The organism is Halostella litorea (genome assembly GCF_004785955.1).
GTDB lineage: Archaea > Halobacteriota > Halobacteria > Halobacteriales > Natronoarchaeaceae > Halostella > Halostella litorea.
The window spans coordinates 1-106,876 of record NZ_SJER01000006.1; the positions used below are offsets into that span (position 1 = coordinate 1).

The window sequence follows — 106,876 nt, forward strand, 5'->3', positions numbered from 1 at the left end:
AGTAGGGGATGCAGTGGCCGCCGACGCCGACGCCGGGGTCGTGGATGTCACAGAACGGCTGGGTGTTGGCCACCTCGATGGCCTCGTTGACGTCGACCCCGAGTTCGTCCGTGAAGCTCGCCAGCTCGTTTGCCAGCGCGATGTTGACGTCGCGGTAGACGCCCTCGAACACCTTCACGCACTCCGCGGTGGTCGCGTCGCTGACGGGCACCACGTCGTTGACCGTGAGTTCGCCGTAGACGGTCTCGGCGATGGCCGTGCTCTCGGCGTCGGTGCCGCCGACGACCTTCGGGTACGCGCCGCGGATGTCCTTCAGCGCGCGCCCGCTGGAGGTCCGCTCGGGGCAGAACGCCAGCCCGAACTGGTCGGTCGAGAGGCCGCTCTCCTCGACCAGGACCGGCTCGACAACGTCCTCGCAGGTGCCCGGCGGCACGGTCGACTCGACGAACACCACGTCGCCGGGGTCCAGCCCGGTCGCGATGTCCCGGACCGCCGTCCGGAGGTTCGAGAGGTCGGGGTGGTTGTCGTCACGCAGCGTCGTCGGCACGATGACGACGTGGACGCTCGCCTCGGCGGCCGCGGCGGCCGGGTCGGCCGAGGCGCGGAACGCGCCGGCGTTGACCGCCGCCGAGGTGAGTTCGGGGAGCCGCGGCTCGCCCTCGACGTGACAGTCGCCGTCGTTGATGCGCGCGACGACGTCCTCGTCGACATCGACGCCGATCACGTTGCTCGTGACGCCCGCGTACACGACGGCCAGCGGCAGGCCCATCTTGCCGAGCCCGTACACCGCGACCGGCACCTCGCCGTCGACGAACGCGTCGCGGCGCTCCTCCAGCGGCGACCCGACGCCGTACAGCTTCGCCGACTCGTCCTCGCGGAGCTTCACGCCTGATGCACCTCCTGTGGTCGCCCGACGCGGTCCGCGGCGGTGCCGTCGATCCGGTGGGCGATAGACAGCGCCCGGAGGCCGTCCTCGCCGGTGACGACCGGCTCCGCCCCCGTCTCGACGGCCTCGGCGAACGCCGACAGCTCCTTTTTCAGCGGCTCGCCGTTGTCGACGGTCGGCCGCTCGATCACCGTCTCGTTGCGGTAGCGCACGTCGCCGTTCCGCTCGACGTACTCGGGCAGGGAGTGGCGGTGGATGCCGACGGTCTGTTTCATGTAGTCGACGTTCACCTGGCACTCGCGGGCCGTGATGGAGAGCTGTCGGACCCGCTCCTGCGTGACGCGGCTGGCGGTGAGCGTGCCGACGACGCCGTCGTCGAACTGGAGCGACGCCGTCACGTAGGGGTCCTCGGGGGACCGGAAGGCGTCGACGTCGGTCACGTCGCCGTCGACCAGCGACCGCACGACGTCGATGTCGTGGATCATCAGGTCTAGGACGGCGCTGTCGCCGATCTCGCGGTCGACCGGCGGGCCGAGCCGGCGCGCGTCGACGGCGATCACGTCCAGGTCGGGGACGATGTCCTGAACCGTCCGGACCGCGGGATTGAACCGCTCGACGTGGCCGACCTGCAGGGTCAGGCCGGCCTCCCGCGCCGTCGCGATCAGGTCGCGGCCGGCGTCGGGGTCCGCGACGAACGGCTTCTCGACGAGCACGTGCGTGCCGTGGTCCATCGCATCCTTCGCGACGGCGTAGTGGTACTCCGTGGGGACGGTCACCGAGACGGCGTCGGCACCGGTCAGCACGGCCTCCGTCGAGAGGGCGCGGGCGTCGTAGTCGTCGGCGACCGCCTCGGCGCGCTCGGCGTCCTGGTCCGCGACGGCGAACAGTTCGACGTTCGGTAACTCGCGATACACCCGGGCGTGGTGGCGTCCCATACTGCCGACGCCGATGACTCCGGCTCTGATCTCAGACATTGTCGTAGGTGTGGAGGCTGTCGGTGATCCGGCGCAGGTCGTCCGCGTCCAGCCCCGGGTGGACGGGGAGCGACAGCACGGTCCCGGCGGCGCGCTCGGCGTTCGGGGCGTCCGGGTTGGCGTCCGCGTACGCCGGCTGCGCGTGGATCGGGCGGGGGTAGTAGACGGCGGTGTCGACGCCGCGGTCGTCGAGGTGGCTCCGGAGCGCCTCGCGGTCGCCGGTGCGGACCGTGTACTGGTGGAACGCGTGCGTGCGGCCGTCGGGCTCGACGGGGGCGGTCACGCCCTCGACGTCCCGGACCGCGTCGGTCAGGGTGGCCGCGTTGGCGCGCCGCGCGGCGACGTTGTCGGGGAGCTTCGTCAACTGCGCCCGCCCGATGGCCGCGGCGATGCTCGTCATGCGGAAGTTGTGGCCGAGTTCGGCGTGCTCGTACGCGTCCGTCCGGCCGTGGTTGACGAAGCGGGCGGCCCGCTCCGCGACGTCCGCGCGGTCGGTGGTGATCATGCCGCCCTCCCCCGTCGTCATGTTCTTCGTCGGGTAGAAGGAGAAGCAGGCGGCGTCGCCCAGCGAGCCGACCGGCTCGCCGCCGTACTCGGCCCCGTGGGCCTGCGCGGCGTCCTCGACCAGCGCGAGGTCGTGGGCGTCGGCTATCTCGCGGAGCCGGTCCATCTCGGCCGGGAGGCCGTACAGGTGGACCGCGAGGACCGCGTCGACGTCGCGCTCGCGGGCGATCCGCTCGACGTCGTCCGGGTCGAGGTTGTACGTCCGGGGGTCGACGTCGGCGAACACCGGCTCCGCGCCCGCAAAGCGGACCGCGTTGGCGCTCGCGACGAAGGAAAACGGCGTCGTGACGACGCGGTCGCCCTCGCCGATCCCGAGCGCCTCGAAGGCGGCGTGGAGCGCGGTCGTCCCGTTGGAGGTGGCGACCGCGTGCTCCGTCCCGCAGAACTGTGCGAACTCCGACTCGAACTGCCGGACGAGGGGGCCGTCCGCGACGTAGCCGTCGTCGAGCACGTCCGCGACGCGGCGCTTCTCCTCCTCGCCGATGTCGGGGGCCGCGATGGGGATCGAGCTCATGCGATCGCGTTCCCCCCTTCGAGCGCGTCCGGGAGCGGCCGGAACTCGGCCGGGACGCCCACCGCGAGCGTGTCCGGCGGCACGTCCCGGTCGACCACCGCGCCGGCGGCGACGAACGACCCCTCGCCGACGGTGACGCCGGGCAGGATCGTCGCGTTCGCGCCGACCGAGACGCCGTCCTCGATGGTCGGCCCCTCCAGTTCCGTCGCCTGCCGGACCGGGTAGGCGTCGTTCGTGAGCACCGCCCGCGGGCCGAGGAACACGTTGCTCCCGACCGTCGTCTCCGGCGGGACGTACACGCCCGTCTGGACGCTGACGTGCGAGCCGACGTCGACACGACCGTCGACAACGCTGTCGGTGCCGACGACCACGTCGTCGCCGAACGTCGACTCCTCGCGCACGAGGACGCCGTGGCCGGTGACGAACTCGTCGCCGGCGCGGACGTCGGCGTAGACGATGGAGTTGCGGCGGACGACCCCGTCGTCGCCAAGCACCGTCGGCCCGGGGTCGTCGCGGTAGTCGTAGCCGACGGTCGCGCCGTCGTCGATCCGCGTCCCCTCACCGGTCACGACCTCGGCCATGCGATCACCTCCGTGGGGGACCGGCCGCCCGCGGGGGGCGGGCGCTGTTCGGACACTCCGTTGCAGGTTTGTGACGTGTACTGGGGGATTTCCGCCCAGCGACCCTGTGCAAGCGGCATGAAAGGCTACTCCCTGCTTATGAGGCGGCGGTCTTTGTTATTGAGCGCCTTTCCCCCGGGTATGAGCGCCCTTCAGCCCGCCCGCCGGCGGTAAGCGGCTCGCGGAGCCGGCGCGAGCGCTCGCGCCGATCCCGCGGGCGGCGGGGCCGTATACCGTTGTTACCGTGACTGTAACCACTATGTAACAAAGTGATGATACCGGGATACCACGCTCTAGAAGTCTTCGAACGGGTAGGTGGCAACTCAAGCGACGACAAACCGCGCCCAATTAATGTCTCAATCCGACACAAGCGAACTCTCGCAGGACATCGTGTTCGACCTCCTCAGCAGCCCCAGACGCAGGTTCGTCCTGTACTACCTGCGCCGGGAAGACGAGCCGGTCGAACTGCGGCAGCTGGCCGACGAGGTGGCCGCGTGGGAAAACGACATGCGCGTCGAGGAGCTCACGAGTCAACAACGGAAGCGAGTGTACGTCTCGCTGTACCAGACACACGTCCCGAAACTCGACGAGGCGGGGATCGTCGAGTACGACCAGGACAGCGGCATGGTCGGGCTCGCCTCCCGCGCCGACGAGCTGGGGAGCTACCTCGGCACGGACGAGTCCGACCAGCCCTGGCAGATGTACTACCTCGCGATCGCCGTCGCCGGCGCGGTGCTGTACGCGCTGGTCGCGTTCGACGTGTCGGCGTTCGCCGGGGTCCCGGAGGACCTCGCGTTCCTCGCGATCATCGTCGCGTTCGGCCTCGCGGCGGTCGCCCACTACCTGTACAACCGGTTCCGGGAGCCGGAGATCGACGCCGACCTCGTGAACGTGAACCGGTAGCCGGGCCGCGTCGCCGAGGGTCGCCCCGAAACGGGACGCCGTAGCGGACGTTTCTTCGCCGACGCCGGGTCCGGTACGACGGACCTAACCGGCCGGTCGGCGACACCTATACTCTGCATAACAAAGGGTTCGTCGGGGGACAGCACGGGTATGGAACGTCGGGAGCGGACCGAACTGTCGACGGCGCTGGTGGGCATCGACGCCGCCTGCCACGGCGTCCTCGACCCGCTCGTCGAGGCGGGAGCCGTGCCGAACATCGCCGACCTCCTCGCAAACGGCGCGAGCGGGCCGCTGGAGTCGGGGATCCCGCCGTGGACGCCGAGCGCGTGGCCGTCGCTGTACACCGGGACGAACCCCGGCAAGCACGGCGTGTTCGACTTCCTCTCGTTCGAGGGGTACGACTGGGACGTGGTCAACGCGACGGACGTCGACGAGCGCCCGCTGTGGGGTCACCTCGACCGGCACGGCCGCTCCAGCGTCGTCGTGAACGTCCCCGTCACCCACCCGCCCGAGGAGTTCGACGGCGCGCTGGTGCCGGGCTACGTCGCGCCGGAGGACCCCGACTGCCACCCGGCGGGGCTGCTCGACGACCTCCGCGACGCGCTCGGCGGGTACCGCGTCTACCCGGACGACGTCCCCGGCGACGAGGCCCAGCGCAGGGAGTACGCGCGCGTCGCGCGGTCCCGCGGCGAGGCGTTCCGCTACCTCGTCGACCGCTTCGACCCCGACTTCGGGTTCGTCGAGTTCCAAGTCACCGACACCGTCTTCCACGACCGCCCCGGCGACCAGGCGGCGGTGCGGGCGGTGTACGAGGCGGTCGACGAACAGATCGGGAAGATCCGCGAGGAGTGCGACCCCGACACGGTCGTGCTCGCCAGCGACCACGGGATGGGGCGGTACCGCGGCCGGGAGTTCCGGGTCAACGAGTTCCTCCGCGACTCGGGCGACGTGACGGCCGTCCGCGGCGGCGACGGCATGCCGACGTGGGCGACCGTCCGGGACGGGCAGTTGAAGCAGGGCGCGTCGGAGCCGGGCGACGGGGCGTCCGGCGGCGCGGACGCCGACGCGACGGCCGGGGGCGTGGCGGCCACCGCGATGGCCGGGCTGGCGCGGGTCGGCCTCACCAGCCAGCGGATCGGCCGCGCGCTGGAGGCCGTCGGCCTCGCCGACGCGGTGGCCGAGCGCGTCCCCTCGTCGGTCGTCAGCGCCGGCACGGCGCAGGTCGACTTCCCGGCCTCCCGTGCGTACGTGCGCTCGCGGATCGAGTGCGGCGTCCGGATCAACCTGCAGGGCCGGGAGCCGGCGGGCGTCGTGCCCCCGGACGAGTACGAGGCCGTCCGCGACGACCTGATCGAGCGGCTCTCGGCGGTGCGGACGCCCGAGGGCGATCCGGTGTTCGAGGACGTCGCGCGCCGCGAGGCGTACTTCGAGGGGCCACACGTCGACCGCGCCGTCGACGTCGTGACCGTCCCGACGGCGTTCGACCACTTCCTCTCGGCCCGCCTCGCCGGGTCGCAGTTCGGCGACCCCACGGAGCCGTGGAACCACAAGCGCGACGGGGTCGTCGCCGTCGCGGGCGACGGCGTCGACGAGGCGGCGGCGCTCGGGGACGCGCACCTGTACGACGTCGCGCCGACCGTGCTCGCGACGATGGGCGTGCCGGCCGCCGAACGGATGGACGGGACGGTCCTGCCGGCCGTCGACCCGGTCGGCGAGCGGCGCTACCCCGACTACGACCGGCACTCGGCGGCGACGGCCGACGGGGACGTCGAGGACCGCCTGGCGAACCTCGGGTACATCGAATGAGCAGCGAGGGCATCAGATGAGCATCGATATCACCACGATCGACGACGAGGAGGAGTGGAACCGCTACGTCGAACGCTCGGACGGGACGACCCCGCTCCACCGCTACGGCGCGCTGGCGCTCCAGGCGGACTACGCCGAGGCGACGCTGTACCCCTACGCGGGGTTCAAGGGACAGGAGGCGGTCGGGCTGTTCCCCGTCTTCGAGATCCGGAAGGGACCGGTGTCGACGGCGTTCTCGCCGCCGCCGGACATCCGGGTCCCCTACCTCGGCCCCGCGACCCTGAACGTGGCCAAACTGAAGCGGCGCAAGCGCGACCGCCGCGTGAAGCGGTTCGTCGAGGGGTGTTTGGAGCGGATCGAGGAGGAGATCGGCCCGAAGTACGCCCACTTCCGGACCGACGGGCGGTTCGAGGACCTGCGGCCGTTCGGCTGGAACGACCACGACGTGACGCCGGAGTACACGTACCTGGTCGACCTGACGGCCGACGAGGAGACGGTGAAGGGGCGGTTCAGCAGCGACGCCCGGAGCAACATCCGCGACGGCGAGGACGCCGCCTACACCATCGAGGAGGGCGGCCCGGCGGCGATAGAGCGCATCGTCGAGCAGGTCCGCAACCGCTACGAGGCACAGGACGTCTCCTTCCACCTGTCGACGGAGTTCGTCGTCGACCTGTACGAACGCCTGCCGGCGGGGAGCATCCGGCCGTACGCGCTCCGCGTCGACGGCGAGTTCGTCGGCGGCATCCTCGCCATCGACGACGGGGACCGCGTCTACCGGTGGCAGGGCGGCGTCCGGCCGGACGCGGAGACGGAAGTCGCGCCGAACGACCTGCTCGACTGGCGGGTGATGCACGACGCGATGGAGCGCGGGCGGTCGGGCTACGACCTCGTCGGCGCGGACTCGCCCCGGATCAACCGCTACAAGGCGAAGTTCGGCCCGGAACTCGAAACGTACTACAGCGTCGAGCAGGGGACGCCGGTGATGAACACGATGGCCCACCTCTACCGGAAGTTCCGGTGACCGGCCGCTACGACGCGTAGCCGCGAGTCTTCTTCTGTGAGCCGGGTTCCGCACCGGCGAGTTCGCCGACCGGCTAGCGGCCGCGCCGGCGCGGCCCGTGCCGGAGTAGCTGGGTCGTACGCGCGGTGAACCGGCCGGCCCGGCGGACGGACCGGTGAACCGAGTGGCAACAGCGGCACAACGGAGTGGCAGTTACGCGTTCGTTACCCGGGATCCATCGGCGCGAAACTGAACGGTAACGGGTAATTCAAACACGACTATAAACACGAGTTAAGGTCGTCAACGCCGTACGGTCGGTATGACCGAGGTGTGGGACGAGATCGGGTTCGTCATCAGCTCGCGGTACCGGGTCGCAGTCCTGAAACGGCTGGCCGAGGGGCCGGCGACGCCGTCGCAGATCGCCACCGACTCCGAGCTGTCGATAGCGCATATCTCCAGGAGCCTCCGCCGGCTCCGCGACCGCGACCTCGTGGAGTTGCTCGTCTCGGAGGACCGGAAGAAGGGGCGGGTGTACGGGATCACGGACCGCGGCGAGACCATCTGGGGACAGATTCAGGCCGAGAACATGCTCGAGGAGTAACCTGTCGGGCGGTCCAGCGACCGTGACGGCGACCGCAGCGGCGCTCCGGATTTCCTCGGCGAACGTGAGAACCATCAGCCGCGGCGTCGGCGGGAACGCGAGTTCCGCGTGAGCGGTTCGAGCGTCGGATCGGTCGACGAGCGCTGCCGACCCGGCGTCGACGGTCACCGGGCGAACGTGACAGTAAAGCGGTTATTTCCTGTTTTAACCCCCGTTTCGCCGCGCCCGCGTGCCGACGGCGGTGCGGGCGGTCACTCCGCCTCCCCGTCCTCGTCGTCGCCGGGTATCAGCATTTCCGGCTCCCGATCGTAGGTCGGCGTCCTCGCGAACTGTCGAATGCGTTTCCAGTCGTCTCCTGACAGTCGTCCCGTCATTAGCGCAGGATTTCGCCGCTGTGGGTAAAAAGGGTAGAGGTGGTTCACCGGAGTAAACGCCGCGAACCGGTCGCAGGCACCGGCTACTCCGCGGCCGCGCCCGGACAGTCCATCCGCCCTCGCGCCTAAAACCGGGTTAGCGGCCGGGCGTCACCCGGACCCGCCCGCCGTCGAACACCGTTATCGTACAGCCCCATCCCGAAAACTGGCACGTGAGGTCGGCGTCGGCGCCGGCCGACTCGAAAAGGGAGTCGAGCGCGTCGGGGTCTATCACCTCGTAAAGCGCGGGCGATAAGTCTAGTGGGTCGGTGTCGAGCGCCTCCGCCACCGCCAAAACGACTGTCGTGCTCGGGTCGCCGTCCTCCGCCGTCCGAGAGACCGACGTCGGCCGAATGTCGGATCGTTGCTGCGAAGGGGCTACCGTCATACCGCTATTAGTATCACTAGTCATATATGGGTCGTGCTGACTCAACCCGACTACGCCGGACCTGGGTAATAAACCTTCCCGTCGGTGGATCTACCACGCGCCCGATCGGTTACGGGGTCGCGAGGGATCGGTGGCCTCGGAGCAGGACCGCGGCGGCGGGGCCGCGTCGAGGCCATCGGGAACGACTGGGCCGTGCCGGTAAGCAGCGATTACTCGACGAAAGGTGTGCTTAACCGGCGACGGACGCCAGCCCGGGACGGCGATGCCCCGAACCGCCCGTCCGCCGGGAACCCGTTACAGGCATACATGTGTAAAGAGTCGGGAGCGTCGGGGGCGAACTGAGGGCCGACCCCGGACTGCCGGGCAGCCCGTCAGGTCCGCCCGGATAGGACCGAACACGTTCGGGAGCACGGCAAGGGGCCGCGCGCCCGTACGTCGCGGTATGCCCGGCATCCCCTCGCCGTTCTCGGACGACGACGGCGACGACGCGGCGGAGACGTTCGACGAGTACGACGAGTTCGTCCCCGACCACCTCCCGGAGCCGGGAGCGTTCCTCGACGGCCACGACGTCCTCGCCGGCGACGACCACCTCGACTTCCACGACCTCACCCGGGACCTGTTCGAGGAGCGGGGCGTGTACGACATGACGTTCGGCTACAACCTCGCCAGGCTGAACCTCGACACGCGCCACCCGTCGGCCGGCTACCGGTACGCCGTCGAAACCGACGGTGGCGACGCGCCCGCGGCGGCCGACCGCGCCGTCCTCCGGGCGGAGTTCACGCCGACGACGGAGTTCTGCCCGCAGAGCGACACGCTCGTCCGCGGGTCGTTCCGGGCGTGGAACGGCCTCGCCGACCGCCACGAGTACGACCTCGTCCGCGTGCGCGTCGACGGCGTCCACCACAACAGCGAGGAGATAAACGAGGACATGCGCCAGTTGGAGGAGACGTTCCTCGAAACCGACTCGGTGACGCGCGTGTCCGACGACTCCGGCGGGCCCGGCGAGTCGACGCCGGGGCGGGAGGGGTCCGGCCGCGGCCCGACGTCGCCGTTCTGATCGCCGCCCCGTCGTCGGGGGTCGACCGGCGGCCAGCGGACGGGCCTCACGGCGATAGTCGCGGGAGAAACGAAACGGCGGTGGGATGACAGGGTGCGATGGAGCGGTCGCTACCGGGACTGTGCCGGCGCGCGACCGGCAGAGCGGACGGCGGCGGTCGCCGACGTCCCCGTTACGGGTCCGGGTTGAACACCTCGGGGTTGTCCTCGCCCTCGGCGGTGACGATGCTCATGCAGCCACGTCGGGCGACCCGGCTGAGCGCGTGGTCGACCAGCTTGTAGTTCCCGGGGACGGGGAAGTCCATCGTGGCGACGGTGGTGCTCCCCGGGGCGACCGGCTTCGTCTGGATGTGGGTCTGCGGGTCGGTCGACAGCGACCCCTCGGGGTACAGCTTCTCCCAGACGTTGCCGATGGGGTGGTAGCTGCTGGTGAGGTTCGGCCCGCCGGTGACGAAGTACGTCCGGACGGTCTGGCCCGTCTCGACCGTCGCCGCCGCCCCGTACTTGTCGGGGGTCATCGCGTAGCTCTCCCCGTTCATCACGACGTACGTGGGGTCCTCGGCGGCCATCGACGCCATGTCGAACTTGTGGTGGCCCTCCGTCCCGGCCTCCTTGTCGGTGTATATCTCGTGCTGGCCGAGGTACACCTCCTCGTCGACTTCGGGCAAGCCGTCCTCCGGTTCGACGAGGATGATCCCGAACATGCCCGCGCTGATGTGCATGTCCATGTTCGGGACGGCGCAGTGGTAGATGTACGCGCCGGGGTACGTCGCCTTGAACTGCAGGTTCGCCGTCTCCCCGGGCGCGGTCATCGTCGCCTCCGCGCCGCCGCCGGGGCCGGCACAGGCGTGGAAGTCGACGTTGTGCGGCATCGTGTTCTCCTCGGGGTTCCGGAAGGTGACGTTGACCGTGTCGCCCCGCCGGACCCGGATGAACGGCCCGGGGACCGTCCCGTTGTACGTCATGTAGTCGAAGGTGACGCCGTCCTCGACCTCGGCGGTCACCTCGCGGGGGACGAGCTCGACGTCGACCTCGGCCGGCTCGTCGCGGTCGATCGGGTCGGGGATGTCGGTCGGGTCCGCGGCGACGCGGTCGACCTCCGGAGTCGCGGCCTGTTCCATCCGCTCGCGCTGTTCCGTGCGGTCCTGGGCGGTAGGGGCGTTCGCGCAGCCAGCCACAGCGGTCGCGCCGCCGATACCCATCGCCTGAAGCACGCGCCGTCGGGAAGATTCGAACATTGGTGGGACCTCCTTGCAAGTAGACGTAGTGGCCTCACCCGTATCAAACGATTCTACGGTTCTCAGGCCCCGAGAACGGTTTCCAGGCCCTGAGAACCCGGCCGAACCGGTTCGGCCGTCTTTTTTAAGCACCCCGGCCTCGGCGGCTCCGGGCAGCCACGGCGACCCGTCACACCCCGTCGACCCGCGCCCGGAACGCCTGCAGGTAGCGGCGCGCCCGGGCGACGTGTCGCGCCCGTGGCTCCCGCACCTCCGCGAGCAGCAGGGTCAGCGAGTACTGGACGCGCTCGAGTCGCCCCTGGTCCGGCCGGCGGTCCTTCTCCCGGGCCAGGAACCAGAGTTCTGCGGCGAGGTCGTCGATGCGGTCCTCCCGCCCGGTGTCCGGCGGCGTCTCGATGGCGCGGAGCAGCGCCTCGTTCGCGGCGGAGAGCGCCGGGCGCGGATCGCCCGCCGCGATGTCGTCGGACCCCGTACGCCGGGAGCGCATGGGGCGGCGTAGTGCCGGGCGGACGAAACCACTACCCCCGAACCTGTTCGGATCAACGACTTCCGGGGGCGTCCCCAACGGTCCCGTATGGGTACGTCGGGTCACGCCGCGACCGCCTCGCGCGGGTCGCGCCGGTTCGTCGCGGTCGGGGTCGTCGCGCTGGTCGTCTGGCAGGCCGCCGTCCTGGCCGGCGTCCCGCGCCGGACGAGCGTCGCGCTCGGGGCGTTCGGCTTCGTCCTGCACGTCGTCTTCGGGAAGGCGTACGCCCTGCTGCCGTCGTACTTCGACCGCCGGCTGGCGGCGCCGCGCGCGCCCGCCGTCCACCTCCCGCTCTCGGTCGGGGGCGTTGCCGGACTCGCGCTGGCCCCGCTCGACGGCGTCCCCCGGGCCGCGGCGGCGGTCGGCGCGGGCGCGTGGGCGCTCGGCGTGGCGGTCTTCGTCGGCGTCGTCGCCGCCACCGTCCGGGACAACCCGACCGGTGGCGAGACGGGGACCGGCAAGGCGAACGCGCACCGGCGGCCGGTCGACCGCGCGGCGAACGCCGTCCTCCCGGTCGCCGTCGCCTACCTCGCCGCGGGCGCGTACGGCGTGGCGGCCGCCGCCGGGGTCGCCCCGGTTCCGGCCGCCGTCCCCGCGTTCGGCCTCGCCCCCGCGGCGTCGCACCTGCTGGTCGCTGGCGGCGCGGCGCTCGTCCTCTTCGCCGTCGGGTTCCGGCTCCTGCCGCGCCTGCTCGGCGCGTCGCCGCCACGTCCGCTGGTCGCGGTCGTGCTCCCGGCCGGGGCGCTCGGCCCGGGGCTGGTCGCCGCGGGGGTCGCCGGCGCGGGGACGCTCCACGCCGGCGCGGCGCTGCTCGCCGCCGCCGTCGTCGGGTTCGCGGCGGCCGTCGTCGTCCTCGCGGCGCGGGCCGACCGTCGCCGGGTGGGCGTCGGCGCGGTCGTCACCGGCCCGGGGTTCGGCGTCCTCGGCGTCACGCTCGGCGCGGGCTTCGCGTTCGGCTTCGCCGACGCGACCCTCGTGCCGGCCCACCTGCGGGCGAACGTGCTCGGCTTCCTCGGGCTGACGATCGTCGGCGTCACCTACCACTTCTACCCGCCGGCCGTCGGGTCGCTGCCGGGCGTCGGCGAGCGCCCGGCGCGGGCCGCCGCGGCGGCGCTCGCGGGCGGCCTGCTGGTCGAGATCGGAGGACTGTGGAGCACGTGGCCCGCCGCGGTCGCCGCGGGGCGCGCGGTCGGTCTCGCCGGCGCGCTGGCGTACGCGTGGGTGGTGCTGGGGCTGTTCTACGAGCGCGGGTAGGAGAGATCGGAGGCCGCGGTGCCGGAGCCGACACCGGCCCCGTCACTCGGCCGGCGCGAACACGACCAACGCACGCGCGTCCTCGACCGCCCGCGGCGATATCTCCCGCTCGCCGCTGAACTGCACGGCGTCGCCGGGGGTGACCTCGTACGTCTCGTCGTCCAAGCGGAGTTCGATGGTGCCCTCCATCCCGTACAGCACGATGTCGTGGTCCGGGTGGTGGTGGCCCGGGACCTCGTCGCCGGCGTCGAGCGACAGCCGGACGGTCCGCGGGCGGTGCTCTGCGAACACTTCGGCGTGGGGTTGGTCCGTCAGGTCGTCGACGCTCGTCAGTTCGGCCATCGGTCGTCGATACGCGGCCGCCGGGCGAGGCGGTTCGGCCGAACGTGTTCGGTCACCGGTCCGGGAGGTCCGCGCCGTCGCCCGGGCCGTCCCCGGGACCGTCGCCGCCCTCGCCGCCGAACCGGCCGACCAGGACCGCGGGGACCGACTGCGGCCCGTGCCGGCGGAGGACGAGCAGGAGGTTGGCGGCGAAGACGACGCTGCCGAGCAACACGAGGCCGCCGCCGGCGGCCCCGACGACCGCCGGGACCCGCAGCCCCCACGCGGGGAGCAGGTCCGCCGCGACGAGCAGCGCCGCCCCGCCGAGGAGCGCGGCGAAGTCGGCCGCGGCGAGGCGGTCGTCGTAGAGGTCGTCGATCATCGGCACCGGCTCGTAGCCGAGCAGGTCGCTGTACCGGTGGACCCAGACGATGAAGGGGACGACGTGGTACAGCGTCCCGAGCACGACGAAGCCGACGCCGCCGAGCGTGAGCAGGTGGACGGTGCCCGGCGCGCCGAAGCGCGCGTCGACCGCGAGCGGGTCGGCGACCCACGCCGGGAGGGTCAGCGCGGCCCACGCGGCCAGCGCCACGGCGGCGACGGCGTACCGCGACAGCATCGGCGTCCACTCGACGCTCGTCTCGACCAGCCGGCGCGCGAGTATCGCCGCGACGGCGAGCACGCTCGCGACCACGAGGACGCCGCCGACGCGGGCGATCAGGGGGTCGCGCAGCAGCCGCCCGCCGGCGAGCGCGACGACGCCGACCGGGTAGCTCACCTCCTCGACCCCGCGGAGGTAGCGGTCGACGCCGTGTAGTTCCGTCTGCGTGAACATCGTCGCGAGCTGGTACAGCGCGCCGAAGACGGTCGTCAGGACCGCGCCGAACGCCGCCAGCGTGGCGTGCGCCCCGACGACGTCGACCCGGGCCACCGGCAGGTCGAGAAACACCGGGTCGGTGAAGCCGAGGGCGAGCGTCACGCCGAGGGGCGTAAGGACGACGAAGTACGCGAGCGCCAGCGCGAAGTGGCGCTCGGTGACGTCGAGGGGCCGCGCCGTCGCGAGCGTCCGGGCGAGGTTGTACGCGAACGTCCAGAACCCGGCGAGTATGAGGCCGCCGGCGTAGGGGAGCAGGTCGTACCGCTCGGCCAGCAGCGACCACGCGAAGCCGACCAGCCCCGCGGTCACGAGCCACAGCTGGGCGGTCGCCAGCCGCCGGGAGTGGAGTTCCGTCCCGGACCAGACGGGGACGAACTGGGTCATCGCGCCCATGATCGTGATACAGACCCAGCCCACGAGCAGCAGATGCAAGCGCACGAGGTCGACGAGCGGCGCGTCGAATACCGTGCCGACCGCGCCGCCCGCGACGAGAAAGCCCAGCGCGACGACGAAGTGCCGGAGCGGCACGGCCATCGGCGGCTGCGCGTCCGTCTCGACGTCGCCGGGAACCACGCTCATGTCCGTCGCTACGGCGGCCCGCTCCCTCGGCGTCGCCCCGAACGTGTTCGGCATCCGGGCGGCCGGCCGCTACTGCCGCCGCGGCTCCTGTGCGCCCGGCCGGGCTACCCGAACACGTTCGGGGAGATCGGTAGGGCCATGCCGGTCGAACGGTACCGTATGGCAACGTCCACAGCGGAAACCGACGCGACCCAGACGACGGTCGACGTGAAGTGCACCGGCCACGTCCGCACCGAGGTCGGCGAGCCGACGCTGTCGTACACGTTCGAGGGCGACCGGCTCCGGGACTTCCTCGACGACTTCTTCGCGGAGTACGACGTCGAGGACCTCCTGATAGCGGAGACGGAGGCCGAGGCGACCACCGACGGCTGGGCGACCGTGCCCGACGAACTGCCCGGGAAGTGGGCGAAAAACCCCGAGGGCGAGCAGACCCGCCCCTACGCCCGGGTCGTCGTCAACGGGACGTTCAACGAGCACCTCGACGGCCTCGACACCGACCTGAACGACGGCGACCGCGTCGCGCTGATGTACCCCTTCATCTACTGCTGCTGACCCGCGGCGGGTCACCGCCCCCGCCCGTTCCGCCCGGTTCGTCGTCGGGGACCGACGCGTTTGCCACCCGACGGCGTCGGATACGCTCGAACAGCGTGGCGGGGAAGGCGTAGGCCGCCGCGTTGCGAAGCCGACAGGCGACCGACGACTGGAGCGTCCCGAGCCGCCCCAGCCGGCGGGACTCCGCCCGAACCCGGTTCGCGCGGTCCACCCGCTCGGACTCGTACGCGGTGAACGCGTCCCGGGGAGTCCCGTTCGCGTCGAGGGCGTGCGCCAGCGCGACCGCGTCCTCGACCGACTGCGCGGCACCCTGCCCCGCGAACGGCAACATGCCGTGCGCGGCGTCGCCCGCGAGCACCGTCGATCCGCGGTGCCAGCGGTCCAGCGCGGGCAGGTCATTCAGCCCGGTCGCGATGACGTCCGCCGGCTCCAGCGAGTCGACGACGGTCGGGACCGGCTCCGGGTACGTCGCGAAGTACGAGCGGATATCGGCCACGGACGCGGGGGTCGGGACGTCCGCCGGTGCCGTGGCGAACCAGTAGAAGCAGTCCGGGCCGACCGGCGCGCCGCCCGTGTAGGTCCCGCGCCCCCACACTTCGACGCCGACCGACCGGCGGTCGGGCGGGAGGTCCACCGCGGTCAGCGCCCGGAGCACGGTCGTGTCGAGCGACCGGGCCGTCGCGGGCGCGACCGCCTCGCGGACGGCGGAGTCGATGCCGTCCGCGCCGACGAGGACGTCCGGGCGCACCGCCGACCCGTCGGTGAAGCGGACGGTCGGCGAGGCCGGGTCCTCCACCGCCTCGCATCGCTTCCCCGTCCGGACCGGAGCGTCCAGCGCATCCCGGAGGATCTCCAGGAGTGCGGCCCGGCGGACCGCGACGAACCCGTAACCGAACGCCTCGCGCTCGACGTTCCCGAGGTCGAACGCCTGCAACAGTCGGCCGTCCGGGGAGCGGATCTCGGTGTCGGAGAGGGCCATTCCGGCCTCGCGGATCCGGGCGGCGACGCCGATCGATTCGAGGGCCAACAGCGCGTTCGTCTGCAGGAGGATGCCGGCCCCGACGGGCCGGTACTCCGGCGCGGCTTCGTACACGGCGACGTCGAAGCCGCGTTGCTCCAGCGCCACCGCGGTCGTCAGCCCACAGATCCCGCCGCCGACGACGGCTATCCGGGGGCTGTCGTCGCGTCGACTCATGCGTCACGATACGACCGGCGTCCGCTCGAACTCGCTGCAGTCCATACGCGGTTCTTTATACGTTCGGCGTCCGTCTCCCCGCCGATGCGCTACCTCACGGTTCGGTCCACGGCGGACGGCGCGGCGCTGCACCCGCTCGGGCGGGAACTGCGGGACGCACCCGGCTTCTCGCGCGAGGCGATCCACCACGCCGAACTGCTCGACGACGGCACCGTACTGATGCTCGCCGAGGGGAGCGGCGACTCCACCCGCTACGAGTCGGTCATGCGCGAGTCCCCGCACGTGGTGGAGTTCATGGTCTCCGGCGACGAGCGCTGGATCGCGGTCAGCCAGTTCGAGTCGTCCGCGGCGACAGAGCGGATCATGGCGGAGGCGGCCCGCCCGGGTGTCGTCGTCGATACGCCGATCGACATCGACCCCGACGGGGCGCTCCGGATCACGTACCTCGGCGGCGAGTCGGCGCTCCAGGACCTGTACAGGTCGATGACGGGCGACGACCCGGTCCGCGTCGAGGTGCTCGAAACGGGGTCGTACACGCCGGACCAGAACTCCCTCACGCGGCTTCTCACCGACCGACAGCGGGAGGTGCTCGACGCCGCGGTCGAGGCGGGATACTACCGCACACCGAGGGCGGGGACCCACGAGGACGTCGCCGCCGCCCTCGACCTCGCCCCGACGACGGTGGGCGAGCACCTGCGGAAGGTCGAGGAACGGGTGTTTACCGCGATCGCTCGCTGAGCGCCGCGTGCGGCGACGGACGCGGCGAGTCGCTACGCCGGGACGGCCGGTCGGGACACTGCCATCACCCACTCGTCGGGCGCTTGCCGGCGGACGTCGTAGCGTTCGAACGCGTCCTCGGGCGACTCCGCCCCGCCCACGACGTCCGCAAGCATCGCCGCCAGCGGCGACGGGTCGTGATCGTTGACGAGGTAGAACGTCTCGCCCGGGGAGAGCGCCTTGAACTCCTCGATCGCCTGCTCGTGGCGCACCTGCGGCGGGAGGCCGCGGATGTCCAGCGCGTGGTCCGGCACCGCCACGTCGCCGGTCTCCTCGACGCGGGAAAGCACCTGCCCGGCGAGCGCGGCGAACTCGTCGGGGACGGGGCCGTCCATCCCGCGGACGCGCTCGTCGAACGGCAGGTCCGCGAGGACGGGCGCGTCGAGTTCCGCCTCGACGTCCGCGTCCGGGAACAGGTCGTGCTCCCGGCCGCAGTCGCAGGTGAACCCGCGCATGTTGACCACCGTCCCGAGCACGGGGACGGCGTTCTCCTCGAACAGCGTCGCGCTCCGGCCGGTGTCGCCGACGGCGGTCGGGTACGGCGTGGTGACCAGCACCGCGCCGTCGACCGGCAGGCCCTGGAGCGTCGTCAGGACGATGTCGCCCGTGCCCGGCGGGAGGTCGACCACGAGCACGTCCAGGTCGCCCCAGGCGGCGTCCTCGAACAGTTCGGTCACGGCCTCGTGGGCCATCGCCCCGCGCCAGGCCAGCGGCGCGTCGTTGGCGATCAGCCCGACGCTCATCGCGGCGATGCCGTCGGCCTCGATCGGCTCGGCGTCGCCCTCGTCGTTGGCCGTCACCGGCCCCTCCAAGTCGAGCAGTTCGGGCACGTTCGGGCCGTAGAGGTCGGCGTCGAACAGCCCCACGTCGCGCTCCCCGTCGGCGGCGAGCGCGCGGGCGAGCTGGGTCGACACGGTCGTCTTCCCGACGCCGCCCTTCGCGCTGGCGACGGCGATCACCGTGTCGATGCCCTCGGGGCGCTCGACGCCGTCGGCCCCGTCGTCCGGGGTGTCGCCCTCGACCTGCGCCCGCTCGACGCCGGGCGTCGACAGCGCCTCGCGCCGGAGCGCCTCGGTCACGTCCTCCGCCGTCTCCGCGTCGAACCCGGCGAGGTCGACGGTGATCGTCGCGACGCCCTCCGCGACCGACACGTCCGTCACCAGCCCGGACTCGACTACGCTCGTGCCCAGGTCCGGGTCCTCGACGGCGGCGACCGCCTCGCGGACGCGTTCGGCGGCGTCGCCCGGTGCGTCGGCGGGTCGGCCGTCGGTGCCTCGGGCGTCGTTGCTTCGGTCGTCGTCGGTGTCGTGTCCGGTCATGTTACCAGGCCTCGAACTCCTCGGCGTCCTCGTCGGGCTCGCGGTCGCTCATCAGCGTGCCGCCGTACGCCCGGAAATCGAGGTCGTAGGCGTTGGCGACGGCGTCCAGCGAGTCCTCGCGCTCGGCGATGGTCGCGGTGTCGAACCCGAACGACTCGACGGCGTCGACGAGTTCGTCGTCGCCGACGTACCCCTCGTCGTAGGCCGCGGCGATCCCGTCCCGAAGCACGTCGGCGTTGCGGCGGAGCCGCTTTGCCTCCTCGAACCGCTCGCGCATCTCGTCGGTCGGGCTCCCCCGATCCACGGGGATCGCGTTCAGTTCCTCGACCGCGCGCTCGTCGAAGCTGTCCGCCATCTTCAGCAGTTCGACGACCTGCTCGCGGGGCGACAGTTCGGCCCAGGCGTCGAGGGCCTCCTCGGCGACGACCGCGTCGACGGCCTCGCCCCACGTCGTGTCCCGCTCGACGTCCTCGAACGCCTGCGCGACGAACGCGCCGACGTGTTCGTCCGGGATGGTGACGCCGAGCGACTCCTCCAGTCCGCCGCCGGTCTCGTCGCCGTCGGTCACCCGGCCGCTGTGGCCGTGTTCCCCGTGGTCGCCGTGGCCGCCCTCCGGCGGTCGGTCGTCCGCGCCGTGCGCCCCTCCGGTCGTGTCGAGGTCGTATGCGTCGGTCATCGGTTCTCACGCTGCCCCTGGGTCAGCCCGTCGGTCACGCCGGCCATCCCCGGACCGCCGGGGCCGCCCCCCGGACCGTCCGGCCCGTCGTCGGACCGCGACCCGGGGCCGCCCCCGGGCGCGCCGGGGTCGTCCAGGCCGGCGTCTATCTGTTTCGGGTCGACGCCGCGGGCGGTGGCGAGCGCGCGCTTCGCCGACCGCCGCACGTCGTCGCTCCGGTCGTTCAGCCCGTGGCGCTCCAGGGCGTCCTCGGCGCGGTCGGTGCCCAGGTCGCCGAGGCTCGCCGCGGCCTTCGCGCGGACGAACGCCTCGGGCTCCCGGGCCAGCACCGCCGCGAGGATGCGGACGGCCTCGCTCACGTCCTCGGCGTACTCCCGGAGGAAGTCCGCGGCGTACTCGCGGACGGCCGGGTGGCGGTCCGTCTTGATCCGCTCGACGAGCAGTTCCTGGGAGGCCGCGCCGGTCTTCGACAGGCCGATCACGGCGTTCCGGCGAACGAAGCCGCTCCCGTCGTCGAGCGCGTTGCGGAGCGTCGCCTCGTCGTCCGGCGCGGCGCGGGACGCCGCGACGACGGCCTCCGCGCGGACCCAGCCGGCCTCGTCGTCGAGCGCCGTCCGGATCGCCGCCTCGGCCGCGCCCTCGCCGTCGGTCCCCCGGGCCGCGAGGCCGAGCGCCTCGACGGCGAACTGCCGCACGTCCGCGGCGTCGTCGTCGGTCGCTCGCCCGGCCAGCCGTGCGACGGTCGACGGCTGCAGCGAGCCGCCGTCCGCGAGGTCGACCAGGCCGAGCGCGGCGTCGCGGCGGTCGCGCTCGCGGGCCGACAGCAGTTTCTCGCGGAGCTGTACCTCGTCGTCCGTGCGCGCCCGCCCCCGGGCGCTGCGGTTGGCGTACTCGGTCATCGTCTGAGCCTCCAGTAGCTGAAGAGCCACGCCGCCGCCGTCGCGAGGACGAGCGCCGTAACCCAGTTCGTCGCCGACCGGGCGAGCCACAGCACCGAGTCGCCGGCCTCGCCCGCGGCCGCCTCGGCACCGCTGCCGCCGCCGCCGTCGCCGTCGTCGCTCCCACCGCTCTCGGCGGCACTCAGCCCGCCGTTCTCCGTGTCGAGCACGGTGTAGCGGAGCGTGATCGACTTCTGGCCGTTCACCTCGTCGGCGCTCCCGTTCCACACCGCGAAGGCGAGGTACATCTGGTCGGCCTCGTCGAACGCGGCGTCGAACTCCCCGTCCGCGCCGCGCTCGCGGACGAACACGACCGACCAGCCGTCCTCGGTGCGCTCGGCGTTTGCCGCGACGGTTTGGCTGGGCGCGTGCGAGAGCGAGCCGTAGCCCCGGGCGTAGTAGTTCTGCGCGAACTGGTCGTAGCTCGCCTGCGAGAGCGGGTTGCCGGCCGCCTGCCCCGGCTTCGTCTCGTTTTCCGGATGCGGGTAGTTGTACATGTCGCCGCCGGGGTCGGCGTCGGAGAACTGCCAGCTCGCCCGCCAGTACCAGATGTCGACGGGGTCGCCGCTTGCCCCCATCGTGATCGGCGGCTTGCTCCCGCCCCGGAGCATGATCGCGGCGGCGTCGCTGTACGCCCCCGGTTCGCTGATGTTGGTGTCGCGGGTCGGGTCCTCCCACTCCAGCCGGAAGGCGACGTGCGTGTCGTTCGTCACCGACTGGACGGTCATCCCGTCGACGCTCCCGCCGCCGTGGGGCAGCGCCATCTGCTGCTTGTTGAGCGACACCTCCCGGGTCGGCGCGTCCTCCCACTGCGCGGCGTCGGGCTGGGCGGGCACGCTGTCGACCGCCTGCATCTCCTGGTGCCCGGCGGTGACGACCGTGACGAGCGCCACCTGCCCGACCATCACCAGACACATGACGACGACCGCGAGCTTCGTCGCGCGCTTGGCCGCCGGGCGGTCCAGCGACGGCCGGGAGAGCGACCGGAGCCGCGGGATCACGGCGTCCCACCCCCGTTTCCGGCCCCGGTGGCTCCCGTCGTCGGTTCGGGGTGTTTCCCGTTGTCGTAGGTGACCAGCTCCTCCACGAGGTCCGCGGCCGCGAGGTAGAGCGGCTCCTCGGCCGACTGCCGGACGTCGTAGGCGAGCGCCGGCACGAACTCGACGAGGTGGTCGTCCAGCACCGTGGCCTCGGCGTGCTCGACGCGCTCGGCGGCCGCACGGTCGCCCTCCTCCAGCGCGACGGCGCGCTGGCCGGCGAGGACCTGTGCCAGCTCCAGCTCGGCGGCGACGTGGTCCTGGCGCTCGGCGAAGTCCTCGCTGGGCTCGACGCCGAACTCCTCCAGCAGGCCGACGACCGTCGCGATCCGGCGCTGCTCGATGCTGAGTTCGTCCCGGGTCGTGTAGTGGGCCTCGTACGGCACCACGGCGTACGTCCCCTCGCCGTCGGGGACGCCGAACAGGTCGTTGTACGCGGACGCCAGGTCGTCGGCCGACGTCGACTCGACCGCGTCCAGCAGGCGTTCGGCCTCGTCGGCGACGTGCAGGCGCTCGGCGGCGCGCTCGATCCCCGCGCGGGCCTCGGGGTCGGTCAGTTCGCTGACTGTGCGCTCGTCGGGGTACGTGAACGCCGCCGCCGCGGCGCAGTACAGCGTCGCGCGGGCGGCGTGGTACTCGGGGTCGGTGGTTCGGCTCATGGCTCTATGGCTGGTTGGTCCACATCTCGCCCTCGCGGACCTCCATTTCCTCCTGGAACGGGATGTCGACGACGAGCTTGCCCTTGCGGTCCCATCCCTTCACGCGGTGTTCCTTGACGTTGTACGTCTCGATGAGGCGGGTCGTCGCGCCGAACAGCTGGAGGATGCCGAGCACGTGGTGGCTCGGGTTCCGGGCGCGCTCCTGGACGATCTTCACCGACTCCTCGTACGTGCTGCCGGGCCAGTCGTTGCGCTTTTGCTCGGTGTTGGGCGTAAACATCTGCGTGAGGAACTCCGGCGGCACGTGGTACGGCGGCATGTAGAACACCTGCGGCCGGGTGCCGAACTGCGGGTACAGCGGGAGCGCGACCTTCTCGTCGCTCTTGGCGAGGTAGTTGGTCGGGCTCCGGCCGGCCGCCGCCGACTGCTTGCCGTTCGGGTGACCCGCGTCGGGGCCGCGGTTGATGTTCCCGTGCAGACGCGTCTTCCCGATGCACGAGGAGACACAGCGGGGGACGTTCCCCTCCTCGATGCGCGGGAAGCAGCCGACCGGCTTCTCCGAGACGCCGGTCTCGGGGTTGTACATCGGCTTGTGGTACGGACACGCCTTCACGCACTTCCGGTAGCCGCGACACCGCTCCTGGTCCAGCAGGACGATGCCGTCCTCCTCGCGCTTGTAGATGGCCTTCCGCGGGCAGGCCGCGAGGCAGGCCGGGTTCTTGCAGTGATTGCAGAGCCGCGGCAGGTAGAACTGCCACATGTCGTGGTACTCGTCCTCGCCGAGATCGCTCTCGATCACGTCGCCCGTCGGGTACTCTCCGTGGGCCTGGTCGTCGCCCAGCGCGGGGTACTCCCACTCCTCCTTCTCGGCGACGTAGCCCCGCACCTGCTCGCCCTCCTCGGCCGCCTCGAAGATCGTCTCGTCGGTACCCAGGTCGTCGAGCAGCCGCATGTCCCACCCCATCGGGTAGCCGCCGTAGGGCTCCGTCTCGACGTTCATCCACCACATGTACTCCTCGCCCTCGCCGCTGGTCCAGGTGGACTTGCAGGCAAAGGAACAGGTGTTGCAGTTGATACACCGGTTCGTGTTGATGATCATCCCCCAGTGCCAGTCCCGTTCCTCCTGGCGGTGCTCGTAGGGGTAGCTGTGCTCGCGGCCGAGTTGCGGGTTGTGTGTCTGTGGCATCAGCTATCGCCTCCCTGCAGGCTGCCGTCGATGTAGTTCTGCACGAGGTCGTCGCGGCGCGCGTCGCCGGGCCACCAGTCGGCCTCCTCGTACTTCTCGACCTCCACGAGGTCGTCGCGGTTCGTCCCGGTCGGCGCCCAGACGGTCTCCTCGTAACCGGCCTCCAGGCCGGCCCCGTGCCAGGCGATCTCCTCCTCGACCTCATCGGAGATGTTGGGGTCGCCGAACACCCCCTTGTGGACGAGGTCGTCGGTCTCCTGTGCGGGGTCGAGCCAGATGTTCGTCGTCACGTTGTACCCCTTGACCCCGTCGCCCTGCTCCTCGTCGTCGGGGAAGTGCTGGGGCCACCAGCCGTGCCAGATGGTCAACTGGCCCATGTCGCCGGCCGAGCGGGGCCGCTGGCGCTCGCTCACCATGGCGCGAACGACCAGGTCGCCGCGCTTCCCGCTGATCCGGACGTAGTCGCCGTTCTCGACGTCGATGTTCGCGGCGTCCTCCGGGTGCATCTCGACGAACGCCTCGCCCAGCGGCGGCGAGTCCGCCGTCTCGCCGTCGCCCTGCGGGAACGAGAAGTCGTCGACGAGCCGTTCCGTGCCGTCGGGGTCGGCGCTGGTCGACCCGAAGTCACGCGACGACCAGATCAGGTTCCAGTCGGTCATCCCCCACGAGGAGTGGGTCCGGTACTTGGGGTGTGGCGTGTTGTAGTAGAACTGGTACTCCTGGTCGTGGTACAGCGGGTTCTCCTCGTCTTTCGCCTCGTCCCACTTCTGGTTCACGCCGTACGGCGTCCCCTCGGGGCTCTCGATGTGGTCCAGGTCGGCCCGGCCGAGTTCGAGCAGGCGGTCCTCCTCCTTGTGGAACTCCATCCGGCCGGTCTTCGTGTAGAACGGCCGGTCCTCGTGGATCTGGGAGTAGAACGGGACGCGCGGGTACGTCTTCATCTGGAGGCGCTCGGGGCCGTCCTCCAGGTCCTCGACGTCGATGTCCCGGGTCGTCATCCCGGCGTCGAGCGTCTCCTGGATGTAGTTGCGCACGTCGCCGTCCTCGTCTAAGAACTCCGCGAAGTACTCGCGGTAGGAGTCGACGTTGCGCTCCTCGGGCGGGATCTTCTCGTCGAGTTTCTCCGCGACGAGCGCGACGGCCTCCCCGTCCTGTTTGGTGTCGTAGATGGGGTCCATCACGCCGTGGTCCATCTGGAGGAACGGGTTCTCCGGCCCGACGGTGATGTCGGGGTACTCACACTCCAGCCAGGACGGCACCGGGAGCACGATGTCGGCGTGCCTGGCGGAGTAGGTCATGTGCATGTCCGAGACGATGAACAGTTCGTTGCCCGTGTCGGGGTGTTTGACGAAGTTCTCGATGACGTGCTCCTGGTGTTTCGTCTGGTTCAGGAGGTTGCAGTTCATCGTCCACAGCACTTCGGGCCGGGACATCGTGTACGACTCCGCGTCCGACGGGATCACCGGCTCGTCGGCGTCGCCCTGCGGGACGAGGTCGAGTTCGCGGTCGAAGTCGCCGCGCACGTCGTGGGGGTCCAGCGACTCGCCGCCGAAGAAGGCGAAGGCGTACCCGGGGTACATCCCGTGGGCGGCGTTGCCGTCGGGGTTGACGTACGACGGGTAGCCGTCGAGCAGTTCGATCTTGTACTGCCCGGAGTAGTTGTAGTAGCCCGCGCCGCGCTCGCCGACGTTGCCAAGCATCGACTGGACGAAGAAGATCGTCCGCTGGAGCGCGTCGTTGGAGTGGAACCAGTGGTTGATCCCCTCGCCGGTGAACCACTGGCCCTTGTCGGCGTCGGCGAACTCGCGGGCCGTCTGCCGGAGCTTGTCGGCGGGGATCGTGGTGATCTCCTCGACCGTCTCCGGGTCGTAGTTCTCCAGGATGTTCGCCTTCTGCCGGGTGAAGTCGGTGTGGACCGCGACCGACGCGCCGTCGGCCAGGTCGACCTCCGTGTCGACTTCGAGCCGGGGCGTCGTCGGCGTCTCGTCGCCGACCTCCTCCCGAGTGACCGCGACGGGGTTCCCGTCCTGGTCCAGCGCGACGAAATCGCCCCAGTCGTCGTCGCCGCCGTGGTGGGCGACTCCCTCCTCGCCCTCGGTGCCGCCCTCCGGCGGCTCGTGGTCGGGGAACACCTCGTGGGCGCGCAGGTACTTCCCGTTGTCCTGCCGCACCAGCAGCGGGAGGGTGGTGAACTTCCGCATGAAGTCGGCGTCGTACAGCTCCTCGTCGATGATGACGTGGGCGACGCCGAGCGCGAACGCCGGGTCGCTGCCGGGCCGGACCGGGAGCCAGCGGTCGCACTTCTGGACCGTCGGCGAGTAGTCCGGGTAGACGCCGACCATCTTCCCGCCGCGCTCGCGGCTCTCCTGGAGCCAGTGGTTGTCCGCGAGCTTGTTGTGGATGAGGTTCTTCCCCTGGATGATCGTGTAGTCGGCGGCGCGCCACGCCGACGCGTCGGAGTCGCTGGTCTGGTAGCCGGTCGTCATCACGTGGCCCGGCGGCAGGTCGGCGTACCAGTCGTACTCCGTCCACTCGCAGCCGCCGAAGATCGAGGCCAGCCGGCGGCCCGCGCCGTGCCGGGTGATCAGGCCGTCGGACTTGATCGCGTTGAAGATGTGGAACCGCTTCTCGTCCTCCAGGCTCGCCATCTTCTCGGCGATGAGGTCTATCGCCTCGTCCCAGGAGACGCGCTCGAACTCGTCCTCGCCCCGTCCCTCCGGGCTCGGGTCGTCGGGGTCCCACCCCTTGCGGACCATCGGGTACTTGATCCGGCTCGGCTCGAACGTCCGCCGGTGGAGCGTCAGCCCCTTCATGCAGCCCCGCGGGTTCCAGTGACGGCTGACGTTTGCCTGCTCGTAGCCGCCCGGGCTGCCGGGACCGGGGCTGCCCTCCTCCTCGTGGTAGATCTGCTCGGAGCGGATGGGCACCCCGTTTTTCATGTAGAAGTTCAACGCGCAGGACTGTGTGCAGTTGGGGTGACACACCGTCCAGTCGACCTCGTCGTACGCGTAGATGTCGTGGTACACCTCCTCCCAGTCCCGGTTCGGGTAGGACTTGAGGGGGTTGTCGACCGACGTGACGGGGTCGACCGCTTCCGTCGCGTTCCACGCGGACCCGACGAGGGTCCCGACCGCGCCTGCGCCGGCAGCCGCGAGGAAGTCGCGCCGCGAGAGGCTCACCGCGAACCACCTCGCGTGGCGGATCGTTCGGGTAGCATACACACCCTGCTACCCACGCCTCTCCGTTCAAACACCTCATCGGTTTTCAGCGCCTGGGAACGTTCGCGAACGTGTTCGCACGCCCGTTGAGAGGGACGGAACCGCCGTCGGGCGGCGGCGGGTTCGACGTCGTCGCCCCGTCCGCGCCCTCGCCGGTCCCGCGTCCGGACGGCCCCACCGACACGGACACCCCAGGGAACGAGTGAAAACGGAGTCCCGCGTGGAGGGGAGCGTTCGAGGGAGACGTCGGACGCCCCGTCCGAACACACCCCTCGGACCGAGTGAAAAACCGGGGTTTCACTGGGGTTTCCGTGGGGTATCCTGAAGGCACACCCCTCGGACCGAGTGAAGATCGGGGGAGCACACACACCCCAGAGAACGAGTGAAAACGGAAACACGGCCCTGCCCCCAACCCCCGCTCCGGCCTCGCCTACTCCCCGTTTGCGGTGTGATCGACAACTCGGAGAGATACGGTATTTCAAGTCCTCTAGCGGACGTTTTAGTGACAGCCCGATCAGACAGCAACCACACATAAGATTCTTAAAATATGCATGCTGTCATGATCCTAGTAGAGACTAGCAACTAGTAGCACTACTCTAGTAATATCTACTAGGGAATATCGAGTCTAGCTTATCTCTAGCTCGGCTTGCGCTTGTACTATCGCGTTATTATATATTTTACTGTACAAGCAATACATACATACAACATACTCAACAGATAGAGAGAAAGAAGCTCTTAGATCAGTTCTAGCGAAGTATTAGAGATCGCGCTAGGGACTGGAGACAAGGCAACACGAGTTCTTTATATACCACCCCGCGATCTCCCCCCACCGCTCCCCACCACCCCCTCCCCCCTCGATCACGTTTTCACTCGGTTTCTGGGGTGTGTGTGCTCCCCGTCCCTGAAACAGTTACGCGGCAACACACCCGGACGAGGGATATTTTCACGTTTTCACTCGGTCCGAGGTCCCGTAGCTTTATCCCGATCCTCCGAGTTGTCACGGACATGTCCGAGGAAGGAGGGACCGACGCCGACCTGTTCGCGACCGGCGACATCTTCCGCCGGCGCGAACTTCTCCGCGTCGGACACGTCCCCGACCGGGACCGCATCGTCGGGCGGGACGACGAGCTTCAGAGCGTCGGGCAGGCGCTCGGCCCCGCGACGGACGGCGGCCCGCCGTCGAACGTCGTGATCTACGGCAAGACCGGGACCGGCAAGAGCCTCGTCGCCCGCCACGTCACCCAGCGGGCGAGCCGGATCGCCGCCGGGAACGACGTGACGTTCTCCCACGTCTACGTCGACTGCTCGGACGCGGACACCGAGACCCGCGTCGCCCGGGAGATCACGACTCAACTCGCGGCGACCACCGAGGGCGCGCCCGACATCCCACAGCAGGGGATCGGCGCGAACGAGTACTACCGGTACCTCTGGGACCTGCTCGAATCGCGGGACACCTGCATCGTGCTCCTCGACGAAATCGACATCCTCCGCGACGACGACGTGTTGATGCAGCTCTCGCGCGCCGAGGAGACGGGGAAGACCGACTGCTATCTCGGGGTCATCTCTATCAGCAACAAGATCGAGTTCCGCGACCGCCTCAGCGAGCGGATCGACTCCAGCCTGCAGGACGAGGACATCATCTTCCAGCCCTACGACGCCAGCCAACTCCGGAACATCCTCGAAAACCGCCGGGACGCGTTCAAGGAGGGGGTGCTCGCCGACGGCGTCATCCCGAAGGTCGCGGCGCTTGCCGCCCGCGAGCACGGCGACGCGCGGAAGGCGATAAACATCCTCCAGAAGGCGGGCGAACTCGCCGAGCGCGAGAACGACGACCGGGTGACCGAGGCCCACGTCGAGCGCGGCCAGCAGAAAGCCGAGGTCCAGCGCTTCCAGGAACTCGTCTCCGGTTCGACCCCACACGTCAAACACCTGCTGCGGGCGCTGGCGACGCTGACCGAGGAGCGGCAGGCCGACGCGTTCGCGACCGGCGAGATATACGAGGAGTACCGCTCGACGGCCGCGAGCGGCGGCAGCGACCCGCTCGGCCAGGACCGGGTGTACCGGCTCCTCAAGGAGCAGTCGTTCCTCGGCGTCACCGAGTCGCGCCACACCGGCGGCGGGAAAAGCGAGGGGAGCTACCTCGAACACCAGCTCATGCGCGAGACGGACGTCGTCCTCCAGGCGCTTGGCGACGAGTGACTCCCGGCCCCCCGACACTCCCGGCCCGCCGAGTGACCCCCGGCTCACCGACGAACGGCTCCCGGCCCACGACGGCGGCCATCGGGTCCGCGCCGGCGAGAGCCAGAACTATCCGGCTGCTGGTCCATCGCCCGAACATGAGCGACGAGACGACGCGCGTGTGGCTGGTCGAGCGGACGTTCGTCCGCGACGAACTCGGCCTCGTGTCGCTGGTGTACGCCACCCCGGATGGGGAGCGGTACTACCGGCGCCAGATATCGGCGAGCGGGCACACCGGCGCGGGCGCGGACGTGACCCGCGAAGTCGCGACGGCGGACCTGCAGCCGGTCGACGACGAGGAGACGGTCGAGCGGTACGCCGGCGAGGTCGACCGCATGCGGGACCAACACGACCCCGACGAGACTGTGTGACCGCCGCCGCCGACGCTCGGGTTTCGAACGACCTCACACGAACGCCAGCGGCACCATCAGTGCAACGCCGGCCGCCATCCCGCCGACCAGCTCGCGGCGGCCGCCGCCGGGCAGGTCCGCGCCGGCCTCCAGCGCTTCCGGGACGAACTCCGCGGCGACGAGGTAGATCATCGCGCCGGCGGCGAAGCCGAAGCCGGCGGGCAGGAACTCCCGAGCGGTGCGGACGAAGTAGAAGGCGATCACCGCGCCGACGGGCTGGGGCAGGCTGGAGAACACCGCCCACCAGGCCATCCGCCACTCGCTTACCCCCATCGCCCGGAGCGGGATGGATATCGCGACGCCCTCGGGCACGTTGTGGATCGAGATCGCGACGGTCATAAACACCGCGAGCAGCGGGACGGTGAAGCCGAACACCGCCGGTCCCTGCCCGATGTTGAGGTCGGCGAAGGAGACGCCGACGGCGACGCCTTCGGGGAAGCTGTGGACGGTAAGCACCCCGAGGATCAGCACGAGCTTCTTGAAGTCGGCCTCCTCGTACTGCTTGGGGTGGAGTTCGACGCCGCTTATGATCCGGTGGCTGACGACGACGAGGGCGACGCCCGCCACCATCCCCGGGATCACCTCGCGGACGGTCCCCTCGGCGAGCCCCTCCAGTATCAGGCCAAACAGCGACGCCGCCACCATGATCCCGGAGGCGAGCCCCCACAGGATCACGTTCCAGCGGTCGCTCACGTCGTCGACGAGGAAAAAGGGGATCGCGCCCAGCCCGGTCGCGAGCGCGGTGACGAATCCGGCGACGAACACCAGCGTCAGGTTCGCCAACAGGTCCATGTGTGATCCTTTTCGTTCCGGTCTGATAATCCTTCATCCGGGGACAGGTTCCGGGCCGCGGTCGGCTCCGACGCCGTTCCCGGGCCGCCCGGCGGCGCCGAAACCGGCGCGATCCATCACCGACCCGAACGTTATTCGTGTCCGGCCCCCACCCCAGGCGTATGACCGGTCCCACCGAGCGGGTGCGGCGCGTCAACCGCTCGTCGATCCGCGTGATGTACGACATGGCAGAGTCGACCGACCGCGACCTCGTCCGGCTCGAGGTCGGCGAACCGGACTTCGACACGCCCGACCACGTCGTCGACGCCGCCGAGGCGGCGGCGCGCTCGGGCGACACGCACTACACGGCCAACGCGGGGCTGCCGGAACTGCGCCGGGCGGTCGCCGACCGGATGGCCGCTGACTTCGACGTGTCGACCGACCCGGGGGAGGTCGTCATCACCAACGGCGGGATGGAGGCGCTCCACCTGGCCGTCCTGGCGACGGTCGCCCCGGGCGAGGAGCTTCTGATCCCCACGCCGGGATGGCCGAACTACATCTCGCAGGCACATCTCGCCGACGCGAAGCCGGTCGAGGTGCCGATGCCGGCTGACGGGGGCTACCCGCTCGACCCCGACCGGGTCCGGGCGGCGATGTCCGACGACACGGCCGTCGTCGTGCTCTGCTCGCCGTCGAACCCGACGGGCCGGCTGTACGACGAGGACGCGATGTGCGAGGTGGTCGACGCCGCGGCCGAGTACGACGCCTACGTTATCGCCGACGAGGTGTACGCCGGCCTCGCTTACGACCGCGACGTGACCGGCCTCGCGGCGCTCACCGACCACCCGGAGCGCGTGCTCACCGTGAACTCCTGTTCGAAGACCTACGCGATGACGGGGTGGCGCGTTGGCTGGCTCGCCGCGCCGCCGGAGATCGCAGACGAGGTGACGAAGATCCACGAGAGCACGACCGCCTGCGCCGGCAGCGTCGCCCAGCGCGCCGCGATCGCGGCGCTGACGGGGCCACAGGAGCCGGTCGAGGAGATGTACGAGACGTTCCGCGAGCGCCGGGACTACGTCGTCGACCGCGTCGCCGGCATCGACGGCCTCACCTGCCCGCGGCCGGAGGGCGCGTTCTACGCCTTCCTCGACCCCGACGTCCCGGGGTCGAGCCTGGAGGTCGCGAAGGAACTGCTCACCGAACACGGCGTCGTCGTCGCGCCCGGCGACGGCTTCGGCGACGCCGGGGCCGGCAAACTCCGACTCAGCTTCGCCAACAGCATGGACCGCATCGAGACGGGGTTCGACCGCATCGAGCGGTTCATGGCGGACCACTGACGCCGTACTCCTCCGCCGTTCGGGAACCGCCGACCGAGGGCCGCGATCCCGCGTTACCGCACCGCCTCGATCGCGGCGTCGAGGTCGGCGATCACGTCCGCGGGGTCCTCGATGCCGACCGAGAGGCGCACCATCTCGGGGACGACACCGCTGGCCGCCTGTTCCTCCTCGGTCAACTGCTGGTGCGTGGTGCTGGCGGGGTGGATGATCAGCGTCTTGGCGTCGCCGACGTTGGCGAGCAGGCTCGCCAGTTCCGTCTGCTCGCACATGCCGCGGGCGGCCTCGTAGGCGGCGTCGCCCTCGCCCGCGAGGCCGAAGGTGATCATGCCGCCGTAGCCGCCGTCGAGGTACTCCGAGGCCTCCTCGTGGGTCTCGTGGGACTCCAGGCCGGGGTAGTTCACCCACTCGATCGCGTCGTGCTCCTCCAGGTACTCGGCGACGGCCATCGCGTTCTCGCAGTGGCGCTCCATCCGGAGCGGGAGCGTCTCGACGCCCTGCAGGGTCTGCCAGGCGTCGAACGGCGACTGCTGGTTGCCGAGGTCCCGCAGGCCGCGGGCGCGGGCGGCCATGGCGAAGGCGGCGTCGCCGAAGCGCTCGCTGAAGTCGACGCCGTGGTACGCGGGGTTCGGGCCGGCGATCTCCTCGTAGTCGTGTTCGTCCCAGGGGAAGGATCCGCCGTCGACGAGCACGCCGCCGATGGTCGTGCCGGAGCCGTGGAGCCACTTCGTCGTCGACTCCCACACCAGGTCCGCGCCGTGCTCGATCGGCTTGCAGAGGTGGGGCGTTGCGAACGTGTTGTCGACGAACAGCGGGACGCCCGCGTCGTGTGCGATCTCCGCGAGGCGGTCGAAGTCCGGCGTCACGAGCGCCGGGTTGCCGATCGTCTCGCAGTGGACGAACGCGGTGTCCTCGTCGATCGCTTCCTCGTAGGCCTCGTAGTCGAGCGTGTCGACGAACCGGGCCTCGATCCCCCGGCGGGCGGCCGTGTGTTCGAGGTAGGTGTACGTGCCGCCGTACAGCGACGACGCGCTGACGACGTTGTCGCCCACGGAGGCCAGCATCGTCGTCGCGAGGTTGAACGCGGCCATCCCGCTGGAGGTCGCCACCGCGCCGGTGCCGCCCTCCAGGCTCGCGAGGCGCTGCTCCAGCGTCTCGACGGTCGGGTTGCCGATCCGGCTGTAGATGTACCCCGCCTCGTCGAGCGCGAACTGGTCCGCCGCCTGCTCGGCGTCCTCGAACACGTACGACGTGGTCTGGTGGATCGCCGGCGCGCGGGACCCGGTCGCCGGGTCGGGCTCCTGGCCGTCGTGGAGGCTACGCGTCTCGAAGCCGCGGTCTGAGTCGTCCGTCATCGTCGGCACGTTCGCTTGCATCCCCCTTACAGCTTCCCCGAACGTAGACAGGAGCAAATATTGCGACGGCGCGGGGAGAGACGGGCAGGAATTGGGTCCGGCAGACGGATGGAAATGGGGTCGGTGAAACGGGCGGAAACGGGTCGACGCAAAACGCTCTCCGGGGCGACACACGGCCACCCCACCTCTGACCGCCAGCGGCGGCGTTCCCAGTGTGTGGGAACGCCCGTCCCCGGTTTTGTACGCTCGGCCGAAGGGTTCGGTATGGTCGAGAAAGCGCGCCGAAACGAGGTCGGGGACAACCCCCGCGGCGGGGACGGACGCGAGTGGGAGGTGTTCGTCCGCGAGGACGCCGACGAACCGATGCAACACGTCGGGAGCGTCAGCGCGCCGTCGCCGGAGGTCGCCCACGAGCAGGCGACGCGGCTGTTCGCGTGGTTCGCAACGGACGTGTGGATCTGCCCCGCCGACGAGACGCACCGCTTCTCCACGCACGACCTGGACGACGAGGCGGAGCCGGCACCCCACCCCGACGGCCCGGAGGGCCGCACCCACGAGCTATGATCTCGGTCAGCAAACTCCTCTGTGACATGGACGCCGAGGGCGACGGCCTGCGTTACGACGCGGCCGACGAGTCCGACGCCGACCAGATCCGCGAGCGCAAGCAGCGCCGGCCGGTCGTCGTCTGGAACCTCACGAAGCAGTGCAACCTCTACTGCGAGCACTGCTACGCCGCCGCGACCGAGGAGCGCGCCCCCGGCGAACTGTCGACGGCCGAGGGGAAGCGGCTGCTGGACGACCTGGCCGACTACGGCGTCCCGGTCGTCCTCTTCTCCGGCGGGGAACCGCTCGTCCGGGACGACCTGACCGAACTCGTCGCGTACGCCGCCGACCGCGGGATCCGCCCCGTCCTCTCGACGAACGGGACGCTGATCACGCCGGAGCGGGCGGCGGAACTGCGCGACGCCGGCCTCAAGTACGCCGGCGTCTCCGTCGACGGCCTGCGCGAGCGCAACGACGCGTTCCGCGGGCAGGAAGGGGCGTTCGACGCCGCGGTCAGGGGGATCGAGGCCTGCCTCGACGCCGGCCTCAAGACCGGCCTGCGCTACACGATCACCGAGCGCACCGCGCCGGACCTGGAGGACGTGGTCGACTTCCTCTACGACGTCGGCGTCGACCGCTTCTGTTTCTACCACCTCGACTACGGCGGCCGGGGCGCGGCGATCCGCGACGCCGACCTCGCCCCCGACGAGAAACGCGAGGCGGTCCGGCGGGTCTGTGACATGACCCGCGAGTACCACGACCGCGGCGAGGAGATAGAGACGCTGCTGGTGGGCAACTACTGCGACGCCGCCTACCTCGTGGAGTACGCCCGCGAGGAACTGGGCGACGCCCTCGCCGACCGCGTCGAGGCGTACCTCCGGCGCAACGGCGGCGACCCGGCCGGCGAGCGCGTCGCCGACGTGGACTACCAGGGCAACGTCCACCTCACGCAGTTCTGGCAGGGCTACTCGCTTGGCAACGTCCGGGACCGCTCGTTCGGCGCGATCTGGGAGGACGACTCGAACCCGCTCCTGCGGGCGCTCCGCGAGCGCGAGGACCACCTCACGGGCAAGTGCGCCGGCTGCCAGTACCGGGGCGTCTGTCGCGGCGCGTCGCGGCTGCGCTCGCTCGCCGCCCACGACCACCCGTTCGGCCCCGACCCGCAGTGTTACCTCTCCGAGGCTGAGGTCTCGGGCGGCATGACGGGTAACCCGGCGGACTGACGGACCGGTTCGTTCTTCCTCGGAAGCGTCTCCGCCGTCGAGACTGCCGACCGCGATGAACGGACGTCGGACTACTCGGTACTACCGGTCAATGCGAAAACGCGGTAGACCGCGCCGAAACCGCCGTCCGCGGTGAAAAGCGTCGCCGCGCGCTACTCCTCGACGACGACTGCGCCCTTCATCCCCACCGTCTCGTGGGGCGAGCAGTAGTAGAGGTAGACGCCGGCCGTCTCGAAGGTGTGTTCGTGGGAGTAATCGGGCATCTCGATGGAGTCGTCGCCGCTCCAGTCCGAGCCGTCGGGAACGGTGTCCGGGATGACGTTGTGGGAGCCGTTCTTCCAGTCCCACGTGACTGTCGTTCCGGAGGACACCCGGACGGCGGCGGGCCCGAACGCGTTCTCGCTGTTCGGCCCGACGGCCACCTCGACGGCGTCCGAGCCAGTCTCGTCGACAACGCCGTCGTAGTTGTTCGCGCCGCTCAGGTAGTTCTCGACTTCGGAGGGGGCGCTGCCCCCGCCGCCGTCACCGCCTCCACCGCCGCCGTCGCTGTCGCCGCCATCGCCGCCACCGTCGCCGCCGCCGCTGTCGGACGAACAGCCGGCGAGCAGTACTGTAGAAGCGGTCGCCGCGGCCGTTGCCGTCAGAAACCGTCGTCTATCGAGGTCGGTATGGTCGGTCATTTGTCGGCAATTGAAACGTAGGACCGCTCCCTTTTACGTAACCCGCCCACCGCAGAGCGGTGAGAACCGTCCGAAGGTTTATATACTACCGTCGGTCCGCCGGCCCCTCGTCCCCGAACAGTTCGAGGGCGGTCGCCACCGCGGCCTCGTCGTCCGTCGAGAGGAGCGCGTCGGTCGGGGCGGCGACGAGCGTCCCGGTGATGCGGCGGGTCATGCGGTCGACGGCGCGCCGCTGCGCGTCGGTGAGGTCGCCCGCGGCCTCCAGCCGCCGGAGCGCGGCGTCGAGTTCCGCCTGCCGGATCGATTCGGCGCGGCGGCGGACGTGCCGGGCGGCCGCCTCGGGGCTGCGGTCGTCGGGGGCCGCGGACCGACCCATCGTGGCTCCGTCGCCCGACATGGTCAGTCGGCCGAGGTCGGTTCCGCGGCCGATTCCCATGGGAGGGGGCCGTCGTACCCCTCCGGAACGTACGGGCACAGCGGGTCGCTCGCCAGCGGGTCGCCGGTGTGGGCGTACGCCCGCGACCGGCTGCCGCCACAGACGTTTCGGAACGGGCACGCGCCGCACTTCCCGCGGAAGCCGTCGGGGTCGCGCAGCGACTCGAACAGGTCGGCGTCGCGGTACACGTCGACGAGGTCGTCCTCGCGGACGTCGCCCGCCGACTCCGGGAGGAACCCGGAGGGGTACACCTCGCCGACGTGGCTGACGAACGCGAAGCCGTCGCCGGCGCGGATGCCCGCCCGCCGGCCGATGGCGTCGGCGTCGGGCGCGGCGGTGCCGTCGCCGGGCGCGCCGGACCCGGGGCCGGACGCTCCGGCGGCGTCGCCCCCGTCGCGCGCCCGCTGGATCCCGACGCGGCGGTAGTGGGGTGCCTCCGTCGTCTTCACGCCGAAGCGGGCCTCGTCGCTCACCTCGTGGAGCCACTCCATCACGCGCTCGGCGCGCTCGGGGGGGACGGGGTCCAGGACCCGGCCCCGCCCGACCGGGACGAGGAAGAACACCGACCACAGCACCGCGCCGAGGTCGGCCACGCGGTCGCGCAGCGCCGGCAGTTCGTCGACCGTCGTGTCGCAGACGGTCGTGTTGATCTGGAGCGGTAGCCCCGCCTCGCGGGCGGTCTCGGCGGCCGCGACGGTCTGCTCGAAGCTCCCCGCCTCCCCGCGGAAGGCGTCGTGTGACTCGGCGCTCGCGCCGTCGAGGCTGAGCGCCATCCGCTGTAGCCCGGCGTCGGCGAGGTCGGCGATCACCTCGGGCGTCAGCGACCCGGTGCCGCTCGGCGTCAGCGTCATCCGGAGCCCGAGCTCCGTGCCGTACTCGACGAGGTCGACCAGGTCGTCGCGGGCCAGCGGGTCGCCGCCCGAGAGCACGACCAGCTGGCCGTCGCCGAAGTCGGCCGCGGCGTCGAGCAGTTCCTTCCCCTCCGCGGTCGTCAACTCGTCCGGGTGCCGGCGGGGCTGGGCGTCCGCCCGGCAATGCTCGCAGGCGAGTTCGCAGGCCTGCGTCACCTCCCAGACGAGGACGAACGGGCGCTCGTCCGTGTCGACGGCGCTGGGCCGCACGGCGCTATTCCTCCACGCGGACGCGGGTGACGTGGCCCCCGCAGCCGCACTGCTCGACGTACTCTAGGTCGAGCCCGTCGAACGCCGCCCGGAGGTCGTCGTACAGGTACGTCTCGGGGTGGCCGTGGTCCCCGTGGGTGACGAGGTTGACGTGGTTCCCCGGGGCGGTGTGTTCGACGGCGTCCCGGGCCTGCTCGAGGACGAGGTCCCGGTCCTCGCCGTGGTGTGGCTTCTCCAGGTTGGCCGACCACGAGTTGTCGTGGACGCGCTCGGTCACGGGTTCGACGTCGTCGTGAGACACTGATCCCATACGCGTTCGTTGTCGCTACCCGGCGGAAACGAGCGTCCCGAACGTGTTCGGGGCAACGACCTGCCGGGTCGCCCCCCAACCGTCGTGTATGCCCGAACCGGAAGCCGCGTTGTCCGGGACCGACGCGCCGACCGATCGCCCCCGCGAGACGCTGGACGCGCGTGAACTGCCGCCGCCCCAGCCGCTCCAGCGGACGCTCGAACTGCTGCCCGAACTGGACGACGGGACGGTGCTGGTGCAGTTCAACGACCGCGCGCCCCAGCACCTCTACCCGAAGCTCGCGGACAGGGGCTACGAGTACGAGACGGTTGGGGAGGACCCCGTCGTCACGGCGATCTGGAAGCCGTAGCCGATCCCGGCCAGCGCGCTCGGCTACTCCTTCGGGAGCGTGGCGACGAACTCGTTCGCGTCGCGCCGTTCGACCTCGTAGCCGTCGGCGTCGAACGAGTCCACCTCGGCTTTCATCTCGTAGAACAGCGGCTTCGGCTCGTGGTCGTTGACCAGCGTCAGCGCCTCGCCGCTCTCCAGGTCGGCGAAGGCGTCGTGGATCTTGGGGTGGCGCTCCGGCGGCGGCACGTCGCGAAGGTCGAGCGTTCGGTCCGTCATGCGGGTGAACGTCGCTCCCCCGTTCGGGTCGGGGTTACCCCGAACACGTTCGCCCCGTCCGTCGGTGCGCGGCGGGTCGGCGCGTCCGCCGGCTAGACGTGTTCGATCTCCACCTGCCACTCGTCGTCCGCGACCCGTTCGGTTTCGTAGGTGAAACCGCGCTGTTCGAGCACGTCGTAGAGGGGTTCGGGTTCGAAACTGTTGACGAGGACGAACGTTTCGTCGTCGCCGAGCGCGTCCAGCTCCGCCACGATGTCGCTGAACGGCTCGCCGTCGATCTGCCTGGCGTCGAGCGAGCGGTCGGGCGTGTCCGTGCTCATTACGGGTAGCAGTTCGACGCTCGTTTCCCTGTCGGTTCCCCCGACCATGTTCGGACGCTCGGGGAGGGCTCCCGGCCGGCGAACCGAACATATTCGCCAATACTTATTGTCGGCGGTCGGCATAACGTTCGTACATGCCACAGGCGCAACTCACGCTGACCGTTCCCGAGGAGACGTGGATCGGGGACCTGTCCCGGTCGTACCCCGACGCGCGGGTCCGGATCCTCGCGGCGCTGGCCGACGAGGCCGCGGGGGTCGGGCTCGCTGAGATCGCCGCGCGGGACCTGCCGGATCTAGTCGGCGACATGGCCGCGTACGACGAGGTGATCGACCTCGAACTGCTCCAGGACTACGAGGACGAGGCGCTGGTGCAGTTCGAGACGACGATGCCGCTGTTGCTGTTTGCGGTCCAGGACTCCGGCGTCCCGCTCGAACTCCCCTTCGACATCGTCGACGGGGCCGCCGAGTGGACGGTGACGGCCCCGCAGGACCGCCTCTCCGAACTGGGCGAGCAACTCGACACGGTCGGCGTCTCCTACACCGTCGACTACGTCCAGCAGACGATCGACTCCGACCAGCTGCTCACCGACCACCAGCTCAACCTCGTGCGGACGGCCGTTGAGGTGGGGTACTACGACACGCCCCGCACCTGCTCGCTGACCGAGCTGGCCGAGGAGCTGGACATCGCCAAGTCGACGTGTTCCGAGAGCCTCCACCGCGCGGAGGAGAAGATAGTCAAGCAGTTCCTTGAGGACGTAACGAACTCGTGACCCGACCCCGACCCGGTCTATGGCCGGGCCGGCCCCCTGTTTGCCGGCCCGCAGACCGCGCCGGCCCAACCCGAACGAATTATACGTCTCTCATGATGCATATCCGCTAATGGTGCGGGACCCCTTCGGCGACGACGACGCCCCAGAGCTCCAGGACGTCCTCGATGCGCTGGACGACCCGGACTGCCGCGCCATCATCACGGAACTCGAAGCGCCCATGACAGCAAGCGAACTCTCCGACGCGGCCGACGTACCGCTGTCGACCACCTACCGGAAGCTCGATCTCCTCTCCGAGGCGTCGCTGCTCTCCGAACGAACCGAGATCCGGTCGGACGGCCAGCACACGACCCGGTACGAGGTCGCGTTCGACGAGGTCCGGATCGCTCTGGACGAGCAGCGGTCGTTCGACGTGGGGATCACCCGCCCCGAGCGCTCGCCGGACGAACAGCTCGCTGCCATGTGGTCGGAGGTGCGCAAGGAGACATGACTCACCCCTTCGTCATCGTCGGTCTCAAGACCGCGACGCTGTTCCTCGGCGGCATGATCACGTTCTACGCCTTCCGGGCGTACCGGCGGACCCGCTCCCCGGCGCTGCGCGCGCTGGCGATCGGGTTCGGGGTGGTCACGTTGGGCTCGCTGCTGGCGGGCGCGATAGACCAGGTGCTTCAGGTCGACCGGGAACTGGCGCTCATCGTCGAGAGCGGCCTGACCGCGGTCGGCTTCGCCGTGATCCTCTACTCGCTGTACGCGGAGTGACGTTCTACTCGGGGCGCTCGATTCCTGTCGTCTCTCGGTTCGACGTCCACGAACGCGGCGACTTCCCCGAAGCCGATAGCGCCGCGTTACTCCGATACCGATGTAAAAATTTAGTACTTCCCACACGTATAGTATAGCACGACCCATGTTCCCCGGAAGGCGCTCGGTCGTCCCCGACCTCGCCGGAGAACTGCGGCGGAACCGCCCCCCGGCGGCCGGTGGTCAGTCCAGCCGGACGAACACCTTCGGGACCAGCCCGACCGCCGTCGCGGAGCAACCATCCCACGTATGACGGAGATAGTCGACGACGCGACGGAGCTGGTCGGATCGACGCCGCTCGTCCGGCTCGACGCCTTCGGGGGCGTGCTCGCGAAGCTCGAGGAGTTCAATCCCTACTCTGTCAAGGACCGGATCGCCCGCGAGATGGTCGAGGCGGCCGAGGCGGCGGGGGAACTCGACGGCGACACGGCCGTCGTCGAGCCGACCAGCGGCAACACCGGGATCGGGCTGGCGTTCGTCTGTGCCGCGAAGGGGTACGACCTGACGCTGACGATGCCGGAGTCGATGAGCGAGGAGCGCCGGAAGCTGCTCGCCGCGATGGGGGCGGACCTGGTGTTGACCGACGCCGACGACGGGATGAACGGCGCGATAGACGCCGCCAAGGAGCGCGCGGCGAGCGACGACGCCGTCATGCTGGGGCAGTTCGGCAACGAGGCCAACCCCCGCGCGCACCGACTGACGACCGGCAAGGAGGTGTGGGAGGCGACCGACGGCGAACTCGGCGCGTTCGTCGCCGGCGTCGGCACCGGCGGGACGATCACCGGCGTCGCGGAGTACCTGACGGAGGTCCGGGGCGTCGACGCCGATATCGTGGCCGTCGAGCCCGAGCGGTCGGCGGTCCTCTCGGGCGAATCGCCCGGGAGCCACGGGATCCAGGGGATCGGCGCGGGGTTCGTCCCCGAGGTGCTCCGCGAGGCGCTGATAGACGAGGTCGAGACCGTCCACCGCGAGGACGCCGTCGCGGCGACCCGGAAGCTGGCCCGGGAGGAGGGCATCGTCGCGGGCATCTCCTCGGGCGCGGCGCTGGCCGCCGCCGAGCGCGTCGCGTCGCGGGACCCGGACGGCCCCGTCGTCACCGTCCTCCCCGACTCGGGCGAGCGCTACCTCTCGACGGACCTGTTCGAGTGACGGCGCGGGGCGGGACGGCGGTCGGCACGGCGTGACCCGGGGGCGGCCAGCCCCCGGGGCGGGCGGACAGCCCGCGGGACGCCGGGGTTCCCACGGCGTGAGAATTTCGATGCCGGTATTAGTACCTTACCGCCTATCGTTCACACGTGATGACCGAGAACGACACACCCGCCGGCGTCAGCCGCCGGCGACTGCTCAAGGCGACCGGCGCGGCAGGCCTCGCGGCGGCCGCGCCCGCCGCCGCGTCCGGGCGCGCCGCCGCCCAGGAGGGCGGCTACGGCGACTGGTTCAGCGACGTCCCCAACTTCGAGGGAACCGAGGACATGCGCGACCAGGACTCGGTGACCGTCGAGGTCGGCCCGGGCGGGAACAACGTGTACGAATCGCCGGCGGTCCGCGTCTCGCCGGGGACGACCGTCACCTGGGAGTGGGTGCAGGGGTCGCACAACGTCGCCGTCGAGTCCACCCCGGAGGGGGCCGACTGGAGCGGCGACGAGTCCATCGAGACGCCCGACTACTCCCACGAACACACCTTCGAGACGGAGGGGGTCTACCTCTACTTCTGTACCCCGCACCAGTCCCTCGGGATGAAGGGGGCGGTCGTCGTTGGCGACGTCGAAGTCGACGACGAGGCCGCGATGGGCGGCGGTAACGGCGAGGGCGGTGGCAGCGGCAACGAGTCCAGCGGCGGCGGTGGCGGCGGCGACGACGGCGGCAGCGGGGGCGACGACTCGAACGCCATGACGCTGCTCGGCGCCAGCATGCTCGCCGCGTTCCTGTCGCCCATCGCCTTCGCCATCTTCCTGTTCACGCGCCGTCGGGAGCCGGAGAACGGGGCGCCGCTCCTCGAAGCGGACTGACGGCGTCGGTCCGCTCCGGCGGGGCCGTTACGGCTCCGCGCCGTCGAGGTACTCCAGTTGCCCCTCCAGCTCGCTGCGGCGCTGGCGCGCGATGACGGTCGCGTCGAGCAGGTCGCCGACCAGCGCGGTGCCGAGTTCGAACTCGGTGGTCACGGCCACGTGCGTGCCGTCGTCCGTCGGCTCCAGTTCGTACCACGTCGCCATCGACTCGAAGATGCCGTCGACCTGCTCGTAGGCCAGTTCGGCGTCGGAATCGAACACTTCGACGGTGAGTTCGAGCGTCGCGAGGCCGACCGCGTTGACCACCCGGACCCGGTCGCCGTCGACGTGGACCTCGTCGAAGTCGGCGGCCTCCATCAGCGGTCCGAGGTCGTGGAGCCGGTCGGCCACGACTTCGGGCGGATCGCCGACTGTCGCCTCGACGGAAACTGTTTGCATGCCCCACGGTTTTACCCCGACACGCTTCAACTTCTCGCGCCGTTCTCAGCTTCTGAAAACGCACACCCGTTTATATCGCTTCGTGCGTCGGAGTAACCGACGACGATGTCCAAATGATCCCACAGGACCTCCTGATCGTCGCGAGCAAGACGACGACGCTGCTCTGTGGCGGATTCGTCGCCTCGCTCGCCTACCGGGCGTATCTCCGCACGCACTCCCCGGCGCTGCGCGCGCTCGCCTACGGGCTGGCGTTCGTCACGCTTGGCACGGTGATCGCCGGCGCGCTCCACCAGCTCGTCGGCGTCACTATCGAGACCGGCGTCGCCGTCCAGAGCGCGTTCACGGCGGTCGGCTTCCTCGTGCTCGCGTACTCGCTGTACGCGCGGACCCCGGACCGGGAGCCGGACCGCACGGCCGCGGGCGGCGACGGCGTCGGCCGGTAACGGGTCGGACGCGCCCGCCCCGGTCGGCCGCCCTCGCGGGCCGCCCCTCGCCGACCCGCAAGCCGTTTGTCCCCGCCGCCGCTAGGCCGGCGTAGTGACGGGTTCCGACGAGTCAGAGACGACTGCCGACGCGCCGGACGTAGCCGCCGAATCCGGGACGGCGGGCGACGGTCCCGAGTCGGGGGCCGACGATCCGGACGCGACGGACGACGATCCGGAGGGGGTGACGCTGGACGCGTTCCACGACGTCCTGGAGGAGACGAGCCGCCCGGTCGTGACGGCGAGCGAGGTGGCGCGGACGCTCGGCCGCTCGCAGGCCGCCGCGGCGGACGCGCTGGACGAACTGGCGGGTGCCGGCGACGTGGAACGGCTCGACGTGGAGGCCGACCCGGTCGTCTGGTTTCCGTCGGACTGGGCGGCCGTCGCCGAGCGCGAGCGGGTCACGCTGTTCCCCGAGCGCCGGGAGGTCGTCGTCGACAGCCCGACGCAGTTCACCCGGGCGCAGCTGTCGCAGTTCGCCCACCTCGCCGACGCGAACGGCTCCGGGGGGTACGTCTACGAGATCCGCCGGGAGGACGTCTGGCAGGCACCGTACGACTCGCTCGACGACCTGCTCGGCACCGTCCGGCAGGTGCTCCCGGAGTCGGCCCCCGGGCTGGAGGAGTGGATCGAGGACCAGTGGAAGCGCGCCCACCAGTTCGTCCTGCGGACCCACGAGGACGGCTACACCGTGCTGGAGGCGGCCAGCGACGACCTGATGGGCAACGTCGCGAGACAGCGGCTGGACGACGGCCAGCTACGCGCCCCCGTCGAGGACGACCTGAGCTGGGTGGCCGAGGAGCGCGTCGCGGAGGTCAAGCGGCTCCTCTACGAGGCCGGCTACCCCGTGCAGGACGAGCGCGACCTGGAGGAGGGCGACGACCTCGACATCGACCTGAACGTCGACCTCCGGGGGTACCAGCGCGAGTGGGTCCGCGAGTTCACCGACGTGAAGTCGGGCGTCCTCGTCGGGCCGCCCGGCAGCGGCAAGACCGTCGCCGCCCTCGGCGTGCTGGAGGCGGTCGGCGGCGAGACGCTGATACTCGTGCCGAACCGCGAGCTGGCGACCCAGTGGCGCGACGAGATACTGGCCCGGACGACGCTGTCCGCGGATCAGGTCGGCGAGTACCACGGCGGCAAAAAGGAGGTCCGCCCGGTCACGATAGCGACCTACCAGACCGCCGGGATGGACCGCCACCGCCAGCTGTTCGACGAGCGGCGCTGGGGGCTGATCGTGTACGACGAGGTCCACCACGTGCCGGCGACGGTGTACCGGCGGAGCGCGGACCTCCAGACCAAACACCGGCTCGGCCTCTCGGCGACGCCGATCCGGGAGGACGACCGCGAGAAGGACATCTTCACGCTCATCGGCCCGCCGATCGGCACCGACTGGGACGCGCTGTTCGACGCCGGCTTCGTGCAGGAGCCGGAGGTCGAGATCCGGTACGTCCCGTGGGACAGCGACGAGCGCCAGGAGGAACACGCGAGCACGAGCGGGCACGACCGCCGGCAGGTCGCGGCGACGAACCCGGCGAAGCTCCGCGAGGTCCGCCACCTGCTGGCCACGCACCGCGACGCGAAGGCGCTGATCTTCGTGGAGTACATCGACCACGGCGACGCGCTTGCGGAGGCGCTGTCGGTCCCCTTCCTCAGCGGCGAGACGCGCCACGCCCGCCGGGAGAAACTGCTCTCGGAGTTCCGCCACGGCCACCGCGACGTCCTCGTCGTCTCGCGGGTCGGCGACGAGGGGATCGACCTGCCGGACGCCGACCTGGTCGTCATCGCCTCCGGGCTGGGCGGCTCCCGCCGGCAGGGCGCACAGCGGGCCGGTCGGGCGATGCGTCCCGCCGGCAACGCGCTCGTGTACGTCCTCGCCACGCGCGGGACGACCGAGGAGGACCACGCCCGGCGACAGCTCCAGCACCTCTCGGCGAAGGGGATCCGGGTGCGCGAGCGGGACGCCGAGACGGTCGAATAGCGGCGAAGTCGGCCGGATTCATAGTTTTACAGCCGCTTCGGGCCACGGTCACGGCCCCAGGGGTTCGTGGTCGCCGGTTCCCCCGATACACTGTACACGGCGAAAACGATATCAGTCGTACGTGTGATGATACACCAATGAGTAAGGCCGAGGGCCGTCCCTCCGTGGTCGTCGTCGACGACGACCGCCAGGTACTCGACCTCTACGAGACGTGGTTGTCGGACGCGTACGACGTGCGCACCGCCGCCGGCGGCGACGAGGCGCTCGGCGTCGTCGACGAGTCGGTCGACGTCATGCTGCTCGACCGCCGGATGCCGGACCTGCCGGGCGACGCCGTCCTGGAGGAGGTGCGCGCCCGGGGGATCGACTGTCGGGTCGTCATGCTCACCGCCGTCGACCCCGACGTCGACATCATCGACATGGAGTTCGACGACTACGTGACGAAACCCGTCTCCCGCGAGGAGATCATCGGCACCGTCGAGACGATGGTCGCGCGGGGCACCTACGGCGACCTTCTGCAGGAGTACTTCGCGGTCGCCTCCAAGCGGGCGACGCTGGAGACCGAACTCACCGAGTCGGAGCTGTCGGGCAACGAGGACTACGCCGACCTGGTCGAGCGCGGCGAGGAACTGCGCACCCAACTCGACGGGCTGCTGTCGGAACTGACGGAGTTCGGCGACTTCGAGGGCGCGTTCGCCGACCTCTGAGGGGCCTCCCCGACGCCGGGGACGTCCTTCTCGACGCCGGCGGGAGAGCCGTGACGGGCCGCGACCGTCGATACGATTATATCGACGGCGCGTCAAATCGAACCGATGGCAAAGCGGCTCTCGACCGGCGTCACGGCCATCGACCGGAACCTGGAGGGCGGCGTCCGCGCGGGCAGCGTGGTCGCGCTGCTCGCCCAGCCGGACAGCCAGAGCGAGCCGCTGCTACACGAGTTCATGGAGGAGCGCCCGACGGCCTACATCACGACGCTGCGGACCGAGGCGGCCGTCCGGGACGACCTGGAGCGGGTGCTCCGGACGGACGACTACTCGATCCAGTACGCCGGCATCGACACGCCCATCGACAACGCCGGCCGGGTCGTCCAGCAGGTCGACGGGCAGGCCAACGTCGTCCTCGACACGCTGAACCCGCTGGAGGCGACCGGCGAGCGCAACCGCTACGTCAACTTCCTCAACCAGTTCAAGACGCATCTCGTCAACACCGGGGCGGTCGGGCTGCTCCACTGCACCGCGATGGACCCGCCGCCGCTGCGCGAGACGACGCTGACGATAGCCGACGTGGTGTGGGAACTGGAGACCGAGGTGAAAGGAAGCTCCGTCGAGAACTTCCTGCGCGTGTCGAAGTTCCGCGGCGGCCGGCCGACGAGACGATCAAGCTGGACCTCGGCGAGGAGGTCGCGGTCGACACGAGCCGGGACATCGCCTGAGGGCAGGCCCGTTCGCGCACCGTCCCGCGGTACCCGCCCGCTCGTTCCGACGTGCCAGCCGGGATACGTTTATTCGTGTCGGGGCTGTACCAACCAGTACCATGTCAGGACGACTCAAACGAGCGCTCAGTCGGTCCCGCCACGCGGCCATCGGTGCGAGCATCGGTGCCGCCGTCGGCGGACTGTTCAGTCGGAACGCGGCGAGCACCGGGGCGGCCCTCGGCGGCCTCGTGGGTGCGACCATCGGCGAGAAGCGGGTGTCGGCCCGCACTCGGGTCGACGAGATAGTCGAGGAGTCGTAGCCGCGACCCCGTTCTCCGCTCCGAGCCCGCTTCGGGCGTAGTCGCGACGCCGCCGGGCGTACCGGACGCCGCCGGAAACGGGTCGGGGTCCGAACGCGCCGTCGGCGAGGGGATCCGGGTGCGGAATCACTATGCCGTCGCGGGCGTCCAGTCCTCCCATGGAACTGGAGGGCTACTTCGACGACTTCACGCGCCGCGACTGGGAGGCGGAGACCGACGACGGGCCGGTCCGGTTCGCCATGATCGGCGTCGGCTGGTGGACCCGCGACATGGCGATCCCGGCGGTGGAGGCGTCGGCGTACTGCGAGACGACGACGCTCGTGAGCAGTTCGGCCGAGAAGGCCGCGGAGGCGGCCGAACTGGCCGACACCATCGACCACGCGATCACGTACGACGAGTTCCACGACGGGGCCGCAAGCGACGCGTACGACGCCGTCTACGTCGTCACGCCGAACGCGCTCCACCTGGAGTACGTCGAGACGGCCGCCGAACTCGGCAAGGCGGTGCTGTGCGAGAAGCCGATGGAGGGCGACGTCGAGCGCGCCGAGCGGCTGGTCGAGGCCTGCGACGCGGCCGACGTGCCGCTGATGGTCGGCTACCGGATGCACACCGAGCCGGCGGTCCGCCGGATGAAGGAACTGGTCGACGACGGCTTCGTCGGCGACCCGGTGCAGGTCCACGGCCACATGTCCCAGCAACTGCTGGAGATGATCCCCGACCCCGACCAGTGGCGGCTGAACGAGAGCCTCTCGGGCGGCGCGACGGTGATGGACATCGGCCTCTACCCGCTGAACACGACGCGGTTCGTCCTCGACGCCGACCCCGAGCGCGTGCTGGCGTCGACGATGTCCACCGACGACGCGTTCGACGACGTGTCCGACCAGTACGCCTCCTTCCTGCTGGAGTTCCCGGACGACGTGCAGGCGGCCTGCACCGCCACGCAGAGCGGCTTCGAGACGGGCCACTTCCGGATCGTCGGGACCGAGGGCGAACTCCTGCTCGAACCCTCCTTCTTCAACCGCGACGCCGCGTCGCTGACGATAAAGCGGGGCGACAGCGAGGCGTCGATCGAGTTCCCCGACGTCGACCAGATGGAGGAGGAGTTCGACTACTTCGCCAACCGCCTGCTCACCGGCCGGGAGTTGGAGCCGGACGGCGAGCACGGGCTGGTCGACATGCGCGCGATGGCGGCGATATACGAGTCCGGCGAGACGGGGCGGGCGGTCGAGCTGTAACCCCTCTTCGCCCGCAGGTGGCCGGTCTACAGCGCGGGAAACAGCGCGCCAAGGTTTTTGTTTCGCCGCTGAAAACTACCGACAAATAATGGTCGAGAGCTTGCTCAGTCGGGTCGCGATTTCGGGGGTCAGCATGATATTCGTGGTCGTCGGGCTGTACATGCTCAACACGGGCCGGACGGCCCGGGCGCGGAGCGAGCGGATCGACGACACCGAGACGACGGCGGTCCGGGAGCTTCAGCCCGGGACGGCCGAGGTGAAAGGCGTCGCCCGGCCCGCGGCGGACGGGGACGTGATGGAGTCGCCGATCACCGAGTCGGAGGCGCTGGCGACCCACGTCGAGATGGAGGAGTGGGAGAGCAGCGGCCAGGGCGGCGGCAGTTGGACGACGAAACACGAGGACCGGGCGGCGGTGCCGATGGTCGTCGACGACGGGACCGGCGAGGTGCGGGTCGACCTCCCGGCCGACGGGGACCTGAACGTCGAGAAGTCGCGCTGGAAGGTCGGGAGCGGGGACGAACCGCCCGAGCGGATCGAGCGGTATCTGGAGGCCGAGTCGGAGATCGACACGGCGACGCGGCGCGACATCGGGCCGCTGAGCATCGGCGAGCGCCGCCGCTACTCCGAGGGACTGATCGAACCGGGCGAGGAGGTCTACGTGCTGGGCGCGGCCCGCGAGGAGCAGTCGGACTGGGGCGAGCGGAGCTACGCCATCGACGCGACCACCGACTCCGGCGACTTCGTCCTCTCCGACAAGTCGGAGTCGGAACTCGTCAACGAGGGCAAGCGGGGCGGGCTCGTCCTCCTCGCGTTCGGCGTCGTCTTCCTGCTGTCCGGCCTCTTCGGGACGGTCATCCCGTGGATCGGCGCGTGAGCGGGAGACGCCGCTACTCGGCGGCGTCTCCCCGATTCGCTCGGGGGTCCCGTCGACCCGGACGGCCGCCCGTGGCGCTACTTGACGCGCCGCCGTCCCCGAAGCAACTGCCGCCCCCGCCAACGTCTTTTGCCAGCGCGGCGATGGGCCGGGTATGGCAAGCGACGACCCGTTAGACGGGCGGACCGCAGTCGTCACCGGCGCGAGCTCCGGCATCGGCGCGGCGACGGCACGCGAACTGGCGGCCGACGGCGCGAACGTCGTGCTGGCCGCGCGGAGCGAGGACTGCATCGCCGAACTGGCCGACTCCATTGCGGCCGACCACGGCGTCCGCGCCGAGGCCGTGCCGACCGACGTGACCGACGAGGACGCCGTCGCGGCGCTCGTCGAGACGACCGTCGAGACGTTCGGCCGCCTCGACGCCGTCGTGGCGAACGCGGGCGTCGGCCGCGCGGGGTCGGTCGAGGAGCTGTCGACCGAGCGCTACCGGACGATGATGGACGTGAACGTCGACGGGACGTTCTTCACGGCCCGCGCGGCGCTGCCCCACCTCCGCGAGACCGAGGGGTCGCTCGTCTTCGTCGGCAGTTTCGCCGGCCAGTACCCCCGTCCGGGCGACGCCGTCTACGCCGCGACGAAATGGTGGGTCCGCGGGTTCGCGCTGAGCCTCGCGGGCAGCGCCGGCGAGGACGGCGTCGGCGTCAGCGTCGTCAACCCGACGGAGGTCCGCACGGAGTTCCTCTCGGAGGACGAGGACGCCGCGGCCTTCGACGAGCGGTTCGCCCCCGGCGAGGTGACCGAGCCGTCCGAGGTGGCCGCGGCGATAGCGTTCGCCGTCCGGCAGGAGTCCCCCACGGCGACGACGGAGATCGACCTGTACCGCCGGGACAAGTTCGCGCACTTCTGACGGCTCCGCCCCGGCCCCCACCTCACGTCCGGGCGCGCAGCACGACCAGCACGGCGACGAGCGCCGCCGCGAGGGCCGCCTCGGCGTGCATCGCCGTCCGCATCGTCGTCGCCGACGCGACCGCGCCGACCACGGCGGGGAAGACGAAGTAGCCGCCCTGGCCGGCGGTCATCGCGACGGCGTTGACCGGGCCGCTGTACTCCGGGACGCGGTCGGTCGCCCAGGCCAGCAGCGTGGGGAACAGCCCGGAGACGAGCAGGCCGGCACAGAACGTCGCGGCGAACAGCGCCGCCTCGGCGGTGACGGCGACGACGGCGTACAGCACGGGGACCGAAAGCGCGGCCGCCGCGGTCACGACCCGGAGGTAGCCAAGCCGCTCCGCGACCGCGCCGAACGCGAGGCGGCCGGGGACGTACGCGGCGAGATACACCGACAGCAGGAGGTTCGCGCGGGACCGCGGGAGGAAGCCGTTCGCGTAGTAGGGGAGCCAGGTGAACATGCCGCCCTCGATACCGACGACCAGCGCCATCGCGGCGCTCAGGCCGAGCATCGAGGGGCGGCGGAGCAGCGTCCGCACGTCCGCAAGCGACAGCGACCGCTCGTTCTCCATGCCGTCGGGCGCGGGGAGGCGGGAAACGAACGCCGCGACCACGAGGAAGAGGGCAGCGACGACGACGTACGCGACCCGCCAGTCGCCGCGGGCGAGGACGAACGTGGCGAACAGCGGCCCCGCGGTCGCGCCGACGGCCCACGCCATCGTCTGGAAGTTGAACACCCGGCCCCGGTTGGCCGGGTAGAGGTGGCTGAGGACGGGCCGCCCGAGCGCGCGGAAGCCGCCGGTGGCGACCATCCGCGCGAAGACGAACGCCAGGAGCAGGAGGAACGTCGGCGCGAACCCGACGCCGACGAGGCAGACGCCGGCGACGGCCAGCGCGAGCGCGACGAACCGCTCGACGCGGAGGCGGCCGACGACCATCCCGACGCCGAACAGCGTCAGCACGTAGCCAAGCGCCGACACCGGCGCGATCAGCCCCAGTTCGGCCTCCGAGAGGTCGAACGTCGCGGCGAAGCTCGGAAACATCGCGCCGCGCATCTGGAGCGAGAGGCCGACGAGCGCGGAGAACACGAAGATCGCGGCGGTCCATAGCCGGCGGTCGGCGGGCCGCCGGTCCGACTGCTCCCGCCCCGCCGACCCCTGCCGGCGCTCCGCGACCCGCCCACGCTCCGACGCCTCCGACATGGGACCGGCTTCCACGGCGGGGTCCTAACGTCCGTCGATCACTCCGCGGCGACGCCCCGCGTCGCCGTCGCCTTGAACGACGCGACGACGCGGCGGCCCGGTTCGAGGTCCAGCCGCGCGGCGCTGTCGCGGGTGACGAGCGCCCGGAGCGGCGTCGCGGCCCCCGCGTCGACCGTCACGGCGGCGACCGCCTCGCCCGCGTCGACGGACTCGACCGTCCCCTCGAACCGGTTGCGCGCGCTCGTGCCGTCCGGGTCGGGGCGGTCCGACGGCGCGGTTAGCGTCACCGCGTCCGAGCGGACGCTCACGGCGACCCGGTCGGCGTCCGGCGGCACGAGCGCACGCACGCGCCCGACGCCGGTGTCGACGGTCGCGAGTTCGCCGTCGCGCTCGACGACGGTCCCCTCGAACACGGACTCCTCGACGCCCGCGACGCCGGCGAACGCGGCGTCGAGGCGCTCGAACCGCTCCAGCAGCGAGCGGGCGTTCTCCGTCAGTTCGCTCCCGCCGCCGCCGGCCCCGCCGCGCCGGCGCTCGACGAGCGGGCCGGCGGCGTCCTCCAGGTCGACGATGCGCCCCTGCATCCGGGCGTACGAGCGCCCGAGCGCCTCGGCGGCGGCGTGGATCGAGCCGTGTTCGTCGACGGCCCGCAGCAGCGCCACGTCGCGCTCGTCGACCGTCGCGCCGTCGACCGACAGCCGCGTCTCGAACTCCCGGCGCATGCGCGGCGGTTCGCGCTCCCCCACCATAGCAGTTGGCGACGGCGCGCCGGTCAGTACACCAGTTCGCCGTCGATGAACTTCGCGGCGCGCGGGTCGTCGGGGTCCTCGAACACGCGCTCGGGCGGGCCGTCCTCGATGACGCGCCCGTCGAGCAGCACCGCGACGCGGTCGGCGATCCGCTCGGCCTGGTGCATGTCGTGGGTCGCTATCGCCACGCCGATCCCCCGTCCCCGAGCGGCGTCGACCGCGTCCTCGATGGCGGCCGTGTTCCGCGGGTCTAGGTCCGACGTCGGCTCGTCGAGCAGGAGCACGTCGGGGTCGTAGGCCAGCGCCCGCGCGAACGCGACGCGCTGGGCCTCTCCGCCGGACAGTGAGCCGGCGGACTGGTCGGCGCTGTGTTCGAGGCCGACGGTGCCGAGCGCCTCCCGGACCGCGTCGGCGGTGCCGTTGCCGCGGACGAGCGAGCGGAGCCGGTCGCCCCACGAACTGCGGACGCGGAGCCCGTACTCGACGTTGCGGCGGACGCTCGCGTCGAAGAGGCTGGCCTGCTGGAACACCATCCCGACGCGCCGGCGGAGCGAGAGGCGCTCGTCCTCCGGCGCGGCCCACGCGTCCGTCCCGTCGAACAGCACGCGGCCCTCGTCGGGCCGCTCGAACAGCGCGAGGAACCGCAGCAGCGTCGTCTTGCCGACGCCCGAGGGGCCGATGACCGCCAGCACCTCGCCCGGCTCGACCGCGAGGGACACGTCCCGCAGGATCGGTTCGCCGTCGTACCCGTGTACGAGCCCGTCGACGCGGAGGCTCATCGCAGCGTCCCCCCGTCGCCGAGGCGAACGACGACGGCGTTGACCGTCAGCACGAGGACGAGCAACAGCGCGCCGAGCACCATCGCCGTGTCGTAGCTCCCCTGCCGGGCCTCCAGCTGGATCGCCGTCGTCAGCGTGCGCGTCTTCGAGACGCCGTCCGCGCCGGCGATGTTGCCGCCGACGATGAGCACGGAGCCGACCTCGCTGATCGCCCGGCCGAAGCCCGCGAGAATCGCCGTGGCGATGCCGTACCGGGCCTCCTTGACGACGACGAGGGCGACGTCGAGGCGCGTCCCGCCGAGCGCGCGGGCGGCGTCCCGGACGGAGTCGTCGACGCCCGTCACGGCCGCGAGGCTGATGCCGGTGATCGGCGGCGTCGCCAGCACGATCTGTGACATGATCATCGCCTCCTTCGTGAACACGAGGCCGAACTCGCCGAGCGGCCCCTGGTTGGACACGGCAAAGAGGACGAGCAGGCCGACGACGACGCTCGGGAACCCCATCCCCGTGTTGATGACGGCGGTCACCAGCCGCTTGCCGGGGAAGTCGGTGAAGCCGACGAGCAGCGCCGTCGGGATGCTCACGAGCGTCGACAGCGCCACGGCGGCGAGGCTGACGTACAGCGACACCTGGATGATGCTCGTGACGTACTGGGACTCGAAGGGGAACTCGCCGAACACGAGGACGGCGTCGGGGGCCCCGGCGAGCATGCTCACCCCTCGTCGTCCGCGCTCCACCCTTCGGGAACGTACTGCTGGAAGTCGGGGTCCTCCGACAGCGCCTCGGGGAAGAACAACTGCTCCCCGTTGGCGGTGTACTCCTCGATCCGGCGTTGCCCCTCGGGGCTCGTGATGTAGCCGATGTACGCCATCGCGAGGTCGTAGTTGACGTTGTCGTGGACCGCCGGGTTGACGGCCATGATCCCGTACGGGTTCGCGAGCAGCTCCGGGCCGCCCTCGATCGGCCCCTGGACGAGGATGACCAGGTCGCTCTCGGCGCGCTGCGAGAGGTAGGTGCCGCGGTCGGAGAGTGTGTACCCGCCCTGCTGGTTCGCGATGTTCAGCACCTCGCCCATCCCCTGCCCGGTCTCCTGGTACCAGTCGCCGCCGGGCTCGACGCCCGCCGCCTCCCAGATCGCCAGCTCCTTCGTGTGGGTGCCGGAGTTGTCGCCCCGCGAGACGAACGTCTCGCCGGCGTCGGCGATCGTCGCGAACGCCTCCGTCGCCGACTCCGTCCCCTCGATCCCGGCGGGGTCGCCCTCGGGCCCGACGATGACGAAGTCGTTGAACATGAGGTCGCGGCGGTTGACGCCGTACCCCTCCTGCATGAACTCGTCCTCCAGCGAGCGGGCGTGGACCATCACGACGTCGGAGTCGCCGGCCCGGGCCGTCTCCAGCGCCTGCCCGGTCCCCTGTGCGACCGCGTCCACGGTCACGCCGTACATGTCCTGGAACGGGGCGTTCAGCTCGTCCAGCAGCCCGGTGTCGTACGTGCTCGTCGTGGTCGTCAGCGTGAGCGTCTCGCCGGCGACCTCCGGCCCGCTCTCGTCCTGTCCGAACGCGGTACAGCCCGCGAGCGCCGCGGTCGCGCCGCCGCCCAGCGCGGCGAGGAACCGCCGTCGTTGTATCGCCATAGACACAACGTCGGGTCGACCGGCTTAGTTGTTACGCACTGGAGAAACCGAAACCGGTTACGTCGGGGACGGAGGCCCACGCACCGGCGGCTATCTCGTCGGACGGACGAACCGAAAACGGGTTACGGCCGGGTCAGTCCCGGTGGCCCCAGCGCCGGCCCTCCTCGTCGTACCGGGCCTCGGCGATGCGGTCGTGCTGGGCGTCGGACAGCGAGATATCCGTCGCGCCGACGTTCTCGTCGAGCTGGTCGGTCGTCCGCGCGCCGACGATGGGGACGCAGGTGAACTTCTCCTGTTCGATCAGCCAGCGGAGCGCGACCTGCGCGGGCGTGGCGTCCAGCTCGTCGGCGACGGCGCGGATCTCGTCGAGCACCTCCCAGCCGCGGGCGGAGACGTAGTACTCGTCGAACCGCGGGTCGATGGCGCCCCGCGAGTCGTCGGGGGCCTCGACCCCGTCGTCGGTCCGCTCGTACTTGCCGGTGAGGAAACCGCCGGCCAGCGGCGAGTACGGGCAGACCGCCAGGTCCTGGTCGGCGCAGACGTCGAGGTAGTCGACCACGTCGTCGCGGTAGGCGGCGTGGAACAGGGGCTGGGTCACCTCGAACCGCTCTACTCCCTCCACGTCGCTCGTCCAGAGCGCCTTGGTGAGCTGCCAGGCGGCCATCGTGCTCGCGCCGAGGTGGTGGACCTTCCCCTCGCGCACGAGGTCGTTCAGCGTCCGGAGCGTCTCCTCGATCGGCGCGTCGTCGTCCCAGCGGTGGATGTAGTACAGGTCGAGGTAGTCCGTCCCGAGGCGGTCCAGCGTCCCCTCGATCTGCCGGCGGATGTGCTTGCGCCCGAGTCCGGAGTCGTTCGGCCCGGGCTCGCCCCAGCCGTCGAACGGGAAGTACACCTTCGAGGCCAGCACGAAGTCCTCGCGGTCGTAGTCCTCCAGCCACTCGCCGATGAACCGCTCGCTCTTGCCGTTCGGCGTGCCGTACACGTTGGCGGTGTCGATGAAGTTGACCCCGCGGTCCCACGCCGCGTCGAGCAGTTCGTGGGCCTCCCCGCGGTCCGTCTCGACGACGCCGTTGGTCTCGCGGCCGAACCGCCACGTCCCGAAGCACAGTTCCGACACCGTCGTCCCGGTCGAACCCAGGGTCGTGTACTCCATACCCCGATCTGCTCCCGGGATCCGAATAAGGGTTGAGGCAGCGGAAAGCGTCAAGGCCGGCCGCTCCCCCGGCGGCGCGCGCCGGCGCGGCCCGGTCGTGTCAGGTCGCCCCAGCTTCGGGGACCGCACCGCCGCGGCCGAACCTCTCGGATCTCTCGATAGATCTCCGTAGATCGGAGTTATCGGCTCAACACCGCTTGTAAAGTATTAGAAGCTCTCTGCAACGGTCGTAAAACGTCCGCATGATCGACACATCCGGCTAAAATCGTCCGAAATCGTCCGAAGCCTCGGCCCGTTATATGCCGGTGTAGCTACAAGGGTTGAGTAGACCAACGAGGTGCCACCCGATGTCAACCCCCTCCGCACACAACGACGACCTCGCCGACGGCGGGACCGACCCGGTCTCGTCGCTGCGCGCACAGCTCGACGACCACGCGCTCACCACGCCGTTCCAGATGGTCGGTTTCTGGATGGCGGTCGCGCTGCCGTTCCTGCACGTGCCGCTGCTCGCGTCCGGCCTGTCGACCCCCTCCGAGACCACGACGTTCCTCGCCCTGCTCGGGCTGAACCTCGTGGGACTGGTCGTCGGGCACTCGTACAACCGCGACTGAAGCGACGGCCGCGCACCCGCCACGGCCACCAGGTCCCCGCCGTGCGGCGTCGGTCCCCGCGTCGCACGCCGTCCCCACCTCGTACACCGTCCCCGCCGGCCGTTCTCACGCCGCCTCGATCATCTCCTGCAGCGCCGCCTCGTCGACCTCGAACTTGAACTTCGGCGTCCCGTCGACCAGCACGTACGGCACCCGGTCCCCGTAGCGCTCGCGGAGGTCGTCGTCCGCGTCCACGTCGACAACGTCCACGTCGACGGGCCGCGCCGCGTCGTCGCTCGCCCGGCGCACCGCCGCTATCGCGTCGTCACAGAGGTGACAGTCCTCCCGCGTGTACACCGTGACCGTCGTCGGCTCGTCCATGCGTCGGGGTTCGGAGCCGCCGCCCTTACCGTCGTCGGGTCGTGGCGATCGGGTCAACCGTTTTATCGCTTCGAGGTGACGTGGAACCATGACCGGTTGGTCGCGGTGGTCCGGAGCGAGGCGGTTCGCCGAACGCGGGTCGAGTCGGGGTGACTGTCGGTGACCGCCTCGGGGGTCGAGACCGAACTGATCCACCTGTTGAGCGTGTTCCTCATCGCGGGCGCCGTCGGCGTTGTCGTCACCAAGTTCGTCCGCATTCCGTACACCATCGCGCTGCTCATCGCCGGGTTCGTCGCCTCGATAGCGGGCGTCTCGGTGGGGATCGAACTCACCCACGACATCATCCTCCTCGTCCTGTTGCCGCCGCTGCTGTTCGAGGGGGCGGCGACGACCGACCTGGCCTCCTTCCGCGAGAACTTCCCGGTGATCGCCACGCTCGCCATCGCCGGCCTCGTGCTGTCGATCCTGTTCGTCGGCGTCGCCGTCCGCTACGTGCTCGGGTTCCCGCTGCTCGTCGCGTTGCTGTTCGCCGCTATCATCCTCCCGACCGACCCCGTCTCCGTGCTCGCGCTGTTCGAGGAGATGGGCGCGCCCGAGCGGCTGACGGTGCTGGTCGAGGGGGAAAGCCTGCTCAACGACGGCGTCGGCGTCGTGATATTCACCGCTTTGCTCTCCTTCGTCATGTCGGACGTCGACCCAGCGGCGCTCGCGACGCCCGCGCGGCTCGGCCGGCTCCTCGGCGACATCGCCGTCGCGAGCGTCGGGGGTGCCGTCGTCGGCGGGCTCGCCGGCTACGCCGTCTACCGGGTGATGGTCGGGCTGGACGAGCACATGACCGAGATCGTCCTCACCGTCATCCTCGTGTACGGGAGCTTCCTCCTCGCCGAACACTACCTCGGGGTCAGCGGCGTCATCGCCACCGTCGTCGCCGGGCTGTTCATCGGCAACCGCGGCCGCGAGTACGCCATGAGCGCCCAGACGAAAGTGTCCGTGTTCAACACGTGGGCGACGGCGGCGTTCATCGTGAACACGTTCATCTTCATCGTGATCGGGACCCAGACGCCGCTCGTTCAGATCGCCCGCCACGCGAACCTGCTGGTCCCGGCGCTCCTGATCGTCCTCGTCGGCCGCGCCGTCGTCGTCTACCCGCTCACCGAACTCGTCAACCGGACGGTGCTGACCCAGCCCGTCTCCCGGGAGTACCAGCACGTCATCGTCTGGAGCGGCCTGCACGCCTCGATCCCCATCGCGCTGGTGCTCGGGCTCCCGCCGGGCACGCCGTTGCGCGAGGAGATGCGCGTGATGGTGTTCGGCATCGCCGGGTTCGGGCTGGTCGTCCAGGGGCTGACGATCGGGCGGCTGGTCGAGCACCTCGGCATCGCGACGACGAGCGACGAGGAGCGGCTCTACCAGTTGCTGATCGGACGCGCCCGGGCGGTCGACGCGGTGCTGGAGGAGGCGCGGGCGCTCCACGAGGACAACCGCATCCCCGACGAGGTGTACGAGAAGTTCGCGGTCGAGTACCGGTCGGAGAAGGAGCAACTGGACGCCACCATCGCCGAACTGCTCGACGAGCACCCGGAGATCCGCGACCGGGAGCGCACCGTCGCGGAGCGGCACCTGCTCAAACACGAGCGGAGCGCCGTGAAGACGGCCGAACTCGACGGCCTGCTGTCCTCGGACGTGGCGGCGGAGCTCATGGAGGAGGTCAACCTCAAGCTCGACCGGCTCGACCGCGGCGAGTCGACGGTGGTCGCCTCGCGCAGCGAGGAGGGGTACGACGAGTTCTGGCGCGCGGAGGCCCGCGACCACGACGTGCTCGCCGACGAGAGCCGAGGCCCGTCGTAACGGCGCTCGGATAGTTTCATTACCGCCGAGCGTATCCACCGCGACCATGGAGAGCATCGACGTGACCGACGAGCAGTACGACCGACTCGACGCGATCCGGGAGTCGCTGGCCGACGACGTGCCGTACGGCCACGTTCGCGCCCGGGACGCCGTCCAGTACCTCCTCGACGAACACGACGGCGATCCGGACGTGACGGCCGCGGAGACGGACGGCGCGACGGGGTCCGACGGCGGAGACGCCGACGACGGCGCGGACGACGCTGACGGCGAGGACGCCGACGATGAGGACGGCGAGGCTACGGACGATGACCCGGCCGATGAGGGAGACGACGAACCGGCGGCCGATGACGACGCCGACGACGACGGCTCCGACGACGCCGATGGGAGCGACGGCGACGACAGGCTCTCGGCGATGATGAACCTGCTCGACACCCACGACGACAAGTGGGAGCAGGCCGACTCCGAGGAGACCCGGTACGTGGTCGACCTGCCCGACGGGGGCACCGAGGAGGTCCAGACCAAAGACGACGTGAAGGCGATCCTGTTCAAGAACTACTGATGGGCCTGCTCGCACGGATCGCCGCGGCCCTGCGGTCCGCGTTCGGCCGCTCCGGCGGCGACCCGGCCGACGAGGGCGACGCCGCCGGGAATGCGGACGCCGCCGACCGGTCACCCGACGGTGCCGACGACCGACCCGAGGACGGCGACGCGGCCGCCGGGCCGGCGACGACCGACTGCTCGGTCTGTGGAACGACGTTCGAGGCCGACGCCGAGGCCTGCCCGCTCTGTGGCACCGCGCCGGGGAGCGACGCGGCGGCCGCCGACCCGGAACCGGCGTCCGAGACGACCGACGGGGCGGCGACCGACGACGCTGCCGACCGGCTCCGGGACCTCCGCGACGAGTGACGTGCCACGCGGTACCGTTTTGCACGATCGTCCCGAACGATCGGGCATGGACAGCAGAGCGTACGGGTTCGAGGGGGCGACGCCCGACGTCCACGACGGCGCGCGGGTCAGCCGAGAGGCGACGCTGGTGGGTGACGTGCGGGTCGGGGCGGACGCGAGCGTCTGGCCGGGCGCGGTGCTGCGTGGCGACGTGGCGCCGGTCCGGGTCGGCCGGGAGGCCCACGTCGGCGACACGGCGGTGCTCCACGCGAGCGCGGCCGGCGAGCGCGCGATGATCGGGCACGGCGCCGTGCTGAACGACGCCGTCGTCGCGGACGGCGCGCTCCTCGGGTTCAACGCGACGGTCAACTCGGAGGTGCGCGTCGGCGAGGCGAGCATCGTCGCCTCGGGGACGACGGTGCCCGAGGGGTACGACATCCCGGCCGAGTCGTTCGTTCGCGGTGTCCCCGCCACGGTGACGCCGCTGTCCGAGACGACGATCGACCCGGCGGAGATATTCGACGCCCACTCCTCGGGGGCGTACACGGACCTGGCCGCGCGCCACGACGACCTCTTCGGGTAGCCCACCCCCCGGAACCTTGGTGCTCCGCCGTGAACGGTGGCGCATGTCTGGTCCGAAGGCCGGCGGCGACGCCGGACGCGGCTGGCTCCGCCGGGCGTTCGTCACGGGAACCGCGATCACGGTCCCGACGATCATCACGCTCGTCCTGCTCGGAACGGTGCTGGACTTCGTCTCCCGGACCATCTCCCCGGTCGTGGCGGCCGTCGAGTTCGTCCCCGGAACCGACAACCTCCCCGAGGTCGTCCTCGAACTGGTCACGGTCGCGGTCCTGCTCGGGGTCGTGTTGGTCGTCGGCGTCGCCGCCGAGCGCCGCAGCGGGAACTCGGCGGGCCTCACCCGCGAGTTCGACGAGTTCGTCGCCGCGATCCCGGGCGTCGGCACCGTCTACACCAGCGTCCGCAAGATGAGCGACGTGCTTCTGGAGAGCGACACGGAGAGCTTTCAGGACGTGAAACTCGTCGAGTTCCCCCACGACGAGACGTACATGCTCTGCTTTCTGACCGCCCACCCGCCGGACGCGGTCCGCGAGACGGTCGGCGAGTCGGAGATGGAGACGCTGTTCCTCCCGCTCGCGCCGAACCCGGTGATGGGCGGGTTCCTGATCAACGTGCCGTCCGACCGGGTCCACGACGTCGACATGACCGTCGAGGAGGGCGTCCGGGCCATCGTCACGAGCGGCGTCGCGGTCGGCGAGGAGGTCGACGACATCTCGCCCGACGGGTTCGACGGCGTCTCCCCGACGGCCTTTGGCGAGGCGATCATCGACAAAGTCCCCGGCACACACGCCGGCGACGACGACCCGAAGCAGTAGCTCACAGCGTCTTCCCCCCGTGTCCACTAATGCGGGCGGGACACAGCGAGCGCAACCCCTCTCAGTCCAGCCCCTCGTACGCCGCGATCGACTCGCGGACCCGGTCGGCGATGGGCCGGGTCTCCTTGGTCGCCGGGTCGACGGTCACCTGCACGGTTTCGGCCGTCGCCGCCACGTCGCCGTCGGCCCGCACCTCGTACTCCATCGGGAGGCTCGACTCGCCGATCCCGGGGACGCCGACCGCGACCGTCAGGTCGTCCTCGACGGTGATCGGCTGCCGGTAGTCGATCTCCACGTGGGCGAGCACGGAGTCGATGTCGGAGAGCGGCACGTCGAGCACCTCCGAGAAGTAGTCGACCCGCGCCTCCTCCAGGTAGGTCGCGTACACCGCGTTGTTCACGTGCCCCATGAAGTCGATGTCACGGACTCGGACGTTCAGCGTCGTCGTGAAGGAGAACTCGTCCATCGGCTTCCGGTACCGGGTCGGGGTAGTTCGGTCTGTCGGAACTACCCGGCCCACTCGCCGCCGATGTCGCTGCTGACGCGGTCGCGCCACAGTTCGAAACTCGTCTCGCAGTCGTCGCTCGTCCGCAGGTGGTCGATGAAGCCCGCCCCCGGGTCCGCGAGGTCGCCGTCGCAGAACGGGCAGGTGTTCGGGTCGCTCCAGGTCGGTTCGCTCGGCGCGTGCTGGCTCCGTGACATCCTTGTCCGATCCCACCACGGCCGCCGTCATAAAGGTTGGACTAATACGTATTACGTAGATATAATGAGGTTAAATGTCACTTGATTCCCGAACCGGACGAACGGGCACGTTTCGCGGTCGAACCGATCGCCCGTTCGGCGGCCGGAGTAGCCGGGATCGAAAGCACCTATCCGTTCCCGCCCGAAGCCCCCGACATGTCAACGGTGAATCCCCGGCAGCGAGTACGGGAACGTCCCCTCGCCGCGACGGCGGTCCTCTCGGCGGTCGGTTACGCGCTCGTCGTCGCCGCGTTCTCCGGCGTCGTCCCGATCTTCCCGGACATCGGGCGGGAGACGGTCGACCTGTTCTCCCACGCCATCGCGGCCGTCAACACCCTGGCGACGGTGTCGCTCGCGCTCGGCTGGTACTGGATCCGGAAAGGCGAGGTGCGAAAGCACCGCGCGGCGATGCTGACCGCGTTCGCGCTCATCCTCGTGTTCCTGCTCATGTACCTCCCGAAGGTGGGCGGCGGCGGCGAGAAGCACTTCGTCGGCCCGGAACTGGTCCGGATCGGCTACCTCATCATGCTCGCGATCCACATCGTGCTGTCGGTGGTGGCCGTCCCGGTCGTCCTGTACGCCGTCGTGCTCGGGCTCACACACACGCCCGCCGAACTCCGGAACACGGCCCACGCCCGCGTCGGCCGCATCGCCGCGGGGTCGTGGATCCTCAGCCTCACGCTCGGCGTCGTCACGTACGTGATGCTCAACCACCTCTACGACTCGACGTTCGTCCCGGCCTGACGGTCGTGTGCGCCCGCGGCACGTCCGCGGTACTCGTTTTATCGCCCCGTGCGTGTGTTCCCATGATGACCGCCTCCGACTCCGTCGCCGACCTCGCACCGAGCGCCAAACTCGTGTACAAGGTGCTGGAACACAACGGCCAGCTGACCCAACAGCAGATCGCCGAGGAGTCGCTGCTCCCCGCCCGGACGGTCCGGCACGCGCTGACGGAACTGGAGTCGGCCGACGTCGTCGAGGAGCGGATCCACTTCCAGGACGCCCGCCAGCGCCTCTACAACCTGCAGTAACCCGCCGCCGTCCCGCCTCAGCCGAGCGCCTTCACCGTCACTTCCTCGCCGTTCCCCTCCGCTCCGAGTTCGACGGTGTCGACGACCGACGACCGCACCGCCGCCCGCCACTCCTCGACGGCCTCGACGTGGCGCTCCCGGTGTCGCTCCGTCGTGTACTCGACGTCGTCCGCCGCCCGGAGTTCGTCCTCGGTCGTCGCCGGGTCCGGGTAGGTCGGTACGGGTTCGACCAGGTCCTCGGGGTCGAGGTGGAGCGGTTCCCCGCCGACGAACTCGCCGGTCCCGGCCTCGTGCAACCGGGCGCGCATCCGCCCGCTGAACGGTGGCGTCACTCTGAGGACGGTTCGCCCGGGGCTCCGGAGGTTCGACTCCAGCGCCGTCACCACGTCCTCGCGCGTCACGGCGACCGAACGGATCGCGGCCGGGTCGTCCGACGACATGCGATCGCGTCCGCGCCGCGACGTGTTCAGCGTCACGGTCGGCGGGACTAACGCGTTCCGACCGCGGCCGGTCGCCGAAGGGGTTTCCCGTGCCACACCCTCCACACCGCCCGCACCGTCCGGGCCGTTCATACGGTGTACACTTTCTACACAGTGTGGAATGTGTGGGCGGTGTCGCGTTCACGCCGTTTCGGGTTTCGTGGGAACCCGACCGACATCGACCGCGATCGGTCCGAGTCGAACGTGGATATGTCCGGCCCTCTCGCCGAGTGAAGATCACACATTGTACAATGTGTAGAATTTCCATTTTATGGGCTGTTGTTAGCGTTACTTGGGGCATCACGAATTGGAGTGCGAACTGTGGACGGTGTAGAAATTCTACAATGTGTAAACATTCTATACATCCTCGACAGTTTGAAATACTCGGAATGTGAGGAAATTACGCGTGAACGCGAACGGCCCACACCGTCTACACATTGTAGATGGTCCGAACTCTCTGGAATGTGTGAGAAGTGTCGACGGTCCGGAGTTCGCGGACGGCGTGGCGCGCGTTCGCGGAGGTGGACACCCATGGTAGACACGAACGCCGTGAGCGTCGCACTGCAGAAGGGCGGCGTCGGCAAGACGACGATAGCGATCAACCTGGCCGAACGGCTCGCCGCGCGCGGGCACGAGGTGTTGCTGGTCGACCTGGACCAGCAGGGCAACGCCACGGAGGGGGTCGGGCTGGCCGACGCCTACGAGGCCGAGACGCACCTCGGGCACCTGCTGGACGACGACGACCCGACGACGCTGGCCGACGTGGTCCGGGATGCGGGGCCGTTCGACCTCGTCCCGGCGAACGCCGACCTCGACGAGGTCGAGAACACGATCCGAAGCAACACGTTCGGCGCGCTGTGGATCCGCAACGAGGTGGTCGAACCCGCCGTCGACGGGGACTACGACTACGTCGTCGTCGACTCGCCCCCGGACATGGGGCCGCTGTCGGACGCGTCGCTGATCGCCACCCAGAACGTCGTCGTGCCGATGCGCATGAGCGAGCAAAGCGCCAGCGGCTTCGAGCGGATGTACGCCCAGCAGGTCGCGCCGATCCGCAAGGAGATGGAACTGGACGTCCTCGCGATCGTGCCGAACGCGCTGGAGGGCGACAACGAGGAGAAGCGCATCATCGGCGACCTGGAGGACTCGCAGTTCGGCGACCTGCTCCCCGAGTTCGCGCGGTCGGACCACTTCGACGACCCGGACTCGCCGGGCCCGGGCATCCGCAAGCGCGTCGCGCTGAAGCGCGCCTGGCGCGACGGCGAACCGCTCGCCGCGTACGACCCGGACAGCGACATGCTGCCGCGGCTGGACCAACTCGCCGCCGTCGTCGAGGAAGGGACGACCGATGCCTGACGAGAACCGCTTCGCGGGGATCGGCGAGGCCGTCGAGGGCGACGACCCGGCGGCGGACGAGGCGACCCCGACGGAGGCGGACGACGACCCCGTTGACGAGGGCGGCGACGCGCCCGCCGACGACTCGGACGGGGACTCCGGCGACGCCGGCCCGGACGAAGGCGGGCCGCCCGACACGACGCCGGCGTTCGCGTTCGACGACACCGTCCAGAAATCCGTGTACGTCCGCCCGGAGACGTTCGAGGAACTGGAGGACGCCGAGGCGCTGGTCGACGCGCAACTCCGGACCGACCACGACCTCCGGGACCTGACCCGCAGGGAGTTCTTCGACGCCGTGTTCCGGGAGGCCGCCGAGGACACCGACGCCCTCGTCGAGCGCGTCCGCCGGATGCGCGAGAAGTAGCTACTCGGTCAGCCGCCGGTACTGCTCGTCGGTGAGGTCGATCCCCGTGGCGGCGACGTTCTCCTCCAGGTGGCCGACGCTCGACGTGCCGGGGATGGGGAGGATCACCGGCGAGTGGTCGAGCAGCCACGCCAGCGCGACCTGCTGGGGCGTGGCGTCGTGGGCGTCCGCGACCGCCTCGACCGCCTCAGCCCGCTCGCCGAGGTCGCCCGCGCCCAGCGGGAACCACGGAATGAAGCCGATGCCGTCGGCCTCGCAGGCCTCCAGCACCGCCTCGTCTTCGCGGTTCCCGACGTTGTACTCGTTTTGCACCGTGGCGACGTCGACCATCTCCTGTGCCTGGTCCAACTGTTCGACGCTCACGTTGCTGAGGCCGACGTGGCGGACCAGCCCCTCGTCCTGCAACTCCGCGAGCGCGGTCACGGAGTCCTCGAACGGCGTGTCCGGGTCGGGCCGGTGGAGCTGATAGAGGTCGATCTCGTCGGTCCGCAGCCGGTCGAGGCTACAGAGCACGGCGTTGCGGAGGTAGTCCGGGTCGCCGTGCGGGAGCCAGTCGCCGTCGGCGTTCCGGAGCAGGCCGCCCTTCGTCGCGACGAACACGTCGTCGCTGTCGCCGAGTGTCTCCCCGATCAGCCGCTCGCTGACGCCGGGGCCGTACGAGTCCGCGGTGTCGACCATGTCGACGCCGAGGTCGACCGCCCGCTCCAGTACCTCGCGGGCCTCGGCCTCGTCTGCGGGCGGGCCGATGATGTCCTCGCCGGTCAGGCGCATCGCGCCGTAGCCGAGGCGGTGTACCGCGTCCTCGCCGCCGATCTCGAACGTGTCGCTCTCGTTGTCGACCATGCCGATCGGATCGGCTCGGACGCGGAAATGGCTAGGACTAGCGGCAGCCGTCGCTGGCAACGGTCGGCCGGTCACCCCCGTGTTCGACGTTACTCGTGCTTACTGAGATAAGCACACGTATCTTCGAATTCGCCTATCCCCGGATAGAGAGCCGCTACCCACGCTTATCGAGTGTCTGGCAGGATATAAATCTTATTACGGTATATCGAAACCCGGTCAGGTCGGGCGGGCGTAGCTTTCGCCGCCCGGGCGAGGCGAACCCGGCGTTGCGTGCACGGGGTCGGTCAGTCGTCCGCGCTGGGTTCCTCGGTGCTGCTCGTCACGTACGTGGTCGGGGCGTCGAGCAGGAACTCGTCGAGGAAGGCGGTCACGACGACGGCGCTCTGGACCGCGGCATATATCGGGAGCGTCAGCGCCGCGAGGTACTCGCGGGGTGCGTGTGACCGGCCGGCAACGCGGTCGACGCCGAACACGAGCGCCGCGGTGACCGGCACCGCGACGGCGGGCGACAGCCGCAGGGCGGCGGCGACCGGCCGCTGTGACGGCGGCGGGGCCGCGACCAGCACCGCCGGCAACGAGAGGGCAAGCAGCGGCGCGAGCAGCGCGTAGCCGAACGTGAACGCGGCGTCGAGTTTCGCGACCGGCGACACCCACGGGGAGCGCAGCAAGGCGACCGCGTGCCGCCGGGCGACCTGGAACACGCCCCGCGCCCAGCGTTTGCGCTGGGCGAGCAGCGCGCCGAGCGACGCCGGGTTCCGCTCGTACGTCACGACGCCGGGGTCGACGCGCACGCCGAACCCCGCCTCGTGGACGCGACACGCCATCTCGATGTCCTCGGTCAGCACCGACTCGTCGAACGAGCCGACGTCGTCGAGCAGGTCGGCGCGGAAGACGACCTGCCCGCCGGTGAAGAGGGTGAGCCCGCCGGCCACCTCGCGGGCGTAGAACTCCGCGCGTTCGAGGAGGTGGCGCTCGACCGTCGCGTGGAGGGCGACGAGGGAGTCGCCGGGGTTGGTGCCGTAACAGCGCCCCTTCACGCAGCGGACGTCGTCGTCCCGGAACCACCGCACTGCGCGGCGGAGGAACCGCTCGTCGGGGCGCTGGTTCGCGTCGATGCTGGCGATCACGTCGCCGCTCGCCCGGGCGACCGCGTCGTTGACGGCGGCCGCCTTCCCCGCGGGGGAGCCGTCCCGGCGGACGGCGGTGACGCGGTCGTCCTCGCGGGCCGCCGCCTCGGCGACCGCAGCGGTCCCGTCGGTCGACGCCGACTCGTAGCAGACGACGACCTCGAACGAGGGGTAGTCGAGCGCGCGGCACGCCGCGAGCGTCGCCCCGAGCACGTCGGCCTCGTTGTACGCCACGACGACGACGCTGACGCTCGGCCACTTGGCCGGTGGCGGCGGCGGGGACGGCGACCGGAGGGCGAGCAGTCCGTCCCCGACGATGCGCGCGGCGGCCCCGGCGGCCAGCGCCGTCCAGGCGACGGTCAGCGCGGCGGCGACCGGGGGGAGCCGGACCGCCGCGACGGCCAGCGCCGCGGCCGCGCCGCCCGCGACCACGGCGTACGTCGCCGTCGGTCCCGAGTCGGCCGCCGACGGCGTCTCCACGTCCATACGTCCGCGACGACGCCGCTGCGGAAAACCGTGGGGTCGACCGGATCCGGTCGGGGGAGGGTCCGCGTCGTTCGGTCCCCGGGCGGGGCGACCGGGAACTGGGGGGTTATCCCTGCGAGACGGGGGAGGCCGAGGGCTCGGAGGCGGCCGCCTCCGCGCCGCCGGCGACGACGACGCGGCCGTCGTGGTGGACGGTCACGTCACAGCCCGCAAGCGAGAAGCCGATCTGCCCCTCGAAGCTCTCGGCGTCGAGGATCCGCTGTAGCGCGTCCGGGTCGACGCTGTCGTACAGCGGGGCGTCGAGGTCGAGCGGGTCGACGCCCTTCGCCTCGGCGACGGCCCAGACGACGGTCTCGGTGATCGATTCGTTTCGCACACTGCGTTCGACGGAAGCCGACGGGTACACGCTCATCAGTACTCCCCGTTACGCGGCCGCCGGCTTGTGTCACGTGGCTACAGACATACCGTGGCTCGCGAGCAGGGGGCTATATGTATACCCATCACGGCGGAAAAACGGGGTCGGGCGACGGGCTGCCGGGCCGTGCGTCGCCGGCCGCGTTCAGACGCTGGCGATCGGCGACTCCCCGCAGGCGATACAGACGTACTCGTCGCCCGTCGTCTCGACGACGGGTGCGTTACACTTGACACACTTCATGCGCGCGCTCCGCGCCGCGCGTGGGTAGCGTCCCATGGTCGGTCTGTCACTCCCGAGAGGGTAAAGCAACCCGACCGTTGCCGGCGGTTCGCGGTCGTTGCGTTCGATAGGCGGCCCCTTCGGAACGGGCGCGCCGACGCCACTTGGCGCGTGCCGGGGACAAGCCCCTCCTACGCGGCGGTGAAGCCGTTCCTACCGCCGCCGTCGAACGGTCCGTGCGAAGTCCGCCCGTGCCGGCCGAAACACGTTAGCACGCCCGCGTTGTGAGCGGCGGCTATGGACGACGCGACACCGCCGACCCTCACCGACGACGACGTCGAAGTCCTGCGGGCGCTGGCCGACGGGGCCGCGGAGCCGCCGGCGGTCGCCGAGGCCGCCGGCGTCGGGGACGCGACCGCACGGCTCGACGCGCTGGCCGACGCCGGACTCGTCCGGGCGGCGGCCGACGGCTATCGGCTCACCGACAGCGGGGAGCGGCTGCTCGCGTCCCCGGGCGACGGCTCCGCGGACGCGAGCATGGACGCGCCGCCGGCGGTCGAGGCGGCGCTCGACGACATGGACCTGCGGCCGGACCAGGCCGACGCCGTGGCGAACGCGTACGCGTTCCTCCGCCACTGGGGCGATGCGAGCCGCGTCGAGGTCGTCGACGCCGTGTTCAGCGAGCACCCGCTCGGCTACGCCGACGCGGACGACTGGTGGGACGGGGCGGTCCGGGACGCGCTCGCCGCGCTCCCCGGGATCGAGCGGGACGGCGACGACTGGACGCACGCTGGCGGGGGCGCGGTCGACGAGTCGGGCGACGGCCGGCGGCCGTCGGCGTCGGCCGGCGGACCGCCGTTCGGCAGCGTCAAGCACGCCCTGGAGGCCCTCGACGTCGACGACCGCCAGCGGGCGGCCGTCACCGCGGCGTTCGAACTGCTCCGGTCGCGGGGCGGCGCGACGACGCAGGACCTGCAGGAGCGCGCCCACGACGCGGTGACCGTCGAGGCGTCGGCCGGCACCTGGTGGCGCGACGGCGTCGCGCCGGTGCTCGAACGGCTCCCCGGCGTCGAGCGCGGCGAGGACGGGCGCTGGCGGTACGTCGGCGACCGGGTCGACTAGCGTCGTTCCCGTCGCTCGTGCGTCCCGCGCGGTCACTCCGGCGGCCGCCCGGTCGACTCGTCGTCCAGGTCCGACAGCGCGCGCTCGTCGTTGTACTCCTCGGGGCCCGCCGCCTCGCCGGTCAGTTCGTTGAAGATCGCCTCGCGGGCCTCGTCGGCCGAGCCGAAGCGCTCGTCGACGAGTCGGTCGAGGGCGTCGCCGACGGTCTCGGTCTCGTTGGCGAGGTCCACCTCGCGGTCGCCGTACTCCGCGGCGAGTTCCTCGCTCGTCGCGGGGTACTTGTGCTCGTCGAGGAACGCCGCACCCTCGTCGGCCGACATCCGCTCGACGCTTTTGGCCCGCTCGCGGCGGCGCTTCCCCGCGCGCTCGCTCACGTCCTCCGCGTCCGGCTGGTCGTCGGGCATGGGCGGACGTACCGCCGTGAGGCAGAAAAGCCTGGGTTCCGGTTGGTTGCCAACTACTCCGGGCGATGCGGGGCCGCCCGGTATCACTGGCGTGACAATGCCTAACATACTTCCCCCTCTCTCCCCTACGCCACGGCACCCCTGGGTGGGGACAATGAGTGATTCCGAGGAGCAATCCGTGGAGCGACGGGCGGCGGGTCGAGGCGCACAGACGGAGGGCGGGAGCCGGCTGGGGAACCGGTTTAACTCCCGGCTTCGCGAGGCGTTCGGCGCGTCCCCGTTCATCCTCACGAAGTTCGACAAGTTCATGAACTGGGTGCGGGGGTCGTCGATGTTCATGCTGCAGTTCGGCATCGCCTGCTGCAGCCTGGAGATGATGCACTCCTACTCGACGAAACACGACCTGGACCGGTTCGGGTCGGGCGTCCCGCGCGCCTCGCCGCGCCAGGCCGACGTAATCATCGTGCCGGGCACTATCGTCTCGAAGTTCGCGCCGCGGATGAAACGCGTCTACGACCAGATGCCCGAGCCGAAGTTCGTCGTCGGCATGGGCAACTGCACCGCGTCCGGCGGCCCGTTCCAGAAGGGGTACAACGTCGTGAAGGGGGCCGAGGAGGTCATTCCGGTGGACATCCAGATACCGGGCTGTCCGCCCCGTCCCTCGGCGCTGATCTACGGCATCGCCAAACTGCAGGAGCGGATCGCCAACGGCGAGTCGAGCCCGGTCGTGGTGAAGCCGTACGAACTGGAGCGGTTCGGCGACCTGGAGCGCGACGAGGTCGTCGACGAACTGGCAAAGGAGATAGACGAGGAGACGCTGGTCATGCGGTACAACTGGGTGGATTCGCCGTGAGCACGCCGGAGGAGTCCGAACGGGGGGCGGCGCGGCCCGCGGAGCAGGGCGTCGACTACGACGCGCTCGCCGACCTGCTCGGCGACCGCGTGATCGGCCGGGAGACACACAGCAACGCCGAGGCGTTCGAGATCCGGCCGGACGCGGTCCAGGACGTGCTCGAACTGCTCCGGCGCGAGGCGGGGTTCGACCACCTCTCCTGTCTCACCGCCCAGGAGTACGAGGACCGCTACGAGTCGATCTACCACCTGCGGAAGTACGACGACCCGACCCAGGAGGTGGGGGTCGTCGTGCCGACGCCGCGGGACGAACCGGTCAGCGAGTCGGCCGAGCCGGTGTTCCGCACCGCGGACTGGCACGAGCGGGAGGCGTACGACCTCGTCGGCATCGAGTACGAGGACCACCCCGACCTGCGGCGCATCCTGCTGCCCGAGACGTGGACCGGGCACCCGCTCTCGCGGGACTACGACCAGGACCAGCCGCAGGTGGTCACGCTGGAGGCACATCGGAACCCGCTGTCCGAGGACCACCGGGACGCCGAGTCCGATACGATGATGCTGAACATCGGGCCGCACCACCCCGCAACGCACGGCGTCCTCCACCTCGAAACCGTCCTCGACGGCGAGCAGGTACTCGACGTGGAGCCGGACGTCGGCTACCTCCACCGCTGCGAGGAGCAGATGGCCCAGCACGGCACCTACCGCCACGAGATCATGCCGTACCCCGACCGCTGGGACTACTCCTCGCACTACCCGAACGAGCACGCGTACGCGCGGGCGATCGAGGACCTGGCCGACCTGGAGGTGCCGGAGTACGCGCAGGTGCTGCGGACGATGACCTCGGAGCTCGGCCGGATCCTCGGCCACATGCTCGCGGTCGGCACGTTCTGTCTCGACATCTACGGCGACTTCACGGCCATCTTCATGTACTCGATGACCGAGCGCGACCGCGTGTTCGACGTCTGCGAGGACCTCTCCGGCGCGCGGATGATGCCGAACTACTTCCGGGTCGGCGGCGTCGCGTGGGACCTGCCCGAGCCGCGCGGGGAGTGGCTGGAGAAGGTCCGGGGGTACCTCGACGGCCTGCCGGGCCGGCTGGAGGAACTCCACGACCTCATCTCCGGCAACGAGATACTCCAGGAGCGGACGGTCGACGTCGGCGTCATCGAGCCCGAGGTGGCGAAGGAGTACGGCTGTACCGGGCCGGTCTTGCGGGCGTCGGGCGTCGACTACGACATCCGGCGGGACGACCCGTACAGCTACTACCCGGAGCTCGACTGGAACGTCGTCACGCGGGACGGGAAGGACAACTACGCGCGGACGCTGGTCCGGCTGGAGGAGATAGAGGAGTCGGCCCGGATCATCGACCAGTGTGTCGACCTGCTCGAAAACTGGCCCGAGGACGAGCGCACGATCCAGAGCAACGTCCCGCGGACGCTCCGCCCGCCGGCCGGGACGGAGACGTATAGGACCGTCGAGGCGGCGAAGGGCGAACTCGGCATCTACATGCGGAGCGACGGCACCGACGAACCGGCGCGGTTCAAGATCCGCAGCCCGGACTACCACAACCTCCACGCGCTCCCGGAGATGGCCGAGGGCGAGTACGTCGCCGACCTGGTCGCGGCGCTCGGGAGCCTCGACATCGTCCTCGGGAGCGTCGACCGCTGAGGCCGTCGCTGGCCGGCCTGTCGGCGGCGAAAAGAAGCGGACACGGTCCAGGCGTCCGGTTAGTCGGGTCGGCTGCGGTTCCGCTGCCGGCGGGTCACCACTGCTGGGGCTGTTGCGTGCCGCCCTGTCCCGGCTGCTGGAACTGCTGACCGGTCGGGGGCTGTTGCTGGTACTGCTTGCCCCCCTGTGGCTGTTGCATCCCGCCCATCTGGCCCTGCTGACCTATCTGGCCGCCCCCCGCGGCCGGCGCGGGCCGTTGGCCCTGCTGGAACTGCTCCTGTGCCTGGTGGAGTTGCTGCTGGACCTGCTGGATGAGCTGGGGTTCGCCGAACGACTCGAGGAGCCGGTACGTGCTGTCTATCGCCCGGTCCACCACCGCCGCCGTCTCCTGACAGTGCGGGTTCCCGTGGCGCCGGATCTCCTGGAGGCCGTCCTCGGCGACGGAGGCGAACAGCATCGCCGCTTCCAGCCCGTACACGGAGTCGCGGGCGATCAGCCTGGCGTTCAGGTCGGCGAGGTCGCCGATGTCCTGACAGACGCGGATGCAGGTCGCCATCCCCGGCCCCTGCTCTATCATCTGATCCACGCACCACTCCGTGACGTCCGTGACCTCCTCGAAGTCCTCGAGCGCGGTGCGGAGTTCGCCCGTCAGGTCGCTCTCGAAGTTCCGGCCGGTCTGCTGGAGCAGGTCGACCTGGTGGCCCTGCGTCCCCCCGCCTCGGTTCATCTGCTGTGTGCCCTGTGCGCCCGTCCGTGGCATCTGTTGTTGCGACATTGGTATCACTCCCGGTGTGGGATGTCGCCGCCGCGGGGCGGCCCCGCGAGGCGGCCCGAGCTACGCCGGTGTCGAGGATAAACCGGCGCGGTCGTTTCCACGGTTCCCGGCCGGTAACCGTAAGTTTCCGCCGTACGCCGCCGACCGCGGCCGATCCGCGGGGGGCGACGCCCGCGGCCCCCGACCGTTTCCCGCCGCCAAAGCGCGCCTTACCCGGGCCGCCGTCACCCGTCCCCCGCGAGGGCGGCGCGGAGGTCCGCCGTGATCGTCGACACCTTGCTCCGGTCGTACAGCGCCGCCGCGGGGTGGAAGGTCGGCCGGACCGTCCGGCCGTCGCGGTCGAACGCCCGTCCCCGGAGGTCGGTGATCGTCTCGTCCGTATCGAGGATCTCCCGTGCGGCGAAAGACCCCAGCGGGACGACCACGCCGGGGTCGACGCGGTCGATCTCGGCGTCCAGAACCGGTCGCCAGGCGTCGATCTCGTCGACGTGCGGGTCGCGGTTCCCGGGCGGGCGCACCTTCACGAGGTTCGTGACGTAGACGTCGTCCCGGTCGACGCCGACCTCCGCGAGCATCCGGTCCAACTGCTGGCCGGCCTGCCCGACGAACGGCTCCCCCTGTGCCACCTCGTCGCCGCCTGGGGCCTCGCCGACGAGCACGGCGTCGGCGTCGAACGACCCGCCGCCGGGGACGAACCGCTCGCGGTCGAACTGCCCGTCGGGGACGGCCGCGAGCGCGTCGGCGAACGCCTCGTCGAACGACGTCATCCGAACTCGTCCGGCGAGTCCTCGAAGCGCTGCTTGCAGTCCTCGCTGCAGAACTGGTACGTCTCGCCGTCGTGCTCGGCCGTCGCGGGCGCGAACTCCTCGTCCTCGTAATCGGTCTCCGCGGGGTTCCGGACCTCCACGTCCCGTCCGCAGACTGGGCACGTCTCCATGGGCGCGGTTCGACGGCCGCACGGGAGAGTGTTTGGCCGGTCCCGGGACGGGGGTCGTCCGCGGCGCACGCTTGCCGGCTACCGCGTGGGGGCCTCGTCGGCGTCGACGACGGCGACGGCGTACCGGCCGGCCCCCGACGGCACCGCCGCGGTCACCGTCACCGTCCGCTGGTCGTTCCGGCCGAACTCGACGGGCGCGCCGGTCACCGACTTCAGTTCGTCGTCGCCGTCGTGGAACCGCAGGACCGGGACCGCCGCCCGCGGGTCGGCCTCGTTCAGCGCTGTCGCCTCGACGGTCACCTCCTCGTCCCGCAGGGCCGGGGGCACCGTGCCGGGGCCGGCGTCGTGACCGCGGACCGCCGTGTGCAACACGGTCAGGTGGCCGCTGGACCCGCTCAGCGAGTCGCGGTAGATGCCGATCCGGTTCCGGGCGGCCGCGACGCTCCGCGCGGCGTCGCCGTCGAGTCGCTCCTCCAGCCGCAGGAGTTCGTTGTCGATCTCGTTCAGCAGGCTGTCGTGGGTCCCGCGTTCGCGTTCCGGGACCGCCTCCAGGCGTTCGATCACGGCCGCCACGTCGTCGTTCACGTCGCGGCCGGCCGCCCGTCGGGCGCGGCGCAGGTCGTCGCGGATGTCGAGTAGCGGCGGTAGGTCGGCCATGGACGCGGTTCCACGCCGCGCGGCATGGGTCTAGGGGCGGCCGGCGACCGCCGTCGCCGACGGCTGCCGGAAGCTACGCCCCTCCGTCGCCGGCGTCGCCTCGCGGGTCAGTCCGACTCGTCCTCGTCCTCATCGTCGTCGGACTTCGTCTCGACCGCGTCCTCGCGGCGCTCGGTCTGCTCGACGGCGTCGATATCCTGGTCGCCGCCGCCGTACTGGTTCACGTCCTGTTCCTCGGCCTCGTCGTCCCCGTCGCCGCCGTTCGACTCGTCTCCATCGTCGCTCATGGTCCGGCCGGGCTACGACGGCAAGCGGCATAAACGCGGAGCACGGGCCGAGCGCCGTTCGCAGTTCCCCGTCCCGCTAACGTCCCCTTAGCTCGTGGCCGACGACGCACCGAGCGGGGGCACCGCCGCCCGGAAACGGCCCCGCTGCCCCGCCGGCTGACGGTAACGCCGCCTTTCGGGGGTGCCGGGATCGACCCGATCACGGGCCGTGCCGGTCCCACGACCCGGCGACGGCCCGGCTTTATTGCCCTCGGCGACGTCGTTCGTCCATGGTCGAACTCAGCGACCACGTCGTCGGCGAGTTCGGACACCGCGGCGACTCCCTGCTCGTCGACGAGTTCCTCTCGCTCATCGAGCGTCACCACCCCACCGACGGCCCGGGCGTCGACCGGTCGGTCGTCGAGGCGTACGCGGCCACGCTCGACGAACGGGGCGTGAGCCAGCTCGACGGCGACGTGATACTGGAGCGGGTCGAGTCCAAGCGCACGGACAGTGGGACGTGGGTGGACGACGACGCGATTTACGACATCGGCGACGGGCGCGTGAGCACGTTCCCCGCCGCATGGCACGACCGGCTCGGCGGGTCGACCGACGTCGTCGCGTTCGTCGAGTTCCTCACCGACCGGGAGGCGTCGATCGGACAGGGCGGGGCCGGGGCCGGCGTCCCCGAGGAACTCCTGCTCGACGTCGTGGCCGTCGTCGGCGGGCTCGACCGCGAGGACGCGAAGGCGAAACTGGAGGAACTGCGGCGGTCTGGCCCGCTCGCCGAGGACGCCGACCAGCACCCGAACGCCCGGGTCCGGCTGGAGGAGTGACGCGGGAGGGAAGATTTAAGCGAATGAGATACCTTCCGATAAACGATGAGTAGGACCGAGACGGTGACGGTCGACTGTAACTGCAAGGTCGGCCGGGTCGCGGACCGGTACGGGCTGCCGGAGCTACACGAGGAACTCGCCGAGCGGTGGGGCGAGATGAGCCTCCGCGACCTGGAGCAGTACGTCAACGAGCGGCTGCTCGGCGCGGCGATGCGGGACGCGGGGATGGAACTGCTCGACGGCGAGGTCGAGAACTTCTACGACCTGCTGGTCGGCGACGACACCAGCGAGGGCGTCCGCGTCGAGGCCCGGAAGCGCCTCGAACGCGCGGACGTCGACGTCGAGGGCGTCAAGGACGACTTCGTCTCCCACCAGTCGGTGCACACGCACCTCCGGGACTGCCTCGACACGACCTACGAGGACCAGCGCGACGACGAGGACCGGATCGAGTCGGCGGAGGACACCGTGTTCGCGCTCCAGAACCGGACCGCCGCGGTCACCGACGGAACCCTCGCACAGCTCCGGGACGCCGACGCCGTCGCGCTCGGCGAGTTCGACGTGTTCGTCGACGTGAACGTGACGTGTCGCGAGTGCGGGCGCAACCTCGACGTCGCGACGCTTCTGGACCGTGGCGGCTGCGAATGTCAGCAGTAGATTACACCTATAGAGATGTAAGTAGCCGGCGACCGGGCGGCCCGTCGGACAACGCGGGAGAACGGGCTTCGAGTTGAACGGCCGTTGCGGGCTCGGCTCGGCCCCGCAGACAGGAAAAACACGCTGAGAGCGCGGCGAGCGGCGCGGTTCCGGGCGTTGATGAACTGGCGGTCGATTTCCCGTTACGGCCGGACGACGATCTCGCCGTCCGCGTAGATGGTAACGTGGTAGTCGTCGACGACGAGTTCGAGTCGGCCGCTGTCGTCCCGCGGGTTCCCGGTGCGGGGTTCGAACAGCCCGTCGAGCGCGTCCGGGTCGACGTACGAGTCGAGCGGCTCCATCTCCCGCGGGTCGGTGTCGTCGATCTCGGACAGGGCCGACACCACCGTGACGCTCAGGGAGCCCTCCGACGACCAGTCGTGGACGGCGTAGTAGGCGTTCGCTTCGGGGTCGTAGGTGACGCCGTCGTCGGACCGCACGAGTTCCGTCCCGGTCATCTCGACCCCGGTTCCATCGGCCCACTCAACCGCGCGACCAGTGTACGAGTCGACATTACCGACCGGCACGGCATCCGGCTACTAAAGTGTCGGGGCCGTGGCAGAAACGCCCGGTTCGGTCGGTTACCGCTCCAGTTCCGCGGCGCGGTCGAGGAACGGTTCGACGAACGCGTCGCCCTCGTACTCGACGCGGCGCTCCGAGCGGGAGTAGTCCACCACGTCCGCGTCGGCGAGTTTCGGGAGGTGGACCTGCCCGAGCGAGACGGCGACCCGCTCGCGGCGCTCCGCCGGGTCCGCGGCCGGCGCGGACTCCTCGGCGACGAGGGCGTCGGCGAGGTCGGAGAGGGACATCGGGTCGTCCCGGTCGCGCAGGCGGTACAGGGCGCGGCGTCGCCGCTCGACCGACAGGAGGTCGAAGGCCGCGTCGAGCGCCGCCGAGGGGTCGGGGTCGCCGCCGATCGCCGTACCATCGTTTCGGGCCGTACAGTCGTCAACCATCTGGGAACGAACGGCACAGCCACCGGGATAAGTATAGTCACGTTACGGACCGGTACACGGCGTTTACGGGCCCCCGGAACGGCGGTGGGGAGCCGGGAAGCGGCCGCTCACCCCGGTCGGCGTCCGTCTCGGCTGGCGACCGCGTCGGGGACTCCGTCGCGAGCCGTAGCTGTCGGTTACTTAAGTCGGCCGCCGTGGTACGTCGCCGGGATGGTCGGGGACCACGGCCGGGACGGTACCGCCCGGCACCGGCGGTTCGGTGACGCGTACGCCGCGGCGCTGGCGGGCTGTCTCGTCAGTTCGACCCTGACGTTCGCCTACGTCGGCGGCCCGGCGCGCGAACTCAACCCGGTGTTGCGGGCCGTCATCGGCGTCGTCGGGCTCGAGGCGATGGTCCTGCTCCGGGTCGCCGTCGCCGCGGTCGGCTACTGGGCGTACTTCCTCCTCGCTCAGGTGTCCGAGGCGGGGCGGGCGGCCGCGGCGCTCGGGTGGCTGACGGCGCTCGTGTACGTGGGCGACGGCCTCCACGACGTCCGGGTCGCAGTCGCGGCGGGGCCGCCCGAACCGAGCGTGGCCGCCGTCGGGGGGCTGTTGCTGGCGGCCGCTGCCACGGTCGGCGTCGCGTTCCGGCCGCCGTCGGTCGTCTAGGCGGACTATTACAATGCGTACGACGGGCGTTCGATCGGGAACGACGTACAGCCGTATGCAACACACACTGCTCTTCACCCGCCCGCACCGCACCGCGCGGCGCGCGCCGCGACGATGACGACCGTCGTCGCGAACGCGCGGATAGTGACGCCGACCGCCGTCGAGCGCGGGAGCGTCGTCGTCGAGGACGACCGGATCGCCGCCGTCGCCCCCGACGACCCGCCGGCCGACCCGGACCGGCGGGTCGACGCGGAGGGGCGATATCTCCTGCCCGGGCTGGTCGACCTCCACGGCGACGACGTGGAGCGCCACGTCTTCCCGCGCCCCGAGGCGCGCGTCCCGACGGCCGACGCGCTGGCCGCCTGCGACAGGGCGACCCTCGCCGCCGGGATTACGACGAAGTTCCACGCCGTGGCGTTCGAGGAGACGCCGGACGAGAACCGGTCGCTCCACCTCGCGCGGGAACTCCGGGACGGGATCGCCGACGCGGACCTGCTGGGCCGGCACCGCTGTCACGCGCGCTGCGAGGTGAGCGACGGGGACTGCGTCGACGCCGTCGTGCGCGCCGTCGACGCGGGCGACGTGTCGCTCGTCTCGCTGATGAACCACGCGCCGGGCGGGGCGCAGTTCGCCGACGTCGACTCGTTCGAGCGCCGGTACGCGGACGGGAGCGGCGCGGTCGACTGGGACGTCGAGGCGTTCGCCGCCCGGCGCGACTGTAGCGAGGCCGTGCTCCGCGAGCGGGCCAGGCGGGTGATCGCGCACGCGCGGGCGGCCGGCGTCCCGGTGGCGTCCCACGACGACGAGGACCCCGCCGGCGTCGAGCGCATGCACGGGGACGGCGCGGCGATAAGCGAGTTCCCCACGACGGCGGCCGCCGCCGAGCGCGCCGCCGAACTCGGGATGACGACCGCGATGGGCGCGCCGAACCTCGTCCGGGGCGGGAGCCTCTGGGACAACCTCGACGCGGCGACTGCGGCCGCGGCGGGCACGCTCGACGTGCTGTGTAGCGACTACCGGCCGGAGTCGCTGGTCGCCGCGCCGTTCGTCGAGACGGGCGAACCGCTCCCGGAGCGCGTGGCCCGCGCGACGAGCGCGCCGGCGGACACGGTCGGACTCGACGACAGGGGACGTATCGAGCGCGGGAAACTGGCTGACCTCGTCGTTGTCGACCCGTCGCCCCGGCCGACGGTCCGGCGGGTGTTCGTCGGCGGACGGGAAGTGTATCGCATCGGGAGCCGGTGACGGCGGCGAAAGTATCCCCTAACTGGACGTTACGACATGAAACCAGGCAGAACAGTAACGTCGTTTTATTCCTATCTCGTCCGATGGATCGCCTGCTGGTGGCGGGCGACGAACCGGCGGGAGTCGAGGCGACCGGGCCGTGGACGCGACCCGCGACGGGCTCCGCCGCGCCGGCCGGGGACCGGCGACGCCGGCCGCGACAGGGGGACGCGGCCGGCCCGGAACCGCCACCAGCCCGGGGACCGGTATAAAGGGCGGGAGCGTCGACGGCGACGTTGACCGCGCCGACGGGCGGAACTCGACGCTCGACTGCTTCGTGTACGTGTTTCGGGTGGGAAAATAGCTAGACGGAGGCCCGTACCGACCGCAAGCCACACCTACCTTCGGCGCAGGTTCGGCCTGCGAAACCTGTAACTCACACCACATGTATAATTATATATTAGTTAACTTTATACAATCCGGTGTCATCTATTGCGTTGAATCGACACAACGAATAGCACGGGGCCCCAGGGGGGTGGGGTGCCGACACAAACCGCCGCAACACCGTACACGCATGTCACGAACTGGGGAAGCCGATAGCCGGGGAGAACCGACGAACAACGACCGGACCGGGGAGGGCGACGAGGTGATCGGGTCGTGAGCGTTCCGCAGTCCGTCGAGGAGGGCGGCGAGATCGACGGGGAGACACAGGGGGACGCGGTGCCCGACGACGGGCAACCCGACGTTTCGGAGTCGGAGCCCGAACTGTCGCTGGACGTGATGTTCGAGATCCTGAAAAACGAGCGCCGCCGCTTCGTCCTGAAGTACTTCGAGGACCACGAGGGGCCGGTCGCGCTCGGCGACCTGGCCGAACACGTCGCCGCCAAGGAGAACGGCAAGCCCGAGCGCGAACTGACGTCCGGCGAGCGAAAACGCGTGTACGTCGGTCTCTACCAGTGTCACCTCCCCAAGATGGACGACGCCGGCATCGTCGAGTTCAACCGGAACCGCGGCCGGATCGAACTTGGCGAGAACGCCGACCTGCTGACGGAGTACTTGGAGACCGAGGAGACCGAGGAACGGCCGTGGCCGCAGTACTACCTCGGCATCGCGGCCGGCGGCGGGACGCTGTTCGGACTCGGCCAGTTCGGCCTCTACCCGGTGCCCTGGATGACGACGGTGGTCGCCGCCTGCGTCATCGTCGCCTTTGCCGCCTGCGCGCTGGTCCACGACCGCTTGGCGGGCGAGTAGCGTCGCCCTCCGTTTCTGCAGCGACCTCCTACGGCCGATAAGCACCTTCTGAAGCCGCGCAAATACGTCAATAACAAAGGGTTCCCCCGGGCAACCCCGTGTTACTACGTGACACTTCGGCCAGTAAGGCCGGACGAACAGCACGGGTAACCGATATGATAGACCAAACGGACCACGGGGGAGTCGTCGGCAGCCGCGCCGCGGCCACGCCCCACGAACACGAACAGCGATGTGTGGAATAACCGCGCACGTCGGCGGCGACGAGGCGGTCGAGGACCTGCTCGTCGGCCTGGAGAACCTGGAGTACCGCGGCTACGACTCCGCCGGCGTCGCCGTGAAGAACGGCCACGGGATCGACGTCTGCAAGCGCCAGGGCGAGATCTCACAGCTCAAGGACCGCATCCGCGGCGAACTGAGCGGGGGCCACGTCGGCATCGGCCATACGCGGTGGAGCACCCACGGGCCGCCGACCGACGAGAACGCACACCCCCACACGGACTGCACCGGCGAGGTCGCGGTCGTGCACAACGGCATCATCGAGAACTACGGGGAACTCAAACGCGGGCTGGAGCGGGCCGGCCACGGCTTCGACAGCGACACCGACACGGAGGTCGTCCCGCACCTCGTCGAGGAGTACCGCGACGAGGGGCTGTCGCCCGAGGCCGCCTTCCGGCGGACGATCCGCCGGCTGGAGGGGAGCTACGCCGTCGCGATGGTCGTCGACGGGTCGGACGCCGTCTACGCCACCCGGAACGGCTCCCCGCTCGTGATGGGCGTGAGCGGCGACCGCCGGTTCCTCGCCAGCGACGCGCCGGCGTTCCTGACGTTCACCGACCGCGTCGTCTACCTGGAGGACGGCGACGTGGTCGCGGTCGAACCCGGCGGCCACCGGATAACCGACCTCGACGGCAACCCGGTGGAGCGACCCCCCGAGACCGTCGACTGGGTCGCCGAGGACGCCGAGAAGGGCGGCTACGACCACTACATGCTGAAGGAGATCCACGAACAGCCGGCGGCCCTCGCCCAGACGCTGCAGGGGCGGATCGACGGACAGTCGGCGTCGGACGACGCCGCGTCGTCCGGGGTCGGCCGCGACGCCGTCAGCCTGACGGAGTTCCCGCCGGGGTCGTTCGGGAACGTCGAGGAGGTCCAGTTCGTCGCCTGTGGCACCTCCTACCACGCCGCGCTGTACGCGACGCGCGTGCTCGCCAGCCGCGGGATCCACGCGTCGGCGTACCGCGCGGGGGAGTACGCGACCAGCCCGGCCCCCATCGGGGACGGGAGCCTCGTCGTCGGCGTGACCCAGAGCGGCGAGACCGCCGACACGCTCGAATCGCTCCGGGTCGCGACCAGACGGGGGGCGCGGACCCTCGCCGTGACCAACGTCGTCGGGAGCACGGCCGCCCGCGAGTGCGACGACGCGCTGTTCATCCGGGCCGGGCCGGAGATCGGCGTCGCCGCGACGAAGACGTTCTCCTCGCAGGTGGCGACGCTGACGCTGCTCGGCGAGCGGATCGTCCGCGACGTGACCGGGCTGGCGAGCGACGAGGTCGGCGACCTGCTCGACTCGCTCGCGGCGCTCGGCGACGACGTCCGGCGCGTCGTCGACGGGAGCGGGGCCGAGGACGTCGCCGACAGGTACGTCGGCCGGCCGTCGTACTTCTTCATCGGCCGGGACGTCGGCTACCCGGTGGCGCTGGAGGGGGCGCTGAAGTTCAAGGAGATCACCTACGAGCACGCCGAGGGATTCGCCGCGGGCGAACTCAAGCACGGCCCGCTTGCGCTGGTGACCGAGGAGACGCCGGTGTTTGCCGTGTTCACCGGCCGCCACGACGAGAAGACGCTGAGCAACGTCGAGCAGGTCCAGGCCCGCGGCGCGCCGGTGATCGCCGTCGCGAGCGAGGACCACGACGCCGCGCTCGACGTCGCCGACGAGGCGCTGACCTACCCCGCGGCGGCCCCGGAGGCGGCGGCCGTCCTCGCGAACGTCCAGCTCCAGCTCGTCGCCTACCACGTCGCGAACCGGCTCGACAGGGCGATCGACAAGCCGCGGAACCTGGCAAAGAGCGTGACGGTCGAATGAGAGGGGTGTAACCGTGTCGAACCCGACCGGCGGCGAGCGGGGCGACGACGCCGACGTGCGCGTCGACTGGTACAGCGGCGGCTCCGGGGACCGGGTCGCGGTCGGGATCGACGCCGGCGAGGTGCGGCTGGCGGTCACGTTCCCGGTGACGGCGTCCCGGGCCGACCTCGAGGCCGTGTTCGCGGAACGGGACCGGGAGCTCGACCACTACTTCGAGGCGCTGGCCCGGGTCCGCAGCAACTACCGGCAGGGCCGCGTCGAGGTCGACGCCGGGGACGTGACGACCGTCGACGACCGGTAGCCGACCGGCCGGCACCGTCGGCGGCGTAGGCCGGGCATTACTAACCCCCGTTGTGGCGACGCCACAGGCGATGGCAGACCGGCCGAACATCATCTGGCTCACGATGGAGAGCACGCGGGCCGACCACACCTCGCTCCACGGGTACGAGCGGGACACGACGCCCGAACTGCGCCGGATCGCGGCGTCGGACGACGGGCGGGCGTTCTCGCGGTGTTTCTCCCACGGCGTCTGGACGCTCGCCTCCAGCGCCTCGATCCTGTCGGGGACGTACCCCTCCCACCACGACACCGGGATGGAGAGCGACGCGTTCCCCGACGAACTGGACACGGCCCCCGAACGGCTCCGGGACGCCGGCTACCACACCGCCTGCCTCTCCCCGAACTCCCACCTGAGTTCGGCGACGAACCTGGACCGCGGGTTCGAGCAGTTCGAGTGGCTGAGCAAGTCGTCGCTGTACGACGTCGCCGGGCCGCGGACGCTGGCGAAGTACGCCGCGAACCTGTGGCGACACAGCGCCGGGCTGACGACCGACACGGCGAAACACAGCACCGGCTACGTGATCACCGACGTGGTCAAGCGCTGGCTGCGGTCGTTCGCGGGCGACGACGAGCCGTTCTTCCTCTACGCCCACTACGGCGACCCGCACCACGCCTACTACCCGCCGCTGCCGTACCACGACGCCTTCACCGACGACATCGAGTTCTCGGCCGACGAGGCCGCCGAACTGGCGCTGGACCACCACGACGACCTGAACGAACTCATCGCGCGTGGCTGCCCGTTCTCGGACGCCGAGTGGGCCGCGCTGCTGGCGATGTACGACGCGGAGATCGCCTACACCGACGAACTGATCGGCCACGTGTTCGACTACGCGACCGACCGGCTTGACCTGGACGACACCGTGTTCGTGGTCACGGCCGACCACGGCGAACTGTTCGGCGAGGGGGGGATGCTCGCCCACAAGGTCGTCGTCGACGACGCCGTCACCCACGTCCCCGCGGTCGTCCACGGGCTCGACGCGCTGACCGACCACGACGGGGAGCTGGTCCAGCACGCCGACCTGATGGAGACGGTCCTCGCGGCGGTCGGGGCCGACACCGACGGGATGCAGGGCGTCGACCTGCGGACGAACCGGCGGGAGCACGCGGTCCTCCAGCGCGGGTGGAAGCGGGCGAAGAAGAACCTCGACACGTTCCGCGAGTTCGACCCGTCGTTCGACGTCGACGCCTACCACGAGGGCCAGCTACACGCGCTCCGCACGGCCGAATACAAGTACCAGCGCGGCGAGGACGGGGCCGAGCTGTTCGAACTCCCGGACGAGACGCGGGACGTGGCCGACGACCGGCCGGAGGTCGCCGCCGAACTCGACCGGACGCTGACGGAGTGGCTGGAGACGGCGGGCGCGCCGGTCTCCGACGAGCGCCGGGAGGGGAGCTTCTCCGACGAGATGCGCGACCAGCTCGCGGACCTGGGCTACATCGAGTGAGCCGGGAGGCGGCCGCCGGCCGCGCTCAGCCGCCGCTGACGTAGTAGAGGTCGACCTCGCCGTTCGCCCGGACGCGGTGGACGCCGTCGTACTGCTCCAGCCTGGCGAGGTCGCGCTCGCTGTACTGGATGCCCCGGTAGGCGGTCGTCTCGCGCTGGCGGTCGAACTCGGTCAGCACGACGTACCTCCCCTCGCCGTAGTGGCTCGTCAGGTTGCCCCGGAGGACCGGCGGCGGGACGGAGTCGCTGCTCCAGTTCAGCCCCGTCGGCCCGTACACCGCGTGCCGGTACCGCCACGTGGCGTAGCCGACGCCGAGCGGGTCGGCGTCGGAGCCGACCGTCTCGAACGTCGCCTCGTACCCCTCCAGTTGCATCTGGGTCTTCTGCTCGCTCGCCTGGTAGATGAACGGCGACGAGTACAGCGTCGCCGCCGACAGCGCGAGCAGGAGACACACCGCGAGGCCGACGGCCGCGAACCGGCCGCCCGACAGCACCTCGCGGCCGCCGTGGGCCCGGGCGAACTGGACCGCCCCGAGGACCGACACCGCGACCATGATCATGGCGAAGTACCGGAAGAACAGCTCCGAGAGGTTGCCGACGAAGTGGAGGCCGCCGAAGACGCCGAGCGTCAACAGCCCCGCGAACAGGTACCGCACCGCCCGGTCGACGTGGGGGCGCTCGATCCGCCCCCACAGCGTCGCGAGGAAGAGCAGCCCCGCGAGCGCCGACAGCACCGCACTGACGAGGAACAGTTTGACGAATATCTCGCCGATGCCCGAGCCGATGGTCGTCAGCGACGCGCCGCGCTGGTCGACGACGCTGCCCACCGAGGCGTCGCTCGTCCCGAGCAGGAACCCCGACATGCGGACGACGATGGAGCGCATCTGTCGCGTGATCGCGCCGTGGAACGGGATCCAGACCAGAAACGCCGCGGCCGCGACCGCGGTCTGGCCGTACAGCGGCCGCGCCCGCGTCGCGTCCCGGAGCCGCGCCCGGGCGAACTGGAAGGCGGCGACCGTGCCGAAAAAGAGGACCACGACCGCGGCCTGCTGGGGGTGGTACAGCACGACCGACACCGAGGTGAGCGCCAGGAGCGCGCCGGCCCCCGCGAACGTCCCGTGGTCGGGGTCGCCGAACGCGAACTTCACGAGCAGGAACAGCACCAGCGCGAAGAACATGCTGGCCTGCGTGATCGGGTGGGGGTTCAGCGCCGTGACGACGTGGTTGACCGGGACGAGGAAAAACGCCGCGAACGCGCCGATGACGGTTCCGACGGTCGTCCCGGTCAACAGGCGGACGGCGAGCGTGGCGAAGGCGAGATAGAGGACGGCGAAGGCGAGCACGACCAGCATCAGCGAGTGGGTCAGTTCGAACCCGGCGACCTCCGTGAGGAGGACGCCGAAGGAGTGGATCCCGGGGTAGATGATCTCCAGCGGGCTCAACTCGCCGGCGAGCACCTCGCGGGCGTACCCCAGGTGGGTCAGCGAGTCGGCCCCGCCGTAGTAGTGGTAGCCCCGGACCACCGGCAGCCCCGCGACCAGCGTCGTCGCGCCGCCGCCGAGCGCGACGGCGGCCCCCCGCACCCGGCCGGGGCCGGCGAGCAGGGCGACGATCAGCGCGGCGGCGAACGCCACCTCCAGGCCGATCCAGACGGCGAGGGGCGTCCCCGCGTACACCGACTGCTCGTAGCCCGTCGCCGGGTTGCGGTGGGCGACCAGCGTCGCGGCCGCGAGGGCGAGAAAGCAGACGGCCAGGGCCGACCGGAGGAGCGGACCGTCCATCCCCGGGCGGTCCCCGGACCGCGCGGCCCCGGTCATCCCTCCCCCTCCGGGCGGGCGACCGCGCGGTACGTGTCCGTCAGGCGGTCGACCGCCGCCCGCCAGGAGTAGCGCTCGCTGACGGCCTCGCGGTTCGTCCGCCCCATCGCCGCGACGGCGTCCGGGTCGGCGAGCAGGTCCGCAAGCGCCGCCGCCAGGTCGTCGCTGTCGCCGGGGTCGACCAGGACGCCGTTCTCCTCGTCGACGACTTCGGGGATGCTGCCGACGCCGGTCGTCACGACGGCGTTGCCGCCCGCCATCCCCTCCAGCAGGGCGATCGGGAGGCCCTCGCCGTGGGTCGGGAGGACGTATATCGAGGCCGAGTCGAGCAGCGCCCGCTTCTCCGCCTCGGAGACGTAGCCGCGGTAGTCGACGCCGTCGTGGCGCTCGGCCAGCGCCTCGGCGCGGTCCGACAGCGGCCCGTCGCCGGCGATGCTCACGCGGAACGGCGGCGCGCCGTTCCGCTTCAGCGCATCGACCGCGTCGGTCAGTTCGCTGATCCCCTTGCGCTCCACGTGGTTCGAGACGAACGCGACGTGGGGGCGGTCGCCGTCGAACGCGGGGCGGTACTCGTCGGCGTCGACCGCGTTCGGGATGACGACGAGTTTCTCGGGCGACGCCCGGAACGCGAGCACGTCGCGCCAGTACTCCGAGAGGACGACGATCCGGTCGCAGGCCCCGAACACGGCCGACTGGAGCAGGCGGACCGGGAGCGAGGCGTCGACGACGAAGTCGTCGAACGACGAGCCGTGGACGTGGAGGACGACCGGCCGCCGCCAGACCACCGCCGCGAACAGGACGTAGAACGACGCGCGGTAGAACGCGAAGCCGTGCGAGGAGTGGACGTGGACGGCGTCGGGGCGGGACCGGGCGGGGAACAGCGCCGCGTCCCGCAGGGAGACGAGCAGCGCGGCGAGGAACCACCGCCACCCCTCGCCCTCCGGCGTCCCGACGTCGTACACCCGCGGGGCGACCCAGTCCGGCAGCCGTTCCCGCTGTTCCGTCACGTACCTGGCGACCCCGCCGGTGGCGCGGCTCTCCGGCCCGACGACGAGCAGGTCGATACCGTCGGCGCTCGATTCGGCACCCATGCGTTGCTCCCCCCTTTGGGGGAAGTGAACTTATTAAGAAACCGCCTACCGCCCCGCGGACGTGTCTCGCGGGCGAACGGCGGAGCGGCCGGTGGGGCCGCCCGCCCGGCCGCCGGGGCGTTAACTACACATTTACAATGGCCTCGCTCTCCCTACGGAGCACTGATGTACTCGCTCTCGCAGGTGCAACGCGGGGTTCGCCGGGGCCTCTCGAACCCGTCGTTTTTCGGACGGGAGCTGAACCGGCTGTACCACCGCCGCCTCTACCGTCGCCCGTACAACACCGACGGCGTCGACGTGGTCGCCGAGGACTGGGACACGCTGTTGCTGCTGGACGCCTGCCGCTACGACATGTTCCGGCGGATTCACGCCCTCCCCGGCCGGCTGGAGGCCCGCGAGTCGAAGGGGTCGCACACGTCGGAGTTCCTCGCGGCCAACTTCGGCGGGCGGACGCTCCGGGACACCGTCTACGTCACCGCCAGCCCACAGCTGTACCGCCGGCGCGACGAACTCGACGTCGAGTTCCACGACGTCGTCAACGTCTGGCGCGAGGCGGGGTGGGACGAGGACCACGGGACGGTCCGGCCGGAGACGATGGCCGAGCACGTCCGCCGCGCGGTCGAGGAGTACCCGCAAAAGCGGATCATCGGGCACTTCCTGCAGCCCCACTACCCGTTTCTCGACGCCGACGACCGCCTCAACGCCCGCCGGTTCGGCGACGACGAGGGGGCGGCCGACGTGTGGGGTGAGCTGATGCGCGGCCGCCTCGACGCGACCGGCGAGGAGGTGTGGCGCGCCTACGTCCGGAACCTGACCGCCGTCCTCCCGGTGATCGAGGAATTGCTCGCCGAACTCGACGGCCGGACCGTCGTCACGGCCGACCACGGCAACATGGTCGGCGAGCGAGCGTCGCCGGTGCCGATACGCGAGTGGGGCCACCCGCCGGGCGTGTACACGGACCAGCTCGTCCGGGTCCCGTGGCTCGTCTACGAGCACGGCCCGCGGCGGGAGATCACCGAGGGGACGGCCGAGGGCGCGGCCGACGCCGTCGCCGACGACGTCGTCGAGGACAGGCTCCGACAGCTGGGGTACGCCGACTGACCATGCCGGCCGACACGCAACGGGACGTGGTGCTCGTCACGGTCGACTGCTGGCGGCACGACGCGCCCGCGCGGATGCCGAACCTCGCGGCGCTGACGGAAGGGTACGACCGGCGCGACGCGATCTGTCAGGCCCCCGCGACCCGGGGGGCGTTCCCGGCGCTGCTGTCGAGCAAGTACTACCCGCAGGCGTACGCGGGGTTCGACGAGGTGCGCCGGGACGTCGAGTCGCTCCCGGAGGTGCTGTCGGCGGCCGGGTACGAGACCTGCGGGATCGTCGGGTCGAACCCCTTCCTGAGCACCTGGGGCGGGGACTTCGACCGCTTCTGGAACGACCGGATGGACGCCGACGCCGACGACGAGGGGGTCCGCGGGACGCTCCGCGCCGGGGCGTCGCGGCTCCGCCACGCGTACAACTACCTCCGGCTCCGGAGCCGGGTGCCGGCGAGCGAGGTCGCGAGCCGGGGGCGGGAGTGGTACGAGAGCCGGTCGGGCCCGCGGTTCCTCTGGATGCACCTGATGGACGTCCACGTCCCCTTCTTCCCGGGGCTCCGGAAGGGGATGTCGGAGGGGCTGGTCGACGGCTACCGCTCCCACCTGCGGTTCATGCGCGACCCCGACTCGCTGTCGGCCGAGGAATACGACGCCTTAGAGCGGTTCTACTGGCGCTCGGTCGAGCGGCTGGACGAGCAGATAGACGAGGTGCTTGGCTTCCTCGACGACGACGCGCTGGTCGTCATCACCGGCGACCACGGCGAGGAGTTCGACCACGGCGGCTACGGCCACGCGCGCCCGTACGACGAGTGCATCCGGGTCCCCCTGCTCTCCAGCCCCGGCCTGGCCGCGTCGTTCGGCGACCGCGAGACGCTCCGGCACCTCGACGTGCCGGCGACCATCGTCGACGCCGTGGGCTGTGCGGTGCCCGACAGCTGGGAGGGCGCCCCCGGGGACCGCGCCGACCCGTTCCCGGCGTTCACGCTGAACCACTCGCCGCAGTTCGGCCGGACGTACGGGGCCGTCCGCACCGAGCGGTACAAGCTGTTCAAGGCGTTCGACGACGACACCGACGAACTCGTCGGCGCCGAGGCGTACGACCTGCGGGACGACCCCGGGGAGACCCGGAACCTGTACGGCCAGGACCCGCCGGCGACGGTCCGGACGCTCGAATCGCGGCTCGACGGGTTCCTCGACCGCGAGGACATCCGGTCGGGCATCCACGAGGACCCGCGGAACGCCCCGGAGGTCGTCGAGGACAGGCTACAGGCGCTCGGCTACAAATGACATCCTCCGCGCCGTGAACGGCGCGGTTTCCCAAGCGTTGGGATATTATGGTTCGCGGCGCACCTGCCCTTGTGGGGCTACTCGCCCCGTGGACGTATCGAACAAGCGCACCGCTGGCTGTGCCATCCAGCCGTTATCCCTATCTCCCCCGTCACAGGCGAGACTCGGGAGTACCTTCTGTCGAATGTTTTCGGCTCCGTTCACGTCGGCGTTGGCGACCAGTCCACACTCCTCGCAGACGTACAGGCCCCGCTCAACGCGCTGGCTGTCGTCGGTGGTCCCACAGGCGGCACACGACTTCGAGGTATCGCGTTCGTCAACGCGCTCGACACTGATGCCGCGCTCTGCGGCTTTGTATTCCAGCATCTCGGTGAAGCGGTCGAACGCCCACCCGTGCAAGTCCAGATTGCCATGGTCGCCCCAATCAGCACCCTCGCGGATACCAGAGAGGTCGCCAACTGCAATCGTGCTGACGTTCCGGGCGGCGCACTCGGCCACGATGTCTGCCGAGACCGCGTGCAAAAAATGGGTCCGCCGCTGGTCGCGCTTGCGGTCCAGTTGCCGTGCCTTCCGCGAGTCGCTATCGTCGCACTTCGCTCGCTCTTTCTGGAAGTAGTAGTCGTCCTCTTTGAGCGCCCCGCCGGAATACAGCAGAGCTTCGTCACCGACTGCGACCGCCGCGAAGTTGCAGATGCCGAGGTCGATACCAGCAACTCGGTCACCGGAGGCATCGGTGTTCTCGATCTCGACGCCACAGACGATGTGTAACTCCCACTCGTCGTCCGTCCAGACTGCCCGGACCTGCTGGACGTTCTGTACGTCCACATCCGGATTGGCGGCGTACTCACAGAGGATGAAGTCGCTCCGTCCGTCTTTCAGGTTCCGACCTTTCGAGAGTCGAATCTGGTCGTGGTCGGCGTCGTGCTTGAAGCCGTCTTCTTTGAACGTGACCGTTGAACGGGGGTGGTCGTCGCCGTGCTTGCGGTAGCCGGGCGGGTTCGCGTTTTCCGTACCGTTCTCGCGGTGTGCGTACCACGAGTCGAACGCTTCAGTCAATTCTTCGAGAATTGCCTGACTGGATTGTGCGTTCAAATCCGCGTAGCGTTCGTGATTCTTAAGATACGCTTTGAGCGTGCTGTCATCAGGAATCGTGCTGGTTTCATCCCAGACACGGTCACACGTCCACCGGGCGACGTTCCAGAGTTTCGAGGCGGCGAATCCCAGCGAATCGAGATCGGCACGCACCTGCTGATGGTTGCGAATGGACGCAACGTAGGTGCGTGTGACCTGATTCGCCATACAGAGTCTGTTGTATGTGAGAGTGATAAGTAATGGCCTGCCGGAGTGAAAGTGAACGTGGAATATCCGGCCGTGCAGTCTCCGTGGGCGAGATAACCAGGCGTACGCGATTCACGCCCGCCGTGAACGGCGGGATTCTCTCGCTGAATCAAGATAGCTCGTGTCGGAGGGCGTCAGCGGGGGGCGGTCACAGTGTGGGTCGGTCGCGTCGGGGGGCGTCGGCCGTCAGCGCCACTCGCCCACGTCGCAGACGGAGTCGGCGTCCGAGACCATGAACGCGTCCTCCTTCAGCAGGTCCTCGTCCGCGGGGAGGACGATGACGTCGCCGGAGCCGTTGTCCGGGTGGACGACGTCCAGTTCGATCGTCTCGTAGCCGAGGTCGTCGGCCAGGTCGGGGTCCGGCGCGAGCGCCTCGACGTCGCTCGCCGACAGGTCCGGCGACTCGTCGCGCTCCTGAACGTTCGTCGGCCGCCGCGGATCGTTTGTGTCCTCCGACATGGTCACTCCTCGCTCTCGAACTCGACGGCGGCGCTGCCGGTGATCCGGAACGACGTCACGTCGCCGGAGAACCGGTAGCCGTCGATGCCGCCGTTGACCTGCCCGGTCGCGGTGCCTTCCGAGACGACGTCGTTGGCGTTGACCGACCCGGCGTCCGGGTCCTTCGCCAGTTCGCCGCTGACCGAGAACGTGTAGTCGGAGGTCGCGTCGACCTCCCGGCCGTCGATGACCACCTGGTTCGGGTAGTCGGCGGCGTCGGAGCCGTCGGCGTCGCCGAAGTTCGCGGGGTCGACCTGCTCGCCGTCGACGTACACGTCGGCGGGGCCGTCGACCGACAGCGCGGTGACGTCGCCCGCGAAGGCGTAGTCGTCGGTGCCGTGCTGGGCCACCGACCCGGAGGCGGTCGTCCCCTCGACGACGTCCGGATACTCCGCGCCCGTCAGGTTCGCGTTCTCGCCCGGTTCGAGCGCCTCGCCCACGCTGATCTCGTAGGTCGCGCGTTCCGACCCCGTGCTCGCGACCCGGAGGGTCCGCGAGGGGTCGACGTCGTCGGAGCCGTCGTCGGACCCGACGTTCGCGGGGTCGACCTGCTCGCCGTCGACGTACACGTCGGCGGGGCCGTCGACCGACAGCGACGTGACGTCGCCGGCGAACGCGTAGTCGTCGCTGCCGTGCTGGGCGACCGAACCCGAGGCGGTCGTCCCCTCGACGGCGTCGAGGTACTCGGCGTCGGACACGTTCGCGCCGTCGCCGGCCTCGATAGCCTCGCTGACGCCGATTTCGTAGGTCGCGCGTTCCGAACCCGTGCTCGTCACCCGGACGGTCCGCGAGAGGTCGGGGGTGGTGGAGCCGTCGTCCGACCCCGAAGTGTCCTCGGTCGAACCGGAGTCGGTCGAGCCGGAGTCGGAGGTGTCCGAGCCCGAATCGGACGTCCCGGAGTCCGCGGAGCCGAACTGCGAGAGGTCCAGTTGCTCGCCGTTGACGAACACGTCGGCGGGGCCGTCGACGGTGAAGTCGGTGACCTCGCCGTCGAACCGGTAGTTGTCGCTGCCGTACTGGGCGACCGAGCCCGTCCCGGTCGTCCCCTCGACGGCGTCGGCGTACTCGGCGTTGGTCACGTTGGCCTGCAGGCCGGCTTCCAGCGCCTCGCTGACGCTGAACTCGTAGGTCGCACGTTCCGAGCCCGTGCTCTCTACCGTGACGGTGTTGGCGAGGTCCGAACCCCAGGACCCCTCACTCGGATTTCCCGAACCACCGTCCAGCGACGGTGCCGGACAGGTGTCCCCCTTCGTGATGTTCGCCGTGTCGACGCTGCTGTTGCTAACGTTGACGGCCTCCCCGGGGACGTTGATGTTGGAGTCCTGCACCACGCTGCCGTCGGAGTTGTTCAGCTTCACGCCGTCGCGGCCGTCGCCGGTCTGCTGGATGCAGCAGTTCTGGACGACCGTGTTCGGCGAGTCGGGGGCGCTGACCGCCGCGCCGCCGCCCGCGTTGCCGGTGAGGCTCACGCCGTCCATCTTGATCGGGTGGCCGTTGGACTCGCTGCCGATGGAGGCCACGCCGTCGACGTCCTGCTCGATGCGCGTGTTGCGCACGATGACGGACTTGGCGTTGTCCTTGACCTCGATGGGCTCGTTCGGGGCCGGGTGGTCGCGGACGACGATGTCGCAGTTGCGCACCTCGGCGCCGGCGGGCTTGTCGAACTTGCGCTGCTCGATGCGGACCGCGCGCATCGAGTAGGCGTTGCTCTCGTAGCCGCTCTCGCGGGGGCCGGTGTACGTCTCGGGGTCGATCTCGAACGACGCGCCGTCGACGTAGCTCCCCTGGCCGCCGATGCGGACGCCGGCGACGTTGTTGTTGCGGAAGACGCCGCCCTCGACCTGCACCTTCCCGTTGTGCCGGGAGGTGTACATGCCGTTGTTCCCGAACTCCGCGAGGTGGCAGTCGATGACCTTCAGCGTCCCCACGTGGGGCTGGTAGACGCCGATGCCGACGCGGCCGTCGCCGTTCTTGTAGCGGGCCCAGGTCGACCCCTTCTTGGCGACGAGGTTCTTCACCGTCCCGGTCGCGTCGGGGTTGCTGATCGTCACCGTCAGCGCGTTCGTGACCTCGCCGTCGGGGTGGATGCCGCGGCCGACGTACTCGACGTTCTCGACGTGGACGCCGTTCCGGGTGTTGAACCGCAGCCCGGTGACGGTGTTGTCCGCGCGGATGTCGAAGTCGATGTTCTTGAACAGGACCTGGTCGGCGGGGCTGTTCGTGCTGCTGTTGAACATCCGGAAGTTCGACCCCTGCGACGGGACGAACCGGACCTCGCCCTCGCCCAGGAACCCGACGTTGGTGCCGCCGGGCAGCTCGTGGCGTTGGGTGACCTTGTACGTGCCCTCGGGGAACGTGATGAGGGTGTTCTCGCCCATCGCGCTCTCGAGTTCGCTGTCGATGCTCTGACTGCCGGTGTTGTCCGCGCCGTGGTCCTCGACGATGTCGACCGTGCGGTCGAACGAGATGCCGTTCACGCTCGTCTGCGCGGCGGCGCTCCCGGCGGCGGCAGCGGTGCCAAGCGCCGCGGCGGCGGCGCTCCCGGTAAGCTTCAGGTACGACCGGCGGTCGAGCCGGCCACCCTCGGTAACGTCCGCTTTCTCGGCGTCGACGTCGGTAACCTCGTCTTTCGCTCGACGGTCGGCGTCGTTGTCTGATGCCATCGACGGGTAAGCGGCAGGTAACCTGATTAAGGGTTCCGACCGGGTGCACCCCAGTCGGACCCATTCGCGTGGCATTAACTGACCGTTACGTACCAGTTGGTTGCGTCCACCAGCAACACTGTCCTACTCTTCGGAAAGGCGACCCTACCGAGCGGGCGTCCGCGCCACCGTCCCCTCGGGGAACGGAGATGTTCCCATAAGCACGGGAGAGGCCGCGGAAAGACGGCCTTACCGGCGGTAGCGGGAGGTTACGCCGAGGGATGGTCAGGACCGCGGCGGAAGCGGTTGCGCGTTCGGCCCGCTGGCCCCGCGAACGCCCCCGGTAATCGGGGCTTACGGGCCCCGCACGGCCGCCGAGGGGGGCACGGAGCGAAAAGCCGGAGCATAACAAAGACTGGCGGGTGCCTTTGCAGCCGACAGGAGATGTCACTCACCACCCGCATCGCTCGCGGAGCGACGGCGCAGTTGGCCGCGCAGGTGCTTCGGGTCGGGACCAAGGGGCTGGTGATGCTGTTGCTCACGCGGGTGTTCCTGTCGCCCGGGGAGTACGGGCTGCTGTTCTACGCCATCTCGGTGCTCGGGATGGCGGTGCTGCTCGCCAACCTCGGCCTCGCGAAGTCCGGCGCGCGCTACATCGCGGAGTACCACGAGACCGATCCGGGGCAGATACCGCACATCCTCCGGTCGACGCTCGGCTACAACGTCGCGATGATCCTGGTCGTATCCGCCGGGGTCGCGCTCCTTCACGAGCAGGTCGCCGCGGCGCTGAACTCGCCGGAGCTCGGGCCGCTGTTGCTGCTCGGCGCCGGCTACGTCGTCGCGCTCTCGCTCCAGAAGGCCACCACGCTACTGTTCCAGGGGTTCAACCGCGTCAGCTACAGCGCCGCCGTCTCCGTCGTCGGCAACGTCTCGACCGTCGTGTTCATCGTCGCCCTCCTCTCGCTGGGCGCGGGCGTCGGGGGCGCGCTGCTCGGCTACGCCCTCGGGTACGCCGTCGCCGCCGTCGCCGGCCTTTTCGTGCTCTACCGGTGGTTCTACGCGGAGTTCGACGCCGCGGCCGCCCCCGAGGACGGCCTCCCACGCCGGATCCTCGAGTACAGCGTCCCGCTCACCGCCACCCGCGGCGCGAACGTCCTCGACAAGCGGGTCGACACCGTGCTGGTCGGGTTCTTCCTCACCCCGGTCGCGGTCGGGTTCTACACGCTCGGCAAGCAGATCACGGACTTCGTGATCGCCCCGGCGACGTCGCTCGGCTTCGCCGTCTCGCCGGCCTACGGGGAGCGGAAGGCGAACGACGAACTGGACCACGCGGCCCGGATCTACGAGACGACCTTCGAGTACACGCTCGCGCTGTACGTGCCGGCCGCCGCGGGCCTGTTCATCGTCGCCGAGCCGGCGATCAGGCACGTGTTCGGGAGCGACTACCTCGGGGCGGTGCCGGTCCTGCAGGTGTTCAGCCTGTACGTCCTGCTGCGGGCGATCGACAAGATCACCAACGACGGGCTCGACTACCTCGGCCGAGCGCGTGCAAGGGCCATCGTGAAGGGCGCGACGTCCGTGAGCAACTTCGGCCTCAACCTCGTGCTCATCCCCGCGATGGGCGTGGTCGGGGCGGCCGTAGCGACGGTGATGACGTACAGCGCGATGGTCGCCGTCGAACTCTACCTGGTGTACCGCGAGCTCGCGGTGTCGACGGCCCGGCTGCTCCGCGCGGCCGCCCTCGTCGGCGTCGTGACGGTGGGGATGGTAGCCGCGGTCGCACCGCTTTCCTCGTACATCTCGGGCGTCGCGACGCTGGCCGGCGTCGTCCTCGTCGGCGTCGGCGTCTGGGGCGCGCTCGCGACCACCGCGGGGCTCGTCGACGTCGGCCAGCTCCGCTCGGCGATCGCCTCGTAGCGCCGCGAAAAAAGTCGTCGGGACGCGTTACTGCACCGCGGCCGGCCGCTCCTCGCGCGTGGTGTCGCGGATCGTCTCCGTGATGCGCGTCGCCCAGACCGCACGCGCCAGCGACTCCGACTGGCCCGCGCCGTCCGCTATCGCCTCGGCCTCGGCGTCGATGAGGTAGTAGTGGGGCTTCGTCGTCCGCTGGTGCTCCCAGCCCGCGTCGAACTGCCCTTTCGCCACGGTCGTCGCGTTCTCGACGGTGCCGCCGATGCGGTCGACCACCCGGTCGACGTTGTTCAGCGCGCGGTTTATCGACGAGCCGCGGTAGTTACGCGGGAGTTCGACGAGCGTCTGGGAGGTCAGGTCGACGGTCAGGGACTTCTCCTCGCCGTGGACGTGGACGACCCGCTGGGGGACGGTGCCCGACAGCATCTTCACCGAGCAGAGCGCGTCCCCCTCGGACGCGTACTGGACCTGCACGTTGTCGTACGCGAACTCGCCGCCGTAGTCGTCGACGAGCGTGGTGACGGCCTGGACGGAGTCCCCGTCGACCGGGTAGCCGCCGACCCCGAGCGCGAGGTACAGCGGGTGCGGGAACCCCTCCTCGAACTCGCCGCCGGGCAGGTCGAACGCCCACGAGCCGCGGTGTTTCTCGTCCGGCGCGGTGAGTCCGGTAAACACCACGTCGACGCCCCGGACCGCCCCGAGGTCGCCGTCGCGGATCTGCGCCAGCGCCTTCCGCATCGCCGGGTCGTAGAGGTGCTGGTGGACGACGGCGACCCGGACGCCGTGTTGCCGCGCCGTCTCGGCCAGCTCCTCGGCCTCCTCGATGGTCTCGGTGACGGGTTTCTCGATGAGCACCGGGACGCCCGCCTCGATGGCCTTCCGCGCCAGCGGGAGGTGGGTCTGGACGGAGGTACAGACGTGGACCCAGTCCAGGTCGGCCGCCGCGAGCAGTTCGTCCACGTCGGTGTACGCGTCGATGCCGTAGTCGCGTGCGACCTCCGTGGCGCGCTCCTCGTCGATGTCACAGACCGCGACGAGTTCCGTCCGGGGACAGTCGTCGAGCCCGCTGAGATGCACCTGCGAAACGGTCCCGGCCCCGATCACCGCTGATTGCAACGTCATGTATCGTAGACGACCCGGCCGCCGATGATTGTTATTCGCGCCCTGACCGGAGTAGCAGGTCGCTTACTCCTCGAGCGACCGCCGGGAGAGGACCTCCTTCAGCACGCCGCCCGGACCGATGCCCGTGATGGCGATTATCGGGTCGCTGACCCCGCCCATGTCCGCGTATTCGGCCTCGATGCAGAACGTCTCGTCCCGGTCGATGAAGCCGGGGAACCGGTCGAGCAGCGCGTCGACGTCGCCGACGGCGTCGAGCAGCTGCATGGCGTCGAGGCGGACCAGGCAGCCGGACGGCGGCTCGGGGGTCGGCCGGACGAGGATCGGATAGCGGCTGGCCAGTAGGGTGCAGTTCCGGAGCGTGCAGTTCGGCGACCGGGAGACGTACAGCCCGTCGCGGTTCTCGCCGCGCTGGTCGATCCGGACGTTCGACACCACGGTCTCGGGCCGCTCGACGATCCAGACCGCGTAGCCGGTGGCGGCGCTGCCCCCGATCTGCACGTTCTCGATCCGGCCGCCGTGGGGGGCCGGCGGCGGCTGGTACTGCTTTCCGCCGGTGGGTGCCTTGGCGAGGATCGCCGTGCTCCCGTCGGAGTCGACGATGACCGTCGACGACTCGACGGTGAACTCGCCGCCGTTGTTGCCGACCGCGATCCCCGGGGAGCCGGGCGCGTCGCGGACGGCGACGTGGGTGTCCCGGACCGCGACCCCGGCGGTGTCCATCTGCCCGCTCTCGATCCGGACGCCGCGGGGGTTGAGGTAGTCGCCGGGGGCGTTCGGCCCGCCGACGTCGCCGACGTCGACCTCTATCGTCGCGCCCGTGAGCGTGCTCCCCTCGCTCCCGAGGCGGACCTGCGAGATGTCGTTGTTGCGGAACACGCCGCCCTCGACGGAGACGACGCCGTTCGTCCGGCTGGCGTAGATGCCGTTGTTCGGGAACTCCTCCAGCCGGCAGTCGACCAGCCGGACCGAGCCGCGGTGGCTCGGCCCGATGTAGATGCCGACGCGGCCGTCGCCGTGGTTGTACGTCCCGATCCGGCCGCCCTCGCGGGCGACGAACCGCTCGACGACGCCCTCGCCGTCGGGCGAGCGCACGATGGGGAGGAAGGCGCTGCCCACGGGGACGTTGCCGCCCTCGCCCCGCGGCCGGCTCCCCTCGCGGATCCCGCGGCCGACGACCCGCACGTCCCGGACGTCGAGGCCGTCGGAGACGCCGAGTTTGAGCGTCGGCGCGCAGTTGTCCGCCGACGCGTCGACCCGGACGTTCCGGAACAGCAGGTCCCGGCCGCGGTCGACGACGATCCACTTGCCGTTGTGGCCGGCCGGGGCCTCGAAGGTGACGTCGCCGTCGCCCACGATCCCGAGGTGCTCCCGCTCGAAGACGCGGTTCGTCTCCTCGAACCGGTAGGTCCCCGCGGGGAACCGGAGGAGCGTGTCGTCGCCGGCGGCCTCCCGGAACGCGTCGTCGCAGGGCTCCGACCCGTCGGGGTCACAGCCGGCGTCCTCGACCATGTCGACGACGGTCCCGTACTCCTCGGCGAGCGCGTCCGCGTCCGGTTCCTCCGGCGTCGGGAGCGTCCCGTCCGGGTCCTGCGGGGGGGCCCCCGGCGTCGGGGCCGTCGTCCCCTCGCCGGACGGGTCGTTCCAGCATCCGGCGAGGGTCGCGGTCGCGCCCGTCCCGGCGAGCAGTTTCAGGTACGTGCGACGGTTCATCGCTGACTACACGGTACTAGTCGGCTTGGGCACCATTGTTATGGCGGGCGTTCCCCCGGTAAGTCGGCGCTTCGGGCGCGCGGGCCGCGCTACCGGGGGACCCCCGGGAGGCCGTCGGCGACCCACAGCGCCGCCGCCAGCAGGAGCACGGCCGCCTCGGCGAGCAGGTAGAGCCGCCCGACGGGCGTGGCGAGGAACGCGCCGAAATCGCCCCATAACGCCGCGACGCGGGCGATCAGCGCCGTCCCCTCGCGCGACGGACGGGAGACGAGCGGCCAGAGCAGGAAGCCGACCCGGAGCCGACCGCCGAGCGAGTTGAACAGCACGTCGCCGGCGAGATGCGAGAGGTAGCCGACGCCGAAGGCGAGGCCGACCCCGGGGACGCCGGCCCGGGCGGCCAGCGCCCCGCCGACGGCGACCGCGGGGACGGCGAAAAACACCGAGTGGCCGAGCGAGAGGCCGCTCGGGAGGACGCCCAGCCACCAGGCGAGGGGCTTGTCGATCAGGTCTGGGAGTTGGGTCGCGACGGCGAGGACGACCGCCTCGACGCCGGTCGGGGCGCGGGCCGCGGAGAGCCGAACGCTCGGGGAGAACAGCAGGTAGCCGACGGCCAAGTGCTCCCAGGGCCACATCGACCGCGTCACTCACCCCACGCGACGTCGATCGAGAGGTAGACGCTCTCGTACGCGGTCCCGTTGCTCACGGTCCCGGGCGCGTCGCCCCGGTAGAGGTAGTACGTGAGCCGGAGGTCGTCGCCGACCAGTTCCGGCGCGGCGGCGTGGCGCTGCCGCCACATCTCCCCGGGCCCGACGGTCGCCCCGAACCGGTCCAGTTCCTGCCGTTCGAGGACCCGGACCCCCTCGGCGGTCGGCTCGACCCGCTCGACGACGGCGACGACGGTGTAGTTCGTCTCGCTCCCCTCGCTGTTCTCCACGCTGACGACCAGGTCCGTCGTCTCCCCCCTCGTGAGGTTCGTGTCGTAACCGTCGGCCTCCAGCCCGCCCGACTCGTTCTCGGTGAGGAGGGCGATGGAGCTGTACGACTCGCCGTCCTGCGGGGCCGCGAGCGCGTAGCCCATCGTCCCCGCGGCGAGGAGGACGCTCAGGACCAGCACGGCGTTGACGACCCCGACGGACCGCCGGTCGGTGCCGAGCACCGCCCCCCGGAGTTCGGCGGCCCACCGTGCGGCCGGCACCCGGAACCGGGCGTCCGCCGGGATGCGCATGCGCCGCACCGCCGCCACCGCGGCACCGAGACAGACCGCGCCCACGAACACGGCGACGACCGCGGGCGCGGCGAGCGCGAGTGGCGACGCCGCGATAGCCAGCGTCAGCAGGGGCAGGACGGCCACGCTCATCCCGAAGGCGAGCGCGGCGCGCTCGACGCCGTCGACCCCCGCGGGCGCGTCGTCGGCGCGGCCGGCGAGGAACCGGTCGGGCGTCGCGGCGTCCGGCCGCCCCGGGAACGCGGCGGCGACGACGACGTACCCCGGGAGGAACAGCAGGAGCGGCACCCCGACCGCGGCGCGCAGGAGGGCCGGCCCCACCCCGGCGAACACGACGACGCCGGCGACGAGCGCGAACCCGACGGCGACGACGAGGTCGAGCGGGAGACGGCCCAGCCGACTCCGGGGGGAGTCGTTCGTCCTCCGGTACTTCATCCGGCTCTGTGCGGCGGGGACGGGCGATGTCGGAGCTGTACGGGCGCGTCGTCGACTCGGTCCGGCATGCTGTACTCTGCGTTCGCTTGCCCCGTCGGAAGCTTTGTTATACTGACCCTACGGCACCCGCCGCGGCGCGCGCCGGCCGCGGGCGACGCCGGCCGCTCGCTCGCCGTCGCCGCCGAGGGCCGTCCGCAGGGCCGGCATCCGCCCGGAAGACGGCTAGTAAGCCGTCGTTACTCGTCGATATCGGCCGCGTACGGGACGCAACGCGTCTCGGCTCGGGCGTCGCTGAACCGGCCGGGGTTCCTGTCAGGATAAGTCCCGTTTACCGGTGGTTGGTAAGTACGTGGGACGGGATCGATCGTAGCCGGTATCCATCCCGCAACGACGCTCCCCGAGGTGGGTGGTAGGCCGCCAGAACCCTTATCCCGGTAAGGGCCGCCTGCCGTAGATATGACGCGACCGCCCGCCGCCGACCGTCGACGGATCGCAGGGCCTACCGACCGGAAACACGAGCTTATCCCCCGCACCGACGGGGGACGCGGGGGCCGGTAGCGATGTCCGAGCACGCCCCCCAGGAGACCGTGCGCGTGGAGTGGGCCAAGCAGGACACCGACCCGGACCTGACGGCCGACCTCGACTACCGGCTCGACGACTGGGAGGTCGTCGACGCCCGCACCGCCGGCGGCGAGCAGCTGATGTTCCTGCCCAACGACGAGGAGCTGATCAAGGAGGAGGCGTTCATCGTCGCCGACCCCGACTCGGTCCGCGACCTCGGCGAGAGCGTCTGACCGACGGGCGATCACCGGGAAACAGTAAGAGCGAGTATATCAGTTCTCACCGACCGGCGCGCCAGAGATCCGCTGTGCGGTCAGGTACTCCGACATCGCGTAGGCCATCCACGCCTGGCACCACCGCATGAGCGTGATGCGCTTCGTGTAGAACCGCCCCTTTCTGAAGTAGAACCGCCCGTCGCCCGCGTAGAGGTTCCGCAGCGTCCACCGGAGGATCCGCTCGGCGACGTCCAGTTCGCCCGCGTAGGTGAACACGAGGATCCCCTGGGCGGCGGCGTGGATGTCCCGCGGGTACGCGTTCTCCTCGTCGAACCGCGGCGCGCCGTCGGCCTCGAACAGGCCGCGGTAGAACGACAGCGCGCGGTCGACCGTATCGTCGTAGCGCGACGACCCCGTGAGCGAGCGGTACTGCTGGAACGCCTCGACGACGAAGCCGTTGTGGTGGCTGTCCATCGACAGGTGCGACGCGTCGGCCGGCTCCCGGTAGTGCCAGCCGCCGACGTCGGTCTGGAGCCGCGCGATGTGGTCGAGTATCTTCGTCGCGCGGTCGAGCAACACGCGGTCCCCGAAGAAGTCGTACAGTTCGACGAGGATGCGGGCGCCGAGCGCGCCCGCGTTGATGGTGTAGTAGTCGTCGGAGTGGTTCATGTGGTAGTTGATGATGGCGCCGTCGCCGCCGTCGACCTCGCGGTAGTCGAGGTCGTCGGTGACGAACGCCGCGGCGGTGCGGGCCATCTCCGGGTACCGCGAGTCGATGTCCGCGCCGGCGAGCAGCGCCTTCACCCCGTAGGAGGTCGACACCACGTCGGGGTCGTTCGGGACGCCGCGGCCGTCGAGGTGCTGGATCTCGTGGTTGTGGCCGCCGCAGTAGCCGCTGTACCCCCGCGACCGGTTCTCGACGAGCCAGTCGAGGAGGTCGCGGGCCTCCGCCAGGTAGTTGGCCCCGTCCGCGGGGTCGTAGTCGATGTCGGTCGTGAGGCGGTCGAAGTTCAGGTTCGTCATGGCGAACAGCGCCGTCCCCTTGTAGTTGCGGCGCTGCTCGACGAGGAACAGCGGGCGGACGTTGACGGGGGCGCGCTTTATCGTCTCCTGGAACGCGAGGTTGACCCACTTGTTGTCGACCGGGAGCGCCCGCCGGATCCGGCTCGACATGCCGTCGCCGTAGTCCCAGCCGGTGTAGTCGCGGCGGCGGGCGTACGCGAGCGTGTCCCGCAGGACGCGGAGCACGGTCGGGCCGTTCGACCGGGCGCGGTCCGCGGAGCGGTGCGTCTCGTGTGTCGCGTTCGGTGATTGCAGGGTCATGGAAGGGTGCGTCTCGTCGGCGTGCGCTCCGCCCGAAAACCGGGGTTCACAGTGGTCGTCGTACGGGTCGGGTCGGTTTTGTTATGGACCTCTTAGCCGCTGAACCGGGGTTTGGCGGCCGAATGCGGCGGTCTGATGGCCGAAGCGGCCCGCTTGCCGAACGGCGACGGGGCCGGACGCCCGGCGACGGTTGCAGGGGTTATCCGGCCCGAACTCGCCGCGGGGGCGGGTCAAGAGCCGGCTAACAAAGGCCGGGCACGGCGGAACGTCCACCGATGAGACAGCTGTTTTTCACGAACACGCCGGCGCACGTCCACCTGTACAAACACGCGGTCCGACGGCTCCGCGCGGACGGCCACGACGCGCGGATCCTCGCCCGGGACTACGGCTGTACGATACCGCTGCTGGAGTGGTACGACCTCCCCTACGAGACGTACGGCTACTGCGGGACGAGCAAGTACTCGCTCCTGCGGAACGTCGTCGGCCACTACCGGAACATCCTGACCGCCGCCGTCCGGTTCGACCCCGACCTCGTGTTCGGGATGGGCGCGTACGCGGCCCACGCCGGGGCCGTGACGCGGACGCCGGTCGTGCTCCTCCTCGACTCCGAGCCGACGACGCTCGACCACCGGATCTCCGCGCCGTTCGCCGACGCCATGCTGACGCCGGCGGCCTTCCGGAAGGACCTGGGCGAGAACCACTACGAGTTCCGCGGGTTCAAGGAGTCGGCGTACCTCCACCCCGACGCCTACGAGCCGGCGGGCGACGTGCGGGCCAAACTCGGCCTCGGCGACGACGAGCGGTTCGTCCTCCTGCGGTTCAACGCCTTCGGCTCGCACCACGACGTCGGCGAAGGCGGGTTCAGCCCCGCACAGCGGCGCCAGTTGGTCGAGCGGCTGGCCGAGGAGGCGACGGTGCTGCTCTCCGACGAGGGCGACGACGTCGACGCCGACGCGCTGCCGGCCCGCGAGTTCGACTGCCACCCGGCGCTGCTCCACGACGCGCTCGCCGAGGCGGACCTGCTGGTCGCGGACACGCAGACGATGGTGACGGAGGCGGCGCTGCTGGGGACGCCCGCGATCCGCTCGAACTCGTGGGTCGGCGAGGACGACATGGGGAACTTCATCGAACTCGAGCGGCGCGACCTCGTCCGCAACCTGCGGTCGTTCGACGACGTGCTCGACGCGGCGACCGAACTGCTGGCCGACGAAGACGCTCCGGCGCGCTGGGCCGAGCGGCGCGCGCAGTTCATGGCCGAGACGGTGAACCTCACCGACGTGATCGTCGACGTGGCGACCGATCCGGGGTCGATCGACTCGGTCGCCGGCCTGTCGCGGCGCGGGACGGCCGACCTGTCCGAGTCGGCGGACGCGCGGCGGCTGCGGCGCGGCCGCGAGCGCGGCGGGCGGACGGAGTGAGAACGGGAACCCGCGTCAGCTGACGAGGTTGTAGGCGCTTTTCGCGAGCTTCATGCCGGTGCCGCTCGACTCGACGACGTAGTAGGGCCGCAGGTCCGCAGCGAACTTCGCCTTGTAGCGACAGAGCCGCTCGGTGTTCGCGCCGACCAGGTCGTACTGGTGGACCGAGTCGAGGTCCGGGTTCTCGACGATGTCCCGGATGATCCCCCAGTGGAGCAGCCCGTTGACGCCCGTCCCCTCGTACTCGGCGCGGGTGCCGCCCTGCCAGAAGTACGCCGCGTCGTTCGAGTACAGCGCGACGATGCCGCTGAGGAACTCGCCGTCCGGCGCGCGGGCGACGTACACCCGACAGCGGTCGCCCAGCGCGTCGACGAGGTCGCGCACGAACGGCCACGTGACCGGGAGCGACGAGTCGGTGTCCTCGTAGCGGTCCGCCGTCCGGTCGAACACCCGTTTCGCGGCCGTGCGCCCCTCGACGGAGAGTTCGACGTCGGACTCCCGGGCGTCCCGTATCTCCCGGCGGAGACTGCTGCTGAACGACCCCAGCACGTCGTCGAGCGAGCGGCCGTCGAGCGCGAGCCGGTAGGTGAAGGCGGTGTCGAGCGAGAGGTCGGCCCACTCGAACGGCCGCGGGTCGCCGTAGTCGGGCGCGGTGACGGTCCGGAACAGCGTGTTCGACGCGTCGGCGTCGAGTTCGTCGATGACCCCCTCGGCGAACCGGCGGTTCAGCTTCTCGCGCTTGCGCCGCTTCGGCGAGTTCGGCATCAGCACCGGGCCCATGTGGGGCACGCTCATCGACGGCGGCGGCGAGGTGACGGCGCGGCCGACGGGGCCGTGCCGGACGAACGCCGGGAACAGCGCGACCGGCTGCTGGCCCTTGAACCCGCCGAGGAGCCGCATGTCAGCCGTGGTGTGGTCGTCTATCGTGCGGAGCGCCTCGGGGGTGTGAAACACCTCGAAGCCGTCGGACGGCAGGGCGTCGGCCCAGTCGTCCAACGAGAGCGGTTCGATGTTCATTCGGTGTCTCCCTCGTTCGGTTAGTGTTTTGTTATCCTCCGTATACTCGCCCGGTCGGCGTCCGAAGCGCCGTCGTCGGCCGGGGCGAGCCCGCGGTACAGCTGGCCCGGCGGGCCGACCCAGCCGCCCATCTCCTTCGCCCGCTCTATCAGGCGGCGGTACAGGCGGCGGTAGCCGGGGAACTCGTTCTCGTTGAAAAAGCGCGGGTGCCACAGCGCGGTCATCACCGCGTCGTTCGCCGCGGCCTCGAACAGCAGGTCCTCGCAGGCGTCGAACGCGCGGTCGAACGACCGGCCGGGGTCCGGGAGCGCCACCTCCATCGCGGTCAGCGGGAACACGACGAACTCGTCGTCGAACGGCCGGAGCGGGTCGTAGCCGTACTGGAACCCGTACTCGGTCGCGGAGCCGAGGCTCGCGTCGTACCGGAGCCCGACCTCGGTGTGGTGCCGCCAGGTGTCGGGCACGTCGAGGTTGAGGTAGTGCTGGCGGCCGCCGACGACGGGGTGGCCGAGCACGTCCTCCAGCACCGCCTTCTCGTAGCGGAGCCGCTCGACGTCGCGGTAGGAGCCAAAGGAGCCGTGCAGCCCGACCTCCCAGCCGCCGCCGTCGAGTTCGCGTATCTCGTCGGCGATCGCTTCCGACTCGACGTCGTACCGGCCGAGGTGTTGGACCCACCTGTTCGGCCGGAGCCACTCGCGGGGCGGCAGGTCCCGGAACAGGTGGCGCTCGTTGAGGAAGTAAAACGCCGAGCGGACGCCGAGGTCGGCCTCCAGGTCGCGGATCTCGTCGAACTGCCAGTAGGGGTTCCGGCCGGGCAGCGCCGTCCGCAGGTGGTAGGTCGGCCGCTCCTTTATCGCGTAGTACAGCGACTGGTAGGTCTTGTACGGCCGGTCGACGTCGTGGGTGAGACAGAGCGCGAACTCGTGTCCGTCGGGGACCGCGTCGCCGTCAGACACGGTCCAACACCTCGCGGATCGTCTCGGCGGCCGCCCCGTCGCCGTACAGCGGCGGTTTCTCCGGCGGGACGAAGTCGGCGGACAGCGCCTCGCGGATCGCCGGCTCGTCGGCCCCGACCAGCACGTTCCAGCCACAGTCGACCGTCTCGGTCCACTCCGTCTCGTCGCGCAGCGTCACGCAGGGCGTGTCGAGGTAGAACGCCTCCTTCTGGACGCCGCCGGAGTCGGTGGCGACCCGCTCGGCCCCGTCGAGCAGCCGGACGAAATCGAGGTAGCCGACGGGCTCGATCAGCCGGAGTTCGTCGGCGTACGCCTCCCAGAGCCCGTGCTCCTCCAGCGCGCCGACGGTACGGGGGTGGGCCGGGAACACGACGGGGCGGGGCGCGGCCGCCAGCCCCGACATGATCGCGTCCAGGCGGACGGGGTCGTCGGTGTTGCCCGCGCGGTGGACGGTCGCGAGGACGTACTCGCCGTCGTCGACGCCGAGTTCGGCGAGGAACGACGACCCCTCGGCCGCCCGCTCGCGGGCGTGGAGGATCGCGTCCTGCATCACGTCCCCGGTGACCGCGACGCCCTCCGTGATCCCCTCCTCGCGGAGGTTCGCCGCGGCCGCCTCGCTCGGCGCGAACAGCAGGTCCGAGGCGTGGTCCGTGAGCACGCGGTTGACCTCCTCGGGCATCGCCCAGTTGTCGCTCCGGAGGCCGGCCTCGACGTGGGCGACCGCGGCGTCCTCCTTGGCCGCGACGACCGCGCCGGCCAGCGTCGAGTTCGTGTCGCCGTACAGCAACACGGCGTCGGGGTCCTCCGCGTCGACCAGCTCCTCGATCCCGGTCATCATCTCGGCGGTCTGGGTCGCGTGCGTGGCGGAGCCGACGCCGAGGTGGTGGTCCGGCTCGGGGATGTCCAACTCCTCGAAGAACACGTCCGAGAGGCCCTCGTCGTAGTGCTGGCCCGTGTGGACGAGCACTTCATCGTGGCCGTCCCGGAGCGCGCGGGAGACGGGGAACGCCTTCACGAACTGGGGGCGCGCGCCGACGACGGTCAGCACCTTCATCGCCGCTCACCCCACGTGCCGCGTTCGAGGCTCTCGTTGTGTCGCTTGTCGAATATCATCGCTAGCGTACAGAGCGTGCCGCCCAGCAGCACGAACAGCAGCCCGAACGCGCCGGCGACGAGCCCCGCGCCGGCGGCCAGCGCCAGCCCGCCCAGGGCGAGGCCGGAGAGGCCGCCCGCGACGCCGAGGCCGTACAGGAACACGAGCGGGTGGAAGTCGTACACGAGGTAGCGCGTCTTGAGCCGCCACAGGAACCCGCGGAGCAGCAGCGCCGACAGGCGGGGGATGAACTCGGTGTACCGGATGCCGCTCTGCTCGTCGCCGTACACCGCCTCCATCGGCACGTCGGCCACGCGGAGCCCGCGGGCGTTGAGCTTCACGAGCACGTCGTTGCAGAAGCCGTACCGGTCGTACAGGTTGTCGAAGTCGAGGCGCTCCAGCGCCCGCAGTGAGACGGCGGTGTAGCCGTTCTGCGGGTCGACCATCCGCCAGTAGCCGCTGGCCACCTTCGTGAGGAAGGTCAGGACGGAGTTGCCGAACAGCCGCCAGCGGCTCATCCCGTCCCAGTGGGCCGGCGAGATGAGGCGGTTCCCCTTCGCGTAGTCGGCCTCGCCGGAGACGACCGGCTCGATGATCCGGTGGAGGATGTCGGGGTTCATCTGCCCGTCGCCGTTCATCACCGCCGTCACGTCGAGGCCGTCCTCGCGGGCGCGTTCGTACCCGGTCTTGATTGCGGCCCCGACGCCGCGGTTCTCCTCGTGGCGGATCGGCACCACCCGCGGGTCGAAGGCGACGCCGCCGTCCGCGACGGGCGGGTCCGTCGGCCGGGCGTTGGCCGCCGCCGCGTGTCGCTGTATCTCCGCCCACGTGTCGTCGGTCGAGCGGTCGTCGACGACGTACGCGCGGTCGACGAACTCCGGAAGGGTGTCTATCACCTCCCCGACGAACCCCTCCTCGTCGTACGCCGGCACGACGACGCCGACAGTTTTGCCCCGGTACATCGTCACCCGCTCCCGACGGTGTACACGCGGTGGTCGGTGTGGTCGAGGTCGAGCGCGTCGCGCCCGTCGACGACGACGAGTTCCTCGTCGAACGCCGTCCAGTCGATGTCCTCGAACTCCTCGTGTGCGGTGACCAGGACGGCGGCGTCGAGGTCGAGGTCGGTGATCGAGTCGACCGACGCGCCGTAGGCGTCGAACTCCGAGAAGTCGTCGAGCATCGGGTCGGCCGCGACGACCGTCGCGCCGAACTGGTTCAGCTTCTCGGCGATGGGCTTGGCGGGCGTCTTCCGCGTCTCCGCGACGCCGGGCCGGTAGGTGACGCCGAGGACGAGCACGGCGGCGTCCTCGACGTGGGTGCCGACGCGCTGGAGCCCCTCGACGAGCTTGCGGACGGCGAAGACGGGCATCCCGTCGTTGACCTCGCGGGCCGTCCGCAACAGCGGCGCGTCGCTGGCCAGCTCCCGGATGAGGAAGTACGGGTAGTAGGGGATGCAGTGGCCGCCGACGCCGACGCCGGGGTCGTGGATGTCACAGAACGGCTGGGTGTTGGCCACCTCGATGGCCTCGTTGACGTCGACCCCGAGTTCGTCCGTGAAGCTCGCCAGCTC

The 106,876-nt window shown here is 70.5% G+C and carries 116 protein-coding genes; 52 read left to right on the forward strand and 64 right to left on the reverse strand.

Annotated elements, in window-relative coordinates; genetic code table 11:
• The 4 genes from EYW40_RS16635 to EYW40_RS16650 form a co-directional block, all read right to left on the reverse strand.
• The coding region (locus EYW40_RS16635; protein WP_202614580.1) for a nucleotide sugar dehydrogenase at positions 1–886 on the reverse strand (886 nt) is incomplete at its 3' end.
• Positions 883–1,860: a Gfo/Idh/MocA family protein gene (locus EYW40_RS16640; protein WP_135822787.1), complete on the reverse strand. Its 978-nt coding sequence runs from the start codon at positions 1,858–1,860 to the stop codon at positions 883–885. The genes EYW40_RS16635 and EYW40_RS16640, both read right to left, overlap by 4 nt.
• Positions 1,853–2,938: a DegT/DnrJ/EryC1/StrS family aminotransferase gene (locus tag EYW40_RS16645; RefSeq protein WP_135822788.1), complete on the reverse strand. Its 1,086-nt coding sequence runs from the start codon at positions 2,936–2,938 to the stop codon at positions 1,853–1,855. The genes EYW40_RS16640 and EYW40_RS16645 overlap by 8 nt, the downstream gene beginning before the upstream one ends.
• Positions 2,935–3,519, reverse strand: a complete 585-nt coding sequence (locus tag EYW40_RS16650; RefSeq protein WP_135822789.1) for an acyltransferase — start codon at positions 3,517–3,519, stop codon at positions 2,935–2,937. Before EYW40_RS16650 ends, EYW40_RS16645 begins: the two co-directional genes overlap by 4 nt.
• Before the next feature lie 390 nt (positions 3,520–3,909).
• On the opposite strand from EYW40_RS16650, the gene EYW40_RS16655 reads away from it, so the two are divergent.
• The 4 genes from EYW40_RS16655 to EYW40_RS16670 all read left to right on the forward strand — a co-directional run bounded on the left by EYW40_RS16655 (position 3,910) and on the right by EYW40_RS16670 (position 7,868).
• Positions 3,910–4,461 carry a DUF7344 domain-containing protein gene (locus EYW40_RS16655; RefSeq protein ID WP_135822790.1) on the forward strand — a complete coding sequence of 184 codons (552 nt, stop codon included), beginning with the start codon at positions 3,910–3,912 and terminating at the stop codon, positions 4,459–4,461.
• A 150-nt stretch (positions 4,462–4,611) separates the two neighbouring features.
• Positions 4,612–6,267 (forward strand): alkaline phosphatase family protein, encoded by a 1,656-nt coding sequence (locus EYW40_RS16660; protein ID WP_135822791.1) that lies wholly within the window; start codon positions 4,612–4,614, stop codon positions 6,265–6,267.
• 16 nt (positions 6,268–6,283) lie between these two features.
• Positions 6,284–7,288: a lipid II:glycine glycyltransferase FemX gene (locus EYW40_RS16665; RefSeq protein WP_135822792.1), complete on the forward strand. Its 1,005-nt coding sequence runs from the start codon at positions 6,284–6,286 to the stop codon at positions 7,286–7,288.
• 298 nt (positions 7,289–7,586) lie between these two features.
• Positions 7,587–7,868, forward strand: coding sequence for an ArsR family transcriptional regulator (locus EYW40_RS16670; RefSeq protein WP_135822793.1), 282 nt, complete (start codon positions 7,587–7,589; stop codon positions 7,866–7,868).
• Between the two features lie 251 nt (positions 7,869–8,119).
• Here EYW40_RS16670 and EYW40_RS20345 read toward each other — a convergent pair whose 3' ends face one another.
• Positions 8,120–8,242 carry a hypothetical protein gene (locus tag EYW40_RS20345; protein ID WP_259370034.1) on the reverse strand — a complete coding sequence of 41 codons (123 nt, stop codon included), beginning with the start codon at positions 8,240–8,242 and terminating at the stop codon, positions 8,120–8,122.
• Positions 8,243–8,378: 136 nt separating this feature from the next.
• Positions 8,379–8,669 carry a HalOD1 output domain-containing protein gene (locus EYW40_RS16675; protein WP_161973230.1) on the reverse strand — a complete coding sequence of 97 codons (291 nt, stop codon included), beginning with the start codon at positions 8,667–8,669 and terminating at the stop codon, positions 8,379–8,381.
• A gap of 442 nt (positions 8,670–9,111) precedes the next feature.
• On the opposite strand from EYW40_RS16675, the gene EYW40_RS16680 reads away from it, so the two are divergent.
• Complete coding sequence (locus EYW40_RS16680; protein ID WP_135822794.1) at positions 9,112–9,726, forward strand: DUF7998 family protein; 615 nt, start codon at positions 9,112–9,114, stop codon at positions 9,724–9,726.
• Positions 9,727–9,898: 172 nt separating this feature from the next.
• Here the strand turns inward: EYW40_RS16680 and nirK are convergent, their stop codons facing one another.
• Together nirK and EYW40_RS16690 are read right to left on the reverse strand one after the other, a co-directional pair.
• Positions 9,899–10,963 carry a copper-containing nitrite reductase gene (gene nirK, locus EYW40_RS16685; RefSeq protein ID WP_135822795.1) on the reverse strand — a complete coding sequence of 355 codons (1,065 nt, stop codon included), beginning with the start codon at positions 10,961–10,963 and terminating at the stop codon, positions 9,899–9,901.
• Positions 10,964–11,132: 169 nt separating this feature from the next.
• Positions 11,133–11,450, reverse strand: coding sequence for a DUF7553 family protein (locus EYW40_RS16690; protein WP_135822796.1), 318 nt, complete (start codon positions 11,448–11,450; stop codon positions 11,133–11,135).
• 87 nt (positions 11,451–11,537) lie between these two features.
• On the opposite strand from EYW40_RS16690, the gene EYW40_RS16695 reads away from it, so the two are divergent.
• Positions 11,538–12,743 carry a hypothetical protein gene (locus EYW40_RS16695; protein WP_135822797.1) on the forward strand — a complete coding sequence of 402 codons (1,206 nt, stop codon included), beginning with the start codon at positions 11,538–11,540 and terminating at the stop codon, positions 12,741–12,743.
• A 42-nt stretch (positions 12,744–12,785) separates the two neighbouring features.
• On the opposite strand, the gene EYW40_RS16700 is transcribed toward EYW40_RS16695, so the two are convergent.
• Both EYW40_RS16700 and EYW40_RS16705 read right to left on the reverse strand, forming a co-directional pair.
• Complete coding sequence (locus EYW40_RS16700; protein ID WP_135822798.1) at positions 12,786–13,085, reverse strand: cupin domain-containing protein; 300 nt, start codon at positions 13,083–13,085, stop codon at positions 12,786–12,788.
• 52 nt (positions 13,086–13,137) lie between these two features.
• On the reverse strand, positions 13,138–14,520 hold the full coding sequence (locus tag EYW40_RS16705; RefSeq protein ID WP_135822799.1) for a heme-copper oxidase family protein: 1,383 nt from the start codon (positions 14,518–14,520) through the stop codon (positions 13,138–13,140).
• Positions 14,521–14,679: 159 nt separating this feature from the next.
• Here EYW40_RS16705 and EYW40_RS16710 point away from each other — a divergent pair, with 159 nt between their 5' ends.
• Positions 14,680–15,072, forward strand: coding sequence for a MoaD/ThiS family protein (locus EYW40_RS16710; RefSeq protein ID WP_135822800.1), 393 nt, complete (start codon positions 14,680–14,682; stop codon positions 15,070–15,072).
• Here EYW40_RS16710 and EYW40_RS16715 read toward each other — a convergent pair.
• On the reverse strand, positions 15,056–16,267 hold the full coding sequence (locus tag EYW40_RS16715) for an FAD-dependent oxidoreductase (protein ID WP_135822801.1): 1,212 nt from the start codon (positions 16,265–16,267) through the stop codon (positions 15,056–15,058). The genes EYW40_RS16710 and EYW40_RS16715 overlap by 17 nt on opposite strands.
• A gap of 84 nt (positions 16,268–16,351) precedes the next feature.
• Here EYW40_RS16715 and EYW40_RS16720 point away from each other — a divergent pair, with 84 nt between their 5' ends.
• Positions 16,352–17,005 carry a helix-turn-helix domain-containing protein gene (locus EYW40_RS16720; RefSeq protein WP_135822802.1) on the forward strand — a complete coding sequence of 218 codons (654 nt, stop codon included), beginning with the start codon at positions 16,352–16,354 and terminating at the stop codon, positions 17,003–17,005.
• A gap of 32 nt (positions 17,006–17,037) precedes the next feature.
• Here EYW40_RS16720 and EYW40_RS16725 read toward each other — a convergent pair whose 3' ends face one another.
• From EYW40_RS16725 to EYW40_RS16755, 7 genes are all read right to left on the reverse strand, one after another.
• Positions 17,038–18,363: a P-loop NTPase gene (locus EYW40_RS16725; RefSeq protein ID WP_135822803.1), complete on the reverse strand. Its 1,326-nt coding sequence runs from the start codon at positions 18,361–18,363 to the stop codon at positions 17,038–17,040.
• A 1-nt stretch (position 18,364) separates the two neighbouring features.
• Positions 18,365–19,039 carry a hypothetical protein gene (locus EYW40_RS16730; RefSeq protein WP_135822804.1) on the reverse strand — a complete coding sequence of 225 codons (675 nt, stop codon included), beginning with the start codon at positions 19,037–19,039 and terminating at the stop codon, positions 18,365–18,367.
• Positions 19,036–19,938 (reverse strand): HEAT repeat domain-containing protein, encoded by a 903-nt coding sequence (locus tag EYW40_RS16735; RefSeq protein WP_135822805.1) that lies wholly within the window; start codon positions 19,936–19,938, stop codon positions 19,036–19,038. The genes EYW40_RS16730 and EYW40_RS16735 overlap by 4 nt, the downstream gene beginning before the upstream one ends.
• Positions 19,935–20,894, reverse strand: a complete 960-nt coding sequence (locus tag EYW40_RS16740; protein WP_135822892.1) for an ethylbenzene dehydrogenase-related protein — start codon at positions 20,892–20,894, stop codon at positions 19,935–19,937. The genes EYW40_RS16735 and EYW40_RS16740 overlap by 4 nt, the downstream gene beginning before the upstream one ends.
• A gap of 80 nt (positions 20,895–20,974) precedes the next feature.
• Positions 20,975–21,673: a TorD/DmsD family molecular chaperone gene (locus EYW40_RS16745; protein ID WP_135822806.1), complete on the reverse strand. Its 699-nt coding sequence runs from the start codon at positions 21,671–21,673 to the stop codon at positions 20,975–20,977.
• A 4-nt stretch (positions 21,674–21,677) separates the two neighbouring features.
• Positions 21,678–22,859 (reverse strand): 4Fe-4S dicluster domain-containing protein, encoded by a 1,182-nt coding sequence (locus tag EYW40_RS16750; protein ID WP_135822807.1) that lies wholly within the window; start codon positions 22,857–22,859, stop codon positions 21,678–21,680.
• Complete coding sequence (locus EYW40_RS16755) at positions 22,859–26,038, reverse strand: molybdopterin-containing oxidoreductase family protein (protein WP_135822893.1); 3,180 nt, start codon at positions 26,036–26,038, stop codon at positions 22,859–22,861. Before EYW40_RS16755 ends, EYW40_RS16750 begins: the two co-directional genes overlap by 1 nt.
• A 1,044-nt stretch (positions 26,039–27,082) precedes the next feature.
• Here EYW40_RS16755 and EYW40_RS16760 point away from each other — a divergent pair.
• Both EYW40_RS16760 and EYW40_RS16765 read left to right on the forward strand, forming a co-directional pair.
• Positions 27,083–28,276, forward strand: a complete 1,194-nt coding sequence (locus tag EYW40_RS16760; RefSeq protein ID WP_135822808.1) for an orc1/cdc6 family replication initiation protein — start codon at positions 27,083–27,085, stop codon at positions 28,274–28,276.
• 137 nt (positions 28,277–28,413) lie between these two features.
• Positions 28,414–28,686 carry a DUF7967 family protein gene (locus tag EYW40_RS16765; RefSeq protein WP_135822809.1) on the forward strand — a complete coding sequence of 91 codons (273 nt, stop codon included), beginning with the start codon at positions 28,414–28,416 and terminating at the stop codon, positions 28,684–28,686.
• 33 nt (positions 28,687–28,719) lie between these two features.
• Here EYW40_RS16765 and EYW40_RS16770 read toward each other — a convergent pair whose 3' ends face one another.
• Positions 28,720–29,517, reverse strand: coding sequence for a ZIP family metal transporter (locus tag EYW40_RS16770; protein ID WP_135822810.1), 798 nt, complete (start codon positions 29,515–29,517; stop codon positions 28,720–28,722).
• Positions 29,518–29,678: 161 nt separating this feature from the next.
• Between EYW40_RS16770 and EYW40_RS16775 the strand changes: the two genes are divergently transcribed.
• Positions 29,679–30,833 carry a pyridoxal phosphate-dependent aminotransferase gene (locus tag EYW40_RS16775; protein WP_135822811.1) on the forward strand — a complete coding sequence of 385 codons (1,155 nt, stop codon included), beginning with the start codon at positions 29,679–29,681 and terminating at the stop codon, positions 30,831–30,833.
• 53 nt (positions 30,834–30,886) lie between these two features.
• On the opposite strand, the gene EYW40_RS16780 is transcribed toward EYW40_RS16775, so the two are convergent.
• The gene (locus EYW40_RS16780) at positions 30,887–32,185 is read right to left on the reverse strand and encodes an O-acetylhomoserine aminocarboxypropyltransferase/cysteine synthase family protein (RefSeq protein ID WP_202614581.1); all 1,299 of its coding nucleotides are present in this window, start codon (positions 32,183–32,185) and stop codon (positions 30,887–30,889) included.
• 264 nt (positions 32,186–32,449) lie between these two features.
• On the opposite strand from EYW40_RS16780, the gene EYW40_RS16785 reads away from it, so the two are divergent.
• Both EYW40_RS16785 and EYW40_RS16790 read left to right on the forward strand, forming a co-directional pair.
• A complete protein-coding gene (locus EYW40_RS16785) occupies positions 32,450–32,749 on the forward strand; it encodes an Htur_1727 family rSAM-partnered candidate RiPP (protein WP_135822812.1) in 300 nt (99 codons plus the stop codon).
• Complete coding sequence (locus tag EYW40_RS16790; RefSeq protein WP_135822813.1) at positions 32,746–33,951, forward strand: TIGR04347 family pseudo-SAM/SPASM protein; 1,206 nt, start codon at positions 32,746–32,748, stop codon at positions 33,949–33,951. Before EYW40_RS16785 ends, EYW40_RS16790 begins: the two co-directional genes overlap by 4 nt.
• Before the next feature lie 152 nt (positions 33,952–34,103).
• Here EYW40_RS16790 and EYW40_RS16795 read toward each other — a convergent pair whose 3' ends face one another.
• The 4 genes from EYW40_RS16795 to EYW40_RS16810 form a co-directional block, all read right to left on the reverse strand.
• Entirely contained in the window at positions 34,104–34,631 is a 528-nt protein-coding gene (locus tag EYW40_RS16795) for a halocyanin domain-containing protein (protein WP_135822814.1), read from the reverse strand.
• 85 nt (positions 34,632–34,716) lie between these two features.
• Entirely contained in the window at positions 34,717–35,028 is a 312-nt protein-coding gene (locus tag EYW40_RS16800) for a hypothetical protein (protein WP_161973231.1), read from the reverse strand.
• Positions 35,029–35,030: 2 nt separating this feature from the next.
• Positions 35,031–36,188: a TIGR04053 family radical SAM/SPASM domain-containing protein gene (locus EYW40_RS16805; RefSeq protein ID WP_135822816.1), complete on the reverse strand. Its 1,158-nt coding sequence runs from the start codon at positions 36,186–36,188 to the stop codon at positions 35,031–35,033.
• Between the two features lie 4 nt (positions 36,189–36,192).
• A complete protein-coding gene (locus tag EYW40_RS16810; protein ID WP_135822817.1) occupies positions 36,193–36,498 on the reverse strand; it encodes a CGCGG family putative rSAM-modified RiPP protein in 306 nt (101 codons plus the stop codon).
• 88 nt (positions 36,499–36,586) lie between these two features.
• Here EYW40_RS16810 and EYW40_RS16815 point away from each other — a divergent pair, with 88 nt between their 5' ends.
• Positions 36,587–36,847 (forward strand): DUF2249 domain-containing protein, encoded by a 261-nt coding sequence (locus EYW40_RS16815; protein WP_135822818.1) that lies wholly within the window; start codon positions 36,587–36,589, stop codon positions 36,845–36,847.
• 23 nt (positions 36,848–36,870) lie between these two features.
• On the opposite strand, the gene EYW40_RS16820 is transcribed toward EYW40_RS16815, so the two are convergent.
• Both EYW40_RS16820 and EYW40_RS16825 read right to left on the reverse strand, forming a co-directional pair.
• On the reverse strand, positions 36,871–37,104 hold the full coding sequence (locus EYW40_RS16820) for a DUF2249 domain-containing protein (RefSeq protein WP_135822819.1): 234 nt from the start codon (positions 37,102–37,104) through the stop codon (positions 36,871–36,873).
• A gap of 92 nt (positions 37,105–37,196) precedes the next feature.
• Positions 37,197–37,424: a DUF2249 domain-containing protein gene (locus EYW40_RS16825; protein WP_135822820.1), complete on the reverse strand. Its 228-nt coding sequence runs from the start codon at positions 37,422–37,424 to the stop codon at positions 37,197–37,199.
• Positions 37,425–37,558: 134 nt separating this feature from the next.
• Between EYW40_RS16825 and EYW40_RS16830 the strand changes: the two genes are divergently transcribed.
• The 5 genes from EYW40_RS16830 to EYW40_RS16850 all read left to right on the forward strand — a co-directional run bounded on the left by EYW40_RS16830 (position 37,559) and on the right by EYW40_RS16850 (position 40,998).
• Positions 37,559–38,194 (forward strand): helix-turn-helix domain-containing protein, encoded by a 636-nt coding sequence (locus EYW40_RS16830; protein WP_135822821.1) that lies wholly within the window; start codon positions 37,559–37,561, stop codon positions 38,192–38,194.
• A gap of 109 nt (positions 38,195–38,303) precedes the next feature.
• The gene (locus tag EYW40_RS16835) at positions 38,304–38,681 is read left to right on the forward strand and encodes a winged helix-turn-helix domain-containing protein (RefSeq protein ID WP_135822822.1); all 378 of its coding nucleotides are present in this window, start codon (positions 38,304–38,306) and stop codon (positions 38,679–38,681) included.
• On the forward strand, positions 38,678–38,950 hold the full coding sequence (locus EYW40_RS16840; RefSeq protein WP_135822823.1) for a DUF7521 family protein: 273 nt from the start codon (positions 38,678–38,680) through the stop codon (positions 38,948–38,950). The genes EYW40_RS16835 and EYW40_RS16840 overlap by 4 nt, the downstream gene beginning before the upstream one ends.
• Positions 38,951–39,238: 288 nt before the next feature.
• A complete protein-coding gene (gene cysK / locus EYW40_RS16845; protein ID WP_135822824.1) occupies positions 39,239–40,138 on the forward strand; it encodes a cysteine synthase A in 900 nt (299 codons plus the stop codon).
• Between the two features lie 149 nt (positions 40,139–40,287).
• Complete coding sequence (locus EYW40_RS16850) at positions 40,288–40,998, forward strand: halocyanin domain-containing protein (RefSeq protein WP_135822825.1); 711 nt, start codon at positions 40,288–40,290, stop codon at positions 40,996–40,998.
• Positions 40,999–41,025: 27 nt separating this feature from the next.
• Here EYW40_RS16850 and EYW40_RS16855 read toward each other — a convergent pair whose 3' ends face one another.
• Positions 41,026–41,436, reverse strand: coding sequence for an SRPBCC family protein (locus tag EYW40_RS16855; protein ID WP_135822826.1), 411 nt, complete (start codon positions 41,434–41,436; stop codon positions 41,026–41,028).
• Between the two features lie 113 nt (positions 41,437–41,549).
• On the opposite strand from EYW40_RS16855, the gene EYW40_RS16860 reads away from it, so the two are divergent.
• From EYW40_RS16860 to EYW40_RS16895, 7 genes are all read left to right on the forward strand, one after another.
• Positions 41,550–41,879, forward strand: a complete 330-nt coding sequence (locus EYW40_RS16860) for a DUF7521 family protein (protein WP_135822827.1) — start codon at positions 41,550–41,552, stop codon at positions 41,877–41,879.
• A gap of 94 nt (positions 41,880–41,973) precedes the next feature.
• Entirely contained in the window at positions 41,974–43,896 is a 1,923-nt protein-coding gene (locus EYW40_RS16865; RefSeq protein WP_135822828.1) for a DEAD/DEAH box helicase, read from the forward strand.
• A 137-nt stretch (positions 43,897–44,033) separates the two neighbouring features.
• Positions 44,034–44,603: a response regulator transcription factor gene (locus EYW40_RS16870; RefSeq protein ID WP_135822829.1), complete on the forward strand. Its 570-nt coding sequence runs from the start codon at positions 44,034–44,036 to the stop codon at positions 44,601–44,603.
• Between the two features lie 105 nt (positions 44,604–44,708).
• The gene (locus tag EYW40_RS20465; protein WP_375137161.1) at positions 44,709–45,671 is read left to right on the forward strand and encodes an RAD55 family ATPase; all 963 of its coding nucleotides are present in this window, start codon (positions 44,709–44,711) and stop codon (positions 45,669–45,671) included.
• Positions 45,672–45,788: 117 nt separating this feature from the next.
• The gene (gene gfo6 / locus EYW40_RS16885; protein ID WP_202614582.1) at positions 45,789–46,865 is read left to right on the forward strand and encodes a D-xylose 1-dehydrogenase Gfo6; all 1,077 of its coding nucleotides are present in this window, start codon (positions 45,789–45,791) and stop codon (positions 46,863–46,865) included.
• Between the two features lie 88 nt (positions 46,866–46,953).
• On the forward strand, positions 46,954–47,739 hold the full coding sequence (locus tag EYW40_RS16890; protein WP_135822832.1) for a GIDE domain-containing protein: 786 nt from the start codon (positions 46,954–46,956) through the stop codon (positions 47,737–47,739).
• 154 nt (positions 47,740–47,893) lie between these two features.
• Positions 47,894–48,646 (forward strand): SDR family oxidoreductase, encoded by a 753-nt coding sequence (locus EYW40_RS16895; RefSeq protein WP_135822833.1) that lies wholly within the window; start codon positions 47,894–47,896, stop codon positions 48,644–48,646.
• 22 nt (positions 48,647–48,668) lie between these two features.
• Here EYW40_RS16895 and EYW40_RS16900 read toward each other — a convergent pair whose 3' ends face one another.
• From EYW40_RS16900 to EYW40_RS16925, 6 genes are all read right to left on the reverse strand, one after another.
• The gene (locus tag EYW40_RS16900; RefSeq protein ID WP_135822834.1) at positions 48,669–49,886 is read right to left on the reverse strand and encodes an MFS transporter; all 1,218 of its coding nucleotides are present in this window, start codon (positions 49,884–49,886) and stop codon (positions 48,669–48,671) included.
• Between the two features lie 38 nt (positions 49,887–49,924).
• On the reverse strand, positions 49,925–50,608 hold the full coding sequence (locus EYW40_RS16905; RefSeq protein WP_135822835.1) for a TOBE domain-containing protein: 684 nt from the start codon (positions 50,606–50,608) through the stop codon (positions 49,925–49,927).
• 50 nt (positions 50,609–50,658) lie between these two features.
• The gene (locus EYW40_RS16910) at positions 50,659–51,414 is read right to left on the reverse strand and encodes an amino acid ABC transporter ATP-binding protein (RefSeq protein WP_135822836.1); all 756 of its coding nucleotides are present in this window, start codon (positions 51,412–51,414) and stop codon (positions 50,659–50,661) included.
• The gene (locus EYW40_RS16915; RefSeq protein WP_135822837.1) at positions 51,411–52,124 is read right to left on the reverse strand and encodes an ABC transporter permease; all 714 of its coding nucleotides are present in this window, start codon (positions 52,122–52,124) and stop codon (positions 51,411–51,413) included. Before EYW40_RS16915 ends, EYW40_RS16910 begins: the two co-directional genes overlap by 4 nt.
• A gap of 2 nt (positions 52,125–52,126) precedes the next feature.
• Positions 52,127–53,047 carry an ABC transporter substrate-binding protein gene (locus tag EYW40_RS16920; protein WP_135822838.1) on the reverse strand — a complete coding sequence of 307 codons (921 nt, stop codon included), beginning with the start codon at positions 53,045–53,047 and terminating at the stop codon, positions 52,127–52,129.
• A gap of 133 nt (positions 53,048–53,180) precedes the next feature.
• Positions 53,181–54,200 (reverse strand): aldo/keto reductase, encoded by a 1,020-nt coding sequence (locus tag EYW40_RS16925; protein WP_135822839.1) that lies wholly within the window; start codon positions 54,198–54,200, stop codon positions 53,181–53,183.
• Positions 54,201–54,547: 347 nt separating this feature from the next.
• On the opposite strand from EYW40_RS16925, the gene EYW40_RS20085 reads away from it, so the two are divergent.
• Positions 54,548–54,811, forward strand: coding sequence for a DUF8028 family protein (locus tag EYW40_RS20085; protein ID WP_135822840.1), 264 nt, complete (start codon positions 54,548–54,550; stop codon positions 54,809–54,811).
• A 105-nt stretch (positions 54,812–54,916) separates the two neighbouring features.
• Here the strand turns inward: EYW40_RS20085 and EYW40_RS16935 are convergent, their stop codons facing one another.
• Positions 54,917–55,171: a glutaredoxin family protein gene (locus EYW40_RS16935; RefSeq protein ID WP_135822841.1), complete on the reverse strand. Its 255-nt coding sequence runs from the start codon at positions 55,169–55,171 to the stop codon at positions 54,917–54,919.
• A 159-nt stretch (positions 55,172–55,330) separates the two neighbouring features.
• Between EYW40_RS16935 and EYW40_RS16940 the strand changes: the two genes are divergently transcribed.
• Genes EYW40_RS16940 through EYW40_RS16960 form a run of 5 tightly spaced genes read left to right on the forward strand, consistent with a single transcriptional unit; the run spans position 55,331 to position 59,298 of the window.
• Complete coding sequence (locus EYW40_RS16940) at positions 55,331–57,019, forward strand: Na+/H+ antiporter (protein WP_135822842.1); 1,689 nt, start codon at positions 55,331–55,333, stop codon at positions 57,017–57,019.
• A gap of 46 nt (positions 57,020–57,065) precedes the next feature.
• Positions 57,066–57,578 carry a hypothetical protein gene (locus tag EYW40_RS16945; RefSeq protein ID WP_135822843.1) on the forward strand — a complete coding sequence of 171 codons (513 nt, stop codon included), beginning with the start codon at positions 57,066–57,068 and terminating at the stop codon, positions 57,576–57,578.
• A complete protein-coding gene (locus EYW40_RS16950; RefSeq protein WP_135822844.1) occupies positions 57,578–57,925 on the forward strand; it encodes a hypothetical protein in 348 nt (115 codons plus the stop codon). The genes EYW40_RS16945 and EYW40_RS16950 overlap by 1 nt, the downstream gene beginning before the upstream one ends.
• 46 nt (positions 57,926–57,971) lie before the next feature.
• Positions 57,972–58,487: a gamma carbonic anhydrase family protein gene (locus tag EYW40_RS16955; RefSeq protein WP_135822845.1), complete on the forward strand. Its 516-nt coding sequence runs from the start codon at positions 57,972–57,974 to the stop codon at positions 58,485–58,487.
• 43 nt (positions 58,488–58,530) lie between these two features.
• The gene (locus EYW40_RS16960) at positions 58,531–59,298 is read left to right on the forward strand and encodes a DUF502 domain-containing protein (RefSeq protein WP_135822846.1); all 768 of its coding nucleotides are present in this window, start codon (positions 58,531–58,533) and stop codon (positions 59,296–59,298) included.
• Positions 59,299–59,359: 61 nt separating this feature from the next.
• Here the strand turns inward: EYW40_RS16960 and EYW40_RS16965 are convergent, their stop codons facing one another.
• Entirely contained in the window at positions 59,360–59,764 is a 405-nt protein-coding gene (locus tag EYW40_RS16965; RefSeq protein WP_135822847.1) for an acyl-CoA thioesterase, read from the reverse strand.
• A gap of 41 nt (positions 59,765–59,805) precedes the next feature.
• Complete coding sequence (locus EYW40_RS16970) at positions 59,806–60,000, reverse strand: DUF7501 family protein (RefSeq protein WP_135822848.1); 195 nt, start codon at positions 59,998–60,000, stop codon at positions 59,806–59,808.
• 195 nt (positions 60,001–60,195) lie between these two features.
• On the opposite strand from EYW40_RS16970, the gene EYW40_RS16975 reads away from it, so the two are divergent.
• Positions 60,196–60,783: a DUF420 domain-containing protein gene (locus EYW40_RS16975; RefSeq protein ID WP_135822849.1), complete on the forward strand. Its 588-nt coding sequence runs from the start codon at positions 60,196–60,198 to the stop codon at positions 60,781–60,783.
• A 62-nt stretch (positions 60,784–60,845) separates the two neighbouring features.
• Entirely contained in the window at positions 60,846–61,070 is a 225-nt protein-coding gene (locus EYW40_RS16980) for a winged helix-turn-helix transcriptional regulator (RefSeq protein WP_135822850.1), read from the forward strand.
• A gap of 17 nt (positions 61,071–61,087) precedes the next feature.
• Here the strand turns inward: EYW40_RS16980 and EYW40_RS16985 are convergent, their stop codons facing one another.
• Positions 61,088–61,510, reverse strand: coding sequence for a DUF8009 family protein (locus EYW40_RS16985; RefSeq protein ID WP_135822851.1), 423 nt, complete (start codon positions 61,508–61,510; stop codon positions 61,088–61,090).
• 570 nt (positions 61,511–62,080) lie between these two features.
• Here EYW40_RS16985 and EYW40_RS16990 point away from each other — a divergent pair.
• Both EYW40_RS16990 and EYW40_RS16995 read left to right on the forward strand, forming a co-directional pair.
• On the forward strand, positions 62,081–62,905 hold the full coding sequence (locus EYW40_RS16990) for a ParA family protein (protein ID WP_202614584.1): 825 nt from the start codon (positions 62,081–62,083) through the stop codon (positions 62,903–62,905).
• Entirely contained in the window at positions 62,898–63,308 is a 411-nt protein-coding gene (locus tag EYW40_RS16995) for a DUF7970 domain-containing protein (RefSeq protein WP_135822853.1), read from the forward strand. The genes EYW40_RS16990 and EYW40_RS16995 overlap by 8 nt, the downstream gene beginning before the upstream one ends.
• Here the strand turns inward: EYW40_RS16995 and EYW40_RS17000 are convergent, their stop codons facing one another.
• The 4 genes from EYW40_RS17000 to EYW40_RS20350 form a co-directional block, all read right to left on the reverse strand.
• Positions 63,309–64,151, reverse strand: a complete 843-nt coding sequence (locus EYW40_RS17000) for an aldo/keto reductase (protein ID WP_135822854.1) — start codon at positions 64,149–64,151, stop codon at positions 63,309–63,311.
• Between the two features lie 284 nt (positions 64,152–64,435).
• The gene (locus tag EYW40_RS17005) at positions 64,436–65,764 is read right to left on the reverse strand and encodes a glycosyltransferase family 2 protein (protein ID WP_135822855.1); all 1,329 of its coding nucleotides are present in this window, start codon (positions 65,762–65,764) and stop codon (positions 64,436–64,438) included.
• A gap of 106 nt (positions 65,765–65,870) precedes the next feature.
• Entirely contained in the window at positions 65,871–66,140 is a 270-nt protein-coding gene (locus tag EYW40_RS17010; protein ID WP_135822856.1) for a HalOD1 output domain-containing protein, read from the reverse strand.
• Positions 66,141–66,323: 183 nt separating this feature from the next.
• A complete protein-coding gene (locus tag EYW40_RS20350) occupies positions 66,324–66,455 on the reverse strand; it encodes a hypothetical protein (protein ID WP_259370035.1) in 132 nt (43 codons plus the stop codon).
• Between the two features lie 240 nt (positions 66,456–66,695).
• On the opposite strand from EYW40_RS20350, the gene EYW40_RS17015 reads away from it, so the two are divergent.
• Entirely contained in the window at positions 66,696–67,520 is an 825-nt protein-coding gene (locus EYW40_RS17015) for a hypothetical protein (RefSeq protein WP_135822857.1), read from the forward strand.
• 32 nt (positions 67,521–67,552) lie between these two features.
• Here EYW40_RS17015 and EYW40_RS17020 read toward each other — a convergent pair whose 3' ends face one another.
• The gene (locus EYW40_RS17020) at positions 67,553–67,924 is read right to left on the reverse strand and encodes a DUF5789 family protein (RefSeq protein WP_135822858.1); all 372 of its coding nucleotides are present in this window, start codon (positions 67,922–67,924) and stop codon (positions 67,553–67,555) included.
• Between the two features lie 178 nt (positions 67,925–68,102).
• On the opposite strand from EYW40_RS17020, the gene EYW40_RS17025 reads away from it, so the two are divergent.
• Positions 68,103–68,777, forward strand: coding sequence for an NADH-quinone oxidoreductase subunit B (locus EYW40_RS17025; protein WP_375137162.1), 675 nt, complete (start codon positions 68,103–68,105; stop codon positions 68,775–68,777).
• Positions 68,774–70,444, forward strand: a complete 1,671-nt coding sequence (locus tag EYW40_RS17030; protein WP_135822860.1) for an NADH-quinone oxidoreductase subunit D — start codon at positions 68,774–68,776, stop codon at positions 70,442–70,444. Before EYW40_RS17025 ends, EYW40_RS17030 begins: the two co-directional genes overlap by 4 nt.
• A gap of 94 nt (positions 70,445–70,538) precedes the next feature.
• Here the strand turns inward: EYW40_RS17030 and EYW40_RS17035 are convergent, their stop codons facing one another.
• From EYW40_RS17035 to EYW40_RS17055, 5 genes are all read right to left on the reverse strand, one after another.
• Positions 70,539–71,219, reverse strand: a complete 681-nt coding sequence (locus tag EYW40_RS17035; protein WP_202614585.1) for a four-helix bundle copper-binding protein — start codon at positions 71,217–71,219, stop codon at positions 70,539–70,541.
• Positions 71,220–71,443: 224 nt separating this feature from the next.
• Complete coding sequence (locus EYW40_RS17040) at positions 71,444–71,986, reverse strand: uracil-DNA glycosylase (protein WP_135822861.1); 543 nt, start codon at positions 71,984–71,986, stop codon at positions 71,444–71,446.
• Positions 71,983–72,156, reverse strand: coding sequence for a YHS domain-containing protein (locus EYW40_RS17045; protein WP_135822862.1), 174 nt, complete (start codon positions 72,154–72,156; stop codon positions 71,983–71,985). Before EYW40_RS17045 ends, EYW40_RS17040 begins: the two co-directional genes overlap by 4 nt.
• 78 nt (positions 72,157–72,234) lie before the next feature.
• Positions 72,235–72,813 carry a DUF7553 family protein gene (locus tag EYW40_RS17050; RefSeq protein WP_135822863.1) on the reverse strand — a complete coding sequence of 193 codons (579 nt, stop codon included), beginning with the start codon at positions 72,811–72,813 and terminating at the stop codon, positions 72,235–72,237.
• 107 nt (positions 72,814–72,920) lie between these two features.
• The gene (locus tag EYW40_RS17055) at positions 72,921–73,100 is read right to left on the reverse strand and encodes a hypothetical protein (RefSeq protein ID WP_135822864.1); all 180 of its coding nucleotides are present in this window, start codon (positions 73,098–73,100) and stop codon (positions 72,921–72,923) included.
• Positions 73,101–73,369: 269 nt separating this feature from the next.
• Here EYW40_RS17055 and EYW40_RS17060 point away from each other — a divergent pair, with 269 nt between their 5' ends.
• Together EYW40_RS17060 and rdfA are read left to right on the forward strand one after the other, a co-directional pair.
• Positions 73,370–73,915, forward strand: a complete 546-nt coding sequence (locus EYW40_RS17060) for a hypothetical protein (RefSeq protein WP_135822865.1) — start codon at positions 73,370–73,372, stop codon at positions 73,913–73,915.
• Between the two features lie 45 nt (positions 73,916–73,960).
• Positions 73,961–74,569, forward strand: coding sequence for a rod-determining factor RdfA (gene rdfA, locus EYW40_RS17065; RefSeq protein ID WP_135822866.1), 609 nt, complete (start codon positions 73,961–73,963; stop codon positions 74,567–74,569).
• 182 nt (positions 74,570–74,751) lie between these two features.
• On the opposite strand, the gene EYW40_RS17070 is transcribed toward rdfA, so the two are convergent.
• Together EYW40_RS17070 and EYW40_RS17075 are read right to left on the reverse strand one after the other, a co-directional pair.
• Positions 74,752–75,066 carry a HalOD1 output domain-containing protein gene (locus EYW40_RS17070; RefSeq protein ID WP_161973232.1) on the reverse strand — a complete coding sequence of 105 codons (315 nt, stop codon included), beginning with the start codon at positions 75,064–75,066 and terminating at the stop codon, positions 74,752–74,754.
• Between the two features lie 123 nt (positions 75,067–75,189).
• Entirely contained in the window at positions 75,190–75,564 is a 375-nt protein-coding gene (locus tag EYW40_RS17075) for a DUF7344 domain-containing protein (RefSeq protein WP_135822867.1), read from the reverse strand.
• Between the two features lie 210 nt (positions 75,565–75,774).
• Here EYW40_RS17075 and EYW40_RS17080 point away from each other — a divergent pair, with 210 nt between their 5' ends.
• The 6 genes from EYW40_RS17080 to EYW40_RS17105 all read left to right on the forward strand — a co-directional run bounded on the left by EYW40_RS17080 (position 75,775) and on the right by EYW40_RS17105 (position 82,554).
• A complete protein-coding gene (locus EYW40_RS17080; RefSeq protein WP_135822868.1) occupies positions 75,775–76,212 on the forward strand; it encodes a hypothetical protein in 438 nt (145 codons plus the stop codon).
• A 114-nt stretch (positions 76,213–76,326) separates the two neighbouring features.
• Positions 76,327–77,457 (forward strand): alpha-D-ribose 1-methylphosphonate 5-triphosphate diphosphatase, encoded by a 1,131-nt coding sequence (locus EYW40_RS17085; protein ID WP_135822869.1) that lies wholly within the window; start codon positions 76,327–76,329, stop codon positions 77,455–77,457.
• Positions 77,458–78,093: 636 nt separating this feature from the next.
• On the forward strand, positions 78,094–78,687 hold the full coding sequence (locus EYW40_RS17090; protein ID WP_202614586.1) for a DUF7344 domain-containing protein: 594 nt from the start codon (positions 78,094–78,096) through the stop codon (positions 78,685–78,687).
• 229 nt (positions 78,688–78,916) lie between these two features.
• Positions 78,917–80,770 (forward strand): glutamine--fructose-6-phosphate transaminase (isomerizing), encoded by a 1,854-nt coding sequence (glmS, locus tag EYW40_RS17095; protein WP_135822870.1) that lies wholly within the window; start codon positions 78,917–78,919, stop codon positions 80,768–80,770.
• Positions 80,771–80,783: 13 nt separating this feature from the next.
• Positions 80,784–81,071, forward strand: a complete 288-nt coding sequence (locus EYW40_RS17100; RefSeq protein WP_135822871.1) for a hypothetical protein — start codon at positions 80,784–80,786, stop codon at positions 81,069–81,071.
• A gap of 70 nt (positions 81,072–81,141) precedes the next feature.
• The gene (locus tag EYW40_RS17105; RefSeq protein WP_135822872.1) at positions 81,142–82,554 is read left to right on the forward strand and encodes a sulfatase; all 1,413 of its coding nucleotides are present in this window, start codon (positions 81,142–81,144) and stop codon (positions 82,552–82,554) included.
• A 25-nt stretch (positions 82,555–82,579) separates the two neighbouring features.
• Here the strand turns inward: EYW40_RS17105 and EYW40_RS17110 are convergent, their stop codons facing one another.
• Both EYW40_RS17110 and EYW40_RS17115 read right to left on the reverse strand, forming a co-directional pair.
• Positions 82,580–84,370 carry a hypothetical protein gene (locus EYW40_RS17110; RefSeq protein ID WP_135822873.1) on the reverse strand — a complete coding sequence of 597 codons (1,791 nt, stop codon included), beginning with the start codon at positions 84,368–84,370 and terminating at the stop codon, positions 82,580–82,582.
• On the reverse strand, positions 84,367–85,461 hold the full coding sequence (locus EYW40_RS17115; RefSeq protein WP_135822874.1) for a glycosyltransferase family 4 protein: 1,095 nt from the start codon (positions 85,459–85,461) through the stop codon (positions 84,367–84,369). The genes EYW40_RS17110 and EYW40_RS17115 overlap by 4 nt, the downstream gene beginning before the upstream one ends.
• A 165-nt stretch (positions 85,462–85,626) precedes the next feature.
• Between EYW40_RS17115 and EYW40_RS17120 the strand changes: the two genes are divergently transcribed.
• Positions 85,627–86,562 carry an alkaline phosphatase family protein gene (locus EYW40_RS17120; RefSeq protein WP_135822875.1) on the forward strand — a complete coding sequence of 312 codons (936 nt, stop codon included), beginning with the start codon at positions 85,627–85,629 and terminating at the stop codon, positions 86,560–86,562.
• A gap of 2 nt (positions 86,563–86,564) precedes the next feature.
• Positions 86,565–87,842 (forward strand): sulfatase-like hydrolase/transferase, encoded by a 1,278-nt coding sequence (locus EYW40_RS17125; RefSeq protein WP_135822876.1) that lies wholly within the window; start codon positions 86,565–86,567, stop codon positions 87,840–87,842.
• Between the two features lie 45 nt (positions 87,843–87,887).
• Here EYW40_RS17125 and EYW40_RS17130 read toward each other — a convergent pair whose 3' ends face one another.
• From EYW40_RS17130 to EYW40_RS17140, 3 genes are all read right to left on the reverse strand, one after another.
• Positions 87,888–89,141 carry an RNA-guided endonuclease InsQ/TnpB family protein gene (locus EYW40_RS17130; protein WP_135822877.1) on the reverse strand — a complete coding sequence of 418 codons (1,254 nt, stop codon included), beginning with the start codon at positions 89,139–89,141 and terminating at the stop codon, positions 87,888–87,890.
• A 225-nt stretch (positions 89,142–89,366) separates the two neighbouring features.
• Entirely contained in the window at positions 89,367–89,639 is a 273-nt protein-coding gene (locus EYW40_RS17135) for a hypothetical protein (RefSeq protein ID WP_237560633.1), read from the reverse strand.
• Positions 89,640–89,641: 2 nt separating this feature from the next.
• Complete coding sequence (locus tag EYW40_RS17140; RefSeq protein ID WP_135822878.1) at positions 89,642–92,341, reverse strand: hypothetical protein; 2,700 nt, start codon at positions 92,339–92,341, stop codon at positions 89,642–89,644.
• A 423-nt stretch (positions 92,342–92,764) separates the two neighbouring features.
• Between EYW40_RS17140 and EYW40_RS17145 the strand changes: the two genes are divergently transcribed.
• Entirely contained in the window at positions 92,765–94,237 is a 1,473-nt protein-coding gene (locus EYW40_RS17145; protein ID WP_135822879.1) for a flippase, read from the forward strand.
• A 27-nt stretch (positions 94,238–94,264) separates the two neighbouring features.
• On the opposite strand, the gene EYW40_RS17150 is transcribed toward EYW40_RS17145, so the two are convergent.
• The 4 genes from EYW40_RS17150 to EYW40_RS17165 all read right to left on the reverse strand — a co-directional run bounded on the left by EYW40_RS17150 (position 94,265) and on the right by EYW40_RS17165 (position 98,723).
• Positions 94,265–95,353 (reverse strand): Gfo/Idh/MocA family protein, encoded by a 1,089-nt coding sequence (locus EYW40_RS17150; RefSeq protein ID WP_135822880.1) that lies wholly within the window; start codon positions 95,351–95,353, stop codon positions 94,265–94,267.
• A 63-nt stretch (positions 95,354–95,416) separates the two neighbouring features.
• Positions 95,417–97,063 (reverse strand): twin-arginine translocation signal domain-containing protein, encoded by a 1,647-nt coding sequence (locus EYW40_RS17155; protein WP_135822881.1) that lies wholly within the window; start codon positions 97,061–97,063, stop codon positions 95,417–95,419.
• 89 nt (positions 97,064–97,152) lie between these two features.
• Positions 97,153–97,707 carry a metal-dependent hydrolase gene (locus EYW40_RS17160; RefSeq protein WP_237560634.1) on the reverse strand — a complete coding sequence of 185 codons (555 nt, stop codon included), beginning with the start codon at positions 97,705–97,707 and terminating at the stop codon, positions 97,153–97,155.
• Positions 97,704–98,723: a DUF1616 domain-containing protein gene (locus tag EYW40_RS17165; RefSeq protein WP_135822882.1), complete on the reverse strand. Its 1,020-nt coding sequence runs from the start codon at positions 98,721–98,723 to the stop codon at positions 97,704–97,706. The genes EYW40_RS17160 and EYW40_RS17165 overlap by 4 nt, the downstream gene beginning before the upstream one ends.
• A gap of 560 nt (positions 98,724–99,283) precedes the next feature.
• Between EYW40_RS17165 and EYW40_RS17170 the strand changes: the two genes are divergently transcribed.
• Positions 99,284–99,517, forward strand: coding sequence for a hypothetical protein (locus EYW40_RS17170; protein WP_135822883.1), 234 nt, complete (start codon positions 99,284–99,286; stop codon positions 99,515–99,517).
• A gap of 39 nt (positions 99,518–99,556) precedes the next feature.
• On the opposite strand, the gene EYW40_RS17175 is transcribed toward EYW40_RS17170, so the two are convergent.
• Positions 99,557–100,822 (reverse strand): YyaL domain-containing protein, encoded by a 1,266-nt coding sequence (locus EYW40_RS17175; protein ID WP_135822884.1) that lies wholly within the window; start codon positions 100,820–100,822, stop codon positions 99,557–99,559.
• Positions 100,823–101,097: 275 nt separating this feature from the next.
• Between EYW40_RS17175 and EYW40_RS17180 the strand changes: the two genes are divergently transcribed.
• Positions 101,098–102,240 (forward strand): DUF354 domain-containing protein, encoded by a 1,143-nt coding sequence (locus EYW40_RS17180; RefSeq protein ID WP_135822885.1) that lies wholly within the window; start codon positions 101,098–101,100, stop codon positions 102,238–102,240.
• A gap of 15 nt (positions 102,241–102,255) precedes the next feature.
• Here the strand turns inward: EYW40_RS17180 and EYW40_RS17185 are convergent, their stop codons facing one another.
• The 5 genes from EYW40_RS17185 to EYW40_RS17205 form a co-directional block, all read right to left on the reverse strand.
• Positions 102,256–103,257 (reverse strand): GNAT family N-acetyltransferase, encoded by a 1,002-nt coding sequence (locus EYW40_RS17185; protein ID WP_135822886.1) that lies wholly within the window; start codon positions 103,255–103,257, stop codon positions 102,256–102,258.
• Positions 103,258–103,277: 20 nt separating this feature from the next.
• Positions 103,278–104,213, reverse strand: a complete 936-nt coding sequence (locus EYW40_RS17190; RefSeq protein ID WP_135822887.1) for a polysaccharide deacetylase family protein — start codon at positions 104,211–104,213, stop codon at positions 103,278–103,280.
• Positions 104,206–105,267, reverse strand: a complete 1,062-nt coding sequence (gene wecB / locus EYW40_RS17195; protein WP_135822888.1) for a non-hydrolyzing UDP-N-acetylglucosamine 2-epimerase — start codon at positions 105,265–105,267, stop codon at positions 104,206–104,208. The genes EYW40_RS17190 and wecB overlap by 8 nt, the downstream gene beginning before the upstream one ends.
• Positions 105,264–106,268, reverse strand: a complete 1,005-nt coding sequence (locus EYW40_RS17200) for a glycosyltransferase family 2 protein (protein ID WP_135822889.1) — start codon at positions 106,266–106,268, stop codon at positions 105,264–105,266. The genes wecB and EYW40_RS17200 overlap by 4 nt, the downstream gene beginning before the upstream one ends.
• Positions 106,269–106,270: 2 nt before the next feature.
• Positions 106,271–106,876 (reverse strand): UDP binding domain-containing protein (locus EYW40_RS17205; protein ID WP_310732462.1); only part of this gene is annotated, 606 nt, incomplete at its 5' end.

Coding starts and splice junctions, on each gene's coding strand:
- EYW40_RS16640 (WP_135822787.1), bottom strand. CDS start 1,860: ATGTCTGAGATCAGAGCCGGAGTCATCGGCGTCGGCAGTATGGGACGC.
- EYW40_RS16645 (WP_135822788.1), bottom strand. CDS start 2,938: ATGAGCTCGATCCCCATCGCGGCCCCCGACATCGGCGAGGAGGAGAAG.
- EYW40_RS16650 (WP_135822789.1), bottom strand. CDS start 3,519: ATGGCCGAGGTCGTGACCGGTGAGGGGACGCGGATCGACGACGGCGCG.
- EYW40_RS16655 (WP_135822790.1), top strand. CDS start 3,910: ATGTCTCAATCCGACACAAGCGAACTCTCGCAGGACATCGTGTTCGAC.
- EYW40_RS16660 (WP_135822791.1), top strand. CDS start 4,612: ATGGAACGTCGGGAGCGGACCGAACTGTCGACGGCGCTGGTGGGCATC.
- EYW40_RS16665 (WP_135822792.1), top strand. CDS start 6,284: ATGAGCATCGATATCACCACGATCGACGACGAGGAGGAGTGGAACCGC.
- EYW40_RS16670 (WP_135822793.1), top strand. CDS start 7,587: ATGACCGAGGTGTGGGACGAGATCGGGTTCGTCATCAGCTCGCGGTAC.
- EYW40_RS20345 (WP_259370034.1), bottom strand. CDS start 8,242: ATGACGGGACGACTGTCAGGAGACGACTGGAAACGCATTCGACAGTTC.
- EYW40_RS16675 (WP_161973230.1), bottom strand. CDS start 8,669: ATGACGGTAGCCCCTTCGCAGCAACGATCCGACATTCGGCCGACGTCG.
- EYW40_RS16680 (WP_135822794.1), top strand. CDS start 9,112: ATGCCCGGCATCCCCTCGCCGTTCTCGGACGACGACGGCGACGACGCG.
- nirK (WP_135822795.1), bottom strand. CDS start 10,963: ATGTTCGAATCTTCCCGACGGCGCGTGCTTCAGGCGATGGGTATCGGC.
- EYW40_RS16690 (WP_135822796.1), bottom strand. CDS start 11,450: ATGCGCTCCCGGCGTACGGGGTCCGACGACATCGCGGCGGGCGATCCG.
- EYW40_RS16695 (WP_135822797.1), top strand. CDS start 11,538: ATGGGTACGTCGGGTCACGCCGCGACCGCCTCGCGCGGGTCGCGCCGG.
- EYW40_RS16700 (WP_135822798.1), bottom strand. CDS start 13,085: ATGGCCGAACTGACGAGCGTCGACGACCTGACGGACCAACCCCACGCC.
- EYW40_RS16705 (WP_135822799.1), bottom strand. CDS start 14,520: ATGAGCGTGGTTCCCGGCGACGTCGAGACGGACGCGCAGCCGCCGATG.
- EYW40_RS16710 (WP_135822800.1), top strand. CDS start 14,680: ATGGCAACGTCCACAGCGGAAACCGACGCGACCCAGACGACGGTCGAC.
- EYW40_RS16715 (WP_135822801.1), bottom strand. CDS start 16,267: ATGAGTCGACGCGACGACAGCCCCCGGATAGCCGTCGTCGGCGGCGGG.
- EYW40_RS16720 (WP_135822802.1), top strand. CDS start 16,352: ATGCGCTACCTCACGGTTCGGTCCACGGCGGACGGCGCGGCGCTGCAC.
- EYW40_RS16725 (WP_135822803.1), bottom strand. CDS start 18,363: ATGACCGGACACGACACCGACGACGACCGAAGCAACGACGCCCGAGGC.
- EYW40_RS16730 (WP_135822804.1), bottom strand. CDS start 19,039: ATGACCGACGCATACGACCTCGACACGACCGGAGGGGCGCACGGCGCG.
- EYW40_RS16735 (WP_135822805.1), bottom strand. CDS start 19,938: ATGACCGAGTACGCCAACCGCAGCGCCCGGGGGCGGGCGCGCACGGAC.
- EYW40_RS16740 (WP_135822892.1), bottom strand. CDS start 20,894: ATGTGTCTGGTGATGGTCGGGCAGGTGGCGCTCGTCACGGTCGTCACC.
- EYW40_RS16745 (WP_135822806.1), bottom strand. CDS start 21,673: ATGAGCCGAACCACCGACCCCGAGTACCACGCCGCCCGCGCGACGCTG.
- EYW40_RS16750 (WP_135822807.1), bottom strand. CDS start 22,859: ATGCCACAGACACACAACCCGCAACTCGGCCGCGAGCACAGCTACCCC.
- EYW40_RS16760 (WP_135822808.1), top strand. CDS start 27,083: ATGTCCGAGGAAGGAGGGACCGACGCCGACCTGTTCGCGACCGGCGAC.
- EYW40_RS16765 (WP_135822809.1), top strand. CDS start 28,414: ATGAGCGACGAGACGACGCGCGTGTGGCTGGTCGAGCGGACGTTCGTC.
- EYW40_RS16770 (WP_135822810.1), bottom strand. CDS start 29,517: ATGGACCTGTTGGCGAACCTGACGCTGGTGTTCGTCGCCGGATTCGTC.
- EYW40_RS16775 (WP_135822811.1), top strand. CDS start 29,679: ATGACCGGTCCCACCGAGCGGGTGCGGCGCGTCAACCGCTCGTCGATC.
- EYW40_RS16780 (WP_202614581.1), bottom strand. CDS start 32,185: ATGACGGACGACTCAGACCGCGGCTTCGAGACGCGTAGCCTCCACGAC.
- EYW40_RS16785 (WP_135822812.1), top strand. CDS start 32,450: ATGGTCGAGAAAGCGCGCCGAAACGAGGTCGGGGACAACCCCCGCGGC.
- EYW40_RS16790 (WP_135822813.1), top strand. CDS start 32,746: ATGATCTCGGTCAGCAAACTCCTCTGTGACATGGACGCCGAGGGCGAC.
- EYW40_RS16795 (WP_135822814.1), bottom strand. CDS start 34,631: ATGACCGACCATACCGACCTCGATAGACGACGGTTTCTGACGGCAACG.
- EYW40_RS16800 (WP_161973231.1), bottom strand. CDS start 35,028: ATGTCGGGCGACGGAGCCACGATGGGTCGGTCCGCGGCCCCCGACGAC.
- EYW40_RS16810 (WP_135822817.1), bottom strand. CDS start 36,498: ATGGGATCAGTGTCTCACGACGACGTCGAACCCGTGACCGAGCGCGTC.
- EYW40_RS16815 (WP_135822818.1), top strand. CDS start 36,587: ATGCCCGAACCGGAAGCCGCGTTGTCCGGGACCGACGCGCCGACCGAT.
- EYW40_RS16820 (WP_135822819.1), bottom strand. CDS start 37,104: ATGACGGACCGAACGCTCGACCTTCGCGACGTGCCGCCGCCGGAGCGC.
- EYW40_RS16825 (WP_135822820.1), bottom strand. CDS start 37,424: ATGAGCACGGACACGCCCGACCGCTCGCTCGACGCCAGGCAGATCGAC.
- EYW40_RS16830 (WP_135822821.1), top strand. CDS start 37,559: ATGCCACAGGCGCAACTCACGCTGACCGTTCCCGAGGAGACGTGGATC.
- EYW40_RS16835 (WP_135822822.1), top strand. CDS start 38,304: ATGGTGCGGGACCCCTTCGGCGACGACGACGCCCCAGAGCTCCAGGAC.
- EYW40_RS16840 (WP_135822823.1), top strand. CDS start 38,678: ATGACTCACCCCTTCGTCATCGTCGGTCTCAAGACCGCGACGCTGTTC.
- cysK (WP_135822824.1), top strand. CDS start 39,239: ATGACGGAGATAGTCGACGACGCGACGGAGCTGGTCGGATCGACGCCG.
- EYW40_RS16850 (WP_135822825.1), top strand. CDS start 40,288: ATGACCGAGAACGACACACCCGCCGGCGTCAGCCGCCGGCGACTGCTC.
- EYW40_RS16855 (WP_135822826.1), bottom strand. CDS start 41,436: ATGCAAACAGTTTCCGTCGAGGCGACAGTCGGCGATCCGCCCGAAGTC.
- EYW40_RS16860 (WP_135822827.1), top strand. CDS start 41,550: ATGATCCCACAGGACCTCCTGATCGTCGCGAGCAAGACGACGACGCTG.
- EYW40_RS16870 (WP_135822829.1), top strand. CDS start 44,034: ATGAGTAAGGCCGAGGGCCGTCCCTCCGTGGTCGTCGTCGACGACGAC.
- EYW40_RS20465 (WP_375137161.1), top strand. CDS start 44,709: ATGGCAAAGCGGCTCTCGACCGGCGTCACGGCCATCGACCGGAACCTG.
- gfo6 (WP_202614582.1), top strand. CDS start 45,789: ATGGAACTGGAGGGCTACTTCGACGACTTCACGCGCCGCGACTGGGAG.
- EYW40_RS16890 (WP_135822832.1), top strand. CDS start 46,954: ATGGTCGAGAGCTTGCTCAGTCGGGTCGCGATTTCGGGGGTCAGCATG.
- EYW40_RS16895 (WP_135822833.1), top strand. CDS start 47,894: ATGGCAAGCGACGACCCGTTAGACGGGCGGACCGCAGTCGTCACCGGC.
- EYW40_RS16900 (WP_135822834.1), bottom strand. CDS start 49,886: ATGTCGGAGGCGTCGGAGCGTGGGCGGGTCGCGGAGCGCCGGCAGGGG.
- EYW40_RS16905 (WP_135822835.1), bottom strand. CDS start 50,608: ATGCGCCGGGAGTTCGAGACGCGGCTGTCGGTCGACGGCGCGACGGTC.
- EYW40_RS16910 (WP_135822836.1), bottom strand. CDS start 51,414: ATGAGCCTCCGCGTCGACGGGCTCGTACACGGGTACGACGGCGAACCG.
- EYW40_RS16915 (WP_135822837.1), bottom strand. CDS start 52,124: ATGCTCGCCGGGGCCCCCGACGCCGTCCTCGTGTTCGGCGAGTTCCCC.
- EYW40_RS16920 (WP_135822838.1), bottom strand. CDS start 53,047: ATGGCGATACAACGACGGCGGTTCCTCGCCGCGCTGGGCGGCGGCGCG.
- EYW40_RS16925 (WP_135822839.1), bottom strand. CDS start 54,200: ATGGAGTACACGACCCTGGGTTCGACCGGGACGACGGTGTCGGAACTG.
- EYW40_RS20085 (WP_135822840.1), top strand. CDS start 54,548: ATGTCAACCCCCTCCGCACACAACGACGACCTCGCCGACGGCGGGACC.
- EYW40_RS16935 (WP_135822841.1), bottom strand. CDS start 55,171: ATGGACGAGCCGACGACGGTCACGGTGTACACGCGGGAGGACTGTCAC.
- EYW40_RS16945 (WP_135822843.1), top strand. CDS start 57,066: ATGGAGAGCATCGACGTGACCGACGAGCAGTACGACCGACTCGACGCG.
- EYW40_RS16950 (WP_135822844.1), top strand. CDS start 57,578: ATGGGCCTGCTCGCACGGATCGCCGCGGCCCTGCGGTCCGCGTTCGGC.
- EYW40_RS16955 (WP_135822845.1), top strand. CDS start 57,972: ATGGACAGCAGAGCGTACGGGTTCGAGGGGGCGACGCCCGACGTCCAC.
- EYW40_RS16960 (WP_135822846.1), top strand. CDS start 58,531: ATGTCTGGTCCGAAGGCCGGCGGCGACGCCGGACGCGGCTGGCTCCGC.
- EYW40_RS16965 (WP_135822847.1), bottom strand. CDS start 59,764: ATGGACGAGTTCTCCTTCACGACGACGCTGAACGTCCGAGTCCGTGAC.
- EYW40_RS16970 (WP_135822848.1), bottom strand. CDS start 60,000: ATGTCACGGAGCCAGCACGCGCCGAGCGAACCGACCTGGAGCGACCCG.
- EYW40_RS16975 (WP_135822849.1), top strand. CDS start 60,196: ATGTCAACGGTGAATCCCCGGCAGCGAGTACGGGAACGTCCCCTCGCC.
- EYW40_RS16980 (WP_135822850.1), top strand. CDS start 60,846: ATGATGACCGCCTCCGACTCCGTCGCCGACCTCGCACCGAGCGCCAAA.
- EYW40_RS16985 (WP_135822851.1), bottom strand. CDS start 61,510: ATGTCGTCGGACGACCCGGCCGCGATCCGTTCGGTCGCCGTGACGCGC.
- EYW40_RS16990 (WP_202614584.1), top strand. CDS start 62,081: ATGGTAGACACGAACGCCGTGAGCGTCGCACTGCAGAAGGGCGGCGTC.
- EYW40_RS16995 (WP_135822853.1), top strand. CDS start 62,898: ATGCCTGACGAGAACCGCTTCGCGGGGATCGGCGAGGCCGTCGAGGGC.
- EYW40_RS17000 (WP_135822854.1), bottom strand. CDS start 64,151: ATGGTCGACAACGAGAGCGACACGTTCGAGATCGGCGGCGAGGACGCG.
- EYW40_RS17005 (WP_135822855.1), bottom strand. CDS start 65,764: ATGGACGTGGAGACGCCGTCGGCGGCCGACTCGGGACCGACGGCGACG.
- EYW40_RS20350 (WP_259370035.1), bottom strand. CDS start 66,455: ATGGGACGCTACCCACGCGCGGCGCGGAGCGCGCGCATGAAGTGTGTC.
- EYW40_RS17015 (WP_135822857.1), top strand. CDS start 66,696: ATGGACGACGCGACACCGCCGACCCTCACCGACGACGACGTCGAAGTC.
- EYW40_RS17020 (WP_135822858.1), bottom strand. CDS start 67,924: ATGCCCGACGACCAGCCGGACGCGGAGGACGTGAGCGAGCGCGCGGGG.
- EYW40_RS17035 (WP_202614585.1), bottom strand. CDS start 71,219: ATGTCGCAACAACAGATGCCACGGACGGGCGCACAGGGCACACAGCAG.
- EYW40_RS17040 (WP_135822861.1), bottom strand. CDS start 71,986: ATGACGTCGTTCGACGAGGCGTTCGCCGACGCGCTCGCGGCCGTCCCC.
- EYW40_RS17045 (WP_135822862.1), bottom strand. CDS start 72,156: ATGGAGACGTGCCCAGTCTGCGGACGGGACGTGGAGGTCCGGAACCCC.
- EYW40_RS17050 (WP_135822863.1), bottom strand. CDS start 72,813: ATGGCCGACCTACCGCCGCTACTCGACATCCGCGACGACCTGCGCCGC.
- EYW40_RS17055 (WP_135822864.1), bottom strand. CDS start 73,100: ATGAGCGACGATGGAGACGAGTCGAACGGCGGCGACGGGGACGACGAG.
- EYW40_RS17060 (WP_135822865.1), top strand. CDS start 73,370: ATGGTCGAACTCAGCGACCACGTCGTCGGCGAGTTCGGACACCGCGGC.
- rdfA (WP_135822866.1), top strand. CDS start 73,961: ATGAGTAGGACCGAGACGGTGACGGTCGACTGTAACTGCAAGGTCGGC.
- EYW40_RS17070 (WP_161973232.1), bottom strand. CDS start 75,066: ATGACCGGGACGGAACTCGTGCGGTCCGACGACGGCGTCACCTACGAC.
- EYW40_RS17075 (WP_135822867.1), bottom strand. CDS start 75,564: ATGGTTGACGACTGTACGGCCCGAAACGATGGTACGGCGATCGGCGGC.
- EYW40_RS17080 (WP_135822868.1), top strand. CDS start 75,775: ATGGTCGGGGACCACGGCCGGGACGGTACCGCCCGGCACCGGCGGTTC.
- EYW40_RS17085 (WP_135822869.1), top strand. CDS start 76,327: ATGACGACCGTCGTCGCGAACGCGCGGATAGTGACGCCGACCGCCGTC.
- glmS (WP_135822870.1), top strand. CDS start 78,917: ATGTGTGGAATAACCGCGCACGTCGGCGGCGACGAGGCGGTCGAGGAC.
- EYW40_RS17105 (WP_135822872.1), top strand. CDS start 81,142: ATGGCAGACCGGCCGAACATCATCTGGCTCACGATGGAGAGCACGCGG.
- EYW40_RS17110 (WP_135822873.1), bottom strand. CDS start 84,370: ATGACCGGGGCCGCGCGGTCCGGGGACCGCCCGGGGATGGACGGTCCG.
- EYW40_RS17115 (WP_135822874.1), bottom strand. CDS start 85,461: ATGGGTGCCGAATCGAGCGCCGACGGTATCGACCTGCTCGTCGTCGGG.
- EYW40_RS17120 (WP_135822875.1), top strand. CDS start 85,627: ATGTACTCGCTCTCGCAGGTGCAACGCGGGGTTCGCCGGGGCCTCTCG.
- EYW40_RS17125 (WP_135822876.1), top strand. CDS start 86,565: ATGCCGGCCGACACGCAACGGGACGTGGTGCTCGTCACGGTCGACTGC.
- EYW40_RS17130 (WP_135822877.1), bottom strand. CDS start 89,141: ATGGCGAATCAGGTCACACGCACCTACGTTGCGTCCATTCGCAACCAT.
- EYW40_RS17135 (WP_237560633.1), bottom strand. CDS start 89,639: ATGTCGGAGGACACAAACGATCCGCGGCGGCCGACGAACGTTCAGGAG.
- EYW40_RS17140 (WP_135822878.1), bottom strand. CDS start 92,341: ATGGCATCAGACAACGACGCCGACCGTCGAGCGAAAGACGAGGTTACC.
- EYW40_RS17145 (WP_135822879.1), top strand. CDS start 92,765: ATGTCACTCACCACCCGCATCGCTCGCGGAGCGACGGCGCAGTTGGCC.
- EYW40_RS17150 (WP_135822880.1), bottom strand. CDS start 95,353: ATGACGTTGCAATCAGCGGTGATCGGGGCCGGGACCGTTTCGCAGGTG.
- EYW40_RS17155 (WP_135822881.1), bottom strand. CDS start 97,063: ATGAACCGTCGCACGTACCTGAAACTGCTCGCCGGGACGGGCGCGACC.
- EYW40_RS17165 (WP_135822882.1), bottom strand. CDS start 98,723: ATGAAGTACCGGAGGACGAACGACTCCCCCCGGAGTCGGCTGGGCCGT.
- EYW40_RS17170 (WP_135822883.1), top strand. CDS start 99,284: ATGTCCGAGCACGCCCCCCAGGAGACCGTGCGCGTGGAGTGGGCCAAG.
- EYW40_RS17175 (WP_135822884.1), bottom strand. CDS start 100,822: ATGACCCTGCAATCACCGAACGCGACACACGAGACGCACCGCTCCGCG.
- EYW40_RS17180 (WP_135822885.1), top strand. CDS start 101,098: ATGAGACAGCTGTTTTTCACGAACACGCCGGCGCACGTCCACCTGTAC.
- EYW40_RS17185 (WP_135822886.1), bottom strand. CDS start 103,257: ATGAACATCGAACCGCTCTCGTTGGACGACTGGGCCGACGCCCTGCCG.
- wecB (WP_135822888.1), bottom strand. CDS start 105,267: ATGAAGGTGCTGACCGTCGTCGGCGCGCGCCCCCAGTTCGTGAAGGCG.
- EYW40_RS17200 (WP_135822889.1), bottom strand. CDS start 106,268: ATGTACCGGGGCAAAACTGTCGGCGTCGTCGTGCCGGCGTACGACGAG.